The 114,429-nt window shown below is 72.2% G+C and carries 112 protein-coding genes and 5 tRNA genes (2 of these 117 only partly in view); 48 read left to right on the forward strand and 69 right to left on the reverse strand.

From position 1 onward, the window contains the following. A protein-coding gene (locus FS532_RS02190) for a carboxypeptidase-like regulatory domain-containing protein (RefSeq protein WP_144749907.1) crosses the window boundary here: on the reverse strand, positions 1-1,751 show its 5' portion. The gene continues 280 nt to the left of window position 1, outside the view; the window shows 1,751 of its 2,031 coding nt (coding positions 1-1,751); it begins with the start codon at positions 1,749-1,751; its stop codon lies off the left edge, out of view. Positions 1,752-1,880: 129 nt separating this feature from the next. Further along, entirely contained in the window at positions 1,881-2,342 is a 462-nt protein-coding gene (locus FS532_RS02195; RefSeq protein ID WP_144749909.1) for an NUDIX domain-containing protein, read from the reverse strand. 271 nt (positions 2,343-2,613) lie between these two features. On the opposite strand from FS532_RS02195, the gene FS532_RS02200 reads away from it, so the two are divergent. Beyond that, positions 2,614-3,456, forward strand: coding sequence for a universal stress protein (locus tag FS532_RS02200; RefSeq protein ID WP_144749911.1), 843 nt, complete (start codon positions 2,614-2,616; stop codon positions 3,454-3,456). A 50-nt stretch (positions 3,457-3,506) separates the two neighbouring features. On the opposite strand, the gene FS532_RS02205 is transcribed toward FS532_RS02200, so the two are convergent. From FS532_RS02205 to FS532_RS02215, 3 genes are all read right to left on the reverse strand, one after another. Next, the gene (locus FS532_RS02205) at positions 3,507-4,508 is read right to left on the reverse strand and encodes an SGNH/GDSL hydrolase family protein (protein WP_144749913.1); all 1,002 of its coding nucleotides are present in this window, start codon (positions 4,506-4,508) and stop codon (positions 3,507-3,509) included. A 143-nt stretch (positions 4,509-4,651) separates the two neighbouring features. After that, entirely contained in the window at positions 4,652-5,008 is a 357-nt protein-coding gene (locus FS532_RS02210; RefSeq protein ID WP_144749915.1) for a PRC-barrel domain-containing protein, read from the reverse strand. Between the two features lie 50 nt (positions 5,009-5,058). Then, positions 5,059-6,048 (reverse strand): glycosyltransferase family 9 protein, encoded by a 990-nt coding sequence (locus FS532_RS02215; protein ID WP_144749917.1) that lies wholly within the window; start codon positions 6,046-6,048, stop codon positions 5,059-5,061. Positions 6,049-6,148: 100 nt separating this feature from the next. Here FS532_RS02215 and FS532_RS02220 point away from each other — a divergent pair, with 100 nt between their 5' ends. The 7 genes from FS532_RS02220 to FS532_RS02250 are packed head-to-tail and all read left to right on the forward strand — an operon-like array spanning position 6,149 to position 12,956. Further along, positions 6,149-6,700 carry a D-glycero-alpha-D-manno-heptose-1,7-bisphosphate 7-phosphatase gene (locus tag FS532_RS02220; protein ID WP_144749919.1) on the forward strand — a complete coding sequence of 184 codons (552 nt, stop codon included), beginning with the start codon at positions 6,149-6,151 and terminating at the stop codon, positions 6,698-6,700. Continuing rightward, positions 6,697-7,791, forward strand: a complete 1,095-nt coding sequence (locus FS532_RS02225; protein WP_144749921.1) for a glycosyltransferase family 9 protein — start codon at positions 6,697-6,699, stop codon at positions 7,789-7,791. Before FS532_RS02220 ends, FS532_RS02225 begins: the two co-directional genes overlap by 4 nt. Before the next feature lie 50 nt (positions 7,792-7,841). Then, on the forward strand, positions 7,842-8,843 hold the full coding sequence (locus FS532_RS02230; protein WP_144749923.1) for a glycosyltransferase: 1,002 nt from the start codon (positions 7,842-7,844) through the stop codon (positions 8,841-8,843). Continuing rightward, on the forward strand, positions 8,840-10,171 hold the full coding sequence (locus FS532_RS02235; RefSeq protein WP_144749926.1) for a glycosyltransferase: 1,332 nt from the start codon (positions 8,840-8,842) through the stop codon (positions 10,169-10,171). Before FS532_RS02230 ends, FS532_RS02235 begins: the two co-directional genes overlap by 4 nt. Further along, positions 10,168-10,791 carry a D-sedoheptulose-7-phosphate isomerase gene (locus FS532_RS02240; protein ID WP_144749928.1) on the forward strand — a complete coding sequence of 208 codons (624 nt, stop codon included), beginning with the start codon at positions 10,168-10,170 and terminating at the stop codon, positions 10,789-10,791. Before FS532_RS02235 ends, FS532_RS02240 begins: the two co-directional genes overlap by 4 nt. Continuing rightward, a complete protein-coding gene (locus tag FS532_RS02245; protein WP_144749930.1) occupies positions 10,788-12,206 on the forward strand; it encodes a PfkB family carbohydrate kinase in 1,419 nt (472 codons plus the stop codon). Before FS532_RS02240 ends, FS532_RS02245 begins: the two co-directional genes overlap by 4 nt. Before the next feature lie 45 nt (positions 12,207-12,251). After that, a complete protein-coding gene (locus tag FS532_RS02250; protein ID WP_144749932.1) occupies positions 12,252-12,956 on the forward strand; it encodes an SDR family oxidoreductase in 705 nt (234 codons plus the stop codon). 91 nt (positions 12,957-13,047) lie between these two features. On the opposite strand, the gene FS532_RS02255 is transcribed toward FS532_RS02250, so the two are convergent. Further along, positions 13,048-14,136 carry a glycosyltransferase family 9 protein gene (locus FS532_RS02255; protein ID WP_144749934.1) on the reverse strand — a complete coding sequence of 363 codons (1,089 nt, stop codon included), beginning with the start codon at positions 14,134-14,136 and terminating at the stop codon, positions 13,048-13,050. Between the two features lie 133 nt (positions 14,137-14,269). Here FS532_RS02255 and FS532_RS02260 point away from each other — a divergent pair, with 133 nt between their 5' ends. From FS532_RS02260 to FS532_RS02280, 5 genes are all read left to right on the forward strand, one after another. Further along, positions 14,270-15,679, forward strand: a complete 1,410-nt coding sequence (locus tag FS532_RS02260) for an aldehyde dehydrogenase family protein (protein ID WP_144749936.1) — start codon at positions 14,270-14,272, stop codon at positions 15,677-15,679. Then, positions 15,676-17,169, forward strand: a complete 1,494-nt coding sequence (gene rfaE2 / locus FS532_RS02265) for a D-glycero-beta-D-manno-heptose 1-phosphate adenylyltransferase (protein WP_186321873.1) — start codon at positions 15,676-15,678, stop codon at positions 17,167-17,169. The genes FS532_RS02260 and rfaE2 overlap by 4 nt, the downstream gene beginning before the upstream one ends. 121 nt (positions 17,170-17,290) lie before the next feature. Then, the gene (locus FS532_RS02270; protein WP_186321874.1) at positions 17,291-18,019 is read left to right on the forward strand and encodes a DedA family protein; all 729 of its coding nucleotides are present in this window, start codon (positions 17,291-17,293) and stop codon (positions 18,017-18,019) included. After that, a complete protein-coding gene (locus FS532_RS02275) occupies positions 18,016-19,278 on the forward strand; it encodes a sensor histidine kinase (RefSeq protein ID WP_144749940.1) in 1,263 nt (420 codons plus the stop codon). Before FS532_RS02270 ends, FS532_RS02275 begins: the two co-directional genes overlap by 4 nt. Continuing rightward, a complete protein-coding gene (locus FS532_RS02280; protein WP_144749942.1) occupies positions 19,275-19,937 on the forward strand; it encodes a response regulator in 663 nt (220 codons plus the stop codon). The genes FS532_RS02275 and FS532_RS02280 overlap by 4 nt, the downstream gene beginning before the upstream one ends. A gap of 119 nt (positions 19,938-20,056) precedes the next feature. Here FS532_RS02280 and phoA read toward each other — a convergent pair whose 3' ends face one another. From phoA to FS532_RS02325, 9 genes are all read right to left on the reverse strand, one after another. Further along, positions 20,057-21,748, reverse strand: a complete 1,692-nt coding sequence (gene phoA, locus FS532_RS02285; protein WP_144749944.1) for an alkaline phosphatase — start codon at positions 21,746-21,748, stop codon at positions 20,057-20,059. Between the two features lie 170 nt (positions 21,749-21,918). Then, positions 21,919-22,416, reverse strand: coding sequence for a Dps family protein (locus FS532_RS02290; protein WP_070418937.1), 498 nt, complete (start codon positions 22,414-22,416; stop codon positions 21,919-21,921). A gap of 129 nt (positions 22,417-22,545) precedes the next feature. Next, a complete protein-coding gene (locus FS532_RS02295; RefSeq protein ID WP_079236002.1) occupies positions 22,546-22,959 on the reverse strand; it encodes an SIP domain-containing protein in 414 nt (137 codons plus the stop codon). 29 nt (positions 22,960-22,988) lie between these two features. Continuing rightward, a complete protein-coding gene (locus tag FS532_RS02300; protein ID WP_260852521.1) occupies positions 22,989-23,642 on the reverse strand; it encodes a TetR/AcrR family transcriptional regulator in 654 nt (217 codons plus the stop codon). Further along, complete coding sequence (locus tag FS532_RS02305; RefSeq protein ID WP_144749946.1) at positions 23,639-25,678, reverse strand: CocE/NonD family hydrolase; 2,040 nt, start codon at positions 25,676-25,678, stop codon at positions 23,639-23,641. The genes FS532_RS02300 and FS532_RS02305 overlap by 4 nt, the downstream gene beginning before the upstream one ends. Beyond that, positions 25,675-27,411: a dipeptide ABC transporter ATP-binding protein gene (locus FS532_RS02310; RefSeq protein ID WP_144749948.1), complete on the reverse strand. Its 1,737-nt coding sequence runs from the start codon at positions 27,409-27,411 to the stop codon at positions 25,675-25,677. Before FS532_RS02310 ends, FS532_RS02305 begins: the two co-directional genes overlap by 4 nt. Further along, entirely contained in the window at positions 27,408-28,286 is an 879-nt protein-coding gene (locus tag FS532_RS02315; RefSeq protein ID WP_144749950.1) for an ABC transporter permease, read from the reverse strand. The genes FS532_RS02310 and FS532_RS02315 overlap by 4 nt, the downstream gene beginning before the upstream one ends. Then, entirely contained in the window at positions 28,283-29,326 is a 1,044-nt protein-coding gene (locus FS532_RS02320) for an ABC transporter permease (RefSeq protein WP_260852522.1), read from the reverse strand. Before FS532_RS02320 ends, FS532_RS02315 begins: the two co-directional genes overlap by 4 nt. Then, positions 29,323-30,924 (reverse strand): ABC transporter substrate-binding protein, encoded by a 1,602-nt coding sequence (locus FS532_RS02325; protein ID WP_144749952.1) that lies wholly within the window; start codon positions 30,922-30,924, stop codon positions 29,323-29,325. The genes FS532_RS02320 and FS532_RS02325 overlap by 4 nt, the downstream gene beginning before the upstream one ends. A 224-nt stretch (positions 30,925-31,148) precedes the next feature. On the opposite strand from FS532_RS02325, the gene FS532_RS02330 reads away from it, so the two are divergent. From FS532_RS02330 to FS532_RS02340, 3 genes are read left to right on the forward strand one after another with little or no spacing between them, the layout of a single operon-like run. Then, entirely contained in the window at positions 31,149-31,742 is a 594-nt protein-coding gene (locus tag FS532_RS02330) for a molybdopterin-dependent oxidoreductase (protein ID WP_144749955.1), read from the forward strand. After that, positions 31,739-32,524: an FAD-binding oxidoreductase gene (locus tag FS532_RS02335; RefSeq protein ID WP_144749956.1), complete on the forward strand. Its 786-nt coding sequence runs from the start codon at positions 31,739-31,741 to the stop codon at positions 32,522-32,524. The genes FS532_RS02330 and FS532_RS02335 overlap by 4 nt, the downstream gene beginning before the upstream one ends. Continuing rightward, positions 32,524-32,784 carry a DUF6510 family protein gene (locus FS532_RS02340; RefSeq protein ID WP_144749958.1) on the forward strand — a complete coding sequence of 87 codons (261 nt, stop codon included), beginning with the start codon at positions 32,524-32,526 and terminating at the stop codon, positions 32,782-32,784. Before FS532_RS02335 ends, FS532_RS02340 begins: the two co-directional genes overlap by 1 nt. A gap of 271 nt (positions 32,785-33,055) precedes the next feature. Here FS532_RS02340 and FS532_RS02345 read toward each other — a convergent pair. Next, a tRNA-Gly gene (locus tag FS532_RS02345) sits at positions 33,056-33,127 on the reverse strand. A gap of 42 nt (positions 33,128-33,169) precedes the next feature. On the opposite strand from FS532_RS02345, the gene FS532_RS02350 reads away from it, so the two are divergent. From FS532_RS02350 to FS532_RS02385, 8 genes are all read left to right on the forward strand, one after another. Further along, positions 33,170-33,385 (forward strand): hypothetical protein, encoded by a 216-nt coding sequence (locus tag FS532_RS02350; protein ID WP_144749960.1) that lies wholly within the window; start codon positions 33,170-33,172, stop codon positions 33,383-33,385. Then, positions 33,382-33,840 (forward strand): DinB family protein, encoded by a 459-nt coding sequence (locus tag FS532_RS02355; RefSeq protein ID WP_144749962.1) that lies wholly within the window; start codon positions 33,382-33,384, stop codon positions 33,838-33,840. Before FS532_RS02350 ends, FS532_RS02355 begins: the two co-directional genes overlap by 4 nt. A 112-nt stretch (positions 33,841-33,952) precedes the next feature. Next, positions 33,953-34,405: a hypothetical protein gene (locus tag FS532_RS02360; protein ID WP_144749964.1), complete on the forward strand. Its 453-nt coding sequence runs from the start codon at positions 33,953-33,955 to the stop codon at positions 34,403-34,405. 34 nt (positions 34,406-34,439) lie between these two features. Next, entirely contained in the window at positions 34,440-35,138 is a 699-nt protein-coding gene (locus FS532_RS19120; protein ID WP_144749966.1) for a GAF and ANTAR domain-containing protein, read from the forward strand. Positions 35,139-35,150: 12 nt separating this feature from the next. Next, complete coding sequence (locus FS532_RS02370; RefSeq protein WP_144749968.1) at positions 35,151-35,864, forward strand: GAF and ANTAR domain-containing protein; 714 nt, start codon at positions 35,151-35,153, stop codon at positions 35,862-35,864. 100 nt (positions 35,865-35,964) lie between these two features. Beyond that, positions 35,965-37,056, forward strand: coding sequence for a fatty acid desaturase family protein (locus FS532_RS02375; protein ID WP_144749970.1), 1,092 nt, complete (start codon positions 35,965-35,967; stop codon positions 37,054-37,056). 29 nt (positions 37,057-37,085) lie between these two features. Continuing rightward, on the forward strand, positions 37,086-37,994 hold the full coding sequence (locus tag FS532_RS02380) for a phosphotransferase family protein (protein ID WP_144749972.1): 909 nt from the start codon (positions 37,086-37,088) through the stop codon (positions 37,992-37,994). A 109-nt stretch (positions 37,995-38,103) separates the two neighbouring features. After that, the gene (locus tag FS532_RS02385; RefSeq protein ID WP_144749974.1) at positions 38,104-38,346 is read left to right on the forward strand and encodes a hypothetical protein; all 243 of its coding nucleotides are present in this window, start codon (positions 38,104-38,106) and stop codon (positions 38,344-38,346) included. Between the two features lie 171 nt (positions 38,347-38,517). Here FS532_RS02385 and FS532_RS02390 read toward each other — a convergent pair. From FS532_RS02390 to FS532_RS02400, 3 genes are all read right to left on the reverse strand, one after another. Further along, a tRNA-Val gene (locus FS532_RS02390) sits at positions 38,518-38,592 on the reverse strand. Positions 38,593-38,616: 24 nt separating this feature from the next. Next, a tRNA-Cys gene (locus tag FS532_RS02395) sits at positions 38,617-38,690 on the reverse strand. An 82-nt stretch (positions 38,691-38,772) separates the two neighbouring features. Beyond that, positions 38,773-38,844 (reverse strand) — tRNA-Gly (locus FS532_RS02400). A gap of 346 nt (positions 38,845-39,190) precedes the next feature. Between FS532_RS02400 and FS532_RS02405 the strand changes: the two genes are divergently transcribed. From FS532_RS02405 to FS532_RS02425, 5 genes are all read left to right on the forward strand, one after another. Beyond that, a tRNA-Val gene (locus FS532_RS02405) sits at positions 39,191-39,263 on the forward strand. A 104-nt stretch (positions 39,264-39,367) separates the two neighbouring features. Next, entirely contained in the window at positions 39,368-40,906 is a 1,539-nt protein-coding gene (locus tag FS532_RS02410; protein WP_144749976.1) for a DUF3375 family protein, read from the forward strand. Continuing rightward, positions 40,903-41,697 (forward strand): DUF4194 domain-containing protein, encoded by a 795-nt coding sequence (locus FS532_RS02415; RefSeq protein WP_144749978.1) that lies wholly within the window; start codon positions 40,903-40,905, stop codon positions 41,695-41,697. The genes FS532_RS02410 and FS532_RS02415 overlap by 4 nt, the downstream gene beginning before the upstream one ends. Then, positions 41,694-45,074, forward strand: a complete 3,381-nt coding sequence (locus FS532_RS02420) for an ATP-binding protein (protein WP_144749980.1) — start codon at positions 41,694-41,696, stop codon at positions 45,072-45,074. Before FS532_RS02415 ends, FS532_RS02420 begins: the two co-directional genes overlap by 4 nt. 367 nt (positions 45,075-45,441) lie before the next feature. Next, on the forward strand, positions 45,442-45,726 hold the full coding sequence (locus tag FS532_RS02425; RefSeq protein WP_144749982.1) for a hypothetical protein: 285 nt from the start codon (positions 45,442-45,444) through the stop codon (positions 45,724-45,726). A gap of 163 nt (positions 45,727-45,889) precedes the next feature. Here the strand turns inward: FS532_RS02425 and FS532_RS02430 are convergent, their stop codons facing one another. Then, a complete protein-coding gene (locus FS532_RS02430; RefSeq protein WP_144749984.1) occupies positions 45,890-47,344 on the reverse strand; it encodes a peptide MFS transporter in 1,455 nt (484 codons plus the stop codon). A 214-nt stretch (positions 47,345-47,558) separates the two neighbouring features. Here FS532_RS02430 and FS532_RS02435 point away from each other — a divergent pair, with 214 nt between their 5' ends. Then, positions 47,559-49,649: an acyl-CoA dehydrogenase family protein gene (locus FS532_RS02435; protein WP_260852523.1), complete on the forward strand. Its 2,091-nt coding sequence runs from the start codon at positions 47,559-47,561 to the stop codon at positions 49,647-49,649. A 135-nt stretch (positions 49,650-49,784) separates the two neighbouring features. On the opposite strand, the gene csrA is transcribed toward FS532_RS02435, so the two are convergent. The 13 genes from csrA to FS532_RS02500 all read right to left on the reverse strand — a co-directional run bounded on the left by csrA (position 49,785) and on the right by FS532_RS02500 (position 60,296). Further along, positions 49,785-50,036 (reverse strand): carbon storage regulator CsrA, encoded by a 252-nt coding sequence (gene csrA / locus FS532_RS02440; protein WP_144749986.1) that lies wholly within the window; start codon positions 50,034-50,036, stop codon positions 49,785-49,787. A 4-nt stretch (positions 50,037-50,040) separates the two neighbouring features. Continuing rightward, the gene (locus FS532_RS02445) at positions 50,041-50,937 is read right to left on the reverse strand and encodes a hypothetical protein (RefSeq protein WP_144749988.1); all 897 of its coding nucleotides are present in this window, start codon (positions 50,935-50,937) and stop codon (positions 50,041-50,043) included. Next, the gene (locus FS532_RS02450) at positions 50,912-52,966 is read right to left on the reverse strand and encodes a flagellar biosynthesis protein FlhA (RefSeq protein ID WP_144749989.1); all 2,055 of its coding nucleotides are present in this window, start codon (positions 52,964-52,966) and stop codon (positions 50,912-50,914) included. The genes FS532_RS02445 and FS532_RS02450 overlap by 26 nt, the downstream gene beginning before the upstream one ends. Further along, entirely contained in the window at positions 52,963-54,144 is a 1,182-nt protein-coding gene (locus FS532_RS02455; protein WP_144749991.1) for an EscU/YscU/HrcU family type III secretion system export apparatus switch protein, read from the reverse strand. Before FS532_RS02455 ends, FS532_RS02450 begins: the two co-directional genes overlap by 4 nt. Before the next feature lie 4 nt (positions 54,145-54,148). Continuing rightward, complete coding sequence (locus FS532_RS02460; RefSeq protein WP_144749993.1) at positions 54,149-54,907, reverse strand: flagellar biosynthetic protein FliR; 759 nt, start codon at positions 54,905-54,907, stop codon at positions 54,149-54,151. Then, positions 54,907-55,182, reverse strand: coding sequence for a flagellar biosynthesis protein FliQ (fliQ, locus tag FS532_RS02465; RefSeq protein ID WP_144749995.1), 276 nt, complete (start codon positions 55,180-55,182; stop codon positions 54,907-54,909). The genes FS532_RS02460 and fliQ overlap by 1 nt, the downstream gene beginning before the upstream one ends. A 21-nt stretch (positions 55,183-55,203) precedes the next feature. Beyond that, positions 55,204-56,022, reverse strand: a complete 819-nt coding sequence (fliP, locus tag FS532_RS02470; protein WP_144749997.1) for a flagellar type III secretion system pore protein FliP — start codon at positions 56,020-56,022, stop codon at positions 55,204-55,206. Then, on the reverse strand, positions 56,019-56,546 hold the full coding sequence (locus FS532_RS02475; RefSeq protein WP_144749999.1) for a FliO/MopB family protein: 528 nt from the start codon (positions 56,544-56,546) through the stop codon (positions 56,019-56,021). Before FS532_RS02475 ends, fliP begins: the two co-directional genes overlap by 4 nt. Positions 56,547-56,556: 10 nt before the next feature. Then, positions 56,557-57,270 carry a flagellar motor switch protein FliN gene (gene fliN / locus FS532_RS02480; RefSeq protein WP_144750001.1) on the reverse strand — a complete coding sequence of 238 codons (714 nt, stop codon included), beginning with the start codon at positions 57,268-57,270 and terminating at the stop codon, positions 56,557-56,559. Then, entirely contained in the window at positions 57,267-58,145 is an 879-nt protein-coding gene (locus tag FS532_RS02485) for a flagellar motor switch protein FliM (RefSeq protein WP_144750003.1), read from the reverse strand. The genes fliN and FS532_RS02485 overlap by 4 nt, the downstream gene beginning before the upstream one ends. 102 nt (positions 58,146-58,247) lie before the next feature. After that, positions 58,248-59,177 carry an OmpA/MotB family protein gene (locus FS532_RS02490; protein ID WP_144750005.1) on the reverse strand — a complete coding sequence of 310 codons (930 nt, stop codon included), beginning with the start codon at positions 59,175-59,177 and terminating at the stop codon, positions 58,248-58,250. 2 nt (positions 59,178-59,179) lie between these two features. Continuing rightward, entirely contained in the window at positions 59,180-60,013 is an 834-nt protein-coding gene (locus FS532_RS02495; protein ID WP_079235958.1) for a motility protein A, read from the reverse strand. 1 nt (position 60,014) lies between these two features. Then, entirely contained in the window at positions 60,015-60,296 is a 282-nt protein-coding gene (locus FS532_RS02500) for a flagellar FlbD family protein (protein WP_144750007.1), read from the reverse strand. Positions 60,297-61,052: 756 nt separating this feature from the next. Between FS532_RS02500 and FS532_RS02505 the strand changes: the two genes are divergently transcribed. Continuing rightward, positions 61,053-62,627: a helix-turn-helix domain-containing protein gene (locus FS532_RS02505; RefSeq protein WP_186321875.1), complete on the forward strand. Its 1,575-nt coding sequence runs from the start codon at positions 61,053-61,055 to the stop codon at positions 62,625-62,627. 146 nt (positions 62,628-62,773) lie between these two features. Further along, a complete protein-coding gene (locus FS532_RS02510) occupies positions 62,774-63,913 on the forward strand; it encodes a DUF475 domain-containing protein (RefSeq protein ID WP_144750008.1) in 1,140 nt (379 codons plus the stop codon). Here the strand turns inward: FS532_RS02510 and hutI are convergent. From hutI to hutU, 4 genes are read right to left on the reverse strand one after another with little or no spacing between them, the layout of a single operon-like run. Next, a complete protein-coding gene (hutI, locus tag FS532_RS02515) occupies positions 63,882-65,120 on the reverse strand; it encodes an imidazolonepropionase (RefSeq protein ID WP_144750010.1) in 1,239 nt (412 codons plus the stop codon). The genes FS532_RS02510 and hutI overlap by 32 nt on opposite strands. Next, positions 65,117-66,445 carry a formimidoylglutamate deiminase gene (locus FS532_RS02520; RefSeq protein WP_260852524.1) on the reverse strand — a complete coding sequence of 443 codons (1,329 nt, stop codon included), beginning with the start codon at positions 66,443-66,445 and terminating at the stop codon, positions 65,117-65,119. Before FS532_RS02520 ends, hutI begins: the two co-directional genes overlap by 4 nt. Then, positions 66,442-67,668 carry an allantoate amidohydrolase gene (locus tag FS532_RS02525; RefSeq protein WP_222121921.1) on the reverse strand — a complete coding sequence of 409 codons (1,227 nt, stop codon included), beginning with the start codon at positions 67,666-67,668 and terminating at the stop codon, positions 66,442-66,444. The genes FS532_RS02520 and FS532_RS02525 overlap by 4 nt, the downstream gene beginning before the upstream one ends. Before the next feature lie 2 nt (positions 67,669-67,670). Beyond that, positions 67,671-69,368 carry a urocanate hydratase gene (gene hutU / locus FS532_RS02530; RefSeq protein WP_313957228.1) on the reverse strand — a complete coding sequence of 566 codons (1,698 nt, stop codon included), beginning with the start codon at positions 69,366-69,368 and terminating at the stop codon, positions 67,671-67,673. Between the two features lie 176 nt (positions 69,369-69,544). On the opposite strand from hutU, the gene FS532_RS02535 reads away from it, so the two are divergent. The 5 genes from FS532_RS02535 (at position 69,545) to FS532_RS02555 (ending at position 74,602) form a co-directional block, all read left to right on the forward strand. Next, positions 69,545-70,330 carry an IclR family transcriptional regulator gene (locus tag FS532_RS02535; RefSeq protein WP_144750014.1) on the forward strand — a complete coding sequence of 262 codons (786 nt, stop codon included), beginning with the start codon at positions 69,545-69,547 and terminating at the stop codon, positions 70,328-70,330. A 186-nt stretch (positions 70,331-70,516) separates the two neighbouring features. Further along, positions 70,517-71,182 carry an IclR family transcriptional regulator gene (locus tag FS532_RS02540; RefSeq protein WP_144750015.1) on the forward strand — a complete coding sequence of 222 codons (666 nt, stop codon included), beginning with the start codon at positions 70,517-70,519 and terminating at the stop codon, positions 71,180-71,182. Beyond that, positions 71,179-72,723, forward strand: a complete 1,545-nt coding sequence (locus FS532_RS02545) for an HAL/PAL/TAL family ammonia-lyase (RefSeq protein ID WP_144750017.1) — start codon at positions 71,179-71,181, stop codon at positions 72,721-72,723. The genes FS532_RS02540 and FS532_RS02545 overlap by 4 nt, the downstream gene beginning before the upstream one ends. Positions 72,724-72,746: 23 nt before the next feature. Then, positions 72,747-74,075, forward strand: coding sequence for an MFS transporter (locus tag FS532_RS02550; protein ID WP_144750019.1), 1,329 nt, complete (start codon positions 72,747-72,749; stop codon positions 74,073-74,075). Further along, the gene (locus FS532_RS02555) at positions 74,072-74,602 is read left to right on the forward strand and encodes a HutD/Ves family protein (protein WP_186321876.1); all 531 of its coding nucleotides are present in this window, start codon (positions 74,072-74,074) and stop codon (positions 74,600-74,602) included. The genes FS532_RS02550 and FS532_RS02555 overlap by 4 nt, the downstream gene beginning before the upstream one ends. 131 nt (positions 74,603-74,733) lie before the next feature. Here the strand turns inward: FS532_RS02555 and ppsA are convergent, their stop codons facing one another. After that, positions 74,734-77,136: a phosphoenolpyruvate synthase gene (gene ppsA / locus FS532_RS02560; RefSeq protein ID WP_144750021.1), complete on the reverse strand. Its 2,403-nt coding sequence runs from the start codon at positions 77,134-77,136 to the stop codon at positions 74,734-74,736. 134 nt (positions 77,137-77,270) lie between these two features. Between ppsA and FS532_RS02565 the strand changes: the two genes are divergently transcribed. From FS532_RS02565 to FS532_RS02580, 4 genes are all read left to right on the forward strand, one after another. Next, complete coding sequence (locus tag FS532_RS02565) at positions 77,271-78,719, forward strand: helix-turn-helix transcriptional regulator (RefSeq protein WP_144750023.1); 1,449 nt, start codon at positions 77,271-77,273, stop codon at positions 78,717-78,719. A 115-nt stretch (positions 78,720-78,834) separates the two neighbouring features. After that, a complete protein-coding gene (locus FS532_RS02570) occupies positions 78,835-80,184 on the forward strand; it encodes a phosphoenolpyruvate carboxykinase domain-containing protein (RefSeq protein WP_186321877.1) in 1,350 nt (449 codons plus the stop codon). After that, positions 80,181-81,671, forward strand: coding sequence for a glyceraldehyde-3-phosphate dehydrogenase (locus FS532_RS02575; RefSeq protein WP_260852525.1), 1,491 nt, complete (start codon positions 80,181-80,183; stop codon positions 81,669-81,671). Before FS532_RS02570 ends, FS532_RS02575 begins: the two co-directional genes overlap by 4 nt. Positions 81,672-81,833: 162 nt before the next feature. After that, entirely contained in the window at positions 81,834-83,414 is a 1,581-nt protein-coding gene (locus FS532_RS02580) for a Na+/H+ antiporter (RefSeq protein WP_144750027.1), read from the forward strand. A gap of 123 nt (positions 83,415-83,537) precedes the next feature. On the opposite strand, the gene FS532_RS02585 is transcribed toward FS532_RS02580, so the two are convergent. The 20 genes from FS532_RS02585 to FS532_RS02680 form a co-directional block, all read right to left on the reverse strand. Then, entirely contained in the window at positions 83,538-84,581 is a 1,044-nt protein-coding gene (locus FS532_RS02585) for a DMT family transporter (protein ID WP_260852526.1), read from the reverse strand. Further along, positions 84,578-84,925: an ArsR/SmtB family transcription factor gene (locus FS532_RS02590; protein WP_260852527.1), complete on the reverse strand. Its 348-nt coding sequence runs from the start codon at positions 84,923-84,925 to the stop codon at positions 84,578-84,580. Before FS532_RS02590 ends, FS532_RS02585 begins: the two co-directional genes overlap by 4 nt. A 77-nt stretch (positions 84,926-85,002) precedes the next feature. Beyond that, entirely contained in the window at positions 85,003-85,539 is a 537-nt protein-coding gene (locus FS532_RS02595; protein ID WP_144750029.1) for a DoxX family protein, read from the reverse strand. A 148-nt stretch (positions 85,540-85,687) separates the two neighbouring features. Next, positions 85,688-86,863, reverse strand: coding sequence for a flagellar hook protein FlgE (locus FS532_RS02600; protein ID WP_144750030.1), 1,176 nt, complete (start codon positions 86,861-86,863; stop codon positions 85,688-85,690). A 38-nt stretch (positions 86,864-86,901) separates the two neighbouring features. Next, positions 86,902-87,345 (reverse strand): flagellar hook assembly protein FlgD, encoded by a 444-nt coding sequence (locus tag FS532_RS02605; protein ID WP_144750032.1) that lies wholly within the window; start codon positions 87,343-87,345, stop codon positions 86,902-86,904. A 40-nt stretch (positions 87,346-87,385) separates the two neighbouring features. Further along, positions 87,386-88,801, reverse strand: a complete 1,416-nt coding sequence (locus FS532_RS02610; protein WP_144750033.1) for a flagellar hook-length control protein FliK — start codon at positions 88,799-88,801, stop codon at positions 87,386-87,388. After that, positions 88,798-89,496, reverse strand: a complete 699-nt coding sequence (locus tag FS532_RS02615; protein ID WP_144750035.1) for a C40 family peptidase — start codon at positions 89,494-89,496, stop codon at positions 88,798-88,800. The genes FS532_RS02610 and FS532_RS02615 overlap by 4 nt, the downstream gene beginning before the upstream one ends. Further along, a complete protein-coding gene (locus FS532_RS02620; RefSeq protein ID WP_097179251.1) occupies positions 89,493-89,924 on the reverse strand; it encodes a flagellar export protein FliJ in 432 nt (143 codons plus the stop codon). Before FS532_RS02620 ends, FS532_RS02615 begins: the two co-directional genes overlap by 4 nt. After that, positions 89,924-91,279 carry a FliI/YscN family ATPase gene (locus FS532_RS02625; RefSeq protein WP_144750037.1) on the reverse strand — a complete coding sequence of 452 codons (1,356 nt, stop codon included), beginning with the start codon at positions 91,277-91,279 and terminating at the stop codon, positions 89,924-89,926. The genes FS532_RS02620 and FS532_RS02625 overlap by 1 nt, the downstream gene beginning before the upstream one ends. Then, positions 91,276-91,935 (reverse strand): hypothetical protein, encoded by a 660-nt coding sequence (locus FS532_RS02630; protein WP_144750039.1) that lies wholly within the window; start codon positions 91,933-91,935, stop codon positions 91,276-91,278. The genes FS532_RS02625 and FS532_RS02630 overlap by 4 nt, the downstream gene beginning before the upstream one ends. Continuing rightward, positions 91,928-92,983: a flagellar motor switch protein FliG gene (gene fliG, locus FS532_RS02635; protein ID WP_144750041.1), complete on the reverse strand. Its 1,056-nt coding sequence runs from the start codon at positions 92,981-92,983 to the stop codon at positions 91,928-91,930. The genes FS532_RS02630 and fliG overlap by 8 nt, the downstream gene beginning before the upstream one ends. Then, the gene (gene fliF, locus FS532_RS02640) at positions 92,980-94,650 is read right to left on the reverse strand and encodes a flagellar basal-body MS-ring/collar protein FliF (RefSeq protein ID WP_144750043.1); all 1,671 of its coding nucleotides are present in this window, start codon (positions 94,648-94,650) and stop codon (positions 92,980-92,982) included. Before fliF ends, fliG begins: the two co-directional genes overlap by 4 nt. Further along, complete coding sequence (gene fliE, locus FS532_RS02645; protein WP_144750045.1) at positions 94,650-94,985, reverse strand: flagellar hook-basal body complex protein FliE; 336 nt, start codon at positions 94,983-94,985, stop codon at positions 94,650-94,652. The genes fliF and fliE overlap by 1 nt, the downstream gene beginning before the upstream one ends. Beyond that, complete coding sequence (locus tag FS532_RS02650) at positions 94,985-95,380, reverse strand: flagellar basal body rod protein FlgC (RefSeq protein WP_092096696.1); 396 nt, start codon at positions 95,378-95,380, stop codon at positions 94,985-94,987. The genes fliE and FS532_RS02650 overlap by 1 nt, the downstream gene beginning before the upstream one ends. Next, a complete protein-coding gene (locus FS532_RS02655) occupies positions 95,377-95,721 on the reverse strand; it encodes a flagellar basal body rod protein FlgB (RefSeq protein WP_144750047.1) in 345 nt (114 codons plus the stop codon). Before FS532_RS02655 ends, FS532_RS02650 begins: the two co-directional genes overlap by 4 nt. Positions 95,722-96,073: 352 nt before the next feature. Then, positions 96,074-96,343 carry a hypothetical protein gene (locus tag FS532_RS02660; protein ID WP_144750049.1) on the reverse strand — a complete coding sequence of 90 codons (270 nt, stop codon included), beginning with the start codon at positions 96,341-96,343 and terminating at the stop codon, positions 96,074-96,076. Continuing rightward, positions 96,333-96,809, reverse strand: coding sequence for a flagellar export chaperone FliS (gene fliS, locus FS532_RS02665; RefSeq protein ID WP_260852528.1), 477 nt, complete (start codon positions 96,807-96,809; stop codon positions 96,333-96,335). Before fliS ends, FS532_RS02660 begins: the two co-directional genes overlap by 11 nt. A gap of 11 nt (positions 96,810-96,820) precedes the next feature. Beyond that, complete coding sequence (gene fliD / locus FS532_RS02670; protein WP_144750051.1) at positions 96,821-98,218, reverse strand: flagellar filament capping protein FliD; 1,398 nt, start codon at positions 98,216-98,218, stop codon at positions 96,821-96,823. A 99-nt stretch (positions 98,219-98,317) separates the two neighbouring features. Beyond that, positions 98,318-99,175 (reverse strand): flagellin N-terminal helical domain-containing protein, encoded by an 858-nt coding sequence (locus FS532_RS02675; RefSeq protein WP_222121922.1) that lies wholly within the window; start codon positions 99,173-99,175, stop codon positions 98,318-98,320. Positions 99,176-99,306: 131 nt separating this feature from the next. Further along, positions 99,307-100,122 (reverse strand): sigma-70 family RNA polymerase sigma factor, encoded by an 816-nt coding sequence (locus FS532_RS02680; RefSeq protein WP_144750053.1) that lies wholly within the window; start codon positions 100,120-100,122, stop codon positions 99,307-99,309. A gap of 420 nt (positions 100,123-100,542) precedes the next feature. Here FS532_RS02680 and FS532_RS02685 point away from each other — a divergent pair, with 420 nt between their 5' ends. Genes FS532_RS02685 through FS532_RS02700 form a run of 4 tightly spaced genes read left to right on the forward strand, consistent with a single transcriptional unit; the run spans position 100,543 to position 103,703 of the window. Continuing rightward, the gene (locus tag FS532_RS02685; RefSeq protein WP_144750055.1) at positions 100,543-101,028 is read left to right on the forward strand and encodes a flagellar protein FlgN; all 486 of its coding nucleotides are present in this window, start codon (positions 100,543-100,545) and stop codon (positions 101,026-101,028) included. Positions 101,029-101,032: 4 nt separating this feature from the next. Beyond that, complete coding sequence (gene flgK / locus FS532_RS02690) at positions 101,033-102,454, forward strand: flagellar hook-associated protein FlgK (RefSeq protein WP_186321879.1); 1,422 nt, start codon at positions 101,033-101,035, stop codon at positions 102,452-102,454. A gap of 2 nt (positions 102,455-102,456) precedes the next feature. Beyond that, a complete protein-coding gene (gene flgL / locus FS532_RS02695; RefSeq protein WP_144750057.1) occupies positions 102,457-103,338 on the forward strand; it encodes a flagellar hook-associated protein FlgL in 882 nt (293 codons plus the stop codon). Next, positions 103,335-103,703 (forward strand): flagellar assembly protein FliW, encoded by a 369-nt coding sequence (locus FS532_RS02700; protein WP_144750059.1) that lies wholly within the window; start codon positions 103,335-103,337, stop codon positions 103,701-103,703. The genes flgL and FS532_RS02700 overlap by 4 nt, the downstream gene beginning before the upstream one ends. 181 nt (positions 103,704-103,884) lie before the next feature. On the opposite strand, the gene FS532_RS02705 is transcribed toward FS532_RS02700, so the two are convergent. Further along, positions 103,885-104,193 carry a hypothetical protein gene (locus FS532_RS02705; RefSeq protein WP_144750061.1) on the reverse strand — a complete coding sequence of 103 codons (309 nt, stop codon included), beginning with the start codon at positions 104,191-104,193 and terminating at the stop codon, positions 103,885-103,887. A gap of 180 nt (positions 104,194-104,373) precedes the next feature. Between FS532_RS02705 and FS532_RS02710 the strand changes: the two genes are divergently transcribed. Then, positions 104,374-104,898 carry a hypothetical protein gene (locus FS532_RS02710; RefSeq protein ID WP_144750063.1) on the forward strand — a complete coding sequence of 175 codons (525 nt, stop codon included), beginning with the start codon at positions 104,374-104,376 and terminating at the stop codon, positions 104,896-104,898. 60 nt (positions 104,899-104,958) lie between these two features. Then, the gene (locus FS532_RS02715; protein ID WP_186321880.1) at positions 104,959-105,873 is read left to right on the forward strand and encodes a hypothetical protein; all 915 of its coding nucleotides are present in this window, start codon (positions 104,959-104,961) and stop codon (positions 105,871-105,873) included. A gap of 97 nt (positions 105,874-105,970) precedes the next feature. On the opposite strand, the gene FS532_RS02720 is transcribed toward FS532_RS02715, so the two are convergent. Continuing rightward, on the reverse strand, positions 105,971-106,939 hold the full coding sequence (locus FS532_RS02720) for a beta-ketoacyl-ACP synthase 3 (RefSeq protein ID WP_144750065.1): 969 nt from the start codon (positions 106,937-106,939) through the stop codon (positions 105,971-105,973). A 142-nt stretch (positions 106,940-107,081) separates the two neighbouring features. Here FS532_RS02720 and FS532_RS02725 point away from each other — a divergent pair, with 142 nt between their 5' ends. Then, the gene (locus FS532_RS02725; protein WP_144750067.1) at positions 107,082-108,053 is read left to right on the forward strand and encodes an aldo/keto reductase; all 972 of its coding nucleotides are present in this window, start codon (positions 107,082-107,084) and stop codon (positions 108,051-108,053) included. A gap of 119 nt (positions 108,054-108,172) precedes the next feature. Here the strand turns inward: FS532_RS02725 and FS532_RS02730 are convergent, their stop codons facing one another. From FS532_RS02730 to FS532_RS02765, 9 genes are all read right to left on the reverse strand, one after another. After that, the gene (locus FS532_RS02730; protein WP_186321882.1) at positions 108,173-108,829 is read right to left on the reverse strand and encodes a tyrosine-protein phosphatase; all 657 of its coding nucleotides are present in this window, start codon (positions 108,827-108,829) and stop codon (positions 108,173-108,175) included. A 33-nt stretch (positions 108,830-108,862) separates the two neighbouring features. Then, positions 108,863-109,012, reverse strand: coding sequence for a hypothetical protein (locus FS532_RS18570; RefSeq protein ID WP_186321883.1), 150 nt, complete (start codon positions 109,010-109,012; stop codon positions 108,863-108,865). Between the two features lie 95 nt (positions 109,013-109,107). Continuing rightward, positions 109,108-109,596: a hypothetical protein gene (locus FS532_RS02735; protein ID WP_144750071.1), complete on the reverse strand. Its 489-nt coding sequence runs from the start codon at positions 109,594-109,596 to the stop codon at positions 109,108-109,110. Between the two features lie 78 nt (positions 109,597-109,674). Continuing rightward, on the reverse strand, positions 109,675-110,199 hold the full coding sequence (locus FS532_RS02740; protein ID WP_144750073.1) for a hypothetical protein: 525 nt from the start codon (positions 110,197-110,199) through the stop codon (positions 109,675-109,677). Positions 110,200-110,321: 122 nt separating this feature from the next. Next, complete coding sequence (locus tag FS532_RS02745) at positions 110,322-110,669, reverse strand: hypothetical protein (protein WP_144750075.1); 348 nt, start codon at positions 110,667-110,669, stop codon at positions 110,322-110,324. 3 nt (positions 110,670-110,672) lie between these two features. Further along, positions 110,673-112,778 carry an RNase A-like domain-containing protein gene (locus tag FS532_RS02750; protein WP_144750077.1) on the reverse strand — a complete coding sequence of 702 codons (2,106 nt, stop codon included), beginning with the start codon at positions 112,776-112,778 and terminating at the stop codon, positions 110,673-110,675. Next, a complete protein-coding gene (locus FS532_RS02755; RefSeq protein ID WP_144750079.1) occupies positions 112,775-113,134 on the reverse strand; it encodes a DUF6507 family protein in 360 nt (119 codons plus the stop codon). The genes FS532_RS02750 and FS532_RS02755 overlap by 4 nt, the downstream gene beginning before the upstream one ends. A gap of 30 nt (positions 113,135-113,164) precedes the next feature. Beyond that, positions 113,165-113,539 carry a hypothetical protein gene (locus tag FS532_RS02760; RefSeq protein ID WP_144750080.1) on the reverse strand — a complete coding sequence of 125 codons (375 nt, stop codon included), beginning with the start codon at positions 113,537-113,539 and terminating at the stop codon, positions 113,165-113,167. Beyond that, positions 113,536-114,429, reverse strand: partial view of a DUF6177 family protein gene (locus tag FS532_RS02765; RefSeq protein ID WP_144750082.1) — the 3' portion only. It continues 150 nt past the right edge of the window; only the last 894 of its 1,044 coding nucleotides appear in the window; its start codon lies beyond the right edge, outside the window; its stop codon occupies positions 113,536-113,538. The genes FS532_RS02760 and FS532_RS02765 overlap by 4 nt, the downstream gene beginning before the upstream one ends.

Below are 114,429 nucleotides of genomic sequence, written 5' to 3' on the forward strand. Positions count from 1 at the left end.
GTGATGGTCTGCGGTTCGGCGCCGTCGACCTCGACCGTGTACTCCGTCGTGGGAGCGAGCCCTGTGAGGTCGAACGTGCCGTCGGCGCCCGTCGTGGTGCTGACCGGTGCGCCGGCCTCCGGGTCGGTCGGGGTGGCCACGACGTCGACGCCCGCGACCGGGTCGCCGTTCGTGTCCGTCACGGTGCCGGGCTGGTCCGTGGTGACCACCGCTGGCGCTGCCGGCGTCGCGAACGCCAGGTCGGACTCGATGCTCGAGCCCGCCGTGGCCCTCACGCCGGTGTTCTCCGTGGCACCGGTGGCACCCGGCGTCGGGACGGTGGTGCGGACCGTGTACGTCCCGGCAGACGTGGCGAACGTGTAGCGACCGTTCGCGTCCGTCGTGGTCGACCCGACGACGGTGGTGCCTTCGAGGAGCTCGACCACCCGCCCGGCGGCGACCGGGGTCCCGTCGAGCGACACCACTCCGGTGACGGTCGCGATGACCGCGGGTGGCGCCTCGATCGCGGGGACCTGGGCCGGCGGTGCGTCGGCGTCACCGGTGCGGATCGGCTCGGGGTCGGCGCCGCCGACCGAGACCCCGAGGTCGGTGTCGGCAGGCAGGTCCGAACCCGTGTACACGCCGTCGGTGTTCGTCGTGGTGTCGACGAGCGTCGTGCCGTCGTCCGGGTCGATGATGACGACGGGGACGTTGGACGCCGGGTTGCCGTTCTCGTCGGTCACCGTGCCGATCACCGAGACGGTGTCAGCGGGTGCCTCGAACGCGAAGTCGACGACCTGGTCGGCACCACCCGGCGTGGTGTTGAGCGACGTCGTCTTCGAGGCGGTGCCTTCCGCGTTCGGCGGCGGCGTGATGTCGACCGTGTAGCCGCCGATCACCGGGAGCTCCGGGAACGAGTACGTCCCGTCGGCCCCGGTGGTCGTCGTGTACTGCGTCCCGCGCGGGGCGGTGACCGTCACGGTGGCCCCGGGGATCGGGGTGCCGTCGAGCGTTGCGGTGCCGGTGATCGCGGCCGTCCGGTTCGCGAACCAGGTCTGGTACACGGGGAAGCCGCTGCGCTGCTGGTAGGTGATCGTCAGCGTGGTGAGCGGCACCGTCGGCGTGAACCAGGCGGTGGCACCGGAGGTGTCGTTCGCGGCGGCGTTCCCGGTCAGGGTGCGCGTCGCGGCGTCCCAGGTCGGGACGTCCTTGCCGGCCGGGACACCGCCCGGGTCGGCCGGGCAGGACCATCCGCCGGCGGAGACCGCGGAGCACGAGTTGTACCCGCTCTGGAAGCCGAGCTGCGCCGCCGTCGCCGGAGCGCCGCCCTGCACCGTCGCGGAGATCGTCGCCTGGTCGGCGTCGATGTCACCGAGGACGAACGACCAGCTGCTGTTGCCCGGCGTCGCACCGTCGAACGTGTAGGTCGTGGTCGACGCAGCCGCCGCGTTCGGCGAGTCCGCGTTGGGACGCTGGTTGATGTAGGTGTTGCCCCGGCTGGAACCGTACGCGGCACCGGGGCCGGTCGAGGGCCCCTGCCACGTCGATGCCCCGCTGATCACGGTGGACTGCCGGGAGGTCGAGGTGAAGGTCGTGTCCGGGAACCCGGGCAACGTCATCGTGCCCGTGTAGTTCTTGCTCGACCCGCTCAGTGTGAACGTGCCCCAGTGCCCGGCCGGCGCTGCGGAAGCGCTCGTCGCGCCGCCGATCGCCAGACCTGCTCCGAGCACGATCCCGGTCAGCCCTGCTGTGACCGCACGCCAACGCCGCATGTGGAACTCCCCTGCTTCGTGCGCCGAACTGCCACGGCGCTCGTTCAGGCTAGCCAGGGACCGCGAACTCCGTCCAGACCGAGACGCGTTCGTGACTCCTGCCACTCCGGCAACAGGAGCAGACACTCGTCACGGCACCACCAGCGCTGCCAATCGATCGAGCGCTGCGACCTGCCCCGCGACGACCATGGTCCGCGCAGCGTCGATCGACACCCACCGGGCCTCGTCGACCTCGGGCACCTCGACGAACCGGCCGGAGCCACGCGGGAGTTCCAGCCGCACGGTGTTCGAGTGGACCTCGGTGACGTCGAATGCCGGAGCCTCGACCGCGAACACCCGCACCCGCTTCCCCGACGCCTGCCGGTGTTCCCCGAGGTCGATCGGCGTGCCGGAGGGGGCGGGGACACCGATCTCCTCCGCGAACTCCCGACGTGCGGTCTCGAGCACGTCCTCGCTCCCCTCGACGAGCCCCTTCGGGATCGACCACGCCCGAGGTCGACGGAGCCAGAAGGGCCCGCCCATGTGCGCGATCCACACCTGCAGCCCCGGGTCGCCGATCCGGTAGAGCAGGAGTCCCGCACTGAGCACCATGTCGGCGAGCGTAGTGCGGAACACGTGCGACGGAACGCGGGGACGCGTCGACGAGGCTGGGCGGGGTGTCGACCCGGCGGGCCGCCGGACTGGAGGCGCGTGGCGGCGCCGACCCGCGCCTCCAGTCCGTCGCCTGGTCGGGACGGGCGCGGGGCGCACGCGGTCCGGCTCTGTCGAGAACGCGTCCGGAAGGACGCAGCAGGAGTAGTTTCCACCGCAAGGAGCGCCATGCGACGCCCCCGGAGGACCCCGGACGAGGAGGTCGATCGGGATGGACGAACGGTGGACGACGGTCACGCTGGCCGCGGACGCGGCGAAGCCGCACGAGGAAGCCCTGCACTGGATCACCGCGCGGGCGGGCACCGGCATCGAGCGCATCCGGGTGATCGGGGTGGACCCAGCGCTCGAAGCCCGCGTCGGACCGGCGGGCAAGCGCGTGGCCGAGGCCGTCGCGGATGCCGCGCGCGCGGGCCTCCCGGACGTGCAGGTCGAGATCCGGCGCCACGCGGGCCCGTTCGCCGCAGTGCTCGTGGAGGAGTCCGACGACGGGGATCTGCTCGTGATCGGGACGTTCCGGAGCCGGCGGGGTTCGACCGCCGGCGGAGACCCCGCACGCGTCGCCGAGCGTGCAGCAGTGCCGACCGTCGTCGTACCCGACGGATCGCACCCGATCGACGGCGACGTCGTCCTGGCCGTCGAGGAACCGTTGGACGAGCGCGCCGTGGTGATCGCCGTCGACGAGGCCCACCGCCGGCACCGCCGCGTGACACTGCTGCGGGCGTGGGAGATGCCGGTGCTCACCCGCACCGGGCTGACCGACTTCGCCGAGGACCCGATGCGGTGGCGCACCCGGAACGCCGAACTCCTGCAGCGCGTGACGACCGAGCTCACCCGGCGGTACCCGGACGTCCGCTTCCACCCGCTGCTCGTCGAGGGGCACCCGGGGCACGCCATCGCCGCGCACACCCGCCGGGCGTGTCTCGTCGTGCTCGGGCTGGGGCACGTGAGGGCGCTGTCGGGGTCGGTGCTCCACGACGTCCTGCGGGAGACGGTGTCGCCGGTCTGCGTGGTGCCGCCGGCAGCGCACACGGAGGCGGTCGGCGTCAGCGCCTGACGCGCGTCAGCCGATGTCGGCCGCGTCGGTCGGGTCGTCGGCCGGGTCGGTCAGCCGGCGAGGTCGCGTGTCGCCGCTGCGACCCGCTTCGTCAGGTACGCGACCCCGCGCATGTTCGGGTGTAGGGCGCCCGGCTGCAGGTCGATCCGTCGCAGGTTCGCCGTGCCGTCGAGGGACACCCCGGACACGTACGGCTGCTTCATCGCACAGGCGGAGTGGGCCTGCGTGCTCGAGAAGACGTCGACGAACCGGACGCCGGCCGCGCGGGCGGCGGTCTTCGACACCTCGTTGAGTTCCTCCTGGACCCCGTGGAGGTACCGGACGTCGGTGTTCGTGAACGGGTACGAGTTCGTCGGGAACGACCCGGTCAGGGTGCCGAGGTCCAGGGCCGACCGGAAGCAGCCGCCCTTCGGGGTGTGGTCGGCGTCCGGGAAGATCGCCGGGTAGCCGAGGAACACGATCACGGCGTTCGGTGCCGCCGCCTTCACCGCGGCGAGCGTCCCGGCGATGCCCAGGGCGACGCGGGACTGGATCTTCGCGCCGAGCTGGTCGACCCCGTCGGACACGAGGGTGCTCCGGCACGACGGGGCGTCCCGTCCCGAGAAGACCGGTCCCTTGGACGAGATCGCGAGGCACGACGCCGCGGTGCCGAACAGGTCGGCGTCGTTGCCACCGATCGTCAGCGTGACGAGGCGGGTCTGCGCCGACAACGACCGGACCTGCGGCGGGACGCCCTTGAACTGGAACCCGCTGGTGATGTCCGCACTCGTCGCCCCACCGCAGGTGACGTCCTGCAGCGCCAGCCCGAAGCGAGCCGCGATGCGGTGGGGGTAGTCCTGCGCCGACTGGCCGCACGCACTCGTCGGCAGACGCGTCAGGTCGGACAGCCCGTAGCCGGCCGAGTACGAGTCGCCGAGCGCGACGTACTCGCTGCCGGCGGGGATGCCGGCGAGGGTCTCCTCCGGCACGGCCGCCGACGGCCAGGGCTCGGGGACGGGCCACATCGGTGCCGCGACCGCTGCGCCGCTGCCGACGAGCGACCCGGCGAGCACGACGAAGGTCGCCGCTGCGGCGAGCAGCGTCGAGCGGGCGGAGCGGAGCAGGTTCGGCCTCCAGGGTCGGGTCGGACGAACCAGGCTAACGCGTGCGCCCGGACGCGCGGTCCGCGACGCCCGGGAGCACGCGTCGGGTCCGTTCAGCGACGGCCGAGCCGGCGCTCTCCCCCGCTGCCGGTGCGGTACTCGAGCCCGTAGTGCTGGTAGAGCTCCGGTTCGAGCGAGGCGTCGAGCTCACCGTCGGTCGGGATCGTCGGAGCGTCCTTCACGAGCTTCTTCGGGAAGGCCACGCGGAGGTGCTTCGGTGCCACGAGCGCTCCGGTGAGCGGGACGAACAGGAGCTTCTGGAACCCGACGAGTCCGGTCGTGACCGAACCGAACGCCGGCTCCGACGTCGCGGTGTCGTAGTAGATGCTCTCGAGCGTGCCCACCTTGTCGTCGGTCTCGTCGACGACCGGCAGGCCGATCCAGTCCCGGATGTTCGCGGCTTCGAACACGTGCGCCTCCTCGTGAGCGCCCGGTGCGTCCGGGCCGCTCGCCTCCGACGCTACCGGGCGGTCCGTGCGTCGGTCACGGCCACGCCCAGGGCGTCGACCGCCTCGAGCACGTCGCCCGGTCCGACCGCGAGCAGTGCCGGGTCGGGGTCCTCGGCGAACACGTCACCGCGACGGACGGATGCGTCGGTCAGCACCAGGTGGCGGCCGGCGGCCGGCGGACCCCACGCTTCGGGCGGCACCGGACCGAAGACCACGACCGAGGGGATCCCGTACGCCGAGGCGAGGTGGGCGGCACCGGTGTCGACGGTGACGACGACCCGCGCAGCGGCGATGACGCCCGCGAACTCCTGCAGACCCAGGACGCCGGCCAGGATCGCCTCCGGCGCCAGCCCGGACGCCCCTGCGACGGCGGCCGCGCGCCCGACGTCGTCCGCGCCTCCCGTCAGGACCACGTCGAACCCGCGATCCAGCAACCCGCGCACCACGGCGGCGAAGCGGTCCGTCGGCCAGTGCCGGGCGCCGTGGAAGGCGCCGACGTGCACGACCGCGGCGTCCGCGACGACAGGGGGCGCGACCGGGCGGGCGATGGCGACGTCGTCCGGGTCGGCGGTGACGCCGTGCCAGGTGAGCAGGCGCGTCCAGCGCTCCCGTTCGTGGACGCCGTCCGGCCACGCCGGACCCTCGAAGCCGTTGGTGGGGTCCGCGTGCCCGATCACCCGCCGTGCGCCGAGCGCCGCGACGAGGTCGGACGACTCCGGGCCGGCGCCGTGCAGGTTCACCGCGACGTCGACTGCGCCAGCCGGGGCGCTGATCGGGTGGTCGAGCCCGTGCTGGGCCAGGTGGACGTCGACCGCGGGTACGAGCTCGACGACCGGGGCGAGCCAGGCAGTCGTCGCGAGCGTGATCCGGTGCTCCGGGAAGGCACGCCGGAGCGCGCGCAGTGCCGGGACGGCGACGAGCAGGTCGCCGAGCTTGATGGCGCGGAGCACGAGCAGCTCGGGGCGCCCGTCGGACGGGGGCAGGGTGTCGGCGGCGGTCACGGCGCCGACCTTAGTGACGGAGCGCTGCGCGAGGACCCGGGATCGCGTTCCGTGGCTGTTCCTGAGGCCGCCCCCGGCTCCCCACAGGTACTCGGAGAACATGGCTCTCACTCCGGACCGTGTGGTTCGCGGTCTCCTCTTCGATCGGGACGACACGCTCGTCGTCGACGTCCCCTACAACGCCGATCCGCACCTGGTCGTGCCCGTGCCCGGTGCGCACCGGGCGGTGGAGCGTGCCCGGGCGGCCGGACTGCTGCTGGGGGTGGTGACGAACCAGTCCGTGATCGCGAAGGGCATGGCGACCCGCGAGCAGGTCGACGCGACCAACGCCCGGGTCGACGAACTCGTCGGACCGTTCGACACGTGGTGCGTGTGCCCGCACGACGCCGAAGACGGGTGCGCGTGCCGGAAGCCCCGGCCCGGAATGGTGCTCGACGCCGCGGAGCGACTCGGGCTGGCACCGGAGGAGCTGGTCGTGATCGGGGACATCGGTGCCGACGTCGGGGCCGCCCTGGCAGCGGGCGCGCAGGCCGTGCTCGTGCCGACGCCGCGGACCCGGCAGGCGGAGGTCGACGCTGCGCCGACCGTCGCGGCGACCCTCGACGAGGCCGTGGAGTCGGCCCTTGCGCACGCCGAAGCGGTGCGGTCGTGAGCGGCCCGGAGCCCGGCGCCCGGCCGCGGGTCCTGGCCGTGCGGCTGGACTCGTTCGGCGACGCCCTGGTGACCGGCCCGGCGGTGCGGGCGATCGCGGCCGGGGCCTCGCACGTCACGATGCTCTGCGGCCCGCAGGGTGCGCCGGCTGCCGACCTCCTGCCCGGCGTCGACCGGGTCCGGGTGTGGGCCGCGCCGTGGGTCACCGAGACCGCACGACCGATCGACGACGACCTGCTCGCCGAGTTCCGCGCGATCGTCGCCGAGGAGGCCCCGGACGAGGCCGTCGTCTTCACCTCGTTCCACCAGTCGCCCCTGCCCGTCGCGCTGCTGCTCCGGTTGGCCGGTGTCCAGCGCGTGTCCGGCGCGAGCGTCGACCACCCCGGGTCGCTGCTCGACGTGCGCCTGCGACCGGGCGAGGACCTCCCCGAGGACGTGCCGGAACGGGAGCGCGCACTGCGCATCGCCGCGGCGGCCGGGTTCCGCCCGCCGCCGGGTGATGCCGGGAGGCTCGGGGTGCGCCTCGACGTCGGCGCGCCGCCGCCCGTGGCCGGGCTGGACCGGTACGTGGTCGTCCACCCGGGCGCGAGCGTCCCGGCCCGGGAGTGGCCCGAGTCGCACCACCGTGCGCTGGTCGCGGCCTACGCAGCCCGCGGCGTCCCCGTCGTGGTCACGGGTTCCCCCGGTGAACGTGCACGCACGGCGGCCGTCGCCGGGGACACCGCGATCGACCTCGGCGGGCGGACCTCCCCCGCGGAACTCGCCGCGGTGCTCGCCGGGGCCGAGGTCGTCGTGGTGGGCAACACCGGGCCGGCGCACCTCGCCGCGGCGGTGGGGGCGCCGATCGTCAGTCTGTTCTCCCCCGTCGTGCCCGCGGTGAAGTGGGCACCGGAGGGACCGCTCGTCGAACTGCTCGGCGACCAGGACGCCCCGTGCCGCCTGAGCCGTGCCCGTGAGTGCCCCGTCGCGGGTCACCCGTGCCTGTCCACGGTGCGCATCGATGACGTCCTGGAAGCGCACGAACGGCTGCTGGACCGCGCTTCGCGGATGGTCCGGAGAAGCCTGCGGGGCACCCCAGAAGGCGCTGCGTAGCGTCCGCCACTGCTCCTGCTTCTCCTCCCGTCGAACTCGAAAGGGCCTGCATGCGGATCCTCGTCTGGCACGTGCACGGTGGCTGGATGGACGCGTTCGTCCGCGGCCCGCACGAGTACCTCATCCCGACCACGCCGCAGCGCGACGCGTGGGGCCTCGGCCGGGGCGGACGCTCCTGGCCGTCCTCCGCGGTCGAGGTCGACCCGGCCGACGTCGTCGCCGCCGAGGTCGACGTCGTGGTCCTGCAGCGCCCGGAGGAGGTCGAGGCCGCACGGCGTCTGCTCGGCGGCCGGCCGGTGCCGATGGTGTTCGTCGAGCACAACGCACCGCGCGTGGACGTGCCGAACAGCCTGCACCCGCTCCGGGACCGGGACGACCTGACGATCGCGCACGTGACGCACTGGAACGCGCTGATGTGGGACTGCGGCACGACGAGGACCACCGTCGTCGAGCACGGCGTCGTCGACCCAGGTCCGCGCTACCGCGGCACGCTGGAGCGCCTGGGCGTCGTCATCAACGAGCCGGTCCGCCGCCACCGCGTCGTCGGCACCGATCTGCTCCCGCGGTTCGCGGCGGTCGCGCCCGTCGACGTCTGGGGCATGGGGACCGAGCGCCTGCCGGTACTCGGCTTCGGCGACCGCGTCGTCGCCCGCGGGGACGTCGCGGCGGACCCGATGCACAGCGCCCTCGCGGAGCGGCGGGCGTACGTGCACCCGAACCGGTGGACGTCGCTCGGCCTCTCGCTCCTCGAGGCGATGCACATGGCGATGCCCGTCCTCGTGCTCGCCACGACGGACGCGGCGCGGACGGTACCGGCCGGGGCCGGCGCGATCGCGACCGACGTCGAGGAGCTGGTCCGCGCCTCCAGGACGCTGCTCGCCGACCCGGAGGAGGCCCGACGACGCGGCGCCGTCGCCCGCGAGGCCGTGCTGGCGCGGCACGCGCTCGGACGCTTCACCGCCGACTGGGACGTCCTCCTCGACGACGCCGTGTCCCGTGGTGTCCGACGGAACCGTGCGGCTGCGGTCGCCGTGGAAGGGAGTGCGCGATGAAGATCGCGATGGTCTCCGAACACGCGAGCCCGCTCGCGGTGCTCGGTGGTGTGGACGCCGGCGGGCAGAACGTGCACGTCGCGGAGCTCTCCGGCGCGTTGGCCGACCGGGGCCACCAGGTCACCGTCTACACCCGCCGGGACGACGCCACCACGCCCGTGCGGGTGGCGCTCCGGCCCGGCGTCGAGGTCGTGCACGTCGCCGCGGGACCGGCTCGGACGGTGCCGAAGGACGAGCTGTTCCCCTCCATGGGCACGTTCGCGTCGGTGCTCGCCGCAGCGTGGTTCGTCGAGCGTCCCGACATCGTGCACGCCCACTTCTGGATGTCCGGTCACGCCGCGCTCGAGGCGGTCGACCAGGTGCAGGCCCGGACCGGCGGCGTGCGCATCCCCGTCGTGCAGACCTTCCACGCGCTGGGCGTCGTGAAGCGCCGGCACCAGGGAGCCGCCGACACCAGCCCCGCCGAGCGCGAGTGGGTCGAGCCCGCCGTGGGGCGGAGCGTCGACCAGGTGGTGGCGACGTGCTCGGACGAGGCGTTCGAGCTCAAGGCGCTCGGCGTACCGCTGCACCGCATCTCGGTCGTCCCCTGCGGTGTGGACGTCTCCCTGTTCCGGCCCGCCGGTGACGGGCGACCCGTCGAGGTCCGCGGCCGTGCCGCTCGCATCCTCACCGCCTCCCGCCTCGTCCGCCGGAAGGGCGTGGGTACGACGATCGCTGCCCTCGCCGCGCTGGTGGCGGAGGGCCGCGACGTCGAGCTCGTCGTCGTCGGCGGTGCCGGGGTCGCCGGGGCCGACCTCGCCGACGACCCCGAGTACCAACGGTTGGACGCCCTCGCCCGGTCGCTCGGGGTCCGCGACCACGTGACCTTCCGGGGGCAGCTCGGACAGCACGACATGCCCGCGGTGTACCGCAGCGCCGACGTCGTGGTGTGCGCGCCCTGGTACGAACCGTTCGGCATCGTGCCGCTCGAGGCCATGGCGTGCGGACGCCCCGTCGTCGCGTCGAGGGTCGGCGGCCTCATCGACACGGTCGTCGGGGACGCCACCGGTCTGCACGTGCCGCCGCGTGACGAAGCGGCGGTCGCGGTCGCCGTCGCCGGCCTGCTCGACGATCCCGGACGACGCGAGGAGTTCGGACGCGCCGGTCGGGAGCGTGCCGAGACCCGGTACACCTGGCAGAAGGTCGCCGCCGACAGTGAGCGCGTCTACGTCCGCCTCGTCGCCGGGAGAGCCGCGACCGGTGCGCCGTCCGCGACACCCCGCCCCACCAGCACCCGCGCCGGACGGGCCGTCCGTCCCGCGCACTCGACGGAGAGGACCGCCCGATGACCATCGACCAGCGAACCGGGACGGTGGACGGACCGACCACCGCGAGTGCGCGGATCGTGCTCGACCACGTCGCGGCCTCCGTTCCGGTGGTCGCGTCCCTCGTCGACCACAAGGACCACATCGGCGACTGGGCCGACGACATCTCCGGACGACTCGTCGCCGGCCGGCGGCTGCTGGCCGCCGGCAACGGCGGATCGGCGGCCGAAGCCCAGCACCTCACCTCCGAGCTGACCGGTCGGTTCGACGGGGACCGCCCGGCGTACTCGGCGATCTCGCTGCACGCCGAGTCCTCCGCGGTCACGGCGATCGGGAACGACTACGGCTACGACGAGGTGTTCGCGCGTCAGGTGTCGGCCCACGCCCGCGCCGGTGACGTCGTCGTGCTGCTCAGCACGAGCGGCAAGAGCCCGAACCTGCTCCGCGCCGCCGAGGCCGCCCGCGCCGTCGGGGCTCGGGCGATCGCGATGACCGGTCCCCGGCCGAACCCGCTCGCCGACCTGGTCGACGACGCGATCTGCATCGACGGCCCGCCGGCGAACGTGCAGGAGGCGCAGCTCGTGCTCGTGCACGCGCTCTGCCGGGCGATGGAGCCCGCACTGCGCCGGGGCGATCGCCGATGAGCGCGCCGTCGGGGCGGCCGACGACGACTGATCCGTCGTTCCGCATCGCCGTCGTCGGCGACACGCTCCTCGACGTCGACGTGTCCGGGACGAGCGAACGCCTCAGCCCGGACGCGCCGGTCCCGGTCGTCGACGTCCGCACCGACGACCGCCGAGCGGGCGGCGCCGGACTCGTCGCCACCATGCTCGCCCGGGATGGCCACGACGTCGTCCTCGTCACCGTGCTCGGCGACGATGCCCGAGCCACCGAGATCCGCGACCTCCTCCCTGACGTCACGATCGTCGCCGGGCCGTCCGGCGCGCCGACCCCGGCGAAGACCCGCGTCCGCGTCGCCGACCACGCCCTCGTCCGCATCGACGAGAACTGCGGCACCCCGCCGGTCCCCGCCGTCGGCGACGACATGACCGCCGTCCTCGACGGCGTCGACGCGATCGTGGTCGCGGACTACGGCCGCGGAGTCGCGGCCGCCCCCGCGATGCGGTCCGCCCTCGCACGCGCCGCCGAGCGCATCCCCCTCGTCTGGGACCCGCACCCGAAGGGCGCAGCCCCCGTCCCCGGCACCACGGTCGCGACGCCGAACGCCGCCGAGGCGCGACGGTTCGTCGGTGACGTCGTCGACGTCGTCGACGGGGTCCCCTTCGCCACGGCAGCGGCCGAACGCCTCGTCGAGACCTGGGGCGTCGGAGCGGTCGCCGTGACGCTCGGGGACCGAGGTGCCCTCGTGGCGAGCGCCACGGACGGCAACCGGTTCGTCCGCGCTCCGTCCGTCACGGCGGGCGATCCCTGCGGCGCCGGCGACCGACTCGCCGCCGGTGTCGCGGTCGCGCTCGCCGCCGGCTCGGACGTCGCCGGAGCCGTCGCGGACGGGGTCGCCGCAGCGTCCGAGTACCTCGCCGCCGGCGGCGTCACCGGCCTGTTCGCCGACGACGGTCCCGCACCGGTCGCGGTCCCCGGAATCGACCGGGACGCGATGCGCGTCGTGCACGAGGTCCGGAGCGCCGGCGGCACCGTCGTCGCGACCGGCGGGTGCTTCGACCTGCTGCACGCCGGGCACGCCCGGACGCTCTCCGCCGCGCGGGCGCTCGGCGACTGCCTGGTCGTCTGCCTCAACTCGGACGACTCGGTCCGCGCGTTGAAGGGCCCGGACCGTCCCGTCATCGGCCAGGAGGACCGCGTCGAGCTCCTGCTCGCACTCGACTGCGTCGACGCCGTCGTCGTGTTCGACGAGCAGACCCCGGACGAGGCACTCCGGCGCTTCCGCCCGGACGTCTGGGCGAAGGGCGGCGACTACAAAGCGAGCGAACTGCCCGAGGCGCGGACGCTCGCCGAGTGGGGCGGCCGGGTCGTCACGGTGCCGTTCCACCCGGGTCGGTCCACCACACGTCTCGCGGCGGCGCTCGCGGCAGTCGGCTGACACCACCGAGCTCGCACACCACCCACCCCCTACGGAAGGAAGTCCATGCCCGTCCCCACAACCCCGATCGGCCGTGTCCTCGTCACCGGTGGCGCCTCCGGACTCGGAGCCGCGGTCGCAGCGGCCGTCACCGAGGCCGGTGGTACCCCCATCGTCCTCGACCTGCGCGTCGACGCGGTGCCGGAGGGCGTCGACGCCGTCGAGGTCGACGTCACCGACACCGAGGCGACCGAGCGAGCCGTCCGCGAGGCGTCCGAACGGCACGGTGGGCTCGACGCCGTCGTGACCGCGGCCGGCATCGACAAGCCCGCCCCGATCGGCGGGATCTCGTCCGGGGACTGGGAACGCATCGTGGCGGTCAACCTGCTCGGTACGGCGGCCGTCGTCCGTGCGGCACTCCCCGCGCTCGAGGCGACGCACGGACGCGTCGTGACGATCTCGTCATCGCTCGCTCTGCGTGGCGTCGGGGACGGGACGGCCTACTCGGCGTCGAAGTTCGGCGTTCGCGGGTTCTCCCAGGCCCTCGCTGCCGAGACCGGGGGACGCATCGGCGTCACGAACGTCATCCCGGCGGGCATGCGGACGAACTTCTTCGCCGACCGCACCGAGCAGTACAAGCCGGGCCCGGACGCCCAGCTCATCGAGCCGGAGTACGTCGCGAACGCGATCGTGTTCGCGCTGTCGCAGCCGGTGGGCTGCGAGATCCGAGAGCTGTCGATCATGCCGGCGACCGAGCCGAGCTGGCCGTAGGGCCGGGCCGCGGAACGTTCGCGGGGATCTGTCGCGTTGGCAGGCGGCGGACGGGAGGCGCGGGGCGGGGCGGCACCGCGCCTCCCGTCCGTCAGGTGGTGGCGAACAGGTCCGCGACGTCGGCCAGGACCGCTTCCGGCCGGACCTCGTCGACGTACGACGGATCGTGCGCGCAGCGCTCGGCCGTCCAGCCGACCTGCGTGACGTCGACCCCGCAGACCGGGCAGCGCGTCACGAACGACAGGTGCACGCGGTGCCGGCCGCGGTCGAACGGACCGGCGTTGACCACGTTGCCGAACCAGAAGACGCCGACGGTCGGCGTCCCCACCGCCACGGCCAGGTGCCGGGGGCCGGAGTCGTCGCCGACCATCACGTCCGCGGCCGCGAGCACCGCAGGCAGGTCGGCGAGTGGGAGCGAGCCGGACAGGTCGTGGACCCGGTCCGCAGTGTCCGCGGGCAGCGCGCCCCGGATGGCCGAGGCAGCCGGGACGTCCGTGGCGTCCCCGACGAGGACCACGTGGTCGCCGGCGTCGAGCCGGGCGCGGGCGACTGCGGCGAACCGGTCCGGGCTCCAGCGACGACGTGGGTCCGTCGCACCCGGGTGGATCACGACCAGGCGGCCCCGCACGCCGAGCCGCTCACGCACGGCGGTGCGTTCGTCCTCGGTGACGTGCACGCGGGGGTCCAGGGTGACGGGCGTCGCGCCGGCGAGCGAGACCACCTCGAGCGCCCGGACGACCTCGTGCTGGTAGTAGACGTAGCGGACCCATCGTTCGAGGACCTCGGCGTCCTCGGTCGCGGTACCGACGGTGTGGCGGGCACCGAGGCGGAGCAGGAACGGGTTCGAGTTCCGGCCACCCCCGTGGAGCTGCACCGCGAGGTCGAAGCGACCCGTCAAGCGCGCCTCGAAGTCCTCCCGGCTCGGTGCGTCCGGTCCGGAGTCGCGGACACCCGGCGCTACCGGGAGCTCCTCGAACGCGTGCACGGCGTCCGACCGTCCGGCCAGGACGGCGGGCGCCGTCGGTGTGCCGAGGAGTGTGATCCGCGCCTCGGGATAGGCCGCGGCGAGGGCCTCGAGGGCGGGCACAGCGAAGAGCAGGTCGCCGAGCCCTCCGCCTCGCAGCACCGCGATCTCGCGGACGTCGTCGAAGCGTTCTCCACCGTTGCCGATCAGTTGCACCCTCCCCGTCTACCGGCCCCGGACCGCCGACGTGCCCAGCCCCGGACCCGGATGGACGAGAAGCGCGATGTCGAGTCCGCACCCAGGGTCCGACGAGAAGCGTCAGACTCCCGCTCGAACCCGGAAGGAACCCATGACGATCGCACTCACCGCCACCGAGGACCTCGTCGTGACCGACCCGGTCGACGGGTCGACCGCGTCCCGTGTCCGTCGCGCCAGCGAGGCCGACGTCCGCGACGCCGTCGCCCGTGCACGCGGGGCCGCGCCCGCCTGGGCTCGGACCGCGCCGGCCGAGCGCGGAGCCCTGCTGCACGCGGCGGCCCAGCGCGTCCGCGAGCACGCGCAGGAGCTGGCCGACCTGAACACGCGGGAGACCGGAAAGGTGCCCGGTGACGCGCTGGGCGGCGTCGAGGCGGGCATCGGCACGCTCGTGCAGTACGCCGAGCTCGGACCCGTGCACCGCGGTGAGGCCCTCCGCGGCTCGTTCGGTGCCGCGGACTGGGCGGTGCCGCACCCGCGGGGTGTCGTCCTCGCACTGACCCCCTGGAACGACCCGGTCGCGGTGGCGTGCGGGATCCTCGGCGCAGCGATCGTCGCCGGCAACACGGTCGTGCACAAGGGCAGCGAGCGCTCCCCCGCCACGATCGCCCGTCTCAACGCCCTGCTCGCCGAGGTCCTGCCGGACGGCGTCCTGGTCGGGGTCGACGGTGACGCCGCCACCGGCGAGCTGCTGCTCGAGCAGGAGGGCATCGACGTCTACGCGCACGTCGGCTCGACCTCGACCGGCGACCGACTGTCCGAGGTCGCCGTCCGCACCCGCGCCCACGTCGTCCGGGAGAACGGCGGGAACGACGCCGTCATCGTGGACGCCGACGTGGACCCGACGTGGGCCGCGGCGCAGGTCGCACTCGGCGCCTTCGCCAACACCGGACAGATCTGCACCAGCGTCGAGCGGGTGTACGTCCACCGGGCGATCGCGGATCCGTTCGTGGCCGCGCTCGTCGCCGAGGCCGAGCGTCGCACGACGGCCCCGGCCGCGGAGTACGGTCCCCTCGTCGACAACCGGCTCCGCCGCACGGTGCAGTCGCACGTCGACGACGCCCTCGGCCGCGGCGCCACCGCGCGCACCGGCGGGGCCACGCCGGACGGCGTCGGGACGTTCTACCCGGCGACCGTGCTCACCGACGTGACCGAGGACATGACCGTCATGACCGAGGAGACGTTCGGACCGATCGCGCCGGTCCGCGTGGTCGACGACTTCGACGAGGGCCTCCGGCTCGCCGCCGCGGACCGGTACGGCCTGGCCGCGACCGTCCTCACGAACGACACCGGACACGCGCTCCGGGCCGCCGCAGAACTCCCCGTCGGCACGGTGAAGGTGAACGCCGTCTTCGGGGGCGCCCCGGGCGGCAGCGCCCAACCCCGCGGTGCGTCCGGCGCCGGGTACGGCTACGGCCCGCACCTGCTCGACGAGCTGACGACCACCACCGTCGTGCACCTCGAACCGGCTCCGCCGACGACGGCTCCCGGTGGTGCCCGGTGACCGCCGACGTCCGGATCGTCCGGGACCTCGTCGCCGCGGTCGACGACCGCGAACCGCTCGTCGTCGTGATCGGGGACTGCATCCTCGACCGTTGGACGGTGGGCGAGGCCGAGCGCGTCTCCCGCGAGGCGCCGGCACCGGTCGTGCGCGTCACCGGCACGGTCGCCGTGCCCGGCGGCGCGGCGAACACCGCGGTGAACGCCCGTGCCCTCGGTGCCCGGGTCCGCGTGGTCGGGCTCCTCGGCGACGACGAGGCCGGCCGCACGCTCCGGGAGCGCCTCGACGCCGCCGGCGTGGACACGTCGTACATGGTCGTCGTGCCGGACACCCGCACCACCACGAAGTCCCGCGTCGTCGGCGGTGACCGGGTGGTCGTCCGCGTCGACGAGATCGCCGCGACACCGACCGCCGACCACGGAACGCTCCTGGCAGCTGCCGTCCGCCGAGCGATCCGCTGCGCCGACGCGGCGGTGGTCTGCGACTACGGGCTCGGCGTGCAGGCGTCCGACGTCGTGCCGGTGCTCGACGTCGACCGCCCGGGTGCCGTCGTGGTCGACGCGCACGACCTCACCCGCTGGGCAGCGCTCCGACCCGACCTCGTCACGCCGAACGCCGGCGAGACGGCCGCACTCCTCGGCCGCGCCCTCGGCACCGGTCCGGACCGTGTCCCCGCGATCGTCGACGCCCGCGACGAGGTGTTCCGGACGACCGGTGCCCGCGCGGCCGTCGTCACGCTCGACCGCGACGGGACGGTGCTGCTGGAGCAGGGCGCGGACGCCGGCTTCCGGACCCGGGCGGTCCCCGCGTCCGAGCAGCAGGCGTCCGGCGCCGGCGACACGTTCTGCGCCGCGGCGACCGTGGCGCTCGCCGTGCACGCCCCGCTGCGGGACGCGGTCTCCGTCGCGCAGGCGGCCGCCGACGTGGTCGTCCGCGAGGCCGGGACGTCGGTGTGCACCGCGGCGGCCCTCCTCGACTCCGTGACGGCGCCGGCCGCGACCGTGGTCGACCACGACGAGCTCGCCGCGGCCGTCGAGCGGGCCCGCGAGGACGGACGCCGCGTGGTGTTCACGAACGGGTGCTTCGACGTGGTCCACCGCGGGCACACGACGTACCTGCGGCAGGCACGGGACCTCGGCGACCTGCTCGTCGTCGCGCTGAACGACGACGACTCGGTGCGGCGTCTGAAGGGACCGGAGCGGCCGATCAACACCGCCGAGGACCGCGCCGGTGTCCTCGCGGCCCTCGCCTGCGTGGACCTGGTCACCGTGTTCGCCACGGACACGCCGATCCCGCTGATCGAGCGACTCCGGCCCGAGGTCTACGTCAAGGGCGGCGACTACTCCCCGGAGATGCTCCGCGAGACCGAGGTGGTCCGGGGGTACGGCGGCGAGGTGGTCATGGTCGACTACGTCCCCGAGCACTCCACGACGGCGGTCGTGCGCCGCATCCGCGAGGCCGCCGCGGCGACGGACCCCGAGGCGCCAGCCTGACCGGCCACCGCGAAGTCATACCGCGGTAGGGGGTGGTCGAGACCCGGGCGGGATGGCAGCGCTGCGTCGGCTCCGTAGCGTCGAACCCGTCGGCGAGGTCCGTCGGCGGAGGGAGCCACCCGTGTTCGACCAGATCACCCCGCTCGTGACCGAGCTGGCCGCGAGTCCGCTCGTCTACGTCGTCCTCTTCGCCCTGTGCCTCGTCGACGGGTTCTTCCCGCCGGTGCCGAGCGAGTCCGCCCTCGTCGCCGTCGCCGCCATCGCCGCGACCTCCGGCCAGCCGGTCCTCGCCGGGGTCCTCGTCGTCGCCGCACTCGGGGCGATCGCCGGCGACTCGATCGCGTACTGGATCGGACGTCGGATCGGGCTCGCCCGGCTGGCCCGGTCGAAGCGCCCGCGCATCGCCGCCGCGTTCGCGTTCGCCGAGCGGCAGATGCAGCGGCGTTCCGCGAGCCTGATCCTCATCGGCCGGTACATCCCCGTCGGCCGGGTCGCCGTGAACACGACCGCCGGTGCGACGCGGCTCCCCTACCGCCGGTTCCTCGCGATCAGTTCGCTCGCCGGACTGGCCTGGTCGGCGACGTCGATCGGGATCGCCCTCGCCGCGTCGAGCGTCCTGCACGAGCCGATCGTCGCGGCGCTGGTCTCGATGGTCGTCGCCGCGGGCCTCGGCATCGCGGTCGACCGGGTCATCGGTAGAGTCACCCGGAAGCGCGACGCCCGTGCCGCAGCCGCTGCCGCGGCAGCGGCAGTCGCGGACGCCGCGCCCGAGCGGTCCGAGGTCCCCGACACCCGGGCCGGCCGGCCCACCACCCGCATCGTCCCCACCGGAGAGATCGCCCGCCCGTGACCGCACCGCCCGTGACCGCACCGCCGAACCGGATCCGGCCGTCCTGGGTGCTCATCGGTATCCGGGTCGGCCTGGTCGTCATCGCGGTCACCCTCTTCACGGTCGCCGCCCCGGTGACGTCGATCTTCTACGACGTGCCGGTCCCGCTGTCGATGCTCGTGTCGGCCGTGCTCTCCGTGAGCATCGGCCTCGCGCCGCTGTTCCCCCGGGCGTCGTCGACCGCCCACCTCGCGGGCCTGGCGGCCCTCGGACTGCTGACGGCCCCGAGCACCGCCGGCCCGTGGCCGGTCCCGGTGACGGGCATCATCGGGCTGAGCGTGCTGCTCGTCGTGCTCGGCGTGCGATCGACCTGGCGACTCACCGCGACGGTCTGGGCGGCGTCGGCCGTGCTCGTCCTGGTGCTCGTCGCGGTGGCCCCGGGCCGCTGGGGGCAGGCGGACGTGTGGGCCACGAGCTTCGTGGTGACCGCCGGCGACACGCTCATCCTGGCCGCGGCGGCGATCGTGATCGGGCAGCGCCGGTCCATCCGCGAGGAACTCGCCGAAGCCCGCCGGGACGCCGAACTCGAGCAGGCTCGGCGCCGCTCGGTCGAGGAGCGTTCCCGGATCGCCCGCGAGCTGCACGACGTCGTCGCGCACAGCATGTCGGTCGTGCACATGCAGGCCGAGTCCGCCCCGTACCGCGTCGCCGGCCTCGCCCCGGACGCGCGCGCGGAGTTCGCCGCCATCGCGGAGACCTCCCGCACGGCGCTCCGCGAGATGCGGCAGCTCCTCGGCACGCTCCGCGGGGATGCCGACGCGGAGCGCGCTCCGCAGCCCCGTTTCGCGGACCTGCCGGCGTTGGTGCAGGCGACCAGGGCTGCCGGCATCCCGGTCGAGCTCCGCCTCGACGCGGACGAGGCGGCCGACGACGACGTGGACCGGCTCGCGCAGCTCACCGTCTACCGGGTCGTGCAGGAAGCGCTCGGCAACGTGGCCCGGCACGCGCCCGGCGCGTCCACCGTGGTGACGGTCGGGAGGCACGGCTCGGCCCTCGCGGTCCAGGTCGCCAACACCGCACCCCCCGCTGGCACCGTCCCTGCCGCTCCCCCGGACGACGGGGGCTTCGGACTCGCGGGCATGCGGGAGCGGGTCGCTGCGCTCGGCGGCACGATCGACCACGGGCCGACCCCGGACGGCGGCTTCCGCGTCGCGGTCGGCCTGCCCACCCGACCGACACGGCCCGTCCGTGGACCGGCGGCCGACGGAGGAAGCCGATGACGCGTGTGATGGTGGTGGACGACCAGCAGATGTTCCGCATGGGACTGCGGGCGATCCTCCAGGCCCAGGACGACGTCGAGGTCGTGGGCGAGGCCGTGAACGGTGCCGACGCGGTCGTCGAGGCGCTCCGCCTGCAGCCGGACGTGATCCTGATGGACGTCCGCATGCCCGAGCTCGACGGGATCGAGGCGACCCGGCGGATCACCGCGGCGCCCGCCGACCGACCCGTCCGCGTGGTGATGCTCACGACGTTCGACATCGACGACTACGTGTTCGACGCCCTGCGGGCCGGGGCGAGCGGCTTCCTGCTCAAGGACGCCAGCGCCGACGAACTCGTGCAGGCCGTGCGCACCGTGGCCGAGGGCGACTCGCTGCTCGCCCCGCGGGTGACCCGGCACCTCGTCGAGGCGTTCGTCGCTGGGCCGCTGCCGGCTGAACCGCGCACCGAGGTGCTCGACGTGCTGACGGACCGGGAGCGGGACGTGTTCCTGCTCGTCGCACGCGGCCGGTCGAACGGTGAGATCGCAGCCGACCTGTTCATCGCCGAGCAGACCGTGAAGACCCACGTGGGCCGGATCCTCGCGAAGCTGCAGCTGCGGGACCGCGTGCACGCCGTGGTCCTGGCCTACGAGACCGGCCTGGTGACCCCGGCACCCTGAGTCTGATCCGCGCGTAGGAGGCAGAATCGCGCGTAGCAAGCCGAATCGCGCGTAGGAGGCAGGAACTTCCGACCCCCTACGCGCGGAACGACCTCCTACGCGCGGAACGACCACACGCCTCAGCGGACGCGGACCTGCTTCGACGCCTGCTTGCCGGACTGCACGCCCGTGAAGGTGATCGTCGACTTGCCCGTCGTCGCCTTCCACGCCACCGTCGCCGTGCCGTCGATGACGTCGACCGTGCCGAGGTCCGTCGAGCCGACCGCGACCCGCACCTGGCGGTCACCGGCGAACCGGGACCCCGTGAGCGTCACCCGCTGGTTCGGACGCGGGGCCCCGACCGACAGGTCGATGCGCGCTCCGCGGGAGAGCGACGCGAGGTCGTCGCTCAGCCGCAGGCCATCGCGGATCGTGAAGAAGGTGTCCGTCTGGTCGGAGAGCCCGACGACGTTCGCGGCACCGGGCCCGTACGCCGCGATGCGCACCTGCGTGCCGGTGTGCTGCTGCGAGCTGCCCGCGCCGGCCGTGCCGTACGAGACCTTCATCGTGGTGCCGTCGGCCGTGCGGAGCGCCGTGGAGAGCGAGGTCGGCGGCGTGCTGTCGACGATCTGGCTCGAGTGCGCGTGGTCGGCGGTCGCGATGACGAGCGTGTTGCCGTCCTTCTTGGCGAAGGCCAGCGCGGACTGCACGGCCTCGTCGAAGTCGATCGTCTCGCCGATCTGGCCGCAGGCGTCGGCGGCGTGGTCCTGCTTGTCGATGCTCGCGCCCTCGACCTGCAGGAAGAAGCCCTTGCCGGTCTTCGCGCGATCACGGCCCAGCAGGTCGATCGACTTGTTCGTGAGCGACTGCAGCGACAGCCCAGTCGACAGCCGTGCCGGGTTCGGCGTGCACTGCACCGGTGCCTGGTCCGCTCCACCGACGGTCGCCGTGGTGGGGGCGTACCGGGTCGGGAAGTTGCCCGGGGTGAACAGCCCGAGCAGGGGCTTCGTCTGGTCGGCCCGACGGACGGCCGCGAGGCCGTCGGCGTCCGAGACGACCTGGTAGCCGCGCTCCGCGGCCTGGGCGAACAGCGTCGAGCCCTGCCACTGTCCGGCCTTCGCGGTCTGCTGGAAGCTCGCCGAGCCGCCACCGAGGGTGAGGTCCGGGCGGGCGTTCAGCAGCTGCTCGCTGATCGAGCCGAGTCCGCCGTTCTGCAGGGCGTCGGTGCCGCACGAGGCGGTGTCCGGCCCGTAGCAGGAGCGCACGCCGACGTGGGCGACCTGGACCGCCGGGGTGGCGTCCTGGATCTCGGCGGTGGAGACGTCGCCGGTGCGGAAGCCGTTCGCCTTCGCGAGCTCGAGGAGCGTCTTCTGCTGCTTCCCGTCGACGTCGACCGAGATCGCGCCGTCGTAGGTCTTCGTCCCGGTGGCCCAGGCGCTGCCGGACGCCGCGGAGTCGGTGACGTAGTCGGGCTTGCCCTTGTCGGCACCGTCCTTGTAGAGGGAGTACGTCGTGTACGAGCCGGTGAGCGGCAGGGCGTCCAGGCCCGGGAGCCGACCGGCCGCGCCGTACTGGTAGTTCCGCGCGATGGTGATCTCGGAGTCGCCCATCCCGTCGCCGATGAGCAGGATGACGTTCTTCGCGCCGGCCCGCTTGATCTCCTGCTGGATCGAGTGCGTCTGGTCGCCCTGGTGACGCTGGGCGCCCCCGTGCTGGCTCAGTGCGAGCTGCCCGACGGCCTCGGCGGTGCCGGGCAGTGCGACCGCGCCGGCGATGAGCGCGGCGCCGAGTGCGAGCGCCGCGCGACGGCGGCGCTGCGGAGTGTGCTGCATTGCGTGTTCCCCTCGTCTGTGCCCCGAACGGGTGCCATCCGAGGATGGCTGTGCGTGGGTACAGCCGGGTGAACGGGCATGGTCCGTCGCGTGAACGGGACGGGACCACAGACGGACGGGAGGCGCGGTGCCAGCTGGCACCGCGCCTCCCGTCCGGTTCTCGGTCGCGTCTACGCGGCCAGGTGCGCCTGCAGGAACCAGCGGTCCTTGGTGAGGCCGCGCTCGATCTCGATGACGACGTCCTGGCTGTTGAGGTCGACCTCGTCGAGCCCCTCGACGGCGCGGCGGACCTGCAGCAGCGCGGCGTCGATCTCGGCGATGACCTCGGTGATGGTCACGTCGGAGTTCTGGAAGCCCTCGGACAGCGGCGGGATCGTGGTGTTCGCGGCGACGGTCGCGATGCGGGAGTCGACCGGCAGTCCGAGGGCGACGATGCGCTCCGCGGCGAGGTCGGCCCACTCCTGGGCGTGCTCGACGATGGTGTCGAGGAGCTCGTGCACGCCGACGAAGTTGCGGCCGCGGACGTGCCAGTGGGCCTGCTTGCCGTTGACGACGAGCGCCTCGAGGTCGATCACGACGGGGGCGAGGAACTGCGCCACCCCAGCGGCGAGCTCCGGCGTCGTCGAGAACGGGGACGTGGTGGGCGTGGTGCTGGTGGTGTTGGTCATGTCGTTTCCTCCTGCCTCGTGGCTACACCGGGCCGCTGGGCCTGTCCTGTCCAGTGGCGTGCAACCGATGGTGACAACAGTGCCCGCTTCTTTTGTATGCCGCAAGGAAGCGGAGGCTGACCTAACCTGTCAGCCGACGAGCGTGTCGAACCCCGCGTCGGCGAGTTCGATCTGCACGACCGACCGCGCGCGCTCGACCCAGGGGCTGTCCGCGCACCCGATCCAGACGCTCGTGCGCGGCTCGCAGTCGGCGACGCACCACTCGGCGGCCCACCCGGTCACGGCGTGCGCGAGGGCCTCGCCGTGGTCGGCGAAGACGAGGGGTGCCACCGCCGAGGTACGGGCGCTCCGGAGCAGCCACGTCACCGTCACGCGCGGGGGCGCCGGCAGGGTGCGGACCTGCTCGGCGAGGGCTGCCTCGACGAAGACCTGGCCGTAGGCGTTCTCGGGCAGGTCCTCGAGCATGCGGGTCATCTCGGGGAGGTCGTCGACGCCGCCGGCGATGAGGATGCGTTCGCTGGGCTGTCGCCGGGTCCGTGCCATGCCCCAACGGTAAGGCAAGCCTTACCTCATCACAAGGGCTCGGAGCCGCTTCCACCGATACCCGCAGCGGTCACCCCGAGTTCGTGCGACAGGAACGTCCACATCCACCGGAGCGCCACCGCGTTCGTCAGGTCCGGGACACCCTGGGCGATCTGCGTTGCGACCCCGTCGCTGTACGCCGCGAGCTTGAGCGCGACGACCTCGGGTGCCTCCGCCGGCACGAACGCGCCGGACTCGGTGCCGCGGCGGACCACCCGGACCAGGCAGGCCTCCCACACGCGGATGCGCTCGGCGTACTCGGCCGCGACCTCGGGCCGCCGCACGACCGCGGTCCAGTAGTCCGACCAGATCCGCCAGTGCTGCCGGACCTGCTCGGTGTCGCCGAACAGCGGCTCGACGAGCATCCGGAGGCCCGCCACCGGGTCGGGCTCGGCGTCGACCGCGGCGACGATCGCCCCGTAGAAGCGCTCGGTCTCGAGCACGACGACCTCGTTGAGGATCTCCGCGACGCTGCCGAAGTGGTACGTCACGGTGCCGACGGAGACCCCGGCCTCCGCCGCGATGTCCCGCAGCCCGGTCGCGCCGACGCCGTTCCGGACGATGACGGCCCGCGCTGCCTCGACGATCATCGCGCGGCGGACCTCGGGACGCTGCCGGACCCTGGCCGGCCCCGTGCTGCTCACGCCGAGGTCCTCGGGACGTCGTCGGCGAAGGTGTGCTCGGTGACGAGCACCTCGGGGACGTCGGCCCCACCGTCCCGGGCCCAGGCGCGGACGGTGTTCCGGACGTGGAAGGCGTCGGCGTCGGCGGTGACCTCGGACGACGTCTCGAGCCGTGCTGCCCACTCGGGCTTCGCCAGCCCGATCGCCCAGCGCGACGTGGCCACGGCGGACCCCGGGTCGTCCGAGCGGATGCGGTAGGTCTCGCGGGCGTCCTCGCTGAACACGAGGCCGTCCGGGTACACCCGTCCGCCGCCGTACCCGGGGTCGACGTCGAGCGTCCACTCCCCCGTCTCGACGTCGTGCGTGACGGTGCGCTGCGGCAGCACCTCGGTCGGCGCGACCCGTTCGATCGCGAGCGGTTCGGAGCGTTCCGGCTGCTCGAACCGCACGCCGTCGTCGGTGCTCCGCGTCCACACCGGGAGCTCGACGTCCGAGCCGGCCGGGTCGATCGTCACGGTCGGCGCGTCGCCGTGCGGCCAGACCCACGGCCAGTACGTCGTCGACACGGCGATCCGGAGTCGGTGTCCGGCGGCGAACCGGTGCCCGGTCGGCACGAGCCGCACCGCCAGCGACGCCGGGACGCCGGGTTCGAGCGGGTCGTTCCGGTCCATCCCGTCCCGCTTCGCGGCGTTCAGCACGCCCCTGGTCACGAGGGTCGACGAGCCGTCCGGAGCCACGTCGCACAGGCGCACGGTCACGGTGGCCCGGGGCCGGTCGCTCGTCACGGCGAGGTGCACGAGGACGTTGCCGAGCACGTCGACCGGTTCGTCGAGCGGCAGGTCGAAGCAGACCGAGCGGCCGTCCTCGGCGCGCTGGTCCGGCGGCAGGTCGGTGGCGTTGCCGAACGGGAAGAACCGGCCGGCATCGGCACCCGTGTGCTGCGGCGACCGCACGACGACCGCACCGTCCGCGCCACCGCGGAGCTGGGCGAGCGGAACCGTGCGGGTCGTGGTGGCGGACGACGGCCAGGCCTCGGCGCCGACCCACCGACCCCGACGGGACTCGTAGTACGTCGCCGGCGGCTCGCCCTCGTTGATCCACGCCCGGAGCGCGGGTTCCTGCTCGACGCCGGTGTCGACCCCGCGCAGCCAGCGGTCCCACCAGCGGAGGGTCTCCTGCAGGAACCCGATCGAGGGCCCGGGTGCGAGCCCGCGGTCGGGGTACTGGTGCGACCACGGGCCGACGATGCCCTTGACCGGCGCGTCGACGTTCGCCACGAGCCGGAGCACGGCGTCGCGGTACGGGTCGGCCCAGCCACCGACGGCGAGGACGGCGGCGCCGATGTTCCCGTAGTCCTCGGCGGCGCTGCCGTGCCGCCAGTACGCGTCGCGCTCCTGGTGCGACAACCACACCGGGGTCATCGGGCGGTTCGACTCCAGCCGCTCGCGCCACCGTGCGACCCAGTCCGTGCCGACGACCTCGGGGCGCGGTGGCCGCGAGTTGAACGCGAACATCGTCGCGCCCCACGCCGCCATGTCGATGCCGAGCACCGCACCGCCGACGTAGTGCACGTCGTTGTCGTACCGGTCGTCCGTCGAGCACACCGTCACGATCGCCTTGAGCGCGGCGGGCGCCCGGGCGGCGAGCTGCAGCGCGTTGAAGCCGCCCCACGAGATGCCGAACATGCCGACGGCGCCCGTCGACCACTCCTGGTCCGCGAGCCAGGCGATCACGGCCTCGCCGTCGCGGAGTTCCTGCTCGCTGTACTCGTCGTCGAAGAAGCCGTCGGACGATCCGGTGCCGCGGATGTCCACCCGGACGGACGCGTACCCGTGCGCGGCGTACCAGGGGTGGCGCTCGGAGTCGCGGGGCGCGGTCCAGTCGTCGAGCCGGTAGGGCAGGTACTCGAGCAGGACCGGCACGGGCCCGTCGGGTGCCGTCGGCGACCAGATCCGGGTGTGCAGCCGGACGCCGTCCGGCATCGGGATCCACTCGTCGCGGACGGTCACACCGTCGGGGAGCACCGGGTCCTCCCCGAGCGCGGTGAAGCCGGTCATGCGTCCTCCCAGTTCCGGGTCAGGTGTCCGTCGCCGCGGTCGGTCCAACCGTCGGCGTGCCGCCAGCGCGGGACCCCGTCGCCGACGTCGGGCAGCTCGGTGCTGCCCGGTTCGAGCGTCGCCGCGAGCAACGTGGTCGTGTACGGGTGGTTCGGGCCGCCGAACACCCGCTCGGTCGGGCCGATCTCGACGATCCGGCCGCCGGTCATCACGGCGACGCGATCCGCCACGCCGCGCACGACGGCGAGGTCGTGGCTGATGAACAGGCAGCTGAGCCCGCGCGACCGCTGCAGGTCGGCGAGCAGCGCGAGGATGCCCGCCTGCACCTGCACGTCGAGCGCGGTGGTGATCTCGTCGGCGATGACCAGGCGCGGCTCGGCGGCCAACGCGCGGGCGATCCCGACCCGCTGCCGCTGCCCGCCGGACAGCTGCGCCGGCAGCCGGTCGGCGAACTCCGGCCCGAGGCCGACCTGGCTGAGCAGTTCGCCGACCCGCTCCCGCGACGAGGAACCGGTGAACAGCTTGAGCGGCCGGGCGATCGCCGCGCCGACGGTCCGACGCGGGTTCAGTGAGGTGTCGGCGTTCTGGAACACGAGCTGCACCGCACGACGGAGCTCCGGGGACCGCCCGGCGATCGGCTCGCGCAGGTCGCCGCTCACCGTGCCGTCGTCGAACGAGAACGTGCCCGACTCGGCCGGCACCAGGCCGGCCAGGGCCGTCGCGAGCGTCGACTTCCCGCTGCCGGACTCCCCCACCACGGCGAGCGTCTCGCGCGGTGCGATCGTGAAGGAGACGCCGTCGACGGCGGCCGGCAGGCCGCGTCCGTAACGGATCACCAGGTCGTCGGCGGTCACCACGGGACGGACGAGCGGGACGGGAGGCACGGTGCCGGTCGATCTGGAGGTGACCGTCTGCGAGACGGTCACCTTCTCGGGCAGGCGATCCGTTCCTCCCGGCCGGCGCCCGTCCGGCACCGCGGCCAGCAGGGCGCGCGTGTACTCGTGCTGCGGGGCGGCGAAGAGCGCCGCCGTGGCGGCGTGCTCGACGATCTCGCCGTCCCGCATGACCGCGATCTCGTCCGCCATCGCGGAGACGACGCCGAGGTCGTGGCTGACGAGGAGGACGGCCATCCCGAGCTCGCGGCCGAGGTCGGCGATGAGGTCGAGGACCGCCGCCTGCGTGACGACGTCGAGGGCGGTGGTGGGTTCGTCGAGGACGAGCACGCGCGGCCGGGCTGCCACGGCCATCGCGATCGCGACGCGCTGCTGCTGGCCGCCGGAGAGCTGGTGCGGGTAGCGGCGGACGATCGTCTCCGGTGCCGGCAGCCGCACGAGCCGGACGAGCTCGAGCACGCGCTCGGGGCCGTCGGGCTCGCCGTGGGCACGGAGGGCCTCGCGGATCTGCTCGCCGACGCGCATCGACGGGGTGAGGGCCTGCCCGGCGTTCTGCGCGACGACGCTCGCCGTGCCGCCACGGAGCGCACGGCGGCCGGACGGCGACAGCGCGAACACGTCCTCGCCGTCGACGTGCACCGTGCCGCGCTCGATCGTCGACCCGGTGCGGAGGTGCGCGAGGAGCGTGCGGGCGACGGTGGACTTGCCGCTGCCGGACTCCCCGACGAGGCCGAGGGTGCGGCCCGCCTCGATGGCGAACGAGACGCCGCGGACCACCGGCACCGACCGCTTGCCGGCGGCGTACGAGATCGCGAGGCGGTCGACCTGGACGACGCTCATGCGCTGACTCCCTTCGTCGCGCGGTCGACACCGAGCGACTTGCTCAGCCCGTCGGCCGCGAGGTTGAGGCCGACCACCAGGGTCGCCAGCGCCACGATCGGCGCGAGCGTGCCGAGCGGGACGACCGTGAGGGCGGTCCGGTTCTCCTGGACCATCAGGCCCCAGTCCGGTGTCGGCGGGTTCGCGCCGAAGCCGAGGAAGGACAGCGACGCCACGAGCAGCACGATCCACGACGCCCGCATCGCGTACTCGACGAGCACGACGTCGAGGACGTTCGGCAGGATCTCCCGGAACACGATCGACATCGACCGCTCGCCGCGGGCCCGGGCGGCCGTGACGTAGTCCTGCGTGATGACGGTCCTGGCGGCGCCACGGACCACCCGGGTGACCGCCGGCGCGTAGACCACCGTGACCGCGAGCACGATCACCCAGAGCCCGGCGTCGAACACCGTGACGACGACGAGCAGCGCCAGGATCGAGGGCACGCTGAGGAGCGCGTCCACGATCCGCATGACGACCTCGTCGAACCAGTTGTCCGCGTACGCCGTGACGCAGCCGAGGACGGTCCCGACCGCGACCGCGATGGTCGTCGCGAGGAAGGTCACGAGCAGTGCGTACCGGCCGCCGTTGAGCGTGCGGGACAGGATGTCGCGGCCGTACTGGTCCGTGCCGAGCCAGTGCGTCCACTCCGGACCGGCGAGCACGTTCGACGAGTCGGTCGCGACGGGGTCGTGGCCGGCGATGACCGGGGCGAGGACGGCGAGCACGAGGTGGAGCGCGATCAGGCCGAGGCCGATGCTCAGCGCGGTCGAGCTGCGCAGCGGGGCGACGGCTGCGCCGATGACGTTCCGGGAACGCGGTGCGATGGCGGTCATGCTGCTGCCTTCCGGGCGGAGCGCGTGCTGCGCGTGCGGGTCCGGGTGCGCGTCCGGCGCTGCCGCGTGCGCAGCTTCGGGTCGAGGACCAGGGCGACGAGGTCCGCCGCGAGGTTGCACACGACGTAGATGAGGGCACTGAGGAGCGCGATCGCCTCGATCGTCGGCAGGTCCCGGTTGAAGACGGACTCGAGCATGAGCTTGCCCATCCCCGGGTAGTTGAAGACGTTCTCGACGACGACCACACCACCGAGCAGCCAGGCCACGTTGAGCGCGACCACGTTGAGCGTCGGCAGCAGGGCGCTCGGCACCGCGTGCTTCCACACCACCCGGCGCATCGTCAGGCCCTTGAGCTCCGCGGTGGTCACGAACTCGGAGGCCATCACGTCGATCGTCGACGACCGGGCGGTCCGGACGATGTACGCGGCCATCGCCAGGGTCAGCACGATGATCGGCAGCCAGATCGTCGGCAGGAGCTCCCCGACCGTGGCGTCGCTGCCGCGCAGGACGACGGCGGGGAACAGCGGCAGCCCGATCGCGAAGAGCAGCACGAGCACGGTCGCGACCATGAACTCGGGCACGCTCATCACGATGAGGCTGACGATCGAGATGGCCCGGTCGGACGCACGGCCGCGGCGGACACCGGCGACCACCCCGAGGGTGAGCGAGAGCGTGACGCCGACCACCATCGCGGGGACCGCGATGAGCATGCTGTTCCGGAACGCTGTGAACAGCGTCGGGGCGACGGGTTCGCCGCTCACGAGCGAGGTGCCGAAGTCGCCGTGCACCGCACCGGCGAGCCACTCCAGGTAGCGCAGCCAGACGTTCTGGTCGAGGCCGAGCGACTCCCGGAGCTGCTTGACCGCGCCGGGTGTGGCGTTCTGCCCGAGGAGTTGCTGTGCGACGTCGCCGGGCAGCGCCTGCACGGCGAGGAACACGAACAGCGAGGCGAGCACCACCGTGAGCACGGCGATGCCGAGTCGGCGGAGCACGGGGACGAGGACGTCCAGCGGCGCGGCGCGCCCAGGTGATCGCTTCATCGGCGCAGTCCGATCCGGAGGTAGTCGAACTCGAAGCCGTACTCCGAGTAGTTCACGACGTCGCGGGACAGCCCGACCAGGCGGTCACCGAACATCGGGGTCATGTCCGCGCCGTCCTCGACGACGAGTCGCTGGGCGTCCTGGTAGAGCGTCAGGCGCTTCGCGTCGTCCATCTCGGCACGGGCGTCGTCGAGGAGCCGGTCGAACCGATCGTTCGACCACGCGCTCTCGTTGTAGGACGAGCCGGAGCGGAAGATCTGGTTGAGCAGCTGGTCGATCGGGCGGCCCGTGAACCAGTAGCTCACCATGAGCGGCTTCTGCATCCAGATCTGCGTGTAGTACGAGTCGGAGCTGGCGTTCTTCACGGTCAGGCGGACGCCCGCGTCGGCGACGGCGTCCCGGTAGGCGACCGCCATCGGGGTGAACACCGACTCGTAGCTCGACGTGTAGATCGAGGTACGGAACCCTTCGGCGCCGGCAGCCTTGAGCAGCGCCTTCGCCTTGTCCGGGTCGTACTCGCGGTGGTCGTCCACGAAGGCGGCGAGCTGCGGCGGGACGGGGTTGTCCCAGCCGGCCGACCCGGTGCCCTGCAGTGCGGTGTCGACGATCGTGCGGGGGTCGTACGCGAGCTTCATGGCCTGCCGCACCCGCGGGTCGCGGAACTCGTCCGAGGTCGCGAGCATCGGGATCGTGTACCACTGCGCGTTCTTCGAGCGGGCGATCGTCGCACGGTCCGAGGCCGCGACGACCCGGGCGGTCGCGAAGTCGAGGTTCGTCTGCGAGATGAGGTCGATCTGCCCGGCGAGCAGCGCGTTCACCCGGGCCGTCGTGTCCTGGATCGAGTAGAAGTCGATGCCGTCGAGCGCGGGGCGTCCGGCGAAGTGGTCGTCGAACGCCTCGACGCTGCCGGCGCCCGCCGGGGTGAACGACGACAGCCGGAAGGGACCCGTCCCGATGCCCGTCCGGCCGATGTCGGCGATCGCACCGGCGGGCACGATGTAGCACTGGTAGGCGGTGAGCAGCGACGGGAACTCGGCGTTCGGCTTCGTGAGCGCGAATCTGAGCGTGTACGGGTCGACCGCGGACATCGACTCCGCGTCCATCACCTCCCCGAGCACACCGGCCTGCGGGCTGCCGGTCTTCTCGTCGAGGATGTGCCGGATGCTGGCGATGGCGTCGTCGGCGCTGAAGCGGGAGCCGTCGTGGAACCGGACACCGCGGCGGAGGCGGAAGGTCCACTCGGTGCCGTCGGTGTTCGCGGACCACTCCTCGGCGAGGTCTGGGACCGTCTGCCCCTGCTGGTCGAGCTTCACGAGCCGGTTGTAGAGCGCGCCGAGGTACTCGTACGCCGACAGCGAGCTGGCGGAGTCGAGGGTCTCGGCTGCCGAGGCCGCCGGACGCGCGATCCGGAGCCGACCGCCGTTGCGGGCAGTGCCGGTGGCAGCGGCCTCGGGCAGCGACGTCGTACCGGCCGAGGCGCCGGAGCTGCACCCGGTCAGGGTGAGCAGGCCGAGGCCGGCGAGTCCGGCGGCGCCGCTCAGGAGCGCTCGACGGCTCGGGCCGCGGGCATTCCGGGGTTCGAGGACGATGGGTTGCATTCGGGGTGACCCCTCCTGGTAATCGTTCCGGTGAACGATAGAGGGGATCGGGCCGGGTCCCAAGTCCTGTGACGTGCCCGCCCGACCGTCGATCCGCCGCCGATCCGCGCCCGTCCGCGGAAGCGCCGTCCTCCGTCGGCGATCCGAACGTTTACCAAGCCGTTACACGAGCGCGCCTCGGGCGGAGCAGGATCGGACCACCGGCACGCGAGCGAGGAGCACCGATGGCGACGTTCACGAGGGGTTTCGGCGGTCGACGCCACGAACGGGACGACTCCCGGATCCCACCCGGGCAGACGCTCGTGCAGGACTGGCCGGTGCTCTCCGCCGGGGCGACCCCCGAGATCGAACCGGCGGAGTGGAGCTTCTCGATCCGAACCGAGTCCGGGCTGCACACGTGGTCCTGGGACGAGGTGCAGGCCCTCGGGGTGGAGGACGTCACCGTCGACATCCACTGCGTCACGCACTGGACGAAGCTCGACATGCCGTGGCGCGGTGTCCCGCTCGACCGTCTGTTCGCCGACGTCGAGACCTCGCTCGACTACTGCATGGTGCACAGCTTCGGCGGCTACACCACGAACGTCCCGCTCGACGAGCTGCTCGACGGGCAGTCCTGGATCGCGTTCGAGGCCGACGGCGCCCCACTCGAACCAGAGCACGGCGGACCGGCCCGCCTGCTCGTGCCGCACCTGTACTTCTGGAAGAGCGCCAAGTGGGTCCGCGGGATCGTCATGCAGTCCGACGACGAGCCCGGCTTCTGGGAGAACGCGGGCTACAACCTGCACGGCGATCCGTGGAAGGAGGAGCGGTACTGGTGACGCTCCCCGACACCGGCCTGGAGGCACGGATCACCCCGCCCGCGTCGGCTGCGGCCCGCAGGCGGCCGACCTGGCACGCCGCGACGGTCGCCGCCGTCTCCCCCGAGACCCCGAACGCGCGCCGCATCGTCCTCGACGTCCCGACGTGGCCCGGCAACGACCCCGGGCAGCACCTCGACCTGCGGCTCACCGCGGAGGACGGCTACCAGGCGTCCCGCTCCTACTCGATCGCGTCGTCCGGCGACCCGACGTCGGTGGTGCTCGCCGTCGACCGGGTCGACGACGGGGAGGTCTCGCCGTTCCTGGTCGACGCCGTCGAGGTCGGCGACGCGCTCGAGGTGCACGGCCCGCTCGGCGGCTGGTTCGTCTGGCGCCCGGGCGTGTCGGACCGTCCGGTGCAGCTCGTGGCGGGCGGCTCGGGGATCGTCCCGCTCGCCGCGATCGCCGGAGCCCACGCCGAGGCCGGAGACCCCGCTCCGTTCCGGCTCCTCTACGCGGTGCGGACGCCGGAGGACGTGTTCTTCCGCGAGGAGCTCAGCCGCGCCGAGGCAGCCGGCGTCGACACCACGATCGTGTACAGCCGCCGGGCGCCCGACGGTGCGGCGGTCCCGGCGGGACGACTCACGCGAGACGCCCTCGCCGCAGCGGTGTTCCCGCCCGACACCGGCGCCCTCGTGTACGTGTGCGGGTCGACGCCGTTCGTCGAGCAGGTCCTGCGGTGGCTCGGCGAACTCGGACACGACACCACCGACGTCCGCGCCGAACGGTTCGGGGGCAGCTGATGTCCACCGTCGTCGACGGGAACGCGCTGGCCGGGGTCCTCGCGGAGTTCCTCGGCCCCGACGCCACCGGCGCCCTCCTCCGGTGCGCCGGGTGCGGTTCCACGGGCCTCCTCGCCCGGACCCGCGTCCACACGAGCCCGATGGGGTCCGTCGCACGGTGCCGGGACTGCGACACGGTCCTCGTCACGGTGGTCGACGGCCCGGACCGCCGTTGGGTGGGGTTCCCCGGTACGCGGGCCGCGGGCACGTCGATCGACTGAGCACAAGAGCTCCACCCGATCCGTGCGGGAAGTGTGCGGGAAACCGCACGGCTCCCCCGCCGCCCCATCCGACGGGGCCGCCGCTCCGGATGCTCTGTCGGGACGCGCGGACCACCCATCCGCAGCACCCGAGGGCACGGTGGCCCTGCGTTCGACGAGCGCGGGAACCCGAATCCTGCGCTCGTCGGCCGCCCCACCGGCCGCGATGCCCGTCGCGGTACGACGAAGGCCCCGGTCGTCTCCGACCGGGGCCTTCGCCTTGCTTCTTCCGAGCGGATGACGAGATTCGAACTCGCGACCCTCACCTTGGCAAGGTGATGCGCTACCACTGCGCCACATCCGCGTACGGAAGAACTCTACCAGGCCACGGGAGTTCGATCGGACCATGAGCTACGTACACGACAACCCGGGCGGGTCCGAGGCGCACGGCGCAGACCTCGTCGACGGTGACGAGCCGGCGGTGCGGATCCTCGTGCACGGAGACCTGCCGACGACGATCGAGCACGAGGGTCGCACGTGGCTCGCCTCCGGCGAGAGCCACGACGACGGTGACGACCAGGCGCCGCCGATCGCGGTCTACCGGCCGGTCGACGCGGGATGACCAGCGCGGTCGAGGACGTCGTGGGCCTCCTCGAGTACGCGACCACGCGACTCCAGGACCGCATGGCGGGACTCACGGACGACGAGTGGAACTGGCAACCCGTCCTCGGGGACGGACTGGTGACCATCCGCTGGCGGCTCGACCACGTCGCGGCGGCGCTCGGCGAGGAGCGGAACTGGAGCTGGCTCGGCGCCGATGCATCCGGCGCCCCGACCGTCGGTTCGGCCACCGGAGCGGACGCTGCGACCACGGCCGTCGCGGACGCGAGTGCGGCGTTCGCCGGCCTGGCACGCGGCCTCGGGACGACGGCGGGCGACCCGCTGGGGTCGGTGGCCGGGCCGTACGCGGACGACTCGAGACTGTCCCTCGTGCTGCACGTGGTCGACGAACTCGTGCACCACGCCGCCGAGGCCGCCCTCCTCCGCGACCTGTACGCCGCGACGCGATCGGCGTGATCGCGAGACTGTGAGCGCTCACATCGCGGGGCCCCACACTGGCGCCACGGTGTCACCAGGGTGTGCCCGCGGAATCCCTCGGCCGCCCTGGGGAACCGCCGAGGGAGACCCCATGACCAACACATCCGAGGCGGCCACCGTGCCCCTGGCCCTGACGAGCGTGGTGGCCTCCGGGCTCCCCAGCGACCTCGGCACCCCGCAGGCCGCGAGGTTCTACGACGTCCCCGCCGTGTTCAACCGACGCCCGGACGCCGCCGAGACGACCGGGATCCGCGGCGCCGACGGACACGCCCAGCTCGCAGCGGCCGGCTACCCCGACGTCTCGCTCGACGTGCAGGACCGTCGGCTCGTCATCGGCCACACGAACCTCGACCAGCTCGAACGCGGACTGTCGGGCGCCATCGCGACGATCGTCGACACGATCAGCCGTGCGTCGCTGCTCGAGAAGGAGGTCGCTCGCGACGCCGCCCGCGCGGACTTCGACGACCGCACCGCCCGCGCGCAGGACGTGACACGTGCCGCCTCGCGGATCCACTTCGTCCCGCAGGCCACGACGGTGCGCTAGCGTCGGGAGCCACCCCTCAGGAACGGTGCTCCCGATGACGGAATTCACTGCGGCCGCATCGTCGATGCAGGCTGCGCCGGACGGCACGGACATGTGTCCGCCGTTCCTCGCGACCCTGCCGGTGACGGGTGTCGGGATCTCGACGCTCGGCGACCCGCTCGGCTCGGCGACGGTCTGCGCGAGCGACGCCCTCGCCGAACGCGTCGACGAGATCCAGATCGACCTCGGCGAGGGGCCCTGCTGGGAGGCCCTCACCACCCGCTCCCCCGTGCTCGAGGCCGATCTCGCCACCACGACCGGGGCACGCTGGCCCGCTGCGCTCGACGAACTCCTGCGTGCCGGGGTCGGTGCCGTGTTCTCGTTCCCGATGCGGATCGGGACGATCCCGGTCGGTGCCGTGGACCTCACCGTGGACGAGGAGCGCTTCCTGACCGCTGGTCAGGTGCGCGGCGCCGTGCAGCTGACGGAGGTCGCCGCACGCCGGGTCCTCCGTGACGCCCTCCTCGCCGCCGCCGCCGATGGGCGCGCGGACATGGAAACGGGACGATACTCCAGACGAGAGGTGCACCAGGCGACGGGCATGGCCGCGGCGCAGCTCGGACTGAGCGTGCAGGACGCCCTGCTCGTCCTGCAGGCACACGCCTACGCCACCGAACGCACCGTCCGCGACGTCGCCGCGGACCTCATCGCACGCCGACTCGACCTCGCCCGGCCGTACGGTTCCGAGACCTAGGGAGCACGCACCATGGCACCGACACGCGAGCAGCGGCTCGTCGACACCTTCGTCGCCCTGACCGACACCCTCGTCGACGACTACGACGTCGTGGACCTCCTGCAGAACCTCGTGGACGGCGTCGTCGAGATCTTCGATGCCTCCGCAGCGGGCATCCTCCTCGTCAACCAGGCGCAGGAGCTCGAGGTCCTCGCCTCGACGAGCGAGCGCTCGAGCTTCCTCGGGCTGCTGCAGCTCGACGCCGGCGAGGGCCCGTGCGTGGAGTGCTTCGCCACCGGGCGACCGGTGTCCGTGCGCGACCACGCCGAGATGGAGCGGCGCTGGCCGACGTTCGCCGCCGCGTCAGCCGAGTCCGGGTACGCGTCGGTGCACTCGATCCCGATGCGGCTCCGCGAGACCACGCTCGGGTCCCTCAACCTGTTCCGGGAGACCGAGGGGGCGCTCAACCGCGAGGACGCCCTGGCCGCCCAGGCGCTCACCGACGTCGCGACGATCAGCATCCTGCAGCAGCGGACGCTCGAGCACGCGAACCTCGCGCAGCAGCAGCTCCAGCGGGCGCTCGACAGCCGCGTCGTCATCGAACAGGCGAAGGGCTTCGTCGCGCACACGCACCACGTCGGCATGGAAGATGCCTTCGCCATGCTCCGCGGGTACGCCCGATCGCACCAGGAGCTCCTCGCCGACGTCGCTCGCGCCGTCGTCGAGCGCCGCCTCGTCCTTCCCTGAGCGGCGACCCCACCGGGCCCCGAGCGCGCGCGTACGCTCGGCGGCACCAAGTAGCCCCGGTCCCCGGTTGCAGCGCCACAGCTCGACCCAGGAGGACACCATGCGCGAGGTCACCACGACACCGGACGGCTACCGGAAGACCACACCGCGCGGCGACCGGGTCGACACCACCTCGACCTACTCAGCACTGCTCGTGCGGGTTCGGACCGCCGGGCTGCTCGGCCGCCGGACCGGCTGGTACTGGGGACTCGTCGGGGTCCTCACCGCGATGCTCGCCGTCACCGGCGGAGCGTTCGCCCTGCTCGGCGGCTCCTGGTGGCAGCTCGTCGTGGCCGGCGTGCTCGGGCTCCTGTTCACCCAGTTCGCGTTCCTGTCGCACGAGGCAGCGCACCGGCAGGTGTTCGCGTCCCACGACTGGAACGACCGTGCCGCCCGCTACGTCGGGACCTTCCTGACCGGCATCAGCTACGCGTGGTGGATGAACAAGCACACCCGGCACCACGCCAACCCGAACACGGTGGGCAAGGACCCCGACATCTCCTTCGATGCGATCTCGTTCCGGCCGGAGGACGCCGCGCGTCGCACCGGGTTCCTCCGGGTCCTCGTGCGGGTGCAGGGCTACGCGTTCTTCCCGATGCTCCTGGTCGAGGGGGTCAACCTGCACTGGCAGTCGATCCGGACCTACACGAGCCGTGGCACCGTCAAGCACCGCTGGGCGGAGGGCTCGGTGTTCGTCGGCCGGTTCGTGCTCTACGTCGGCGCGGTGTTCTGGCTGCTGCCGCTGGGGATCGCGTTCGCGTTCCTCGGGGTGCAGCTGGCGGTGTTCGGGTTCTGCATGGGGATCGCGTTCGCGCCGAACCACAAGGGGATGCCGATCATCGAACCCGGGCAGCGGGTGGACTTCTTCTCCCGCCAGGTGCTCACGTCCCGCGACATCAGCGGTGGCCGGTGGGTCGAGTTCTTCATGGGCGGACTCAACCACCAGGTCGAGCACCACCTGTTCCCGAGCATGGCCCGGCCGAACCTCCGGGCGGCGCGCGTCCTCGTCCGGCAGTACTGCACGGAGCAGGGAGTCCCGTACACCGAGACGAGCCTCGTGCACTCGTACGCGATCGTCGTCCGCTACCTCAACGAGGTCGGACTCGCCGCCGCCGACCCGTTCGCCTGCCCGATGGTCGAACGCTTCCGCTGACACCGGGGTGGACACGCCATGATGGTCGCGTGGACGACGACGTGCGGGTTCGGATCGCGCTCGACGCCGTGCTGCAGGAGCTCGGCGCGTCCCGGTCCGACGTCGAGCCGCTGACCGGTGGCTCGGTCAACCACACGGTCCGGGTCCGTCGCGCGACCGGTGGCGACGTCGTCGTCCGGATCCCGGTCGATCCCCTCCGCGAGGACGAGTTCCCGGTCGAGGCCTGGGCGACCGCAGCGGCCGAGCGGGTCGGCATCGCGGTCGCGCGGGTGCTCCGACACGGACGCCACGACGGCACACCGTTCGTGGTGTCCGAGTACGTCGAACCGGACTCACGACCGATCACGGATCCCTGGCGGCGGCTCGGTGCAGCGGCGCGCACGATCGGCACGATCGCGCTCGACGGGGCGCCCGCGTCCATGTACTCGCGTTTCGGGACCGACCCGGCCACGGCGTGGCGGGCGCACGTCGCGTACAACGTGCGATCGCTCGACGGGGACGACCCGCTCCTCCAGGCCGGTGCGTACACGTCGGCGTCTGCGCTGCGTGCGGCGTTCCGACCGCTCGGCGTCCGCGCGTTCGAGCACGGTCTCGCACACGGCGACCTCGCGCCGCGGAACCTGCTCTCCCGCGGGCCCCACGCGGCGCCCGTCGTGATCGACTGGGGTGCTGCCGAGGTCGGCCCGACGCCGTGGACGGATGCACGACGGGTGTTCGCGTGGTGGCACCTGGACGGCGAGGTGTCCGAGCAGGAGTTCGGCGCGTTCGCCGCGGCCGCAGGACTCGGCGAGCCGGAGGACCTGCGCACGCTGGGGGCCATGACGGCGCTGCACCTCGTCGACGTCACACGGTGGGCACGCCAGCGGCGGCCGGACCAGTACCGGGCGTACGTCGCGGCGTGCCGGCGCGGGCTCCGGCGGCTCGGGCTCTCCGACTGACGCCTGCGCGAGCCGCGGCGGCTACCAGCCGCGACGGGCTACCGTTCAAGTAGGTGACCCCAGCCCATGGCCGCCGGCACGATCTCATCGTCCAGCGACCGGAAGCACCATGACCTCCCTCTCCAGCACCACCCACCCCGAGACCGAAGCGGTCCGGTGGGTCGCGCTCGACGACCGAACCTGGCAGGGACGCTGCGGATCGGACGTGATCGGCACCGTGACCTTCGGGTCGCGCTACGTCGTCCACCTGGTCGACGACGACATGACCGGGTTCCACACGAGCCTGGAGAGTGCGAAGGCGCAGCTCGAGGCCTGGGTCCGCTGGCAGTCCGGGCCACCGAGCGAGGCCTGAGGCGGGCGCGGCCGGTCATCCGGTGCGCGATCGAGTGAGCAGAAAACGTCGAGTCGCCGCGGCTCACTCGACGATTTCCGCTCACTGAACGTGTACGCGGCGCCCCGGTGACGACCCCGCGTACGACGAAAGCCCCCGGCGGGACCTGTGGTCCTGCCGGGGGCTTTCTGGTGGTGGGCGATACTGGGATCGAACCAGTGACCTCTTCCGTGTCAGGGAAGCGCGCTACCGCTGCGCCAATCGCCCAGAAGTCTCCGCCGAAACGAAGTCTGGAGGTGGGGACGGGATTCGAACCCGCGTGGACGGCTTTGCAGGCCGCTGCCTAGCCTCTCGGCCACCCCACCATCGAGGTTCACGTCTCCGTGAGTACCCGAACGGTGGGATACCCTCTGGTGAGTCGTGGAACTCCGGAGAGAACCACACTCGAGCGGATGACGAGATTCGAACTCGCGACCCTCACCTTGGCAAGGTGATGCGCTACCACTGCGCCACATCCGCATTTGTCCGGCCCGCTGTCGCGGCGACGACGTAAACTCTATACGAACCAGGTGGCTTCCACCAAAATCCTTCTCGTTCACCGGGCGTGTCCCCCGTATTCATGCGGATCGGAGCGGTTCCGCACGGCCCGCCGCCCCTCGCACCGTGCGACGCGAGCGCTCGTCGGTGCGAGGTCTCGCGCAGTGTGCGAGGTGAACGCGCTCGCACGCTGGTCGGAACCTCGCACCGAGCAGTACCGAGCATCGGCGGCGCCGCACACTCGGACCCTGCGCCACACCCGGGACGCACGCCGTGTTCGGCAGAGCCCGCGGCATCCGCTAGTATCGATCCGCACGAACAGTGCAGGGGGCGATTGGCGCAGTTGGTAGCGCGCTTCGTTCACACCGAAGAGGTCATCAGTTCGAGTCTGGTATCGCCCACAAGCAAGAACACCAACGACAAGAGCCCGGCGCAACCGCGTCGGGCTCTTGTCATCTCGACAGCCAGACCGGCACACCGCCGACCCGACCGGACGAAGGGGCACATGACCGACGTCGACCTCGAGTTCGCCCGAGTCCGGGCGGTCCTCGACCGTCCGACCCTGCGGCTGATGTCCCGCCCGACCAGTGCCACCGTCCTCGCGGTGTTCCGCACGGTGTTCGACCGCGACGTCCAGTACGTCCCCGCTGACCGCATGCACCTGCAGGTCGAGGAGCACGTCGCGCGGCTGCAGGCCACCGGCGCGCGCGTGCCCGCGAGCGAACAGGCCGCGAGTGAACAGACCGACCAGGACGCCCGACCGAACGGCCGTGCACTCTGCCGTGAGTGGGTCGCGGCGCAGTGGCTCGTCCGGTCGAACTCCCCCGACGGCGACGAGCAGTACTCCCTGACGAGCCACGCGCTCGAGGCCCTGTCCCTCGTCGACGCCCTGTCCTCCGACCGGGCCCTGATCAGCGAGAGCCGCCTCGCGATGATCGTCGACGCCGTGCACCGGTGGGCCGCCCGGGCCGAACCGGACCCGGACGTGCAGATCCGCCGCATCGACGCGCAGATCGCCGAGCTCCAGGCCGAGCGCGAACGGCTTGAGCAGGGCGCCGTCGACACCGTGGACGACGCCCGCATGCGCGACGGGTACACGAACATCTCCGACCTCATCCGGCAGCTGCCGAGCGACTTCAAGCGCGTCGAGGAAGCCGTGGCGACGATGCACCGCTCGATCGTCGAGGACTTCCGGCAAGAGGTCCGCTCGATCGGCGAGATCCTCGACGACTACCTCGTCCGCACGGACAACCTCATGGAGGCCACGCCCGAGGGTCGCGCCTTCGAGGGGGCGTTCGAGCTCCTCCGCGACGACGCCCTGCTCCTACGGCTCCGGGACGACATCGCGACGATCCTGGCCCACCCCTTCGCCGATTCCCTCGGGGCCGGTGAGCGTCGGGCGTTCCGGAACACGGTGAGCATCCTCCGCCAGGGCATCGAGGACGTGCTCGCCCAGCGCCGCCAGCTCACGGCGACGCTCCGCGACCAGATCGTCGCGCACGACGTCGTCCGGGACCGCGAGCTCGACGCCGTCATCCGGTCGATCAACCGCGGGCTCGCCACCTGGATGGACCAGGGGTCGGCACGTGACCGCCTGCCGCTCGGGCTGCTGCCCGCGGCGGCCGAGGTCGGCACCCTCCGCGAACGCTTCTACGACCCGGATGCCGAGTCGGTGCCGCCACCCATCGAGGAACCCGACGACGACGTCTTCGAGGACCTCGACGTCGAGATGCTCCGCCGGCACGGTGGTCCGCTGCTCACCGAGCTCCGCGCGGCCCTCCGGTTCGCCGAGGCCGACTCGAGCGTCGACGCCTTCCACGGCCTGCCCGACGAGCAGCGCCGCCCGGTCGAGCTCTTCGGCCTGGCCCACCTGCTCACCGGGCACGAGGACTTCGAGTCCGCCGCGCACGTCGCCGAGCACCGCACGGTGCGGCCGGACGGCAGCCCGGTCGCCTTCCGGATGCCGACCGCAGCGCTCGACGCCGACCCCCGAGCGGGCACCCCCGACACGACCAACGACGAACACGCACAGGAGGCGCGGTGAGCGACACGACGCCGGCACCGGTCGACGAGACGGTCACCGTCGACGACCCCACCACCGTCACGCACGACGACGAGCGGGACGAGAGCAGCTTCGCCCTCTTCGAGGGCGACGAGGGCCGGCTCGACGACCGCCAGCGCCGCGCGCTCGTCGCGCTGCTCCGCAACTCGTACGTGAGCGCGCGGACGCACGCCGACGAGTGGCGGGCCGTGCTCGACGCCGAGTACCAGCTGCGCTCGCGCCTCAACGACCTGTTCCTCGAGCTGCACGTCGACCGCGACCGCGAGGTCGCCTGGAAGCGTCAGGCCCGCTCGGAGAGCCAGCGTCGCGGGTTCCCGACGCTGCTGCGCGACGTGCCGTACACGCGCGAGGAGACCATCGTCCTCGTCTACCTGCGGATGCGCCTGCGGGCGGACACCCGACCGGGTCCGGACCAGGTCGTCGTCGACCGGAGCGAGATCCTCGGGCACGTCGCCGGGTTCCGCCCAGCGACCGCCACCGACCGCACGCGTGACGAGGGCCGGGTCGCGAAGGCGATCGAGCGTCTGGTGACGGCGCGCGTGCTCATCAAGACCTCCGACCCGGACCGGTTCCGGGTCGCGAGCGTGGTCGAGGTGCTGCTCCCCCTCGAGCGGCTGCTGGAACTGGACACGTGGCTCCGGACGACCACCGCGCAGGACCACGCGACCACGCCCGACGCGACCACGACCGAAGGCGACCCGATCGACGGTGACGACCCGCGCCTCCAGGCCGACGAGACCGACACCGACGACGAAGGCGAGACGGACGCATGACCGACACCGCGACCGACTCCTTCGGGCTGACCGCCCTGTTCGACACGGTGGCGCAGTGGCGCGCCGAGTCGATGCAGGTCGTGAACTGGGGCGGGTTCCACGGCCACCGACAGGTGGAGCTGTCCGGCACCGCGACGCTCATCTCCGGCGCGTCCGGCACCGGCAAGTCGACGCTCATGGACGCCTACCTGGCCGTCATGATGCCGTCCGACGTGCCGTTCAACGGCGCCTCGAACGACGCGACGACCGGGCGTGCGCGCAGCGCCGACCAGCGGAACCTGCTCACGTACCTGCGCGGCAAGGTGGACACCCGCCGCGACCCCGAGTCCGGCGCGCTGCGCGACGTGAACCTGCGCGGCGACGACCAGACCACGTGGGGCGCCGCCGCGGTGACCTTCCGGAACGACGACGAGCGCCGGTTCACGGTGCTCCGCGCGTACATCGTGCCGAAGCGCGCCCGCGGTGTCGGTGACATCCAGATGACGATGGCGACGGTCGACGACACGTTCGACCTCCGGCGGCTCGAGGAGTTCGTGCCGACACGGTTCCACCACCTCGAGCTGACCGGGCGCGTGCCCGGGCTCGTGATCCGCGACACCTACCAGGAGCTCGCGTACACGCTGCAGACCAGGCTCGGGATCGGCGACTCCGGCGGCGGCAACCGGGCGATGCGCCTGCTCGCGCGCATCCAGGCCGGGCAGCACCTGCCGACCGTCGACGCCCTGTACAAGTCGCTCGTGCTCGAGACGCCGGGCACGTACGAGGCAGCGGACCGGGCGCTCGCGCACTTCTCCGCACTCGACGAGGCGTACGAGGCGATGGACACCGAGGAGCGCAAGGTCCGCATCCTCTCCCCCATCACCGAGCTGCACGCCGAGATCGAACGCGCCACGGCAGCGGCCGCGGCGCTCGACGGCATCGCCACCGGCGCCGAGGTCTCGCCGTTCGCGCACTGGACCGCCTCGCGCAAGCGTGCGCTGCTCGACGCCGAGGTCGATCGCAACGGGCGTGAACGCACGGCGGCCCGCGCCGAGGTCGCCGCGGCGGAGGCCCGGCACGCCGCGGTCGAGATCGAACTGCGCGACGCCGAGGCGCGCCTGCGCGACCAGGGCGGCAACGCACTGGCGCAGCTCGAGGACCGCATCGAACGCCGCACCCGCGAGCGCGACGCCGTCGTCCGGACCCGTGCGACGTTCGACGAGCGCACGGCCGTGCTCGGGGTCTCGGTGGCGTCGGAGTCGGACTTCACCGGCGTGCAGCGTGCCGCGCACGACTTCCTCGGTCGGTACGCTGCGTCGCGTTCTGACCTGGACGAGCGTCGGGACGCCCTGACGCGCGAGGAGTACCCGCTCCTCGACCGCGAGCGGTCCCTGCGCCAGGAACGGCAGTCGCTCGAGCACCGCCAGGGCGCCATGCCGCTGCCGATGCACGAGGCCCGACTCGCGATGGCCCGAGCCGCCGGCATCGACCCGGACTCGCTGCCGTTCGTCGCGGAGTTGCTCGACGTCCTGCCCGGCGAGGAGCGCTGGCGCACGGCCATCGAGTCCGTCCTGGCCCCCGTCGCCCGCACGCTGCTCGTCGACCAGGACCGACTGGACGACTTCAGCGCCGCGATCGACTCGCTGCGCCTGCCCGTCCGCGTGCAGTTCGAGGGCGTGCCCACCGGTCCGCACCTGGACCTCGAGGGCGACCCGGCGATGGTGTCCGGCAAGCTCGCGATCAAGTCGTCGCCGTTCAGCACCTGGGTGCGGGAGCGTATCGAGTCCGACCGCACCGACGCCCGCTGCGTCTCGTCCGCGGACGAGCTCGGTGGCGGCGGTCGACGCGTCACCGAGTCCGGACAGCTCCGCGACGGTCGTCGTGGCGCGCACGGCGACCGCCGCCAGGCGAACGTCATCGGCTTCACGAACGAGGCACGCGTGGCCTCGGTCGAGGACGAGCTCGCGTCGATCGCGCAGGACCTCGCAACGCTCGAGGCCCGCCGTACCGACGTCGCGCAGGACATCGCGGCGCTCGACACCCTCCGCGCCGCGCACCAGCACGTGGTCGACGTCACGTGGGACGCCCTCGACGTCGACGGCGTCGAGACATCCCTCGCACGCCTCGACGAGGAGCGCCAGGCGTTGCTCGCCGCCGACGACGGGCTCCGCACCCTGCGCACCTCGGTCGCCCGCCTGCGGAAGGGGCTCGACGAGGCGTCCGACCGTCGGAGCGCCGCGCGACTGTCGGTGAGCCGCCTCGACGAGCGCTACGCCGTGCTCGTCGACGGGCAGGACGCCGCCGCCGAGATCCTGTCGCGCTTCGAGTCCCTGCCGGACAGCGTTCCGGACGACGCCCAGGAGCGCCTGCTCGCCGAGACCTTCGAGGAGGTCGGGGCCCCGGACGGTGTCGACGGGTTCGACGATGCAACCCGCCGACTGCGGCGTCGCCTCGAGGAACGGCTGTCGCAGGCCCTCGACGGCGCCGCGTCGGCATCGAACGCCCTGACGCTCACCTTCCAGCGGTACCAGGACGCCTGGCCGGACCCGAACCTCGGCACGGGGGTCGCCTCGTACCCGGACTACCACGCCATCCTCGACCAGATCGTGGCGACCGGCCTGCACGCCCGCCGCACCGAGTGGCGTCGTCGGCTGTCGCAGTGGAGCGGCGAGGACCTCGTCCCGCTCGCGGGTGCCTTCGACCGCGCCGTCGTCGAGATCGAGGAGCGGCTCGAGCCCGTCAACGAGATCCTGCGCGAGCTGCCCTTCGGCGCGAACCGCGACCGTCTGAAGATCCAGATCCGCCGGGTCACCCGCGAGGACGTCGTCTCCTTCCGGAAGGAACTCCGCGCGCTCTCCGCCTCGGTCGACACCGAGCTGACCGACGACGTGCTCGAGACCCGGTTCCGCCGGCTCCGACGCTTCATGGCCGTCATCCGCCCCGACCCGGATGCCGCCCGCGGTCGCACGACCCAGCGCGACGCCGTGCTCGACGTCCGCCGGCACATGGAGATCACGGCCGTGCGGTACGACACGTCCGGGGCCGACCTGGGCGTGTACTCGTCGCTCGGCGACAAGTCCGGCGGCGAGACGCAGGAGCTCGTGGCGTTCATCGTCGGGGCGGCGCTCCGCTACCAGCTCGGCGACGAGACCCGGCCCCGGCCGCGGTTCGCCCCGGTGTTCCTCGACGAGGCCTTCATCAAGGCGGACTCGGAGTTCGCCGGGCGAGCCGTCACCGCGTGGCTCCGGCTCGGGTTCCAGCTCGTCGTGAGTGCTCCGCTCGACAAGGTGACGGCGCTCGAGCCGTCGATGGAGCGGCTGCTGTCGATGCGGAAGCACCCGGAGACCGGCCACTCGTCGATCACCGAGATCGCGCGCGTCGCGCCCGAGGCGGGCTGACGCGGGCGGGGCGCGGGGCGCGCGGGGCGCGCGGGTGAGGTCGCACGAACTGCCGCCTGGCGGCGCCGGCGGCGGCAGTTCGTGGGACCGCCTCGCGGTGCGCACGGCGTGTTGCGCGACCTGGACGCAACCGTCTTCCGGACTGGAGGCACGGTGCGGGCCCGCCCCGCGCCTCCAGTCCGTGTCTTCGTACGTCCCGAGCGACGTGCGGACGACCGCAGGTCGGCGAGTGAGGTCGCACGAACTGTCGCCCGAGGCGGCTCGACGCGGCACTTCGTGCGACCCCGGTGACACGCCTGCGGCGTGTCCTGCGACCTCGGGCGGGGCTTCGCGGCGGAGCCAAGGGCGGGCACGCTACGGTGGGCGCGTGTTCGGACGACGCTCTCCCCAGTCCCGCCCCGACGACTCGCCCGGCCTCGGCATCGGCGCCCTCGTGCGGGTGGTCGACAGCGATCGAGGCGGCGAGGAGTGGGCCGACGAACCGATCGGCGTCATCGTCGCTCCGGGAGGCAGCCAGATCGGCGGGGCCCAGCGCACCTGGACGGTGGCGTTCGAGGAGCCCGTGTACACGAAGGACGGCCGCGGCCCCTTCGAGCGCGCGACCGTCCTGAGTCGTCAGTTGGTGCCGGTCGAGCCGACGCCGGAGTCCTAGGACCCCGGGCGGATCAGTACTCTTCCGAGCCGCTCTTCATCATGGCGGCGACGGCCATGCAGACCCCCACGCCGCCGAGCACGCCGATGCCGATGATGACGCCTGCGATGAGTTCGAGCATTGGTGACTCCTTGGTTCCGGGGCCGGTGTGGCTTCCCTCAGGCTACCGGATGCCGCGCATGAGCTTCAGCACCGGCTTGGCGATGACGAGCAGGACGACACCGACTGCCACGGCGACGAGGCCGAGGATCGCGAAGTACGGCGCCTCGTTCTCCGGGTCGTAGTACTGCGACAGGACACCGGTGACGGCCGTGCCGAGCGAGACCGACAGGAAGAACAGCGCGACCATCTGGGTCTGGAACTTCGGCGGTGCGAGCTTCGTGGCGACGGACTGGCCGATCGGCGAGAGCAGGAGCTCCGCGAAGGTGAAGACGAGCAGGATGCCGACGAGCACGAGCAGCGGCGTGCCGTTCTGCCCGGAGCCGACGAACGGCAGGAACAGCAGGAACGCGACGCCCATGATGCCGGTGCCGAGCGCGAACTTCGTCGGGGTGGACGGCTGACGGGGCCCGAGCTTGGTCCACATCGCCGCGAACACGCCGGACAGCACGATGATGAACACCGGGTTGATCGACTGCACCCACGAGACCGGCATCTCCCAGCCGAACAGGGAGCGGTCGAGGCGCTGGTCGGAGTAGATCGTCAGGACGGTGAACTGCTGCTGGTACAGCGACCAGAACACCGCACTGCCGATGAACAGCGGGATGAAGGCGAGGACGCGCGAACGCTCCTCCTTCGTGATGCCGCTGGACAGGATCACTACGAAGTACGCGATGGTGGCGAGCACCACGATGGCGACGACGACCTGCGGCAGGTTGTCGACGTTGAGCAGGCCGGTGAGGACCGCCGTCAGGATGATCGCCAGCCCGACGACGACGAGGACGCCGACGAGCGGGTAGCGACGCTTCTCGAGCGGGTTCGGGACGTGCCGGACGACGGCGGGGAGCTTGCGACGGCGGATCGCGTACTGCACGAGGCCGGCCGCCATGCCGACCGCGGCGATGCCGAAGCCGACGTGGAAGCCGAACTTCAGCTGGAAGTAGCCGGTCAGGAGCGGACCGAAGAACGCGCCGAGGTTCACGCCGAGGTAGTACAGCGAGAAGCCGGCGTCGCGGCGGTCGTCGTCCTTGCTGTACAGACCGCCGACGATCGTGGTCGCCGTGGCCTTCAGCCCGCCGGACCCGAGGGCGATGAGGATGAGGCCGACGCCGACGCCCGCGACGCCCGGGATGAGCGCCAGGGCGATGTGGCCGCACATCACGACGACCGCGCTGCCGAACAGGGTGCGGTCCGCGCCGATGAGCCGGTCGGAGATCCACGCGCCGAGGATCGTGAAGAGGTACACCGCGCCGCCGTACGCGCCGACGATGCCGGTCGCGACGTGCGAGTCGATCCCGAGGCCGCCCTTGGCCACCGAGTAGTACATGTAGATGAGGACGATGCCCTGCATCCCGTAGAACGAGAACCGCTCCCAGAGTTCGACCGCGAACGGCGTGGACAGCTCGAACGGCTGCCCGAAGAATGTGCGCTTGCGTTCCGGCGCGGTGGTACCTGACATGCCGGACAGTCTGCCCCTCGGGCGAGTGTCGCACCGAATCGACGAATCCTGCTCATGTATTACACGTGCCACGATTTGGAGGGTTCCCACCAACGGCGACGATCCCACGGTGCCGTTCGTTGTGCCGCCCGGACGCCCTTCGTGCGGCTCACGGGTGCCGTGAATAGCGTGGCTTCTGCAACACCGGACAGAGCAGTTCAGGAGGGCTCCGACCATGGTCGACACCGCACCCGTCCACAGCACGAACACGCCCAAGGCCGACGCCGCGGGCGACCCCGCCGCGGGCACACCCGCCGGCGGGACGGACACCGACGTCCGCATCGACGTCGACCTGCTCGCCGAGCACCTGCTCGGTCGCTGGGCGGAGGACCGACGCATCTCCCGCCGGCTCGCGCTGGACCCGGCGATGCACAAGATCGAGGGCATGCCCTACGCCGACGCCCGCGGTCGGACGCTCGACCAGCTCCGGACCCTCGTTGACGCCGGCGCCATCCAGCGGCCCTACCCCGCGGAGTTCGGCGGCCAGAGCAACCACGGCGGGAACCTCGCAGCGTTCGAGGAGCTCGTCACCGCCGACCCCTCGATGCAGATCAAGGCCGGGGTGCAGTGGGGCCTGTTCGGCTCGGCAGTGCACCACCTCGGCACCGAGCGGAACCACCGCGAGTTCCTGCCCGGCATCGTCTCGTTCGACGTGCCCGGCTGCTTCGCCATGACCGAGACGGGCCACGGCTCCGACGTGCAGAGCATCGCCACCACGGCGACCTACGACCCGGACACCCAGGAGTTCGAGATCCACACGCCCTTCCGTGGCGCGTGGAAGGACTACATCGGCAACGCCGCCCTGCACGGCAAGGCGGCGGTCGTCTTCGCGAAGCTCGTGACGCAGGGCGTCGACCACGGCGTACACGCCTTCTACGTGCCGCTCCGTGACGCCGACGGCGCCTTCCTGCCCGGCGTCGGCGGCGAGGACGACGGCTACAAGGGCGGCCTGAACGGCATCGACAACGGGCGCCTGCACTTCGACCACGTCCGCGTCCCGCGCACGAACCTGCTCAACCGCTACGGCGACGTGGCCGAGGACGGCACGTACTCCTCCCCGATCGCGTCGCCCGGTCGCCGCTTCTTCACCATGCTCGGCACGCTCGTGCAGGGGCGGGTGTCGCTCGACGGTGCCGCGGTCGTCGCCCAGAAGATCGGGCTGCAGATCGCCCTGACGTACGCCGCCCAGCGCCGCCAGTTCCCCACCGGCGACGGCACCGAGGGGGTCCTGCTCGACTACGGTCGCCACCAGCGCCGTCTGATCCCCCGCCTCGCAACGGTCTTCGCGCAGTCGTTCGCGCACGAGAAGCTCCTCCGCACCTTCGACGACGTCTTCAGCGGGCGCGAGGACACCCCGCAACGCCGCGAGGACCTCGAGACCCAGGCCGCGGCATTCAAGTCGATGTCGACCTGGTCCGCGCTCGACACCCTGCAGGAGTGCCGCGAGGCCTGCGGCGGCGCGGGCTTCCTCGCCGAGAACCGCCTCACCGGGCTCCGCGCCGACCTCGACGTCTACGTGACGTTCGAGGGCGACAACACCGTCCTGCTCCAGCTCGTCGGCAAGCGTCTCCTGACGGACTTCCGTGCGAGGGCCCCGAAGGACCCGGCGTCGACGGCGAAGTTCGTCGCGGCCCAGGCGGCGACGAAGCTCGCCGACGCCACCGGCATCCGGCGCCTCGGTCAGGCCGTCGCCGACCGCGGCTCGCTCGCCGCGTCCGTGACCGACCTGCAGGACGCGAAGACGCAGCGCGACCTGCTCGCCGGTCGTGTCGACACGATGGTGACCGAGATCGGGCTCCGACTGGCGTCCACCGGCAAGGACCGTGCTCGCGGCGCCCTCCTGCTCAACCGGTCGCAGCACGAGCTCATCGAGGCCGCCAAGGCGCACGCCGAGCTCATGCAGTGGGAGGCGTTCACCGAAGCGATCGACGAGGTCCCGCCGGGCGACACCCGCCGTGTGCTCGTCTGGCTCCGCGACCTGTTCGCCCTCGGCCTGCTCGAGCAGCACCTCGACTGGTACCTGATGCACGGTCGGATCACGGCGCAGCGCGCCCGTGCGGTGTCGGCGTACATCGACCGGCTCGTCGCCCGCGTCCGTCCGGTCATCCCGCAGCTGCTCGACTCGTTCGGCTACGAGCCCGGCCACGTGCGCGCTCCGATCGCCCTCGGCGAGGAGCAGGCGCGCCAGGACGAGGCACGGGCGTGGTTCGCCGCCGAGGCTGCGGCCGGTCGGCTCCCAGAGCAGGAGAAGAAGCCCCGCCCGTAGGCCAAGCACGGGATCGCGCCCCCGGACGAACATCGCGCCCCGAAGGAACGGGGCGCAGTGTTCGTATCGGGGCGCGATCCGACCTCCCGCGGGACGCGGGACGCGGGCCGCGGGACGCGGGCTCCGCGCGACCCGTCAGGCCTCGGTACCGCCGAGGTCCCCCAGCGCCCGACGCAACCGCGCCTCGGCGTCGTCGTCAGCAGCCGTCGCCGAGGCCGACTCGTTCGCCTCGGTCACCGCACGCACGACCTCTTCGCGCTGGATCTTCACCCCGCGCGGTGCGTCGATGCCGATGCGGACGCCGTCCCCGCGGCTGTCGAGCACCGTGATGACGATGTCGTCACCGACGAGGATCCGCTCGCCGACCTTCCGCGTGAGTACCAGCACCCGCTCAGCCTAGCGACAGGACGGGCACCCCCAGCAGGTGGACCGACTCCGGCGTGGCGGTCTCCCCCGCGCCGATCGCCACGACCCCGGCGACGTGCACCCGTCCGGCGACCGCGGTGAGCATCGCGCTCGAGTCCTCCGGCTTCCGGCCGACGTCCACGACGACCCACACCTGGTCGGGCCCGAGGCCGTCCACCGTCTGGGCGTCGTCCCACGCGGCGACCCCGAGCAGCGCGTGGCCGTCGCGGACCCCCTCGGCCCGCGCGAGGATCCCGCTCCGCCGGTCCGACGCGTCGGTCGGGCGGAGCGCGTAGCGGGTCGCGAAGATGCCGGCGGCCGCGTCGACGTCGTTGGGTCGGCCGACCAGGAGCACCAGGTCTCCGTCTGCGGAACGCACGGCGGCGGGCACGGGCCGAGCCGTGCCTCCAGGCCGGACGACGACGGGATCCGCGACCAACGCGTCGACGGCCTGGAGGCGCGACCCACCCTGCACGGGTTCCGTCACCTCCGGCGGTGCCGGCGCCGGGCGCGGCGCGCTCCCCGTGATCCCGTCCGCGACGAAGCCGTCCAGCACCGACGCGAACGCGTCGGCCCGCGTCGACGCTGTGCCGTCACCGCTGGCGATGCGGGCCTCGGCTTCCTCGGCGTCGGCGAGCAGCGCCGCGATGCCCACCCGCGTGGCGGGGCCGTCGGCGATGGCGACGCGGGCGGTGGGGACCTCGTCGGGCGCGGGGACCTCGACGGTGGCCTCGACGTGCGCCTTGCGGAAGAGCCCGCCGATGCCCGGCGTGGTGACGCGCTCGGCGGCGACGATCCGCGCACCGGCGCCGAACTCGGCCCGGACGGCGTCGCGGACCTCGTCGAGCGTGGCGCCGTTACGCTGCAATCGGGTCGGCGGCACGGACCACTCCCACGGTCTCGATGGTGGAGCCCGCGGCGGTGGCCTCCTGGTAGGAGAGCACCGGCAGGCCGTTCGACTGCGCGGACACCATGCGGTGCACGGCCGGGCGGAGCTGCGGAGCGCAGACGAGGACGGCGGAGATCCCCTGGTCCTCGACGGAACGGACGGCGTCGCGGAGGGAGCCGAGGACCTGCTCGATGCGGTGCGCGTCGAGCACGATCTGGGTGCCCTGCTCCGACGGACGGAGCCCCTCGAGCATCGACTGCTCGAGCAGCGGGTCGATCATGATCACCCGGAGCGTGCCGGCGTCGAGGTAGCGGGCGGGCAGCGCGGGGCCGAGTGCGGCACGGGCGGCCTCGACGAGCCCCTCGGGGTCGGTGGAGACCTTCGCGCGGAGCGTGAGCGCCTCGCAGATGCGGCCGAGGTCGTTGATCGGCACGCGCTCGGCGAGCAGCCCCTGCAGCACCCGCTGGAGTTCGGCGAGGGAGAGCATGCCCGGGACGAGCTCCTCGACGGCCGCGGGGTTGACCTGCTTGACGCCCTCGGTGAGGACCTTGACGTCCTCGCGGGTGAGGAGCCGGGCGGCGTTGTCGCCGATGATCGCCTGCAGGTGGGTGACGAGCACCGAGACGCGGTCGATCACGGTGGCACCGGTCATCTCCGCGGCGTGCCGGAGCTCGGCGGGCACCCACTTGCCGGCGAGGCCGAACACCGGCTCGACGGTCGTCTCCCCCGGCAGCCCGTCGAGGTGGTCGCCGAGCGCCAGGACGCTGCGCGACGGTGCGGTGCCGCGACCGGCCTCGACGCCCGCGATCCGGATGGCGTACGTCGACGGTGGGAGCTCGATGCTGTCCCGGGTGCGGACCGGCGGCACGACGACGCCCATGTCCACGGCGATCTTCCGACGGAGCGCACGCACACGGCCGAGCAGGTCGTCGGAGGCCCCGGACACCATGTCGACGAGGTCGGGGGCGAGCAGGATCTCGAGGGCGTGCACGCGCATCTGCTCGATGAGGTCCTCGGGGGTGTCCGCGCTCGGTGCTGCGGCTTCGAGGGCCTGCTGCGCCGCGGCGTCCTGCTCGGCGCGCTTCGTCTGCTGCCCGAGCCGCCAGGCGATGAACAGCAGCGTGGCGCCGATCAGCAGGAACGGGACGATCGGCATGCCCGGGATGAACCCCATGGCGATGGCGGCGACGCCGGCGATCGCGAGGGCGTTCCGGGACTGCGTGAGCTGGGTCGTCGCGGACGATCCGATCTCGGTCTCGGCGCCGGAGCGGGTCACGATCATGCCCGTCGAGACGGCCATGAGCAGCGCCGGGATCTGCGTGACGAGCCCGTCGCCGATGGTCAGGATGCCGTACTTCGACAGCGCGTCCGTGACCGAGAGGCCGTTCTGCAGCATGCCGATCGCGATGCCGCCGACGAGGTTGATGACGATGATGAGGATGCCGGCGATCGCGTCGCCCTTCACGAACTTCGAGGCGCCGTCCATCGCACCGTAGAAGTCCGCCTCGGCGGACACGGCGGCCCGACGTTCCTTCGCCTGCGCGTCGGTGATGAGCCCGGCGTTCAGGTCGGCGTCGATGGCCATCTGCTTGCCGGGCATGGCGTCGAGGGTGAAGCGGGCCCCGACCTCGGCGACACGTTCGGCACCCTTCGTCACGACGACGAACTGGATGACGACGAGGATCAGGAAGATCACCGCGCCGATGATGATCGACCCGGAGACGGCAACGTGGCCGAACGCCTGGATGACGTCACCGGCGAAGCCCTCGCCGAGCACGAGCCGGGTCGACGCGACGTTGAGCCCGAGCCGGAACAGCGTGGCGACGAGCAGCAGCGACGGGAACACCGAGAAGTCGAGCGGCTTCTTGACGAACAAAGTCGTGAGCAGGATCACCAGCGCCAGCAGGATGTTGCAGATGATCAGGAAGTCGAGCAGGAACGACGGCACCGGCAGGATCAGCAGCAGGATGATGCCGACGATGAAGACCGGGACGACGAGCTTCGGCAAGTCCTTGCGGTTCATGCGGGTACCTCTTCGAGTGGGCTGTTCTTGCGGAGTCTGCGTGGCCGGAGGTCCCCGGTGAGCGTGGTCGGGTCGAGGACCGTGGCGACCTCGTCCGGAGTGGTGGGTCGTGGCGGCGTGTGCGACCCGGCCGCCGCCCCGCGGGCCTTGAGCGCCATCACGAACGACAGCACGCGGGCGACGGGCGTGTAGAGGTCGACGGGGACCTCCTGCCCGAGCTCGCACGCGGCGTGCAGGGCACGGGTCAGCGGGACGTCGCGGACGATCGGGACGCGGGCCTCCTCGGCCTTCGCGCGGATGACGTCCGCGACGGGACCGGCCCCCTTCGCGACGACCTTCGGCGCGGACTTGCCCGGCTCGTACTTGAGCGCGACGGCGTAGTGGGTCGGGTTCGTCATGACGACGTCCGCGGTGCCGATCGCCTGCACCATCCGGTTGCGGCTCATCGCGAGCTGCCGGGACCGCCGCTGCGACTTCACGAGCGGGTCACCCTCGCTGTGCTTGTTCTCGTCCTTGACCTCACGCTTGGTCATCATGGTGCGCTTCCGGTTCCGGCGGATCACCACGAAGACGTCGAGGGCGGCGAGGATCAGGCCGGCGGCGATCGCGGCACGCAGCAGCGTCCCGGCCCCTCCGGCCGCGGCGTCGAGCACGGCGGAGAGCGGCAACGAGCCGCTCGTCATCAGCACGGGGACGAGCGCCTGCACGGCGAACCAGAGGACGAGTCCCACGACGGCGGTCTTCAGCAGCGCCTTCGCCCCGTTCCAGAGCGCCTGCGTGCCGAACACCCGCTTCAGGCCGGCGATGGGGTCGAAGTGCTCGGGCTGCGGTGTCAGCTTCCGGAAGTGCACGCCGCCCTGCGCGACCGCGGCGGCCGTCACGGCGACGAGCACCACCCCGAGCATCGGGCCGAGCGTGCCGGCGATCGACCCGAGCGCGTCGTGGAAGACGCCGTTCATGGTGCCGATCGAGGGGTTCGCGATGACCCGCTGGACGGCTCGGAGCTGGTCGGAGCCCGCTGCGGCGGCGTTGCCGATCGCCGCGGGCATCATGAGCGCCGCGGCCGCGATGCCGATCCAGGCGCCGAGGTCCTGCGAACGGCCGATCTGCCCCTTCTGGTGGACCTCGCGCATCCGCTTCTGCGTCGCCTGTTCGGAGCGTTCTCCGCTGTCGGACACCGGGTCACCCCCGTCCCGTGATCGCCGCCACCGCGTCGCCGGTGAGGGACGACACGACGGACGGCAGCGCCATGAACAGGGCGCCGGCGAAGACGACGGTCAGCCCGATCTTGATCGGGAAGCCCATCTGGAAGGCGTTGAGCGCCGGGGCGACGCGGGTGAGCAGGCCGAGGCCGACGTCGGCGAGGAAGAGCACGACGACGAGCGGTCCGGCGATCTGCAGCGACGACAGGAACATCTGCGACAGCGCGGTGACGAGCACGGAGGCGAGCCCGCCCAGCTCGAACGTCCCCGTGAGCGGCACCGCGTCGAACGACCGCACGAGCCCCGCGACGATGAGCTGGTACCCGCCGGACGCGAACAGGAGCGCGAGCGACGCCATCTGGAACAGCCGGGTGAACTGCGCGCCGTTGACCTGCGACTGCGGGTCGTACGCCTGCGCCAGGGTGAACCCGCCGAACAGGTCGATGAGGGCGCCGGCGGACTGCACGGCCGCGAAGACCAGGAACACGAGGAACCCCAGGGAGAGCCCGACGACGAGCTGCGTGAGGAGCGCGAGCAGGAACGGCCCGGTGTCGAGCGACGCGTACCCCTCGGCGACGCGGGGCGCGACGCCGATCGCCAGGCCGAGCCCGAGGATCACCTTCACGGTCGCGGGGAACGCCCGGTACGAGAACGGCGGCGCGATGACGAAGAACGCGACGAGGCGGACGCCGGCGAGCATCGTCGCCTCGAGGCGGTCGCCGTTGATCACGAGTTCCATCAGGCCGTCCCGAGGAGCTTCGGGATCATGTCGAAGGCGACGTGGGTGAACGCCACCATCTCCGAGATCATCCAGTTGCCGCACACCACCAGGGCGATGGCGACGGCGACGGCCTTCGGGACGAACGAGAGCGTGACCTCCTGGATCTGCGTGACCGACTGGAACAGCGAGATCGCGAAGCCCACGACGAGCGACGTCACGAGGACGGGCGCGGCGAGCTTCGCCGACACCAGGAGCGCCTGCAGCGTGAGGTCGATGACGGCCTGCTGGTTCATGTCGTTCCCTGTCCCGTCGTCCTAGACGACGTGGTAGCTCTCGATGAGCGACTTGATGATGAGGCCCCAGCCGTCGACCAGGACGAACAGCAGGATCTTGAAGGGCAGCGAGATCATGACCGGCGGGAGCATCATCATGCCCATCGACATCAGCGCCGCCGAGACGACGAGGTCGATCACGAGGAACGGGATGAAGATGACGAACCCGATGATGAACGCGCTCCGCAGCTCGGAGATCACGAACGCGGGGATCACGGTCGTCATCGGCACGTCGGCCATCGACTTCGGGTTGTCCTGACCGGCCGCGCGGGTGATGAGCGCGACGTCCTCCTCGCGGGTCTGGTGCAGCATGAAGGTGCGGAGCGGCTTCGTGCCGATCTCGACGGCCTGGTTGAAGTCGAGGTGTCCGGCCAGGTACGGCTGCAGCGCGTCGTCGTTGATGTGCCCGAGGACCGGTGCCATGACGAACAGCGACAGGAACAGCGCGAGGCCGGCGAGCACCTGGTTCGGCGGGATCGACTGCAGTGCGAGGGCGTTCCGCGTCATCGCGAGCACCACGAAGATCTTCGTGAACGACGTCATCATGAGCATCAGGGCGGGGGCGACGCTGAGCAGCGTGATCCCGATGAGCGTCACGACGGCCGACGAGGGCGTGCCGTCCGGGCCGTTCACGCTGACGCTGAAGTCACCGGTGGACGGCGCGGTCGGGGTGGCGGGAGCGGTCGGCTGGACGACGCCCGCTGCATGGGCACCGGTCGCGGTGAGCATGAGGAAGCCGGCCACGACCGTCACCCCCAGCAGCAGGAGGGCGATCAGACGTCCGGTCCGCGCCGCGGTCACCCGGCCCGCCGGTTCCGGAGCGCCGCGGCGGCCTGCCGCCAGGTGTCGGCCGACAGGATGGAGCCCTGCAGCTGCGCGGACGTCGGGACGGTACGCCGGTCGCGGTTCCGGGGACGCATCGGGAGCTGCTCCGCCGCGTCGGCCTGGAGGCGCGGCTCGACTGCCGTCTGCGCGGCCAGTTCCTGACGGAACGCGTCGGCCGACGGGGTCGGACGCACGGGCAGCTGGACGGGACCCGTCACGATGGTCAGCTCGGGTGCCGGCGCCTGCCCGCTGGTGAGGAGGTTGACGCCCTGCTCGGAGACCCCGAGCACGAGGCGCTCCCCCTCGACGTCGACCACGACGACGCTCGCCTTGCCGCCGATGCCCTGGCGGGCGACGACCTCGACCGAGGCCGAGCGACGGCCCCTGGTCTTGCCCGCGCCGAAGCCGCTCTTCGCCATGCGTCGGTGCAGCACCCACATGAGGGCGAGCACGACGCCGAGCGAGAGCGCGACGCGGAGGGTGATGACGAGCGTGTCCACGGTCGGCGGCTCAGACGCTCTCGGCGACGTCGAGGATCTTCGTGATGCGGACGGCGTAGTCCTGGTCGACCACGACGACCTCGCCGTGCGCGATGAGTCGGCCGTTGAGCAGGACGTCGGCGGGGGCACCGGCGCTGCGGTCGAGCTCGACGACGGCGCCCGGCTCCATGCCGAGCACGTCGCGGACGGACATCCGGGTGCGGCCGATCTCGACCGTGAGGGTCATCTCGACGTTGTTGATGCGGCCGAGGTTCCCGGCGGGCAGCATCGTCGCCGGGGCGGACGCAGCCTGGGACACCGTGCCGTTCTCGCGGACGCGCAGGGCGAACCACCCGCCGGGCGTCCCACCGGCCGTGAGCTCGAACACCACCGTGTCGGGGTCGGCCAGGAGCGCCGAGGCCGACTCGCGCCGGGCGTCGCCGAGGACGCCGACGCCGAGGACGCCCGCTGCCGCCTCGAGCGAGGGGCGCAGCACGTCGGTGACGTCGACGATCCCGTAATCGGTGCCACCAGCGGCGGTGACGGTCTCGAGGTCCGTGAGCACGAGGACCAGGTCGGCCGACAGGCCGCCGACGAACGAGGCGACCACGGCGTCACCGGCCGCTTCGAGGGCGACGGGGGTCGCGCCTCCAGGCTGGGCCACGACCGTCAACGGGACGGCCGTCGGGAGCTGCGCGGCGAGGGCCTCGGCCGCCTGCGTGTGGAGGGTGGTCGTGACGGTCATGCGGGGAGCTCCGATGTGGTGGTGACGACGATGCCGGCGAGGCGCGAGCCGTTCGCGCCGACCGCGGCGGTGCCGACGGGTTCGCCGTCGACCGCGATGGTGAGGGGGCGGTGCTGCGGGTGCGGCAGCGGCAGGACGTCGCCGACCGCGAGGCGCAGCACCTGCGAGGGCAGCACCGTGGCCGGGGCGAAGCGCAGGCTGACGCCGACGGGGACGCTCGCGAGCTGCGCGTCGACCAGGGCGCGCGCGTCGGCGGGCGTGACGTGCGCGGCGGCCTCGCCGAGCTGCGGCAGGACGGCCTCGGCCGGCAACGCGAGCGTGCCGGGAGCGACCCGCTCCCCCACGCGGATCGTGAACGACGCGACGATCATCAGGTCGCCCTTCTGGGCGGCCTGGGCGAACTGCGAGTTGAACTGGAACCCGCCCGCCGTGACGTCATGCGCGAGCAGCCCGCCGAACGAGTAGCGGAGGTCGTCGAGGGCGTCCTCGACGATCTTGCGGACGAGCGCCTGCTCGATGGGCGTGAAGGTGCGGTCCGGCGTCGGGAGCGGCTTGGAGGCGCCGAGCGCGTGCGACACCCAGGTGAGGGCGGCGTCGAGCGGGACCTGCAGCACGCCCTTCGGGGTGACGTCGGCGATCGGGAGCAGGACCATGCCCGTCAGCGCTGGCAGCGACGCGGCGTACTCGTCGTACGTCGTCATCTGGACCTGCTCGCAGGTCACCTGGCTGACGGCACGGACCTTGGCGGTCAGCTGCGTGCCCCACTGACGCGCGAACGTCTCGAAGGCGAGCTCGAGGACCCGGGCGTGCTCGCGGGCGAGCGTCGACGGGCGCGCGAAGTCGTACACCTCGGGCGCTGGCAGGGTCTCGGTCACGGGTGCGTCTATCGGTCCGCTGTGGAGCACCCGTCAGTGCTGCCCCCTCTTCTGGGGCGGTGGTCGTGTCGGTGTCGTCGTGTGCTCGTTCGGTCCTGGGCCTCAGCCCTGTCGTGCTCCGTCCTGCGCCTTCGCCAGCGCGGGCATCAGGGCGCTGACGTCCTGGTCCTGGTTCGACAGCACCACGATGTCGACCCGGCGGTTGAGCGTGAGGTCCGCGTCCGTGCCGCCCTTCGCGAGCGGCCGGCTCGACCCGAACCCGACGCTCTGGATGTGGTCCGCCGGCATCCCACCGCGTTCGACGAGGTCCCGCAGCACCCCGGTCGCCCGTGCCGCGCTGAGCTCCCAGTTCGTCGCGTACGGGGCGGTCGAGTTCCGCTGGTCGGCGTGCCCCTCGACGCTGACGTCGTGGCTGCTCGTCTTCAGCACCGGCGCGATGGCGTCCATGACCCGCTTCGCCTGGTCGGACAGGTCGGCGCTGTTCGTCGTGAAGTACGTCTCGCTGCCGACGAGCCGCACGGTCAGGCCGCGGGCGTCGACGGTGAACTGCACGTTCGAGGTCTGCCCGGCCTTGTCGAGGTTCGCCTTGATCGCCGCCTCGATGGCCTTGAGGTCGTCGAGCTCCTGCTGCGCCGCGGCCACGTCGGCCTTCGTCGCGGTCGTCGGGACCACGGTGGAGGCCGGGTCGACGTTGGTGTCCTTCGTGCCGGACGACGCCGTGGAGTGGTCGGCCTGGGACTTGTCCACGGAGTAGCCGGAGCCGTCCTTGACCTCGTCCTTCGTCACGACCGTGCCGGACGCCGTGTCGACCTTCTGCGACTTGACCTCGCCGAAGCCGGTCGCGAGCGAGTTCTTCAGGGCGATGTACTTCTGCTGGTCGACCGTCGACATCGCGAAGAGCACGAGGAACATGCACATCAGCACCGTGATCATGTCCATGTAGGACGCCATCCAGCGCTCGTCGGGGTGTTCTGCCTCGTCGTGGGACTTCTTCGAGCGACCGCGGCCGCGTCCTCTGGGGTTCGCGCTCATCGTCAGGCCGCCAGCTGCTGGTCGTCGAGGTCGGCGTCGCTGCCCTTGCCCTTGTTCTTGGCACCCTTCGCCTTGGCGTCCCCACCACGGGCGGCCGGCGGGACCATCGCGGTGAGCCGCTCCCCGAGCAGTCGGGGCTGGCTGCCCGCCTGCACCGCCAGGAGCCCCTCCATCAGGAGCGTCTGCCGGTCGGCTTCGAGCTGCGCGAGCTTCCGGAGCTTGCCGCCGATCGGCAGCCAGAGGAAGTTCGCGGTGAGCAGGCCCCAGAGCGTCGCGACGAACGCACTGGCGATGAGCGGGCCGAGCTCGTCCGGCTTGCCGAGGTTCGCGAGGACGTGGGTGAGCGAGACGACCGTCCCGATGATGCCGACCGTCGGTGCGAACCCGCCGAGGCCCATGAAGAACGCGCTCGCGCTCCGCACCGGGGCGGCGTTCGACTCGATCTCGTCCTCGAGCAGGATCCGCAGCTCGTCGCCGTCGGTGCCGTCCGCGATGTTCTGCAGGGCCTTCTTCATGAACGGGTCGTCGTGCTTGTCGGCCTCCTGCTCGAGCGCGAGCAGACCGTTCGCACGGGCCGTCTCGGCGAGCCCCACCACGTCGTCGATGACGGCCTGCGGCGGGGTGACCTTGCCGGTGAACGCCTTCGGCACCGCCTTGAAGCTGGCGATCGCGTCCTTGAGTGTCGTGCTCGCGATGCCGCAGCCGATCGTGGCACCGAACACGAGGAGCATCGGCGCCGGCAGGAACAGCCCCGCGAGCTCGACGTGCTCCATCTCGACCATGCCGAACAGCGCGCCGAACGCGACGAGGATGCCGATGATCGTTGCGATGTCCACGTCAGCGACCCCCGTCCTGCGTGCGGAGGGGCGCGACCGCGGCGAGCGTCGGCTGGGGCCCCGTCGCGTTCCGGGTGGTCGGCAGGTCGGTGCCGTAGGCCATGCCGACGATGCGGGCGCGGTACGCGGCGATGAGGTCGATGACGTCGGCCATGGACTCGCGGACGATGTACTTGGCACCGTCGACCATGATGAGCGTCGTGTCCGGCGTCTCCTGGATGCGCTCCACGAGATCGGGGTTCACAGCGAATCCGCTGCCGTTCAGTCGTGTGACGACGATCATGGCCCGTCCTGGTTCTCGATCGTCCCGCCGCCGTCCGTGGGGCGGGATGCGGCCCGTCCGTGGGCCTGCACGAGGGACTATCGGCGGGCGCTGCGGTGCCGTTAGTGCCGGTCGCGGCGGTTGCACCGAAGTGTTGCGCGCGCAAGGAGCGACACCGCGGCTGTCGTACGACGACCGCCTTGTCGCACGATGCACACGCAAGAAGCGACACCGCGGCTGTCGCACGACGACAGTCTTGTCGCAGGATGCACGCGCGACGACCGCTGGCCCGTCGCTCGCCGCCACGCGCCCCTCAGTCCGGCGCATGCGCGCGCAAGGAGCGACACCGCGCCTGTCGTACGACGACCGTCTTGTCGCACGATGCACGCGCAACCGTTGCGCACGCAAGAAGCGACACCGCGGCTGTCGCACGACGACCGTCTTGTCGCACGATGCACACGCAACCGTTGCACGCGCAAGAAGCGACACCGCGGCTGTCGTTCGACGACCGTCTTGTCGCACGATGCACGCGCAACGACCGCTGGCCCGCCGCTCGCCGCCACACGCCCCTCAGTCCGGCGCATGCGCGCGCAAGGAGCGACACCGCGGCTGTCGCACGACGACCGTCTTGTCGCACGATGCACACGCAACGACCACCGACCCGGCCCCCGCCGCAACCCGCCGGAACTCTCACCGATGGTGTATTCCCACCCCGATCCTGAGAAACCTGGGCGTTGTACCCCCGTCTTTATCTCATGACCGTGTTACGTTGGCGCCATGTCCGACACCACCACCGTCGTCACGCCGACCGCCACGGCCGTCACCACCGCCGCACCCCTCCGCGAGGTCGGCGCCCTCATCCGCGGCGCACGCAAGGGCCGCAGCATGACCCAGGCGCAGCTCGCCGAACGCGTCGGCACCAGCCAGAGCGCGATCAACCGCATCGAGCAGGGCGGGCAGAACCTCTCCCTCGAGATGCTCACCCGCATCAGCGATGCCCTCGACCAGCAGATCGTCTCGATCGGCGGCGCCCCGCAGCGTGCCCACCTGCGCGTGCAGGGCGGCCGGAAGCTCAGCGGCTCGATCGCCGTGAACTCGAGCAAGAACGCCGCCGTCGCACTCCTCTGCGCCTCGCTGCTCAACCGCGGCGTCACCCGCCTGCACAAGGTCGCCCGGATCGTCGAGGTCGACCGCATCATCGACGTGCTCCGTAGCCTCGGCGCGAGCGTCACGTGGTCGGAGGACGGCGAGACCCTCGAGATCGTCGCCCCGTCGGACCTGCGGCTCGACGCGATCGACGCCGACGCCGCCCGTCGCACCCGCAGCGTCCTGATGTTCCTCGGACCGTTGAGCGGCCGGTACGAGTCCTTCCGGCTCCCCTACGCCGGTGGCTGCGACCTCGGCACCCGCACGGTCGAGCCGCACCTCATCGCGCTGCGGCCCTTCGGCGTCGACGTCGAGGCGACCTCCGGCTGGTACGAGGTCGGCGTGGCGAACCAGGACGTCCCGGCGAAGTCCGTCGTCCTCACCGAACGCGGTGACACGGTCACCGAGAACGCGATCCTCGCTGCGGCCGCCCGCGACGGCGAGACCGTGATCCGCAACGCCAGCCCCAACTACATGGTGCAGGACCTCTGCTTCTTCCTCGAGCTCCTCGGGGTGCAGGTCGAGGGCATCGGCACGACGACGCTCCGCATCACGGGCAAGAGCCGCATCGACGAGGTCGTGGACTACTGGCCGAGCGAGGACCCGGTCGAGGCGATGAGCCTGCTGACCGCCGGGATCGTCACGGCGTCGACGCTCACCGTGACCCGCGCGCCGATCGAGTTCCTCGAGATCGAGCTCGCGACCTTGGCCGAGATGGGCCTGCGCTTCGACGTCTCCGACGAGTACGCCGCCGCGAACGGCCGCACCCGCCTGGTCGACATCACGGTGCACCCGTCCGAGCTGCACGCCCCGATCGACAAGATCCACGCCATGCCGTTCCCGGGCCTGAACATCGACAACCTGCCGTTCTTCGTCGTCATCGCTGCGATGGCCGAGGGCACCACGCTCGTGCACGACTGGGTCTACGAGGGCCGGGCGATCCACCTGCTCGACCTGACCCGACTCGGCGCGAGCGTCACCCTGCGCGACCCGCACCGCCTCGACGTCACCGGTCCGACGCACTTCTCCGGTGCCGAGGTCAGCTGCCCGCCGGCGCTCCGTCCCGCGGTGGTCATCCTGCTCGCGATGCTCGCCGCGAAGGGCGAGAGCGTCCTGCGCAACGTCGGCATCATCGCCCGCGGGTACGAGCAGCTCCAGGAGCGACTGAACTCGCTCGGCGCGTCCATCGAGACGTTCCACGACTGAAACCGGTCCGCCCAGCGTGACCCGACGGCCCGTCCCCGCAAGTGGGGACGGGCCGTCACCCGTTCTGCGGGAACCGACCCGTGCCTCCAGGCCGATGCCCAGGAGCGCTCCACTGCCCACCCAGGCCGACGGTGCTGGATGGGGTGATGGCCACGAGATCGCTCCTGACCGTCCCGCTCCTGCTCACCGTCGCGGCGGCCGCCGTCGCCTGGTTCGTGCTCGGGCCGGCCGCGGCACTCGCCTTCGCGGCGCTCGCGCTCCTCGAGATCGCGATGGCCGCGGACTCCTCCGTGCCGATGGCCGGCATCGCCGGCCGCCTGCACTCCCCCGCACGACGGCTGTTCCTGTCGCTCGGCATCGTCGCGGGGGTCCTGGCGATGCGCCTGCTGCTCCCACCGGCCGCCGTGGCGGTCGGGGACGCCACCGACCCGGCGAGCTCGGTGGGCGAGGCGGTCTTCGCGCCGGGTTCCTTCTCGGCCCACCTCGCCGAGGTCCGGCCCGCCCTCGCCGCCTTCGGCGCCGCCTTCATCTGGTTGGTCTTCGCGGAGTACCTGTTCAACACGGACCGCGCGTCGCGCAGGTCCTGGCTGGGCCGTCTGGAGGCACGGCTCGCCCGGGTCGCGCGCCCTCGCGTCTGGTCGTTGGTCACCGCCGGCACCGGGGTGGTGCTCACCGCGGTGCTGGTGGGGGTCGACGCCGGGTGGGCCCCCGGGCGGCTCCTGCCGGTGGTGCTCGGCGGGGTCGCGGGCATCGGCGCGTACCTGCTGTCGAAGCGGGTGGCGGCGTGGGCACTCGGCGGCCTGACGTCGTCGGACACGGCGTCGGTGGGGACGGGCGGCGCCTGGCGGATCCACGCCTACGCCTCGACGGTGGTCTTCGAACGGGGGCTCGTCGTGTTCATGCTGTTCGAGATCCTCGACGGGGTGTACAGCCTGTCCGGTTCCGGGGTCCTCGGCGGCGACGGGCTAAGCGCGCTCGAGCAGGCGGCGGTCGCGGTCGCCGCCATCGGGGTCGGGGCGGTCTTCCTGGCCCGGTTGACCTCACGGCTGGACGAGGCAGCAGGGCTGAAGCGGCTCCGCTACCTCAAGGCCGGCGCCGCGTACGTGCTCGGGATCCTCGCGGTGCTGCTGTGGACGAGCCTGCTCGTGCCGATCCCGGGCGTCGTCGTCGGGTGGTTCGGCAGCGTCGTGATCGGCCTGGCGCTCGCGACCTCGTTGCCGTGGCGTGCGTGGTGGAAGCGGGCGCGTCGAGGCCTCACCGGCCGGACCCGGATCGCACGGGGCTGACCGGCGCCGGCACCCGGACGCCACGGCGCCAGGTCGCGACCGTCAGCGGCATGCCCGGGCGGTAGGCGATGTGCGCGGCGGTCAGGGCGTCGAGGACCTGCAGGTCGGCCGGTCCCCCGATGCGCAGGCTGCCGACGGCGTCGTCCCCGTGGTCGAGCCCGAGGGCTGCGGCGCCGCCGAGGGTGGCGGCCGCGAGGGCCTCCTCGAGCGTCAAGTGCTGCTGCAGGACGGCCGTGGCCACCTGGAACTGCATCGACGACGTGAACGAGGTCCCCGGGTTGCAGTTCGACGCCAGGGCGATCCGGACGCCGGCGTCGACGAGCCGCCGGGCGGGGGCGAACGGCGCGCGGGTCGACAGGTCGCACGCCGGCAGCAGCGTCGCGATCGTCGACGACCCCGCGAGGGCGTGGACGTCGGCGTCGGACAGGTGGTTGCAGTGGTCGACGCTCGCGGCGCCGAGTTCCACGGCGAGGGCGACGCCGCCGCTCTCGCCGAGCTGGTTGCCGTGCACCCGGAGCCCCAGGCCGGCCCGGCGTCCGGCGAGCAGCACCCGGCGGGACTCGTCCGGGGTGAACGCTCCCGCTTCGCAGAACACGTCGACGAACTGCGCGTGCGGGGCGACCGCGTCGAGCATCGGTCCGGTGACGAGGTCGAGGTAGGCGTCGCGGTCGGTGCCCTCCGGGACGACGTGCGCGCCGAGGTAGGTCACGACGTCCGCCACCCGGGCCGCGATCCGGGCGAGCCGCTCCTCGGTCGCGACGTCGAGGCCGTACCCCGTCTTCGCCTCGATGGTCGTCGTGCCCTGGGCCGCGGCACCGTCGACGATCGCACGCGCACCGGCGAGCAGGTCGGACTCCGAGGCCGCGCGGGTGGCACGGACGGTGGTCATGATGCCGCCCGCGGCGTACGGCCGGCCGGCCATCCGGTCGACGAACTCGGTGGAACGGTCGCCGGCGAACACGAGGTGCGTGTGCGGGTCGACCCAGCCGGGCAGGACCGTGCGCCCACCCACGCTCGTGCGGACGTCGGCGTCCGGGGCGTCCGATCGCGCACCGATCCACGCCACCCGGCCGTCCTCGACGACGAGCGCCTGGTCGTGCCGGGTGACGGCGGCCGCCGCGGCGTCGCCGCCGACCGCGCCGGAAGCCTCGCCGGAGGGGTCGAGCGTCCGCAGTTCGCCGATGTCGGTGATGAGCTCGCTGGTCACCGGTGGTCCTCCGTCCATGCCGTCAGCAGGTCCGCGGGTGCGCGGTCATCCGCCAGTCTGCCGTCGACGGCGCGCACGGTCCCGCCGACGACCACGCGCTGGACGTCCGACGCGGTCGCGGTGAGCACGAGCTGCGGCACCGCCGAACCCGTCGTCCGGACGCTCGCCGGGTCGACCTCGACGAGGTCGCACCAGGCACCCACCGCGATGCCGCCGCGCAGGCCGAGCGCCCGGTAGCCGGCCGTGCCCCGAGCGGCGTCGAGCTCGGCGGGGCTGAAGACACCGCGCCGCCGTGCGGCCAGGCGTTCCCCGGCCTCGAGCCCGCGGACCTCCAGGAACGGGTCGACCACGGCGTTCTGGTCGGACCCGAGCGCGATCACGGCGCCGGCGTCGGCGAGGCGCCGGGCCGGACCGATCCCGTCGCCGAGGTCGGCCTCGGTGGTCGGGCAGATGACCGCGGTGACCCCGGCGGACCCGAGGAGCGTGATCTCGTCGTCGTCGAGATGCGTGGCGTGCACGACGCTCAGCCGCGGCGAGAGTGCGCCGGCGTCCGCGAGCACCCGCGTCGGCCGGGCACCCCACGCAGCGAGGCTCCGGGCGTTCTCGGCCGGCTGCTCGGACAGGTGCACGTGCAGCGGGACGTCGTCCGGCAGTGCGCCGGCGATCACGGCGACGTCGTGGGGACGCACCGCCCGTACCGAGTGCACCGCCGCGCCGACCGTCACGAGGGAGTCGTCGCCGACGGCGTCCCGGAGGGCGTGCCAGCGGTCGAGCCACGCGGCCGCGGTGCCGTCGCCGAAGCGCCGCTGCTCGGGGGCGAGCGGTTCACCGGGCGCACCGGTCAGGTAGCAGGTGTCCAGGAGCGTGAGGCGGATCCCGACGTCGCGGGCGGCGTCGGCCAGCGCGAGCCCGATCGCGTTCGGGTCGTCGTGGGGGGTGCCGTCCGGCCGGTGGTGCACGTAGTGGAACTCCCCCACGGCGGTCCACCCGGCGGCCAGCATCTCCCCGAAGACCCCGACCGCGAGCGCACGGTACGAGTCCGGGTCGAGGGCTCCGGCAGCGCGGTACATCGCCGTGCGCCACTGCCAGAAGTCGCCGCCGTCGCCGTGGGTCCGGCCGCGCAGCACCCGGTGGAAGGCGTGCGAGTGGGCGTTCCCCGACCCGACGAGCACGGTGCCGAGCCGGAGGTCGCCCGGAGCCGCGGGGACGCCGGGTTCGACGGCGGTGATCCGCCCGTCCGGCCCGACCCCGAGACGAACGTCGTCCACCGCCACGCCGTCGACCAACGCCGTCGCGCAGTGCACCGGACGCACCGCGGCGGTCACGTCAGCTCCCGCATCACCCGGGTGAGCGCGTCCACGCCGGCGGCGCAGTCGTCGGCGTCGGACCACTCCTCGGGCGCGTGCGACACCCCGGTCGGGTTCCGGACGAACAGCATCGCCGAGGGGACGTGCGCGGACAGCACGCCGGCGTCGTGCCCGGCGCCGGTCGGCAGCACGGGGACCGCGGGACCGTCGGCACCGACGAGCACCCGGTCGATCGCCGTGCGCGGTCCGTCCGGGAAGTCGACCCGGGCCGACCAGGACTCCTCGGTGACCTCCACGTCGCAGCCGTTCGCGGTGGCCGCCGCACGAGCCGTGGCGGTGATCTCGGCGACCACGGTCTGCGTGACGGCGTCGTCCCCGGCGCGGGCGTCGAGCCAGAACTCGACCGCCGACGCGATCACGTTCGTCCCACCCGGCACCGAGCGGAGCCGACCGACGGTCGCACGCGCGTCGCCGTGCTGCCGTGCGAGCGACGGGATCCCGGCGATGACGGCGGCCGCGGCCACCATCGGGTCGCGCCGGTCGGCCATCAGCGTCGCCCCGGCGTGGTTGCCCTGCCCGGTGAACCGGAACCGCCAGCGGCCGTGCCCGAGGATGCTCGACGCCACCGCGACCGGCGCACCGAGGTCGACCAGCCCGCGCCCCTGCTCCACGTGCAGCTCGACGAACGTGCCGATGCCGGACAGCCGATCAGGGTCCGGACCGACGCCGGACGGGTCGATGCCCGCTGAGGCGAGCACTGCCTCCAGGCTGGTGCCGTCGGCGTCCGTCAACGCGAGCGCGCGTTCCGGGCTGATGGCGCCGCTCAGCAGGCGCGAGCCGAGGCAGGCGACGCCGAAGCGCGAGCCCTCTTCCTCGGCGAAGACGGCGATCGCGGTCGGGCGCGAGGGCCGGTGTCCCTCGGCCTGCAGCCGGGCGACCGCGTCGAGGGCCGACACGACGCCGAGCGGGCCGTCGAACGCGCCGCCGCCGGGCACGGAGTCGAGGTGGGACCCGGTGATGAACGCGTCCGGGCCGGGCGCGCCCCACCAGGCCCAGGTGTTGCCGTTGCGGTCGACCTCGACGTCGAGGCCGAGTCGGGTCGCGCGCTCGACGAACCAGTCGCGCAGGGTGCGTTCGGCGTCGTCGAGCAGGTGCCGCGTGTACCCGCCGCGGACGTGGTCGCGACCGACGTCGGCGATCTCGGCGAGTCCGGGCAGGACGGTCGCGCCGGAGTCCGTCACGCTCAGACCTCCCACATCGGCACGCGCAGGCCGCGCTCGCGGGCGACCTCCTCGGCGCGCTCGTAGCCCGCGTCGACGTGGCGCATGACGCCGGTGCCCGGGTCGTTCACGAGCACGCGGGCGATCTTCTCGGCGGCGAGGTCCGTGCCGTCGGCGACGATGACCTGCCCGGCGTGGATGGACCGGCCGATGCCGACACCGCCGCCGTGGTGGATCGACACCCAGGTCGCACCCGACGCCGTGTTGAGCAGGGCGTTCAGGAGCGGCCAGTCCGCGATCGCGTCGGAGCCGTCGGCCATCGCCTCGGTCTCGCGGTACGGGGACGCGACGGAGCCGGAGTCGAGGTGGTCGCGGCCGATGGCGATCGGGGCGCTGAGCTCGCCCGAGGCGACCATCTCGTTGAACTTCAGGCCCGCCAGGTGTCGCTCCTGGTACCCGAGCCAGCAGATGCGGGCGGGCAGGCCCTCGTACTGGATCTTCTCGCCCGCGGCGGTGATCCACCGACGGAGCTTCTCGTCCTCGGGGAACAGCTCGAGGATCGCCCGGTCGGTGGCGGCGATGTCGGCCGGGTCACCGGACAGTGCTGCCCAGCGGAACGGCCCCTTGCCCTCGGCGAAGAGCGGACGGATGTACGCCGGCACGAAACCCGGGAACGCGAACGCGCGGTCGTAGCCGCCGAGCTCGGCCTCGCGGCGGATCGAGTTGCCGTAGTCGAAGACCTCGGCGCCGGCGTCCTGGAAGCCGACCATCGCCTCGACCTGCTTCGCCATCGCCCGGCGGGAGTCGGCGGTGAACGTCTCCGGGTCGGACTCGGCTCGGGCCGCCCACTCGTCGACGCCGTAGCCCTCCGGCAGGTAGCTCAGCGGGTCGTGCGCGCTCGTCTGGTCCGTGACGACGTCGATCGGGACGCCGCGGCGCAGCAGCTCGGGGAAGACCGTGGCGGCGTTGCCGACGAGCCCGACGCTGAGCGCACGCCGCTCGGCCTTCGCGGCGGTGACCCGGGCGACCGCGTCGTCGAGGTCGTCCGCCAGCTCGTCGAGGTACCGGTGGTCCACGCGACGCTGGAGCCGGGCGCGGTCGACGTCGACGACGATCGCGGCGCCACCGTTGAGCGTGACGGCGAGGGGCTGCGCGCCGCCCATGCCGCCGCAGCCGCCGGTGAGCGTGATCGTCCCGGCGAGCGTGCCCCCGAACCGCTTCTCGGCGACGGCGGCGAAGGTCTCGTACGTGCCCTGCAGGATGCCCTGCGTGCCGATGTAGATCCACGAGCCGGCGGTCATCTGGCCGTACATCGTCAGGCCCTCGGCCTCGAGCTTGCGGAACTCCGGCCAGGTCGCCCAGTCCCCGACGAGGTTCGAGTTCGCGATGAGCACGCGGGGCGCCCACTCGTGCGTGCGGAACACCCCGACGGGCTTGCCGGACTGCACGAGGAGGGTCTCGTCGGACTCGAGGTCGCGGAGCGCGTGCACGATCGCGTCGAACGCCTGCCAGTTCCGCGCCGCCTTGCCGGTGCCGCCGTAGACGACGAGGTCCTCGGGGCGCTCGGCGACCTCGGGGTCGAGGTTGTTCATGAGCATCCGCAGCGGTGCCTCGGTCTGCCAGCTCTTGGCGGAGAGGGTCGTCCCGCGAGCGGCGCGGACCGTCCGCGGGCCCGATCCGGCCGGGGTGGTCACGGCGTGGTCTGCTGCAGTCTCGGTCACGGTGGCTCCTTCGTCGCTGGTCTCGCCGCCCGGCCGGGCGCCGGTCCGTCGGTATCCGCCGGGCCCTGCCCGTCGGCGTTCCTCCATCTGACATGAGACGCCCGGGTGCGCGGACCCCACGACGCCAGATAGTGTCCGGGATACCGGACAGGAAACGACGCCGACATCGGAGCACCATGCCCAGCCCTTCGCCGAAGGTCCCCGCACTCGACGCCGGCCTGCGGGTGCTCGGACTCCTCGCCACACAGCGCGGACCGCTCGCCGCCAGCACGATCGCCACCCGACTCGACCTGCCGCGGTCCACGGTCTACCAACTGCTGACGTCGCTCACCGAGCACGGGTTCGTCCTGCACCTCGTCGAGGCGCGCAAGTACGGACTCGGGATCGCGGCGTTCGAGCTGGGCTCCGGCTTCACCCGGCAGCAGCCGCTCACCCTGCTCGGCGCCCCGCTGCTCGCCACCCTCGTCGACCGCACCGGCGAGAGCGCCCACCTCGGCGTGCTGCACGGCGCCGAGGTGGTCTACGTCGTCGAGGAACGCGCCCGGCACCGCGGAGCCCTCGTCACCGACGTCGGGGTCCGACTGCCCGCGCACCTCACCGCCACCGGGAAGTCGATGCTCGCCGCGACCCCGACCGCGCAGCTCCGAGCCCTGTACCCGCCCGGCACCGCGTTCGTCCGACGGACCGAGACCGGCCCCGGCGACCTGCGGACGCTCCGGCACGAGCTCGAGGGGATCCGGGCCGCCGGGTACGCGACGGAGGACGGAGCCGTGACCCCGGGGCTGTCGTCGGTCGCGGTCGCGGTGCTCGACACCACGGGGTGGCCGGTCGCGAGCATCGGGTCGACGTACGCGTCGACCGCGGACGGCGGCGTGCCGCCGTCGCTCCTCGCGGAGGTCCGTCGCACCGCGGACGTGCTCGCCCGCCGGCTCGGCACGTCGGCGCCGGCACCCGTCGACTGAGCAGGAAACGTCGGGTTGCCGGTCGTGACCCGACGACTTCTACTCACTCGACGCGGTCTCCCGTGACCACACGGCGGACTGGAGGCGCGGTGCGGGCCCGCCCCGCGCCTCCAGGCCAGCAGATTTCACGAGAACGAAACACGGCATTGCTACTCAATGAAAACCAGATTCCGTAGGGTGGCAGCCATGACCGAGCAATCCACGGGCGGACAGGGCATGCGGACGATCGACCGCGCCCTCGTCCTGCTCGGCCTGGTGTGCGACGCGGACGGCATCTCGCTGACCGAGGCCGCACGGCGGGCCGACCTGTCGGCGAGCACCGCGCTCCGCCTCCTCCGAGCACTCGAACACCGCGAATTCGTCCGCCGTGACGACGACGGTGCGTTCACCGCCGGCCCGCACCTGGTGCAGCTGGGCGCCGCAGCCCTGTCGAACACGGCGCTCGTCGCCCAGACCCGCGACGCCATGCGCCGGGTCGCGCAGGGCACGACCGAGTCCTGCTACCTCAGCGTGTTCGGCGTCGGCGACACCGCGATGCACCTCGCCATCGCCGAGGGGACCCAGTCCATCCGGCACGTGGGCTGGGTCGGCCGCACGATCCCGCTCACCGACACCGCCGTCGGTCGGGTCCTGCTCGACGACGTCGGCGAGGACGGGTACGTCGTCGTGGCCGAGGGCGCCGAGCGCGACGTGACCGCGGTGTCCGCGCCGGTGCGCGCCGGCCACCGGGTCGTCGCCGCGATGTCCTGCCTGGTCCCGAGCTACCGGCTCACCGACCCGGCCGACGTCGCCCGGATCGGCGAGCACCTGGTCCGGGAGTCCCGCGCGGTGTACCCGGCGGTGCCTGCATGAGCGGCGGTGCCGTGGTCGACGACGTCCTGCTCGACGAGGAACCGCTCACCGTCGACCAGGTCGTCGCCGTCGCCCGGCACGGCGCCGTCGTCCGGTTCTCCGACGCCTACGCCCGACGCGTCGACGCCGCCGCCGACCTCGTCACGCGCTTCCTGGACGACCGCACCGTCGTGTACGGCGTGACCACCGGCTTCGGCGACAACTACACCGAGACCATCGCGCCCGAGGACGCCCTGCGGCTGCAGGAGAACATCATCGTCTCCCACGCGGTGTCGGTCGGCGCGCCGATCCCGGAGGAGCAGGTCCGGGCGATCCTCGTCGTGATGCTCGCGCACCTCGGTGCCGGTCGGTCCGGCACCCGTCTGGAGACGCTCGAACTCATCCGCGCGCTGCTCGAGGCGCACGTGACGCCGGTCGTCCCCGGCGGCGGCTCACTCGGCTACCTGGCGCTCGAGGCGCACATCGCCCTCGTGCTCACCGGCCGCGGACGAGCGACCGTCGACGGTGTCGTGGTGAGCGGCGCCGAGGCACTGCGCAGCCGCGGGCTGACTCCCGTTCGACTCCGGGCGAAGGAGGGCCTGACGCTCCTCAACGGCATCATGAGCATCACCGCGGTCGCCGCCCTCGTCACGCACGACGTCCGGCGAGCGGCCCGCCAGGCCGACGTCATCGGGGCGCTGGCGTTCGAGTCGCTCCGCGGGACGACGCGTGCCCTCGACCCGCGGGTGCACGCGCTCCGCCGGTACCCGGAGCAGGCCGCGTCCGCGCGGAACCTCGTCCGACTGCTCGACGGGAGCGCGATCGCCGAGCTGCACCGCGACCACCGCGTGCAGGACCCCTACCTGCTCCGCGCGCTCCCCCAGCTGCACGGGTCCGTCCGGCGGTCGTTCGACGACGCCGCCCGGATCGTCGACGAGTCCCTCGGGTCCGTCGGGGACAACCCCCTGCTGTTCCCGGAGGACGGCGACGCGGTCATGGCCGGCAACTTCGACGGCACCTCGGTCGGACTCGCCATGGACGCCGTGAAGGCCGCCGCCGCCGTGCTCGCCCACCACAGCGAACGCCGGACGGACCGGATGGTGAACAGCACCGTCAGCGAGTTGCCACCGTTCCTCGCGCCCACGCCCGGGCTGCACAACGGCCTGATGATCCCGCAGTACACGGCCGCCGCGCTCGTGCTCGAGATGCGCGGCGAGGTCTCTCCCGCCTCGGTCGAGTCGATCCCCACGTCGGCCGGCCAGGAGGACCCGGTGAGCAACGCGCACCTCGCCGCCCAGCAGGCGTACCGTTGCGCGGACCGCCTGCAGTACGTGCTGGCGATCGAACTGCTCGCTGCGGCGCAGGCGGCGGACCTGCTCGCGGACGAGGTCGGCGTGTCCGGCTCGCCCGCGCTCTGCGCCGTGCGGGAGGCCGTCCGCCGACTCGTCCCCACCGCCCCCGTCGACCGCGAGTTCGGCCGGGACATCGAGGCCCTCCGCACCTTCCTGGCGTCCGACGACCTCGTCGCCGCCGCGGAGTCCGTCACCGGCCCGCTCGAATGACCACCCCACACCATCGGAGCACCATGACAGCGTCGTCCCCCCGGACCGCGGCCCCGCCGGAGCGCCTGAGCCGGTTCCACCTGCGGATCACCGCGCTGACGTTCGGCGCGAACTTCTCGGACGGCTACGCCCTCGGGAGCATCGGCATCGCGCTGACGCTCATCCCGCAGGCCTTCCCGGTGAGCGACGTCTGGTCGGGACTCATCGCGAGCTCGGTCCTCATCGGCATCTTCGTCGGCAGCATCACCTGCGGCTGGCTCGGCGACAAGTTCGGTCGTCGACTCGTCTACATGCTCGACTTCGTGCTCATCGTGGTCGCCTCGGCCGCGCAGTTCTTCGTGCACGACCCCGGGACGCTGTTCGTCCTGCGCCTGCTGATCGGTTTCGGCGTCGGAGCGGACTACGCGCTCGGGCCGACCCTGGTGGCGGAGTTCGTGCCGGCGCGGTTCCGCGGCGGACTGCTCGCCACGCTGACGGTGGCGTGGACCGTGGGCTACACCGCTGCGTACTTCATCGGCACCTGGGTGAGCACGCTCGGCACGGGCGACGGCTGGCGCTGGCTACTGGCGAGCGGTGCGATCCCCGCTGCAGCCGTGCTGGTGCTGCGACTCGGCACCCCGGAGTCCCCGCGATGGCTCATCACCAAGGGGCGCCTCGCCGAGGCCCGGGCGATCGTCGCGAAGTTCCTGCCGGAGGGACTCGACGTCGACGCGGTCGCCGCCGCCCACGAACGGCGGACACCCGGTCGCTACCGGGACCTGTTCCGCGGCAAGAACCTCCGGAACACGGTCTTCGGGTCCGTCTTCTACAACGCGCAGGTCATCCCGTACTTCGCCGTCTACAGCTTCCTGCCGGTCATCCTGCTGAGCCTCGGCATGGACGCCGACGGCTTCGCGGCCGGGGCGCTCCTCAACGTCTTCCTGCTGCTCGGCGGGCTCGTCGGTCTGTGGCTCGTCGCGAAGTCCGGACGTCGACCGCTCATCATCTGGACGTTCGGGATCATGGCCGTGGCCCTGGCGATCGTCTCGTTCGGCGAGCACGCCCCGCTCTGGCTCGTGCTGCCGGCGTTCCTCGTGTTCACGTTCGTGATGTCCGCCAGCTCGAACCTCGACCAGGTGTACCCGCCGGAGCTCTTCCCGACGAACGTCCGGGCCGCGGGCGTCGGGCTCGTCAACGGCGTGAGTCGCATCGGCTCGGCGATCGGCACGTTCCTGCTGCCGCTCACCCTCGGCGCCTGGGGCATCACGCCGACGCTCCTCGTGCTCGCCGGGATCCTGGCGATCGGGATGGTCGTGTCGATCCTGATGGCGCCGGAGACCGCGCACCTGAGCATGGACGACGACGAGCTGTGACGGGCACCGTCCGGTTCGCCGACGCGCCCCGCAGCCGGTGGGCGAACGGGCTCGGTGAGACCGTCGAGCTCTGGCGCACGCCGGCCGCAGGACCGTTCGACGCCCGGCTCAGCATCGCGACGATCGGCTCGGACGCTCCGTTCTCGTCGCTCCCGGGCGTGGACCGCGTGCTGCTGTCGTTGTCGCCGCACCCGCTGACGCTCGACGTGGACGGCGGCCGGACGGTGCTCGTGCAGTTTGACACGGTGGCGTTCGCCGGCGAGGCCGCCGTCCGCGCGGTCGGCGTGACGACTCCGGGGTACGACCTGAACCTCATGGTGCGTCGGGGCTCCGGTACGCCGTCGCTGACGGTGGTGTCCCTCGACGGCGACCTCGAGGTGCACGGGGTCGCGGTCGCCCTCGACGGCACGGTCACCGGTCCCGACGGCCCACTGGCCCCGTTCGACGCGGTCGTCGGGCCGGTGTCCCTCACCGGCCGCGGCCGCATCGCGATCGCTGCCATCCCCGCCGGGACAGCGATCGAGTGAGCAGCAATCGTCGGGTCGCGGACCGTGACCCGACGATTGCTGCTCACTGGATGCGGTCTTCCGTCACCACGCGACGGACTGGAGGCGCGGTGCGGGCCCGCCACGCGCCTCCAGTCCGGGGTGTGGTCGCGTCAGACCGCCGACGCGAGCCGCTGCCAGGTGCTCACGACCGTGTCGGGGTTGAGCGACATCGACGTGACCCCGCGGGCACGGAGGTGCTCCGCGAGGTCCGGGTGGTCGCTCGGGCCCTGCCCGCAGATGCCGACGGACGCGCCGCGGGCGCGGCAGGCGTCGATCGCCATGTCGATGAGCCGGAGCACGGCCGGGTTCCGTTCGTCGAACGACTCGGCGACGAGGGCGGAGTCGCGGTCCACGCCGAGGGTGAGCTGCGTGAGGTCGTTCGACCCGATGGAGAAGCCGTCGACGTGGTCGAGGAACCGGTCGGCGTCGAGGGCGTTCGCGGGGATCTCGCACATCATGACGACCCGCAGACCGTGGCGGCCGCGCTCGAGACCGTGCTCCGCCATCAGGGCCACGACGGCCTGGGCTTCGTCGACGGTGCGGACGAAGGGGATCATGACGCGCACGTTCGTGAAGCCCATGACCTCCCGGACGGTGCGGATCGCCTCGCACTCGAGGGCGAACGCCTGCGCGAACTCCTCGGACAGGTAGCGCGAGGCGCCGCGGAACCCGATCATCGGGTTCTCCTCGACGGGCTCGTACCGGGCACCGCCGAGCAGGCCCGCGTACTCGTTCGACTTGAAGTCGGACAGCCGGACCACGACGGGCTTCGGGTCGAACGCCGCTGCGAGGGTCGCGACGCCCTCGGCCAGGCGCTTGACGAAGAAGTCCCGGGGCGAGCCGTACGCGGCGATCCGGTCCTCGATCTGCTCGCGGACGTCGGTCGGCTGGTCGGCAAGTCGGAGCAGGGCGTTCGGGTGCACGCCGATCTGCCGGCCGACCACGAACTCCATGCGGGCGAGGCCGACGCCGGCGTTCGGGAGCGCGGCGAACGAGAACGCCTGCGCCGGGTTCCCGACGTTCAGCATCAGGTCGACGTCGAGCTCCGGCAGGTCGTGGACCTCGATGCGCTCGGTCTCGACGTCGAGGACCCCGTCGTGGACGACGCCGGTCTCCCCCTCGGCGCAGCTCACCGTCACGAGGTCGCCGTCGTGCAGGGTGCTCGTGGCGGTCCCGGTGCCGACGACCGCGGGGATGCCGAGTTCTCGGGCGATGATCGCCGCGTGGCAGGTCCGGCCGCCGCGGTTCGTCACGATCGCCGATGCCCGCTGCATGATCGGCTCCCAGTCCGGGTCGGTCATGTCCGCCACGAGGACGTCGCCACGGCGGAAGTCGTGCATCTCGTCGACGCTCGCCAGGACCCGGACCGTCCCGGATCCGATGCGCTGGCCGATCGCGCGTCCCTCGAGCCGCGGCGGCGTGCTGGGCTGCACGACCAGGCGGTGCCGTTCGATCACGGACGCGGAGGCACGCGACGCGACCGTCTCCGGGCGGGCCTGCAGGACGTACAGGCGACCGTCGAGGCCGTCCTTGCCCCACTCGACGTCCATCGGGCGTCCGTAGTGCTCCTCGATGACGACGGCGATGCGGGCGAGCTCGGTGACCTCGTCGTCGCGCAACGAGAAGTGCCGGCGCTCGGCGGCGCTCGTCTCCACGAAGGCGGTCGTGCGGCCGACGGTGGGGTCGTCGGTGAACACCATCCGCTGGGCCTTCGAGCCGAGCACCCGGCCGAGGATCGCGGGACGACCCGCGGCCAGCGCGGGCTTCGACACGGTGAACTCGTCCGGGTTCACGGCGCCCGACACGACGCCCTCGCCGAGGCCGTGGGCACTCGTGACGAAGACCGCGCGGTCGAAGCCGGACTCCGTGTCGAGCGTGAACAGCACCCCCGCGGACGCCAGGTCCGACCGGACCATCCGCTGCACGCCGACCGAGATCGCGACCTCGTCGTGCACGAACCCGTGGTGCACCCGGTAGGCGATCGCTCGGTCGGTGTACATCGAGGCGAACACCCGGCGGACGGCGTCGAGCACGTGCTCGATCCCCCGGATGTTCAGGTACGTGTCCTGCTGCCCGGCGAAGGACGCGTCGGGCAGGTCCTCCGCGGTCGCCGAGGACCGGACGGCGAACGAGGCTTCGTCGGGTGCCTCGGCGGTGAGTCGTGCGAAGCCCTCCCGGACGGCCTGCTCGAGTCCGCGCTCGAGGGGTGTCGACAGCACACGGCGACGGATCTCCGCCCCCGCGGCGGCGAGGGCGGCCGTGTCCTCGACGTCGAGCGCGACGAGCGTGGCGCTGATCCAGGACGTCAGACCGGTGTGCTCCATGTGGCGGCGGAACGCGGTCGCGGTCGTGGCGAAGCCGTCCGGCACGCGGACGCCGAGGCCGGACAGGGAGCGGAGCATCTCGCCGAGCGAGGCGTTCTTGCCGCCGACGGACGCGAGGTCCTCCAGGCCGACGGCGTCGAGGGGCAGGACGTCCGGCACCAGGGCCGTCCGTTCGTCGATGATCGTCATCAGTTCGCCTTTCGTCATTGAACCGCCGGGATCGTGTCCCGGCTGGGCGTGTCACCCACCGTGCGGGATCGGCGAACGCTTCGACCCGACGAACATCCTCGAAATCCGCCGGATTTTCGGATACGGTCCGTTCCATGCAGGTCGACGACGACAACGCACGCATCCTCGGGGCGCGCATCCGGCACTTCCGGACCCGCGCCGGCTGGACCCTCACCGCGCTCGCGGCCGAGCTCCGGACCACCGCGAGCACCCTGTCCCTGATCGAGAACGGCAAGCGGCCGGTCCGCGCAGCGGAGCTGCCGGGCCTGGCGTCGGCGCTCCGCGTTGAGGTCCTCGACCTGCTGCAGGCGGAGGCTCCCGACCCGCGGTCCGCGCTCGAACTGGAGCTGCAACGGTTGCAGGGTGGGCCGCAGTACGCGGCGCTGGGCGTGCCTCCCGTCCGGGTCTCGAAGTCCCTGCCGCAGGACGCGCTGGCAGCCCTGGTCCGCACCCTGCAGGAACTCGACCGGAAGGCCCGCGAGGCGTCCGCGACGCCGGAGGAGGCGCGACGGGCGAACACCGAGCTCCGCGACCGGATGCGCGCGCGGAACAACGCGATCCCGGAGATCGACGCCCTGGCCGAGGAGGTCGTCGGCGCCGTCGGCCACGAGGTCGGGGCGCTCACACACCGCGAGGTCAGCCGGATGGCGGAGCACCTCGGGTTCACCCTGCTCTACGTCGACGACCTGCCGCACTCCACACGGAGCATCACCGACCTGGCGAACGGGCGGATCTACCTGCCGCCCGCCTCGATCCCGGGCGGACACGGCCTGCGGTCGATGGCGCTGCAGGCGATGGCGCACCGGCTGCTCGGGCACCAGCCGCCCTCGTCGTACGCCGAGTTCCTGCAACAGCGGCTCGAGATCAACTACTTCGCCGCGGCGTGCCTCATGCCCCGGAAGCAGGCGGTCGGATTCCTCACCGAGGCGAAGGCGTCGCGGGACCTCGCCGTCGAGGACTTCCGCGACGCGTTCGGCGTCACCCACGAGTCAGCGGCGTTGCGGATGACGAACCTGCTCACCGAGCACCTCGGCGTCCGGGTGCACTTCCTGCGGGTCGGCGAGGACGGTGCGATCTACAAGGCGTACGAGAACGACGACCTGCCGCTGCCTGCCGACGTCACCGGTGCGGTCGAGGGACAGGTGGTCTGCCGGAAGTGGGTCGCGCGGTGGGCCGGGGACCGCAGCGCCCGGACGTCCGAGGCGCACCAGTACACCGACACCACCGCCGGGACGTACTGGTCCTCCACCCAGACCGGCTCCGGGCCCGATGGAGCCTTCAGCATCACGTTCGGTGTGCGGTTCGACGACGCGAAGTGGTTCCGCGGCCGCGAGACCACCGAGCGCCAGGTGTCGACGTGCCCGGACGAGTCGTGCTGCCGCCGACCGCCGGCGCCGCTGGCGTCCCGGTGGTCGGACGCGGCGTGGCCGAGCGCGCGGATGCACACCCGCGTGCTGGCGTCGCTGCCGTCGGGGCGGTTCCCCGGGGTGGACGACACCGAGGTGTTCGAGTTCCTCGAGCGGCACACGGGGGATGCTGCGTGACGCATTCGGGTTTTCCCGAATCTCGGTCTTTTTCGAGGTTCGTTTCTTCGTCGGTGCCGGTCCGCTGGACGGAGGGTGGTGGCACACCAGCACGGATCTCGACGAGGAGGCCACCATGCCCCGCACCGCTCACCACCGCCACACGTTCCCACCAGCGCGGGTCCTGCCCCTGCCCGAAGTGCCGGACGGCGCACGGAACCACGACCTCGCCCACGCCGGGACGGCGCAGTGGGTGGCGCGGACGGCACTGCTGACCCGGGCCGACGAGGTCGTCTGGGTTGACGGGTCGGACGAGCAGTGGCGGGAGCTCGTGACGCGGTTCACGATGGACGCCGACGTGGTGCGGCTCGACCCGGGGGCGCGGCCGGGGAGCCTGCTCGTGCGGTCGCCGGAACGCGTCGGGCGCACTGCTGTCACGGACCGGACTGCAGCCGGCGTCGTCGAGCGCGTCGCTGAGTCGATGCGCGGTCGGACGATGTACGTCGTGCCCTTCCTGCTCGGTGATCCGGACGCACCCGACGTCCTCGGCGTGCACGTCACCGACTCCCCCGCGAGCGTGGCCGTGCTCCGAGCCCTCACCACCGTCGGGGTCGACGCACTCGATGCGATTGGCCCGGAGGCCGACGTCGTGCGCACGGTGCACACGAGCCTCCGCAGTCCGCGTGACACCCGTCCGACCGGTCGCACGGTGCTGCTGGACGAGCGCGCGGGAGTACGCACCGTGTGGCTCGTCGGCGGTGACGACGGTTCCGGTGTCTTCGAGGCGCTCCGGGCGCACACGGACGACCGCGCCGTCGAGGTCACGCTCCTGCGCGTGCACGGGGACCACGGCACGACCACTGTCGCCGTCACCGGTCGCACGGCGGTCCGTCTCGACCACACGACCCCCGGCGGCCAGCACGTCGAGCTCCTCGCCGCCGGCCCGGTGCTCGTCCGCCCCGGACCCGACGCCGTCGTCGCCCGAGCGCTGACCGACGGCGCGGTCGTCCCCGTGACCGGCCTCTCACCGAGGTCGGTCCTGGCGGCCGACGTCGAGCGGGACGCGGTGTTCGTCGACACCGCACTCGACGAGGACGGCGACGTGTGGTGGCCCGGCAGCGACGACGACCGGGCGCTGCACCTGATCGACCGGCACGGCCACTACCTACCCCGCGGGGGCGACCCCGCCGCTGCCGGGGCCCCGGACGCGACCGTCGCCGTCCGACTGCACGGCACGACTGCTCGTGCTGCCGTCCGCTCGCGCGGCATCACCGTCGACGCGTTCGTCGTCACCGACCCGGCCGGTGCCGCAGACGTCGACGCGCTCGCGGCGCTCGTCGGGACCGCGATGCCCATCAGCACGACCGCGTGGGGTGGCCCGGCGGAGATCGCCACGGCGCTCGACGGCCTGCCCGGCACGACCGGGACCGCGGTCGCGGCCCCGGCCGCGGCAGTGGCGCCCGCGCGACGGGAGGTCGCCGCGTGAGCGTCTTCGCCGACTGGATCGAGGAGGAGTCCCTCGCCGAGGCCTCGATCCCGATCGTGGGCAGCCTGTACCGCCGGCAGAACGTCGTCACCACGATCCACGGCCGACGACTCGTGGGGTTGTCGGCGAACCAGGTGCTCAAGGCGCACCGGTTCGCCCGACACCTCGACGGCACCGAACTGCACCCGTCCGAGACGTTCCCGGTCCTGCGTGCCCTGGCCACGCTCGACCTGGGGCCGGCGGTCGTCGACGTCGCGGCGCTGCTCCGCCGCCACCGCGAGCTGTTGGCAGGGGACTCCGCTCCCAGCGACCTCGGCACGTTCCTCCGCACCGAGCTCGCCGACGTCGTCGGCCACGGGTCGGAGGCGCTCGCACCGACCGATGTCGTCCTCTACGGCTTCGGTCACATCGGACGGCTCGTCACCCGGATCCTGCTCGCCCGCGCCGGCGGGGCGAGCGGTCTGCGACTCCGCGCCGTCGTCCTCCGCCCCGGCGGCCCGGGCGACCTGGCGAAGCGCGCGAGCCTGCTCCGACGCGACTCCATCCACGGCCCGTTCGACGGCACGATCACCGTCGACGAGACCGCGCAGACCATCACGGCGAACGGCACCGTCATCCAGGTGATCCGCGCGGAGGCGCCGGACCGCGTCGACTACCGGGCGCACGGGATCGAGGATGCCGTCGTCGTCGACTCGACCGGTAGCTGGCGGGACCGGGCGGGCCTCGAACGGCACCTCGCGGCACCGGGTGCCGGGCGGGTCCTGCTGACGACCGCGGCGAAGGGCGACGTCCCGAACATCGTGCACGGGGTGAACGACGCCGAGATCGCCGACGAGCGGATCCTCGCCGCGGCCAGTTGCACGACGAACGCGGTGACACCGATCCTCGCTGCCCTGCACGAGCGGTACGGGGTCCGGCACGGCCACGTCGAGACCGTGCACGCGTTCACGAACGACCAGAACCTCACCGACAACCACCACCGCGCCGACCGCCGGGGCCGTGCCGCGACGCTCAACATGGTGCTCACCGAGACCGGTGCGGCGAAGGCCGTCGGCGCGGCGTACCCGGAGCTCGCCGGACGCCTGACCGGCAACGCCATCCGCGTCCCGGTGTCGAACGGGTCGCTCGCCGTCCTGTCCCTGCAGCTCGACGGTGCGCCCGACCGCGACGAGCTGAACGCGTTCCTGCGCGACGTGTCCCTCGTGTCATCGCTCCGGCGACAGGTCGACTACGTCGAGTCACCGGAGTTCGCGTCCACCGACGTGCTCGGCTCCCGCAAGGCCGGGGTGGTCGACGGCCTGGCGACCATCGCGGACGGCGACGGTTCGGCGGTGGTCTACGTCTGGTACGACAACGAGCACGGGTACTCGCGGCAGGTGGTCCGCGTGCTCGAGTCCATGACCGGCGTCCGCCTGCCCGCGTTCCCCCGGGACCGGGTGGACGCCGATGGCCGGTCGATCGCGCCGCTCGCAGTGGCCGAGCGGTAGCTCCCGACCGGGCCGGGGTGCCGGCCGTCCGGCCGAGCAGAGCGGCCCGACCGGGCCGATCCGGGGCCGTGTCCGCGCAGGGGTGTGGGGACACGGCCCCGTTGCCGTGCGCTGTCAGCACCCACCGCGTTGACTGGGGTGTCGGTCGAACGAGGAGTGCGTGTGCTGGGACCTGAACTGGTGGTGGTGCTCGGCCTCGCCATCGCCCTGACGGCCGGCATCGCCGACCGCATCCGGGTGGCCCCGCCGGTGCTCCTGCTCGTGATCGGTGCCGGGCTCGCGTTCATCCCGGAGTTCGCGGACGTCGAGCTCCCCGCGGACGCCGTCCTGCTGCTGTTCCTTCCCGCGCTGCTCTACTGGGAGAGCCTCACCACCTCGCTCCGGGAGATCCGCAAGAACCTCCGCGGCATCGTCCTGATGGGCACCCTCCTCGTCGTGGTCACCGCTGGCGCGGTCGCGGTCCTGCTGCACCTGCTCGGCATGCCGTGGGGACCCGCCTGGGTCCTCGGCGCCGCCGTCGCCCCGACCGACGCCACCGCGGTCGGCGTCCTCACCAAGATGCTGCCGCGTCGGAACGTCACGGTGCTCCGCGCCGAGAGCCTGGTGAACGACGGCACCACCCTGGTGGTCTACGGGATCGCGGTCGCCGTCACCGTCGGCACGCAGGAGCTCACGTTCTGGGGCGTGTCCGGGATGCTCGCGCTGTCGTACCTCGGCGGTGTCGCCGCCGGACTCGCCGCCGCGTGGGTCGGCACCCTCGTCCTGCGCCGCGTCGACACCGTCGTCCTCGAGAACCTCGTGACGCTGCTCGTGCCGTTCGGTGCGTTCCTGGCCGCCGAGGCGATCGGCGCCTCTGGCGTGCTCGCCGTGGTGGCCGCCGGCATCGTCGTCAGCCAGGTCGGACCGAAGCTCGACCGTGCCGAGACCCGGCAGCAGGTCCGGGCGTTCTGGTCGTTCCTGACCTTCCTGCTCAACGGCGCCCTGTTCGTCCTGGTCGGCATCGAGGCGATGGTCGCCGCACGTGCCCTGGATCCCGCCGAACTCCTCCGTGCCGCCGGGGTGATCGCCGCGGTGGCGGTGCTCCTCGTCCTCGTGCGCTTCGCCTTCCTGAACGCCGCCGGCGGCACCGTCTGGCTCGTCACCCGTCGCACCGGCGGCGCACCCCGCGAGGGCCACCGCGACCGCCTCGTCAGCGGCTTCGCCGGGTTCCGCGGTGCGGTGTCGCTCGCCATGGCCGTCGCCGTCCCGCGCATGCTGGAGTCCGGCGATGCGTTCCCGGACCGCGACCTCATCGTCTTCGTCACCGCCGGGGTCGTCGTCGTCACCATCGTCGGCCAGGCGCTCGTGCTCCCCGCCGTCCTGCGCCGCGCTGCCCTTCCCGAGGACGAATCCGTCGGCGAGGAACGCCGCTACGCCGAGCGCACCGCGATCGAGGAGGCCCTCGACGCCCTCCCCCGGCTCGCCCGCTCGACGGGAGCCGACCGCGCCACCGTCGACCGCGTGCGCAAGGACTACGAGGCCCACCTCGATGTCATCCAGGCGCGCGAGGAGGACGACGACGACCACCCCGCCCTGCAGCGGCACGACACCGCGGTCGCCCTCGAGCTGGCGCTCGTGCAGCACAAGGCCGCGACGCTCCTGCGGCTCCGCGACGCGGACGAGATCGACGACCTGGTGCTCCGGCAGGTGCGTGCGGGCTACGACGCGGAGGAGGCGCGCCTGAGCGGCGCGGCTTCCGCCTGACGAGCGGCCTGGAGGCGCGACTCCAGCCCGCCCCGCGCGTTCAGTGTGCAGGAATGGTCGGGTTCGACGACCCCACTCGACCATTTCTGCTCAGTGGACGCACGGCACACGGGCGCTCACGCGTCAGTGCATGTGCCGGTGGTGGGCGTCCGGGTAGTGCTCGTGCGTGTGGGTGATCCGCTCGTGGTGGTGTTCGTGCCGGTGCCAGGTGCCGGCGGGGACGGGTTCGTCGTGGTCGTGCTGGTGGTGTTCGTCGTGGGTGTGCCAGTGGTCGTGCGTCATCGGCTCGTGGGTGTGCTCGTGCTCGTGCCGTTCGGTCAGGTGCAGCCACACGCCGATCGCCATCAGGACGCCGGCGACCAGGAACGGCCAGGTGACCCGGTCGCCGAACGCGAAGGCGAGGACCGCACCGAAGAACGGGGCGATCGAGTAGTACGCGCCGGCGCGGGCGGTGCCGACGTGCCGCATCGCCACGATGAACAGCGCGAGGCTGACCCCGTACGCGAAGAACCCGACGACGAGCGCTCCGAACACTGCGGGCCATGCCGGCAACGTCGCACCGAGTGCGAACGCGAGGACGAGGTTCACGGGCCCGGCGACGACGCCCTTGACCGCGGCGAGCCAGGTCGCGTCGGTCAACGCGACCTTCCGGGTCAGGTTGTTGTCCAGCCCCCAGCACAGGCACGCGCCGAGGATCGCCAACGCCGGCCAGGGCGAGCCGAGGTTCGCCCCGGACGGCACGCTCAACACCACCGCGCCGGCCACGATCGCGACCATCCCGAGGGCGATCCGACGGTCGGAGTTCTCCCGGAACACGAACCACGCGAGTGCCGCGGTGAGCACCCCTTCCGCGTTCAGGAGCAGCGATGCCCCGGACGCCGGCATGTTCGCCAGTCCGAGCATCAGCAACACTGGACCGGCGACACCGCCGGCGGCGATCGCCCCCGCGAGGGGCACGACATCGGCCCGGGCCAGCCGCACGCGGGGTGCCCGACGGCCGACACGCAGCAGCGTCAGGCCGAGACCAGACCCGCAGTACAGCAGCCCGGCGAGCATCCAGGGGCTCGCGTCCCCGAGCAGGAGCTTCGCGAAGGGGGTCCCGGCGCCGAAGAGCACGGCGGAGAGCAGTGCCGCCTGCACGCCGCGGTTCCGGAGCGCCGCCGTCACGAGCGGTGGTGCGACGCAGCGCCGACGACGTGCTCGGCCTGTTTCACCGCGTCGATCACGAGCTCCGAGGCGTGCTCGTCGGTGAGCCGGTAGAACACCGTCGTGCCGTCGCGCCGCGTGGACACCATCCGGGCGAGCCGCAGCTTCGCGAGGTGCTGCGAGACCGCCGCCGGGCTCTTGTCGACGACGTCCGCCAGGTGGTTCACGGACATCTCCTCGGCGCTCCGCAGCGCGAGGATGATCCGCACGCGCGTCGCGTCCGCGAGCATCGCGAAGACCTCGACGGCGAGTTCGACGTACTCCGACTCCGGATCAAGTCCGCATGGTTGCTTGTCTACGTGCACACGCAGATACTAACGCAAGGAACGGGCGGACGGGAGGCACGGTGCCCGCTGGCACCGTGCCTCCCGTCCGCCTCGTCCTACGATTCGTTCGCCGCGCCGTCGGACGCGAGCGCCTTGCGTCGCTGCGCGACCTGGACCGCGATCGCGACCGGCACGGCCGCGAGGGCGAGACCGCGCAGCCACGGGCGGTCGAACGCGTGCCGCGTCGCGTGGTCGAGCGAGACCGGACCCGGGCCGCCGAGTGCGAACATCGCCGCGGAGAACCCGAGGAACGCCGGGAACTCGAAGCCGCCGTCGGCGTTGAAGAACCCGTTCGGGGTGTGCACGCTGGTCGCCACGCCCATGGTCGTCGCGGCTCCGGCGCCCGCGATCGGGGTGGCCAGGCCGAGCGCCAGGGCCGCGCCGGAGCCGGCTTCCCCGACGCCCGCGAGCACGGCGTTCCGACGCGCGGGGCGGAACCCCATCGCGTCCATGCCCTTCGCGGTGCCCTCGATGCCGCCGCCGCCGAACGCGCCGAAGAGCTTCTGGGAGCCGTGCGACACGAGGACGGCTCCGAGTGCGATGCGGAGCAGGGTCTTGGCGGTGACGGATGCGGTGGTGGTGCGCGAGCTCATGCGGTCCTCCGAGGGTCGGTGTGCCGACGACGGTACGCCGCACCGTGCCGCATGCCCGCGACCGTCCGTCCACTGAGCAGAAATGGTCGAGTCGGATCACCCGACTCGACCATTTCTGCTCACTGAACGCGCAGCGAACGCGCTCCACCTACCGCTTCAGGTTCGTCAGCTCCTGCAGCACCTCGTCCGAGGTCGTGATGATGCGCGCGTTCGCCTGGAAGCCGCGCTGCGCCACGATCAGGTTCGTGAACTCCTGCGACAGGTCGACGTTCGACATCTCGAGCGTGCCCGACGCGAGCTGGCCGACACCGGGCGACCCCGGAGCACCGACCGACGCGTTGCCGGAGTTCGCGGTGGCACGGTAGCCCGAAGCGCCGGTCTTCTCCAGGCCGGCCGGGTTCGCGAACGTCGCGAGGGCGATGCGGCCGATGGCGAGCGACGCGCCGTTCGAGAAGCTGCCGACGACCGTGCCGTCCTTCGAGATCGAGTAGCCCTGCAGTGAGCCGGCCTCGTGGCCGTTCTGCGACGCGATCGACGCGGTGTTGAGCGACGCGAAGCCGGTGAGCTGGCGCATGTCGACGGTGATGCCCCCGACCGCGAGCGTCCCGCCGCTGGTGAGTGCGCCGTTCGCACCGAAGGCGATCGACGAGGTCGCCTGGGTGCCCTGACCGTCGGTCGCCGTGACGTCCCAACCGGTCGTGGTGCGCTTGTAGGCGATCGACATGGTGTGCTTCGCGCCGGACGCGTCGTACACGGTCGCGTCGCGGGTGATCACCGTGTCGACGGCGGTCTCGGACGGCAGGTTGCCGGTGACGCCGGCGGTCGTGGTGCGGACCGCGGGGGCGGCGGCGTCGAGCGGCAGGACGATGTCCGACAGTGCACCGTTCTCGTTGACGACGCCGTTCGTGGCCGGGTAGCCCTGGACGATCTTGCCGTCGGCGGTGACGAGGCGGCCGTCGGCGTCGAAGTCGAACGCACCGGCACGGGTGTAGACGGTGTCGTTGCCGAGGCGGGTGACGAAGAAGCCGTCGCCCGAGATCATCAGGTCGGTGGCCTTGCCGGTGGCCTGCGCGGAGCCCTGGGCGAAGTTCGTGGAGACGCCGGCGACCTGCACGCCGAGGCCGATCTGCGCCGGGTTCGTGCCACCGATGCCGGTCTGCGGTCCACCGGCACCCTGGGTCATCTGCGACAGGGTGTCCTGGAAGACCGTCGACGACGACTTGAAGCCGACCGTGTTGACGTTGGCGATGTTGTTGCCCGTGACGTCCAGCATCTGCTGGTGCGAACGGAGGCCGGAGATCCCGGAGTAGAGCGAGCGGAGCATGGTGCGTCCTTTCGGAGAACGAGGAAGGAGAAGAGGGGTCAGGAAGCCGGAGCGGTGGTCGTGATGCCGGAGATCACGTCGAGTGCGACCTCCTTGCCGTTCACGGTGACCGTGGGCACGCTGTTCGCGTACGACACGGCCGAGGCGGTCCCGGTGACGGACGTGCCCGTCGCGGCGTCGGTGTAGCTGACCTGCTTCCCGACGAGGTTGGCGGCGGCGATCCGCATCTGGAGCGAGAAGTTCTCGTTCGCCGTCGTGGTCTGGTTCGTGATCTGCTCCATCATCGCGAGCTGCGTCTGCTGGCTGATCATCTGGTTCGTGTCCATCGGCGAGGACGGGTCCTGGTTCTGCAGCTGCGTGACGAGCAGCTTCATGAACACCTCGGAGTCCATCGTCTGCGACTTCTTCGAGGAGGCGTTCGCGGCGAGGGCCGCAGCCTGCGCGGCCTGGTCCACGCTGCCGGTGATGCCGTCGATCGGCATGGTCGTTCCCTTCGGTTCTGCCTGTGCTGGCGAACGTCGCTCAGGCGAGGACGTCGAGTCCGGCGGTGCGGACGGTGGGCGTGTGGGTGGTGCCGGGTCCGCGCGGGCTGAGCCGTGCCTCCAGGCCGGGGTCGCCGACGTCGGGGCGGAGCGTCCCGGCGGGCTGACGCTGCTCGCGTCCCGGGGCGTCGCCCGGGTGGTTCTGCGAGGAGAGGTCCATGGTCGTCGTCAGGCCGGTGCCCGACGCGTCGCGGCGGAGGTCCGGCAGGACCTGCCGCACCGCCTCGCGCCCCGCGTCGGAGGCCGCGAACAGCTCGACGTGCATGCCGTGCGTCGTGACGTGCGCGCGCACCGTGACCGGGCCGAGCGTGTCCGGCGTCACCTGGACGGTGACCACGTGTTCGCCGGGGCCGGCCTGCGCGAGGGTGAACACCGGGCGGCTCAGCTGCTGCGCGAGCGGCGCGGGCGCGTTCGCGGTGGTCGAGCCGGACGTCGGTGCCGGCGCGCCGGTCGGGCTCGTGGTCGGGACGGCGAACGGCGTCTCGCCTCCGCGTGGGGCGGTGACTGCCTGGAGGCCCGGATCGCCCTGGCCGGCCGTGCCGCGGTCCGACCCGTGGCCGGTCTGGGCGCTGCTGCCCCCCGCCTCGGCGGCGGGTGCGATGGGCGCGGTGGGCGCGGTGACGGTGGTGGTCGTCGTGACGACCGGGGCCGGGCTCGTGGTGTCGGCACGCGGGCCGGTCGGTGCCGCCACGGCGAGGCCCGCGGTGCTGGCCGCCGCGGGCGGTGCCGTCGTGACGGTCGACCCGGGGGTGGGAGCTGCCGTCGGGGTCGGGGTCGGGGCCGCCGTCGCGTGGGGCGCCGGGGTCGGTGCGGTCGGCGCGGGCGTGCCGACCGCCTCGGGCGCCGCGGTGGTCGTCGCTGACGGCGCAGTGGCCGCCGGGGACGCGGACGGAGTGTCGATCGCCGCGGGCAGGGCCTCGGACGGGCCAGCAGGTGCGGCGGGCACCGCGACGGCAGCCGGGGCGGTCACGACGTCCGGGGTCGGGAGGGCCGCCGTCGTCGGGACGGTCGTGGTCGCCGGCAGGGCCGTCGTCGGCGCAGCAGCGGTCGGTGCGGTCGGCGCGACGGCGGCAGGCGCGACGTCGGCGGGCACGGCGTCGGCGGGCGCGGCGGCGGTGGTCAGGACGGGGGCGACGAGCGGGGTCGTCGGGACGAGGACGTCGACGAGCGGGGTGGGCGCCGCGGCACCGCCGTCCGGGGCGGTCTGGGCATCGTCGTGCGACCGACCGCCGGCAGGCCGATCACGACCAGCTCCGACGGCCGGCGTGGTCCCGGAGTCGTGCCCGGCGGCGACCAGGGCGGCACCGAACGAGTCGGCACTCCCCTGGGCGGCGCCGGCGGCGGGCTTCGTCGCGGCGGCGGGTGCCGGTCCCGGCGTGGCGATCGTCATGCTCATGCTGCGCTCCCCGAGTTCATCAGCGACAGCAGTGCCGCGGTCTGCAGGTCGGTACCCGACGCACCCGAGACAGCTGGCGTCGCCGAGGCCTGCGCCGGGACGATGCGCCGGATCGTGGCGATGTCGGAGTCCTTGTACCAGTTGTCGACGATCCGGACGTCCTTGCCCGGTCGCGGCGCGTGCAGGACCTTGCCGTCGCCGACGTAGATGACGACGTGCCCCTCGCCCTTCGGGATGATGAGGTCCCCGGGCTGGGCGTCCTCGAGCGAGCCGACCTCGACGCCCATCTTCGCCTGGTCCGGCACGACCCGGGGCATGGTGACCCCGAGGTCCTTGAACACCGTCTGCACGAGGCCCGAGCAGTCCATGCCGCTCGTCGTGGTGCCGCCGAACACGTACGGCACGCCGAGGTACTTCTTCGCGTCGGCGACGACGTCGGCCCCGCTGGCGCCGCTGCCCGTCGCGAGGGTGCCGGCACCGGCGTCGACCGAGGTCGCGGTCGAAGCGCCCGACGCAGCCGCCGAGGTCGTCCCCGTGCCGGTCGCGGTCGCGAGCGCGTCGGCGAACGCGGTCGAGTTCGCGGCACTCGACGACGACGCCGGGGCGGTCGTCCCGGTGCCGGTCGTCCCCGTGCGCAGGGCGTCGATCTGGGTCCGGATCTCGGAGATCCGGGAGAGCACGGCGTCCACGCTCATCGGGCACCACCTTCCGCACGGCTCCGGGCCGCGATCTCGTCGAGGGCGTTCTGTTCGGTGCGGAGCTCCTCGGCGGTCTGCTGCTCCGTGTGCTGGACCTCGAGCTTCTCGAGCCCGAGGGCGGACCGGCGGGCGCCGTTGTAGTCGTCCTGCGCCTGGTCGGCATCGGCGCGACGGCTGCGGACGACGGCGTCGAGCTCCTCGAGCATGCCCCGGGTCGCGGCACGTGCGGCGGCGACGGCGCTGAGGGTCGCGGCGTCCTGGATCGGCTGCGAGCCCTCGGCGTCGGCGAGGCTCCGGCGCGCGGCGATCCGGGCGTCGGCGGCGTCGCGCACCCGCTCGTTGGCGGCGGCGAGGGCAGCGGCGGCACGGTCCTGTTCGGCGTGCCGCAGGCGGAGGAGCCCGGCGAGCGGGAAGCGGCGCGCCATCAGGCCACCGCCAACTGCTGCACGAGCGTGCCGAGGTGCTGCCAGGACGCGGCTGCGGTCGCGCGCTCGTCCATCCCCTGGCGGAGGAACGCGTCGATCGCGTCCTGGTGGTCGACGGCGGCGTCCACGAGCGGGTTCGTCCCCGGCTGGTACGCGCCGACGTCGAGCAGGTCCTGCGCTGCCTTCCGCGCGGCCATGACCTTCCGGAGGGTCGTCGCGGCACCGCGCTGCGACGGCGTCGTGACCTTCGAGGCCACGCGCGACACCGACCCGAGCGCGTCCACCGACGGGAAGTGCCCGGTGATCGCGAGCTTCCGGTCGAGCACGACGTGGCCGTCCAGGATGCTCCGGGCGGCGTCGGCGATCGGCTCGTTGTGGTCGTCGCCGTCGACGAGCACCGTGTACAGGCCCGTGATGCTCCCGACCCGGTCGGTCCCGGCACGCTCGAGCAGTCCGGCGAGCACCGAGAACGTCGACGGCGGGTAGCCCCGGGTGGCCGGCGGCTCCCCCACGGACAGCCCGATCTCCCGCTGGGCCATCGCGACGCGGGTGAGCGAGTCCATCATGAGGACCACGTCCTGGCCGGCGTCGCGGAACGACTCGGCGATGCGGGTGGCGACGAACGCGGCACGGAGGCGCATGAGCGCGGGCTCGTCCGAGGTCGACACGACGACGATCGAGCGGGCGAGGCCCTCGGGTCCGAGGTCGTCCTCGAGGAACTCGCGCACCTCGCGGCCGCGCTCCCCGACGAGCGCGATGACGTTGACGGCGGCGTCGCTCCCCCGGGCGATCATCGACAGCAGCGACGACTTGCCGACGCCGGAGCCGGCGAACAGGCCCATGCGCTGCCCGCGGCCGACGGTGGTGAGGGTGTCGAGCACGCGGACGCCGAGCTGCATCGGGGCGTCGATGCGGGTGCGCGCCATGGCGCCCGGCGTGTCGTGGTCGAGCGGCACCCAGGCGACCGGGTCGCCGGAGGCACCGACGAGCGGACCGCCGTCGTCGATCGGCCGGCCGAGCCCGTCGAGCACCCGTCCGAACAGTCCGGCGCCGGTCGGCACGAGCACGGGGCGGCCGGTCGGGCGTGCCGGTGTTCCGGCGGTGACCCCGGTGAGCCGTCCGAGCGGCATGCAGCGGACGCCCGCGACGTCGGTCGCGACGACCTCGACGAGTGTCTGCGGTGCACCCTCGGCGCCGACCGAGACGACCTCGCCGACGCGCGCGTCGAGGCCGGCGACGGTGAGCCCCAGCCCGACGGCGCTCGTGACGACGCCGACGCGCTGCGGGGCAGCCTGTCGGAGCGCCTCGTCGAGCCCACGGGGGCGGAGGATCGGCCGCTGCAGCGTGGCGGTCACGAGGCGACCCCCAGCGCGGTGCGGGCGCGGTCGAGCGCGGTGGCGATGCGGGCGTCGAGCAGCCCGTCCGGCAGGTCGACGACGGCGTCGCCGTCGGACAGGGCCGGGTCCGCCACCACCGGGACCGGCAGGTCCAGGTCGGCCACGCGGGCCGCGTCGCCGACGCTCAGCCGGACCGCGACGGCGACCGTGCGGTCGATGGAGGCGAGCGCCCGCAGGACGGTCGCCTCGGCGCCGGACGCACCCCGCGCCTCCAGGCTGTGCGCATCCGCCGGTCCGGCGGACGCCGCGTCGGACGGCCTGGAGGCACGGATCGCGTACCCGACGACGGCTTCGGCCAGGTCGACGGCGGCGGCCGCGACCGACTGCTCCGCGGCGTCCAGGACCGGCGTCACCTGCGACAGCATCGCGTTCGTCGCGGCGTCGAGGACAGCGATGCGACGGGCGGTGTCGGCGTGCATCGACGCGAGGCGCGCGGCGTGCTCGGCCTCGAGCCGGACCCGCAGCGCGTCCGTCTCGGCCTGCGCGGCGCGGAGGCCGGCGGCGTACCCGGCGGCGTGCCCGCGGACGTCGGCGCTGGCGGCGCGGTCGCGTCCGGCCGCGTCCCCGATGACGGGGAACGCGACGCGCTGGACGGTGGCGGCGGTGTCAGTCAACGAGCTCGTCCTCCTCGGCGCGGTGAACGGTGATGACGCCCTGCGCCTCGAGTTCGCGCACGGAGCGGACGACCTCGGCGCGGGCCTCCTCGACCTGCGACACCCGGACCGGGCCCATGGCCTGCAGTTCGTCGTCGAGGAGCTCGCGGTTGCGCTCGGACACGTTGGCGCGGATGGTCTCGACGACGGGGGCGGCCGCACCCTTCATGGCGGTCGCGAGGAGCTTCGAGTCGATGCCGCGCAGGACCTGCTGGATGTCGCGGGACTCGAGCTTGACGATGTCCTCGAAGGTGAGCATCCGGGAGCGGATGTCCTCGGCCAGCTCGGGGTCGCGCGCCTCGAGCCCGTCGAGCACGGCCTTCTCGGTGGCGACGTCGGAGCGGTTGATGATGTCGACCAGAGGCGCGATGCCCCCGACGACCTCGACGCTCTCGCGCGGCGACACGACGGCGCCGGCGCGCTGCCGCAGGACGCCGGCGACGATGCCGACGGCCTCCGGGGTCGCGCTGCCCATCGTCGCGAACGCCTGCGCCACGTCGGTGCGGACACGCTCGTCAACGCCCGCCAGGACGGCGCTCGCCTGGCCCGGCTTGAGGTGCGCCAGGACGAGCGCGATGGTCTGCGGCAGCTCACCCTCGAGCAGGGTGACGACCTGGCCGGGTTCGGCGTCGTCGAGGAAGTCGAACGACTGCCCCGCGAGGTTCGACGCCAGCCGGTCCATCACACCGGCGGCCCGCTCGGCGCCGAACGACGCCTCGAGCAGTCCGAGCGCGGTCTCCTTGCCGCCGCGCTTCTGCATGCGGCCGCTCATGGTCATCCGGTGGAACTCGGTGAGGGTCCGGTCGACGACGGTGTCCTCGACGCGGCGCATCCGGACGATCTCGGCGGAGATCTCCTCGGCCTCCATCTCGGTGAACTGCTTCATCACCTCGGCGGCGCGGTCGGTCTCCATCTGCATGAGGATGAGCGCCACCTTCTGGGCGCCGCTCAACGGGCGCTCGTTCGCGCCGTTGCCCGGGCCACCGGCGCTCGGCACCAGCGCGCTCACACCGGTGCCCGGTCGTCGAGGAGCCCGCGGAGGAGCTCGGCCGTGCGCTTCGGGTCGCGCTCGGCCAGGGCGGAGATGTCCTGGCGGCGGCGCTCGGCGGTGATCTCCTCGGTGGTGAGGACCTCGGTCGGCGCGTCGTCGTGCGGCATCGTCGGCAGCGCCACGGTCGGGGCGTCCCCGGCCTGCAGCGTGCTCCGGTCCGCGCCGTCGACGGCGAGGGGCAGCTGGAACGTGTCACCGGCGAAGGCGTCGAGCTCGCCGAGGTCGACCGCCTCGCGCTCCTGCTTCCGGCTGCGACGAGCGAGGAAGACGACGATCGCGATCACGGCGAGCAGCGCGCCGATGACGATCCCGGCGGTGCGGATCGACGACCACAGCGCTTCCTGCTGGTCGGCCTGCTGCTGCTCCTTCAGGGCCTTCGCGGCACGGTCGGCCGTGCTCGTGTCGAAGTCCATCATCGCCACGCGCACCTGGTCACCGCGGGTCTGGTCGACCCCGGCCGCCGCGGACACCAGGTCGTTGATGCTCTGCAGGTTCGCGTTCTGCACCGCCGTGGCCTTCGAGTTCAGCGCGACGGAGATCGTCTGGCGGGACAGACCGCCGGCGGGCAACTGGGTCGTCTCCGTGGTGTGGTCGACGGCGTTGTTCTTCGTCGCGGACTCGTTGGTGTACCCGTCGTCACCCGTCCCGCTGCTGGCGGTGCCGTTCGGCACGGCGATGTTGTCCGGGCCGAGCACGCCGGTCGCACCGCTGCCGGCAGCGCCGGATCCGGAGCCGTACTGCTCGGTCGTCGACGACTCGTTGAGCGCCACCGGGCCGGTCGTCGGCGTCGTGTACGACTCCGACGTGCGGGTGCCGGAGTTCTGGTTCATCGTGGCGGAGACCACGACGCTTGCGTTGCCGACGCCGAGCGTGGTGTCGAGCAGGTCCTGCACCTTCTTGCTCGTCGACGCGTCGTAGTCCGCCGCCTGGTCCGCACCGCTGCCGGTCGCCCCGGTGCCCACGGCGGAGAGCGTCTGGCCCTTGGAGTCGACGACGGAGACGTCGGTCGGCTGCATGCCCTCGACAGCCGCGCTCGTCAGGTGCACGATCGCCTGGACCTGGTCGGTGCTCAGCTCGGCGCCGTTCTTCGTCGCGATGAACACCGACGCCGTGGGGTCCTTCTCCTCGGAGACGAACACGGTCTTCTCCGGGATCGCGAGCTGCACGGTCGCGGTCTGCACGCCGTCCATCGCGCCGATGGTCTTCGCGAGCTCGCCCTCCATCGCCCGCTTGTACGTGACGTCCTGCTGGAACTCGGAGCTCGTCACGCCCATCTTGTCGAGCAGCGAGTAGCCGCCCTCGTTCGACGACGGCAGCCCGTTCGACGCGGCCTTGAGCCGCTCCGAGTACACCTGCGCCTGCGGCACGAGGATCGTCGCGCCGCCGTCGGTCAGCTGGTACGGCACGCCGTCGGTCTGCAGCTGGTCCGTGATCGAACTGGCGTCGGCTGCCGCGAGGCCCGTGAACAGCGGCGCGTAGGACGCCTTGCCGAGCCAGCTCGCGAGCGCGATGCCGCCGAGCAGGAGCGCCGCGATGACGAGGATCGCGATCGTCCGCTGGGCGGCGCTGAAGCCCTTGACGTAGGCGGCGAGACGTCCGAAGACGTTCTTGACGGCGACCGGCATCAGGCCTGCATCCTCATGATCTCGTTGAACGCGTCGACGCCCTTGTTGCGGACGGCGGAGACGAGCTCGAGGGTGACCTGCGCGCGGGTGGCCGCGATCGTGGCGTCGTGGATGTCGTCGAGGTTGCCCGTGACGGCCTTGAGCGCCAGGGTCTTCGAGTCGCTCTGCAGCTGCTGCAGCCCGTCGACGGCGTTGCCGAGGCTGGCGGCGAACCCGCTGCCGTCGGTGCTCTTCGCCCCGGCGGTGCCGGCGACGTCGCTGGAGGTGCCGGACACGCTGGTCAGTGCGTTCGTCATCGCGTTGGTGGTCACACCGTTGACGGCGTCGATGGGCATCAGTTCTTCCCGATCTGCAGGGCCGCCTCGTAGGCGGTCTTCGCACGGTCGACCACGGCGGCGTTCGCCTGGTAGCCGCGCTGGGCCATGATGAGGTCCGCCATCTGCGTGCCGAGGTCGATGTCCGGCATGCGGACGTAGCCCTCCGCGTTCGCGAGCGGGTTGTCCGGGTCGTAGGTCACGCGGCCGGCGGCGCTGCCGAACGCGGCGCCCTTGACGTAGGCGCCGGAGACGCCGTTGCCCTCCTGGACCTCGACGTACCGGGCCTGGAACGCGGTGTCGTCCATCGACTTCACCGTGTTGGCGTTGGCGATGTTGTCCGACACCGCGTCGAGCCACTTGCGGTGCACGGTCATGCCGGTGCTCGCGATGCCGATCGCGTCGAACGTCGTCACGAGTTCGTCCGCATCGCCGCACGGACGCTGGTGAGCTCGGAGTTCATCGCCTGGGTGGCGAACTGGTACCGGAGCACGGTGTCGACGTTCGAGAGGGTCTCCTCGTCGAGGTTGACGTTGTTCCCGTTCGTGTTCGTCGGCTCGAGGCTCCGTGCGACGGTCGGGGTGGTGCCGCCGTTGCCGTCGACGATCGACTTCGCCAGGGCGTCCTCGAACTGGACCTTCTCGGCGTGGTAGTTCGGCGTGTTGATGTTCGCGATGTTGTTCGCGATGACCTTCTGCCGCATCGACAGGCCGTCGAGCGCACTCTGCAGTGCGACGCTCGTCACGGAATCGAACACTGGTGGACCGTCCCCTCGCTGACGACGTCCCCTGGTGACGTCGCCTGATGGCGGTGGCCGATCCGTGGCCGAACTGGTGAGCGATCCGTGCTCAGGTGGCGCTGTCGGCCGGGCCCTGGGGCGCGTTAGGGCTCGCCCCGAACGGGGGGCGGGGTGGGGTCGGCGGGGCCGGGCGGAGCGGGGCGGGCGGGGCGGTCGGGGCCGACTCAGTGCGACAACGTCGATGTCGTACGACACCGGCGGAGTCGCTCGTTGCGGACGCGGACGGTTGCACGCGCCGCACTGCGACAGGTCCGACGTCGTACGACGTCCGCGTTGTCGTTCCGAGTCCGCAGCCGCACCGGCCGGCGCGTCAGGCGGACGCGTCGAGGTACACCGAGCCGCGCGGTTCCCGCGTCTCCGCGACCGACCGCAACGCCCCGAGGTGTCCGGCGGTCGAACGGCGCTCGGCGTCCAGGACCGCGATGCGGTCCCGCTGCGCGGCGAGCAGCCTGGAGGCACGACCCACCAGGTCGCGCGGGACCGGTCCCAGCCCGGTCGGCTCCGACCACACGGTGTCGGTGTCGCCGGTCAGGTCCTGTTCCAGGGTGGCGAGTGCCGCCTCCCACGCGTCACGCGACACCGAGCGCTCCGCCCGAGGGGTGCTGGGCCGCCGAGGCAGCGGGCAGCGACGCAGCGGCCTCGTGCCAGGACTGCCGGAGCGGCTCGAGGATCCGGATGCAGTCGCGGGTGGCCTGCACGTCCCGGTGCACGTTCGCCGTGATGAGCGAGGTGGACGCGTAGTTGTAGATCGCGAGCAGTCCCTCGCCGCCGTCCCACACGTCGATCCTCAGGGTGGACGACAGCTCGCCGACGATGGCCTGGGCGTGCAGGAGCTGCTCGCGGGCAGCCTCCCAGTCCGCGGTCGTCTGGGCGGCCTCGGCACGGTGCAGGTCGAGGAGCAGCCGGTCGTAGAGCATCGTGACGAGCTGCGCGGGCGTCGCGGAGAGCACGGCCTCGTTCGTGTACTGCGCGCGCCGCTGGTCGGTCACGCTGCGTGGCTGGGCGGCCTGTCGGAAGGCGGCGGCCTGGAGGTCGAAGGCGTTCATGGTCGTTCCCGTCAGCTCGACGTCGAGGCGAGCTGGCTGGCGAGCCAGCTCGACTGGGACTGGAGTTTGCTCAGGCTGGTCTCGAGCGACGAGTACAGCGTCTGCAACGAGGCGCGGCGTGCGGTGAGCCGGTCGGTCCAGCTGTCGATCTGGGTGGTGAGGTCCTTCGCAACCGCCTGCCGGCCGGTGATGCTCGTGGTGATCGAGCCGTCGTACTTGTCCGAGGCCGCGGTGGCCGCCGCGCCGACGTTCGCCGCCACGCCGGAGAGCATCGCCTGGGTGCCCTGGGGGTCTGTTGCGAGTGCCTTCTGGAAGACGTCGGCGTCGAACGTGAAGTCGCCGTCCTTCGTGATCACGATGCCGATCGACGACGGCGACTTGCCGCCCACCGGTGCGGACATCGTGCTGGTCAGGCGCTGCACGACGTCCCGGGTGGTCCCGTCGCCGGAGAGCACCCCGGCGGTCGTCGTCGTGGTCCCGTTCGTCGGGCTGGTGGTGCTCGTGACCGCGGTGTTCGAGCCGTAGTACGCCGTGACCGCGTTCATCGCGTCGACGAGGCCGGACGCGACGGCCTGGGCCTTGGTGGTGTCCTGTGCGACGCCGACGGTGACGGACTCGGTGGTCGGCTTCGTCACCGTGACGGTGAGGCCGGGCACGAGGTCGGTGAAGGTGTTCGTCGCGCTCGTGACGACCTGCTCGGCGGCGGTGCCGGCCCAGAGCGTGACGCTGGCGTCCTTCGCCTGCGTCACGACGGCCGCTCCGGTCTCGGTCAGGACGTTCGTGGCGGAGCCGGCGGTCACCTCGGCACCGGTCCCCCGGTACACCTGGAACGCACCGGCCGCGCCGGTCTTCGCGGACGTCAGCTGGAGGCGGTAGAGCTTCGTGCCGTCGGTGTCGGTCCCCGCGGCGACCTTCGTCGCGGTGATGCCCGCCCCCGCCTTGTTGATCGCGGACACCGTGTCGTCGAGCGACCCCGACGCGGGCGTGACGGTCGTCTGCTTGCCGTCGGACCCGACGAGGGTGAGCGGTTCCGCCGAGGCGGACCACGCGGACGTCGCCGCGGTGACGCCGACCTGGGCGGAGGCGGTCGAGCCGACCGAGAACGTGATCGAGCCGGCGGTCGCGTTCGCGCCGGTCACCGCGGTGACCGCGGCCGACGAGCTCGTGGCGGTGAAGACGTCGAGCGACGTCGCCTTCCCGGCGGCAGCGGCCTTCGTGGCGAGGGTCTGCACGAGGCTGTTGATCGTCTGCAGTGACGAGATGAACGAGTTCGTGCTGGTGAGCTTGTTCTTCAGCAGCGTCTGCGGGACGCCTTCGACACTCATCAGCGAGTTGATGAGGTCGGTCGTCTTGAGACCGCTGACGAGGCCGTCGATCGCGAGGCTGCTGGCCGATGACACGGAGGACATCGAGGGCTCCTTGCCGTCGGAGGTGGTGGTGGTGGTCGGGTGCGGGCGACGCCGCCGCCCGGGACGCCTGAACGGTCCCGGGCAGCGACGTCAGGGGTGCTAGCGCAGGAGCGAGAGCACGCCCTGCGTGCTCTGGTTCGCCTGCGCGAGCATCGACGTGCCGGCCTGGCTGAGGATGTTGTCGCGCGTGTACTTGACCATCTCCTGCGCCATGTCGACGTCGGTGATGCGCGAACCGGCTGCGGTGAGGTTCTCCTTCGCCACGTTCGTCACGTTGATGGCGTGGTCGAACCGGTTCTGGACGGCACCGAGGGTCGAACGAGCGGTCGAGACGGCCTTGATCTGGTCGTCGATCGCGGTGATCGCGAGCTGCGCGTTCGCCGCGGTGTCGAACGCGATCTTCCCACCGGTGCCGGTCGTGAGGGCGTCGGCGACGTCCTTCACGTTGGCGCCGCTGAGGTCGACCTCGATCTGGCTCGACGTACCCGCGTTGGCGCCGACCTGGAACGTCAGCTTGCCGGTGTTGGTGTTGGCGGAGCCGTCGAGCAGGTTGATGCCGTTGAAGTTGGTCGACTCCGAGATGCGGGTCAGCTCCTTCTGGAGCTGGCCGACCTCGGTGTCGATCGCGGTCCGCGAGTCGCCGTTGTTCGAGTCGTTGCCGGCCTGGACGGCCAGGTCGCGCATGCGCTGGAGGATCGAGTGGGTCTCGGTGAGGCCACCTTCAGCGGTCTGCACGACGGAGATGCCGTCCTGCGCGTTGCGGGCGGCGACCGTGAGGCCACCGACCTGGGACTTCAGCCCCTCGGAGATCGACAGACCGGCCGCGTCGTCGGCAGCACGGTTGATGCGGAGACCCGACGAGAGCTTCTCGAGGGACTTCGACAGGTCGTTCTGCGTCGCGTTGAGGTTCCGGTACGTGTTGAGTGCCGAGAGGTTGGTGTTGATGGACATACCCATGGTGGTTTCCTCCGTGAAATCTGGGTCTTGCGTCTGCCCGTCCGTGGGCTGACATGGGTGACTCTCGGCCGGTCGGCCGGAGCCGTTAGGGGATCGACGAGGTTTTCCGGTGAGATCGCCTCGTCGACGTCTCAGCTCGCCGCCACGACCGGAGTGGTGGCGTCGTGCACGGCGCGGGCGACACCGGCGGCGGCGTTCGTGGCGACCCGTGCCAGGTAGGCGCTCCGGCGCGCGGCCGTGGTGCGCGAGGCGGGCTCGGCAGCGGCCCCTCCGTCGCCGTAGTGCGCAGCGAGTCCGTCGCGGAGCAGGCGCATCGCCTCGGAGCGCTGCTGGGAGACGGCGGAGTGCGTGATGCCGAGCTCGGCGGCGACCTCGGTCACGGAGCGGTCGCCGAAGTAGACGTTCTCGACCACGTAGCGCATCCGATCCGGCAGCGCCTCGACGGCGGCGCGGAGGTAGCGACGCTTCTCCGCCTCGAGCAGGTCCTCGCCCGGCAGCGGCAGGTCGGCGGCCAGGGTGTCGTGCACCGTCTCGTCGATCGGGGTCACGGTGCGGGCGGCATCGCTCATCGCGTCGGAGGCGGTCTGCCGGTCCACACCCATGGCGTCGGCGATCTCCTGCACGCCGACGCTCCGGCCGAGGCGCGCGGAGAGGGCCTCCTGCGTGGCGAGGGTCTCCCGGATGCGCTTCCGCGTGCCGCGGGACGCCCAGTCGGCCGAGCGCATGTCGTCGGCGATCGCGCCCGTGATCCGGGTCCGGGCGTAGGCGCCGAACGGGACGCCGAGGTCGGGGTCGAAGGCCTCGGCCGCAGCGACGAGTGCGAGCGAACCGACGGCGGCGAGGTCGTCACGGTCGAGGTGGGTGGCACGCGCTCGGACGTCGGCGACGATGTAGCCCACGAGCGGGAGGTGCTCCACGATCATCGCGTTGCGGTCGTTCCGGTCCATGCTGATCCCCTGGTCGACTGACGTGACTGACCCGTCCCTGGGCGCGGCGGACACCGGCCTCGGATGGCCGGTGCGTACGCCGAAGACCCACCCGGTTCCTTCCGGGTGGTGCACGTCCGCGCCCCTGCGACGCGGTGCGGGTGTCCCCCGCCGTGCGGTTCGAATGTATCGGCTGGCAAAGCCCTGTACGGGTGCACAACCGTCCCCAATGCGGGGGTGAGAGGGTGTTTTCCCGGTCGGCATTTGGGGGGACACCGGGTGGGGAACGGGCGTTCTTGTCCCCCGCTCGGGGTGAATTCCTGGAGGCGCGGCTCGTGTCCGGCAGACGCAGTCGCCAGAGCGGCGCTTACGTCCGCGACCGGCGACCCGATAGGTCCCGGTGTCCGCAGGATGACCGACACACCCCACCGGGAGGAGACGATGAGCGTGAACGAACTGTCCGCCGTGCTCTGGCGCGAACGCGAACTGCTCGAGCTGCTCACCTTCAAGCTCGAGGAGGAACAGCTGCTCCTCGCGGCCGGACGCTCCCGCTGGGTCTCGCACGCCAGCCGCGAGGTCGAACAGGTCCTCGAGCGCCTCCGCAGCACCGGGCTCGAGCGCGCAGCGTCGAGCGCCGAGGTCGCCGAGGAGTGGGGTGTCCCCACCGACGCACCCCTGCGCGAGGTCGTCGCCGCAGCCCCGAACGGCCCCTGGGGCGAGATCCTCGCCGCGCACCTCACCGCCATGGTCGAGCTGACCACCCAGATCGGCTCCCTCCGCGACGAGAACGACCGCTTCCTCCGGGCCGCCGCACAGGCGACCGAGGAGACCCTCGCCGGATCCGTCACGGGCGCCGCCACGTACGACGCCTCTGGTGCCTCGGGTGCCGGCTCCGACGGCGCGCGGCTCTTCGAGGGGACCCTGTAGCGCCGTGGTGAGCACCTTCGGATCCCTCGCCACCGCCTACTCCGGCCTCGCGGCGGCCCGCGCCGGCATCGACGTCACCGGGCAGAACATCGCCAACGCCGGTACCGCCGGGTACACGCGCCAGCGCGTCTCCCAGTCGTCGATCCCCGCCGCGCAGACCGGCTTCGTGCGAGGAACCGCCGCCCTCGCCGGGCAGGGGGTCTCGGTCGACGGCATCGCCCGCCTCGCCTCCCTGACGCTCGACGCCGGCGTCCGGGTGGCCTCCGGGTCCTCGGCCTACGCCGACGCCCGCGCTGCGGCACTGTCGGCGCTCGAGAACGGGCTGAACGAGCCCGGTGACGACGGCCTCGCCAGCAAGCTCGACGCCTTCTGGTCGTCGTGGAGCGAGCTGTCCACCCACCCCGACGACCCGGGTGCCGCCAGCGCGGTCATCGGCGCCGCGAAGACCGTCGCGAGTGCGCTCGCGAGCGGCTCCAAGGCGATCGACGCGCAGTGGTCCACCGTCCGCGGGACCGTGGACGGCCAGGTGCAGCAGCTCAACAGCGCCGCCTCGCAGGTCGCCGACCTGAACGGACGGATCCGCACCGCCCTCGCCTCGGGAGGCAACGCCAACGAGCTGCTGGACCAGCGCGACCAGCTCACCGAGCAGATCGCGTCCCTCGCCGGGGGCACCGTGCGCCAGAACTCCGACGGCACGGTCGACGTGCTGATCGGCGGCAACGCCATCGTCCAGGGCACCGACGCCCGCTCGGTCGCCCTCGGCGGCGGACAGCGACTGGCCGACGGAGCCGCCGTGACCCTGACCTGGACCTCGGGGACGGCCGGCGCGGTGTCCCTGTCCGGCGGCTCGATCGGCGGGAACCTCTCGCTCCTCGCACCCGTCACCGCGAACGGGACCGGCGGTGCCCTGGCCGAGGCCTCGGCGTCGTACGACCAGGTCGCGACGAAGCTCGCCACCGCGGTCAACGCCGTGCACGCCACCGGGACGACCCCGACCGGGGCGACGGGCAGCCCGTTCTTCTCGCTCGCTGCCGGCGTGCCGGCCGCCCAGGGCCTCGGCGTCGTCCCGACCGACGGCAGCGGACTGGCGACGCGGAACGCGGCGGGGGAACTCGACGACTCGTTCGCCGACGCGCTCTCGCGACTCGGCACGGCGTCCGACGGCGCTGACCGCTCCTGGGCGACCTTCGTGGCGGGGGTGGGCACTGCCTCCCGGTCGGCCTCGTCGGAATCGACGCTCACCGGACTCGCCCTGACCAACGCGCGCACGCAGCAGCAGTCGAGCGCCGGTGTGGACCTCGACGAGGAGAACGTGAACCTGCTGAGCTACCAGCACGCGTACCAGGGCGCCGCGCGCGTCCTGACCGCCGTCGACGAGATGCTCGACACCATCATCAACCGCACCGGCATCGTCGGGAGGGGCTGACCGTGATCACCCGAGTGACCACCCAGATGTCCATGACGGCCGCCAGCGCGCGGCTGCAGGCCGGCGCTGCGAAGCTCGCGCAGCTGACCGACCAGGCGACCACGCTGAAGAACATCCAGCGACCGTCCGACGACCCGGTCGGCACCGCCTCGTCGATGCAGGTCCGCAAGGAGCAGGCCGCCGCGGCGCAGTACACGCGCAACGCCGACGACGCCGTCGGCTGGCTCGCCACGACCGACAGCACCCTGTCGAGCGTGTACTCGGTGCTCAACAGCGTGCGGGACCTCACCGTCCAGGCGGCGAACAGCGGCACCATGAGCGACACCGACCGCGACGCGTTCATCACCCAGTTCCAGTCCCTGAAGACCGAGCTCGAGTCGAAGGCGAACGCCACGTACGGCGCCCGCTCGGTGTTCGCCGGGTCCTCGACGGCTGCGAACGCGTACGACCCCGCGACCGGGTGGGCGACCGCCGGCACCGACGTCACCCGGCGCATCGGCGACGGCACGACCGTGCGGGTCGACACCGCGGGCACCGCCGTGTTCGGCTCCGGCAGCTCGTCCGTGTTCTCGATGATCGACTCGATCGTCGGCGACCTGCAGAACGGTGTGAACCTGAACCCGCGCATCGACGACATCGACGCCGCGATCGACACCGTCCGCGGCGTGCAAGCAGACGTCGGTGTCCGGCACGCGGCCGCCCTCGCCGCCCAGGACTCGCTGAAGAGCGCCACCGTGTCGCTCGAGAGCCGCCGCGCCGGCATCGAGGACAAGGACCTCGCGAAGGCCGTCCTCGACCTGCAGGTGCAGCAGACCAACTACCAGGCAGCCCTCGCCGTCACCGCGAAGGTCCTGCAGCCGACCCTGATGGACTACCTCCGATGAGCATCGACCTGACCTTCGCCGTCCCGCCGTTCGGCCTCGCGCCGGCAGACGTCTTCACCCTGACGCCGGTCGACGGTGCCGACGGTCTGTTCACCCTGGTCGGGGGTTCCTCGCGCCTGTTCGTGCTCGACGCCTCGGTGCACCTGCCTTCGTACTCCCCCGAGCTCACCGACGAGCAGGCCGCGGGGCTCGGGCTGACCTCGGCCGAGGACGCCATGCTGCTCGTCGTCGCGAACCCCGGCGAGTCCGGCACCACGGTGAACCTGCTCGCGCCGATCGTCGTGAACGCCCGGACCTCGGCCGGCGCCCAGCTCATCCTGGAGGACCAGGACCTGCCGCTGCGCGCGGAGCTCGCCCGGCGCTGACGCGCGCGCGCGCCCGTTCCGACTCGGAACGACAACTCCGCTGTCGTACGACATCGGAGTTGTCGCCGCTGCGCGTCTGCGACAGTTGCGCACGCTTGCCTGCGACAAGGCGGCTGTCGTGCGACATCGACGTTGTCGCACGTTGTACCCGTGCCACCCCTCCACAGCCTGGAGGCACGGCTCACCATCCACAGATCAGCCCGGTTCCGCCGTGTGGTGCGGTCCACCGCGCCATGGTTGCGGCATGCACGAACGAGTCCTCGCCGTCCCGCTCATCCGCACCGGCGGTCATCCGAGCGCAGAACGCCGTGCGCTGCAGCGCCAGGTCCACCGCGGCGAACTCGTCGCGACCCGGCCCGGAGTCCTCGCCCGTCCGGAACACCTCGAAGGGCTCCGGCCCGAGCACCACCACCTCCTGCTCCTCCGCGCGACGGCGCCGACGATCCATCCGCCGGTCGAGATCTCCCACCGGTCTGCGGCGGCGGTCCACGGGCTGCCCTTCATCGGACGACCTCCCGACCGCGTGGACGTCACCGATCCGCGTCGCGGTCGCGGTGAGACCACTGCGTTGCTTCGCGTGCACGCGCCGGCCAGTTCGTCATCGTCACGATGGGACGGGTTCCCGCCGACCTTGCCTGGGGAGTTCGCCGGCGCTCAGGTGACCTCACTGGTGAGGACCATCATCGACGTCGCGTCGACCGTCGACCTCATCGACGCTGTCCCCATGATCGATGCCGCGCTGTACGACCGACGGGTCCTGCCCGCGATGCTCCACGACGAACTGGCTGCGCGACCGACCCGGGGCAGCGACAAGGCGGCGGTCGCAGTGGGGACGGGGTCGGCGGCATCGGGATCGCCCGCGGAGTCCGTCTGCCGTGTGCGCTTCCGGCAGCTCGGTGTCCCGGACCCGGTGCAGCAGCACGTGTTCGCCCGCCCCGGGGAGCGCACGGCGATCGTCGACTTCTGGTTCCCCGAGCACGGCGTCGTCGTCGAGGTGGACGGCCGGGCGAAGTACGAGGACGACGCGATGCTCGACGGTCGCTCGACGGCGGACGTGCACTGGCAGGAGAAACAGCGTGAAGACTTCGTCCGGTCCTTCCCCGAGGTGCGCACCGTCGTCCGGGTGACCTGGGCCGACCTCATGGACCCGGATCGACTCCGCGTGAAGCTCCACCGCGCGGGGATCCCCTGCTGATGACGCGCCGCACAGCACAGTCCGACGGAGCTCCCACCCGTGCGGCGTACCGTCGACCGCATGGCCCGAGAGCAGAAGGACCAGGCGATCGTGCCCTTGCCGGCAGCGCCTGTGGCCTCCACCCCCACCGACCCGAACGCCCGCACCCCCGAGCAGCAACCCGCCGGATGGGTGAAGATGCTCGACCGCGTGCTGAGCGTGCAGCGTCCCGTCGTGGTCGCGCACGTCCGAGCGCTCCGCCGGCGCCATCCCGACTCGACGCCGGCCGAGATCATCCAGATCCTCGAGCGGCAGTACCTCACCGCTGTGACCACCGGTGGCGCGGCTGTGGGTGCGAGCGCCGTTATCCCGGGCGTCGGCATGGCCGCTGCCCTGGGGCTCAGCGGGGCGGAGACGGTCGGGTTCCTCGAGACGACGGCCCTCTTCGCGCAGTCGGTGACCGAGGTGCACGGCATCGCCCTGGACGACCCCGAGCGAGCGCGCATGCTCGTCATGGCGATGATCCTCGGGACTCCGGGCACGCAGCTCATCAACCAGCTCGCCGGGCAGATCGCCGGCGGTCAGGTCCGGACGGCGTTCTGGGGCGAGATGGTGACGTCGTCGCTGCCGAAGCAGGTCGTGAACGGGATCGGCGGGCAGGTCCGCGACCAGTTCATCAAGCGCTTCGCCGCTCGGCAGGGCACGACGATCGTCGGTCGAGCGCTCCCGTTCGGCATCGGCGCGGCGGTCGGTGGCCTGGGCAACCACGCCCTGGGTCGGAAGGTGATCCAGGCCTCACGGACCGGGTTCGGGCTCCCGCCCGCACAGTTCCCGATCGTGCTCGAGCCCAAGGAACCGAAGCAGTCGAAGGAACCGAAGCAGGTCAAGGCTCCCAAGCAGACGAAGGCGCCCAAGGACCGCCGGGCCATCACGCGCCGCAAGGGCCGCGAGGACCTCTGGGCCGACACCCCCGACCACACCGACGACACGGTCTGACGAACCGGACGGAACTGCACCGGACCGGACCGGACCGGATCGGAGGCGCGCTGCCAGCTGCCACCGCGCCTCCAGTCCGCTGTCCGTCAGTTCCCGATCACCGCGCCCGCACGGGCGTCGTCACCACCTGCCCAGCGTGCGCGAACCCGCCGCCGAACCCGAACAGCAGCGCCGGCACACCCTCGGGCAGGTCGCCCCGCGCCCATGCCTTCGACAGGCCGAGCGGCACGCTCGCGGCCGAGGTGTTGCCCGACTCCACGACGTCCCGGACGACGAACTTCGACTCGCCGCCGAGCGCCGTGACGAGGGGCTCGATGATCCGCAGGTTCGCCTGGTGGAACGCGAACACCTCGATGTCGTCGAGCGTGAGCCCGGCAGCGGCGACGGCAGCGCGGGCGTGGTCGGCGGCCTCGGTGATGGCCCAGCGGTAGATGGAGCGGCCCTCCTGGCTGAAGCGCTCGGGGTCCCCGGAGACGAGCACCGCCTCCTCGAGGTGCGGCACGCTCCCCCACGACACCGGTCCGATCTGTGCCTCGTCGGAGACGCCGAGCACGGCCGCACCGGCACCGTCCCCGACGAGCACGCAGGTGGACCGGTCGGACCAGTCGACGATGCCGGAGAGGATCTCGGAACCGATGACCACCGCGATGTCGGTCGAGCCGACGCGGATCGCCTGGTCGGCCAGTGCGACCCCGTACTCGAAACCGCTGCACGCGGTGTTGATGTCGATCGGGGCGGCGGACGGCGAGAGCCCGAGTGCCGCGGCGACCCGGCCCGCGGTGTACGGAGCACGGTCGCGGTGCGTGGTGGACGCGACGATGACGACACCGACGTCGGCCGGGGTCACGCCGGCGTCCGCGAGGGCGTTCCGGGCCGCTTCGATCGCCATGGAGGTGACCGTGTCCGACGGCCCGGCGATGTGCCGGGTCTCGATCCCGGTCCGAGTGCGGATCCACTCGTCGTTCGTGTCGACCATCGTCGAGAGTTCGTCGTTGGTCAGGATGCGCGAGGGCTGGTGGTGGCCGAACCCGAGGATCCGGCTGCCACGGAGAGCTGGGGTGTTCACGAGACGGCACGCTACTCCCCTCCCCGATCGGCGCATGCCCGGCGCGGCATGCGCGGGACGTCTGGGCCACCCGTGCACCGCGGGTCGAGGCCGGTACTCGCAGGGCCTGCCACGCACCCCCTCGATCGCGTAGACCGGACCCATGGACTACACACACCTCGGACGGACAGGGCTGTCGGTTTCACGAGCAGTGCTCGGCACGATGAACTTCGGCCCGGAGACCAGCGAAGACGACTCGCACGCGATCATGGACCGGGCGCACGAGCTCGGCGTGAACTTCTTCGACACCGCCAACGGCTACGGCGGCTCGGTGGGCAAGGGCGCCACCGAGGAGATCATCGGCCGCTGGTTCGCCAAGGGCGGCGGGCGTCGCGAGAAGACCGTCCTCGCGACGAAGGTCTACGGCGACATGATCGACTGGCCGAACGGCGGGAAGCTCAGCGCGTACAACATCCGCCAGGCCCTCGACGCCAGCCTCCGACGGCTGCAGACCGACCACATCGACCTGTACCAGTTCCACCACGTCGACCGCGCGACCCCGTGGGACGAGATCTGGCAGGCGATCGACGTCGCCGTGCAGCAGGGCAAAGTGCTCTACGTCGGCTCGTCGAACTTCGCCGGGTTCCACATCGCCCAGGCGCAGGAGGCAGCGGCACGCCGGAACACGCTCGGCCTCGTCAGCGAGCAGTCGATCTACAACCTCGTCGTCCGTGACATCGAGCGCGAGGTCCTCCCCGCCGCCCGCGAGTACGGCCTCGGCGTCATCCCCTGGTCCCCGCTGCAGGGCGGGCTCCTCGGCGGCATCATCGAGAAGACCGAGCAGGGCTCGCGCCGCCTGAGTGGCCGCAGCGCGGAGTACGTCGAGGGGCACCGCGACCAGCTCACCGCCTACGAGTCCTTCGCGAAGGAGCTCGGCCACACCCCGGGCGAGCTCGCCCTCGCGTGGCTGCTGCACCAGCCCGGCGTCACCGCACCGATCACCGGCCCCCGCACGATGGAGCAGTGGGAGTCCGCGGTCCGCGCCGTCGACATCCGCCTCGACCAGCGTGCGCTGGACCGGCTCGACGAGATCTTCCCGGGCCACAAGACCTCGCCGGAGGACTACGCCTGGTGACGTCGCCAACGGAACCATCGGGTCGCTGACGCGACCATCTGCCTGGAGGCGCGGTGCGGGTCGGACCTGCACCGCGCCTCCAGTCCGTGGTCACGTCGAGAACGCGACCAGCGTCGCGATCAGAGCGCCGCGATCTCCGCGTCCTGCAGGCCGATGGCCCGCAGGTAGTCGTCGACGCTCCCCCAGCGACGCTCGAGGTACTCGATGACCGTGGTCATGATCTCCGGGACGCACCGTTGCGCGGTCGCGGTGGCCTCGGGGTCGGTGCTCGCGGCGCGCTCCCGGGCGAAGCGGTCGACGAGGCCGGCGGCACTCGCGGCGTAGTCGTCCCCGATCGCCTCGACGCTGTCACCCCAGTGACGGGCGAGGAGCGCACTGACGATCCCCGTCCGGTCCTTGCCGGCGGAGCAGCACACCAGGACGTCGCCGTCCGTCGCAGCGACGGCACGCAGGGCGTCGGCGATCCCGCTGCGGTGCCGGTCGAGCCAGTCGATGTACTGGTCCTCGAGGGCGGTCGCCTCGGCAGCCGACTCCAGGCCCGACGACGGATCGAACATCGGGACACCTCGGTAGCCAGGCGACGCCGCGAGCGGATGCGGCACGGCGGCCGTCTCGTCGACTCGGCGGAGGTCGATCACCGCGGCGAGACCCGACGGATACGCGTCCGCATCCACCGGTTCGGTGTTCGCCCGGTAAACGGTCCGGTGGTGGTCGGACTGAAGGGCGGTACCTCCGACGGGGCGGAGATTGCTGAGGATGCTCGTCGTCGAGTGCACGCCTTCATCCTGCCGCTCGCACGCAGGCAACCGCTACGGGTGGTAGCTCACCCACGTCCAGCGCCCACCGAAGTCCGTCCGGAGCGCACCCAGGAGTTCCGGGACGAGGTCCCAACCGTCACCGGACATGACGATCCCGATCGGACTGACGACGATGCTCCCGGACGTGTCCTGATCGCCCATCGGAGCCGTCCCCCCGCAGTTCCCGCAGGAGAGAGTCGGCTCGGGTAATGGCGATCGATCATCGCTGCACAACGACTCGGGCGGCACCGTCTACTTCAGCCGAACTCGACGCGAACCTCCGAGGCACCCCAGATGTCTTTGATCCTCTTGCCAAGGTCTCGGAACCGTTCGTCCGCGGGGATCGGCAGATCGATTTCGACCGCCTCGCCGAAGCGCCGAGCCCGAAAGTCCACAACGAACTCGTTCGGTTTGTTGATGATGGTCTGGAACGCCGCACCAGCCGTGACCGATACGTGCACTATTGACTCACCAGGAATCACTGAGGCCAACGAAAGCGTGACTCCCCGCGCCGGTTCCGCAACGCCGTCGACTTTGTACGGCGACGAACCGACGAGTCCGGACCATGACCTCTCATCTGCACTATCGACGTTCCGATCGTTGACCGTCCAAATCCCATTGAACACAGGCAGCGCAACTTTGATCGCGGCGGAAGTGTCAACCAGGCGGGCAGCGATCACGTCCGCAGACTCAGGCCTTGCATCCCATTCGGCCACGAGGTACCAGTCGGTGACATTGGTCTTCACGCTGAGGCAGGGTCCGATCGAAGCTCAGGCCTCACGGATTGTCTCGGTTCAGACAACAAAGACCCCTTCGCTCCCAACTCATTCACCGAGGAGGTCCTCAGGAGCACGGTCGGCAACCTTCGTGCTCTCTGCCTCCCAGAGCACCTCGAGGGACTTTGCGAGGTCAACGAACGCTTCGAAACTCGGACCCGACGTGCTCAGAGTCACCGGCTCGCCGAAATCCACCGAGGAGAAGTCCACAGATACCGAGTTCGGTGCCACTCGTCGCGTTTGATGTGTGGCACCGGCACGCACGCGGATGGCCGCATAGCTACCGTCAATCACTGGCGAGAGCAGCAAGAAGCTGAACCCCCGAGCCGGATCCGGCTCACCGTCGACACGCAGCAGGCTCGATCGCACAAGTTCGGGCACTGCGTTGTCCCTGTACTCGACCGAGCCGACCTCGCTGCTCACCTTCCACCCTCCCTCAAACTCCGGGAACGCCCGGGCGAACCGATCGCAACTCTGCAATGCGAGATCTGCGACCTTCTCAGCGGACTGTTGCCGCGCTGACCACTGCACTTTCATCTGCCAACCTGAAACGTCAACGACGCTGCTCACCATCCTGCAAACCCATCCGGTAGCTGCTTCATTCTGGCGGCGAGTTCAGCTTCGATCGATCTCAAAAGAGGCACCAGTGTCAAAAGCTCAGAGAGATGCAGTGTCGGGTGCCTCGATGAATGTCGCTAGGTCGACGGCCGGAAAACGTGAGTCACGACTGCGTTCGCGAGTTCCTCGAGGAACGCCCGTCCCCCCATTCCGGTGTGGGTCATCGGGTCGACGCTGGCGTTCAGCTTGAGGAGGAGTGCCGACACGGCTGCATCATCCATGTCGGTACTGAGGACCGATTCTATCTCCGATCGCACATCGGTGGCGGACTGCACAGAAAATGCTTCCAGAGCATCATCGAATGCTTCGGACGCATCACGATAGTCCATCTCCCAGGTGGGGTAGAAAATTGCAGGGAGAAGAGACGAAAGCGCGGGAAGTGTTCGACGAAGTTCCACTGTACCCAGATCTTCGATGTCAGGCATCTATCACACCTCCGGGGGCGTTGGGAATGCGGTCTTGATGAAGAAGCCCTGCGGCGCAGAGATGTCGCGTCTAAGGATCACTGTCACCGTATGGCTATCGACGACTTCATGAAGGTAGTACCGACCAATCGGGTCCCTGAATGTCGCGGTGAACGCCTTGACTTTGTCCGTTCCCGCCAGCCACCCATCCACGGAGCGCTTGTTCGCATCGAGCGTTTCACCGAGAACTCTATTGAGATCGTCGACGGTCAGCCGGAACGCGCCGTGACCGTTTTTCGGCATTGGGTCTCTACCAATGATCTCCGCGTCGGACTGCAGAACGCCCTCTTTTTCTCCCCACAGGTGACGGTCGAGCGTGTGCGCCGTGTTCCACCGACTGTCAATCGCCTGAATCCCGCCGAAGTCATGGAGACCCGAAGACAGCGATCGGTCTTCCACGCGAACGATCTCGCCGTTGACTCGTACCTCGAGATCGCCAACGAGATTGGGCGCGGTCAGAGGATCTGCTCCCGTCGCACCGCCAAGATCCTCAGCGCCTCCGTGGCCCGCACTGGCGTCTGGACGAACTGCGTCTGCAGACGTGTTCGCCCCGTCATCACCGTGCTCAGCAGCCCCTTGAACGTCTGCGTGAGATGCCCCGTGCCCATGAACAGCGTCGGACGTGCCCCGACCATCCACATGATCCGCCACCGAGTGCAACCAGTGCGACCCCGGCTCCGGATGCCCGACCTCGATGTGCGGCCGCCCGACCCCGAACCCGAGCCCGTCCGGTGTCGCCACCGCGTGCTCGACGCTGACCTTCACGGTCGGGATCTTGTCCCCGAGCCACCGCAGCGCGTTCGCGAACCCGCCCCGGCTCCCCGCGAGCAGGTCCGACGCCCCGGACAGCGCCTTGCCCGGCAGGCTCCCGAGTGCGTCCCCGACCCGCACCATCGCGGTCCCGGCGGTGGCGAGCTTCGACCCGAACGCCGCGAGCTTGGACCCGTCCGCACCGAGCACCGCGAGCCGCGACCCGAGCGCTGCGACCTTCGCGCCGGCGCCGACCTCGCCCGCGCCGGGGATGAACAGCGTGCCGATGTTGAACGCGGCACCACCGGCGGCGTGGGCGGGGTCGTCCCGCCAGTCCTCCGGCGACCCGACGAAGCCCTCGACGAGGGTCTTCTGCTGGTCGAGGATGTTCCGCGCGGTGTCGCTGACGACGTCCGGCAGGATGCCCTTCGGCAGCGCACCGGCGATCAGCAGCGGCGGGCTGCCCATCAGTGCGATGAGCCCGAGCGACTCCGCGAAGCCCTTCCAGGACTGCGCTGCCCAGTCGCCGTCGCCCCACCCGCCGGTCTGCGAGTTGTAGCCGATCAGCCCACCGAGGCCGTCGAGCGTCCCCTGCAGCGCGTCGTCCATCCCGGAGCTGAAGGACTCCGAGCAGGACTGGTCGCCGCGTCCGGTGCTCCCCCACGGCATCGGCTCGTTCGCCTTGACCGCTGCGGTGTAGTCGACGGCCTGCACCTCGGCCAGGCACATGTCGGTACGGAGCCCGTTGATGGCGTTGACGCACTCGGCGGAGGCGGCGGAGAGCTTCGTCTCCTGCTCGGCGACCTTGGTGAGCAGGTCGTTGTTCTCGTCGACGTACGGCGTGTACTCGTTCCAGCGCAGGTGGGCGTCGTCGAACTGCTGCCCGAAGTTCTGGACCAGGCCGACGATGCCCTGGTTCGCCGGGTGCTCGGGATCCCACGGCCCGACGGTCTTGCCCTTGAGCGCCTTCTCGACGAACGTCGCGGCCTCGGCCTTGAGCTCGACGAGCCGCTTCGCGATCGGCGCGACCGCCGTGGCGTAGTCGCTGAGGTGCGTGGACACCTTCTGCAGGGTGGCCGCGAGCGACGCGGTGTCCGTCTCGACCCCGTCCATCACGGTCAGCAGTTCGGCCGAGTCGGGGGTGGTGTAGCTGCCGCCGAGCTTCGCCCATGCGGTCTTCACCTCGCCACCGCGCGTCTCGACGTCGGTGGCCGACGTCGAGAACGCCGTGCCGGCGGTCTCGACCTGCTCCGCCTTGATGTTCGTGCCGGGGATCGCGTCCGGGTCGATCAGGCCGTCGGCCCGACACTGGCCCGTCATCGGTCACCACCCAGGTCGACACCGTCGAAGTTGCCGGTCCTGGAGGCACGGATCGCGTTGGCCTGTGCCGTCGCGGCCATCTCCTCGTCACCGTGGTAGTAGGCGAGCGTCGCGTTGGCAGCGCCGGCGAGGCCGGCGGTGATGTGGTTGCTGACACGGGTCAGGAGCTCCGAGTGGCTCTCGATGAGCGCGGCGACCGCTCCGGCGACCGCCTGGTCGTCGCCGACTGCCGTGGTGAGCGTCGCGTGCGCGTCGGCGAGACCGTCGAACGCGGTGGACAGGCTCGTCGCGGCGCTCTCGGTGTCGGTGAGCGCGGTCTGCACACCCGCGGGCTCGATCTGCCAGCCGTTCCCCATCGTTCCCCCTGGTCGTCCCGTTCGACTCGGTCAGTGGCCTGCTGCGGCGCGGGACACTGCCGTTCCCCCGGCGGCGTCCGCAGTGTTCCGCACGATCTGCTCGGCCGTCCCCCGGAACGGGGGTTGCGCGGCCGCGTGGATCTCGGTCCACCATAGCCGATCGTCGTCCTCGGGCAGCGGGCGGGGCAGTGGTCGCCCGAGCAGCCGTTCGGCGTCGACGGTGCTCTCGAGCCGTCGGGACTGGAAGAGCGTGAGGAGCACGACGCCGCCCGCGTCGACGAGCTGCAGCGCATCGCCGTCCCAGAGCTGCCGGACGCCGATGTCCGGGTCCACCTCGGCGGCACCGCTCAGGACGGCCACGGCATCGACGTGCTGACCGGACAGGATCACCCACTCGGCGCTCATGCGCGCGCCCCGGACCCGAGCAACTCGACGACCCGCGGCCCGAGCGCGTTCCCGAGCTCGGCGAGCCGACGCCAGCGCGCCTCCACCTCGGCGCCGCCGGTCAGACCGGACCGCGAGGGGGTGAAGTCGAGCACGAGGGACGGCACACGTGGCGGTCCGACGACCGTCGCTCCCGACGGCAGAGCAGCCGGATCGACGCCGAGGTCGCGCAGCGCGGCGGCTCCGACGATCGCGCCCAGAGGCACGGGCATGCCGATCTGGCGCGCGGAGAGGGTCGCGTCCGAGTGGCCGGCCGACCGCCACGCGGTCCCCAGCAGCACCCGCTGGCGACGCGCGAGTTCCGCGAGCACGCGCTCGGGTGAGGCAGCGTCAGGGGCTTGCACCGTGCCTCCAGGCCGTGGCAGAGCCAACCGTGTCTCCTCGGTGACGCCGGTGGCGGACCGCTCGACCCGGATCTGGACGGCGGCCACGCCGCTCTCGACCGGAGCGGTCGCGACCAGACGTGACGGGCGCGGAGCACGCCGGCGGGCGAAGTCGGTGACGGCCGCGACGCTCCACGCGATCGTCGCGGGCTCGACCGTGCCCCAGCCGGACGGCGTCGTACCCGCGAGTCCCTCGAGCAGCAGCTCGGCGGTACGACCGATGCCGGTCTGCTCGGTGGCCGGGTGGTGGACGGACACGACGACTTCTGTCCAGGGCACCTCGTCGGCGCCGAGCCGTGTCGACCGGGGCGACGCCTGCGGTGAGAGCATGGCGGTCGCGACGTCGTCCGCGGTCGTGGGCGAGCCGGCGGCGCGGTAGCGGTCGCCCTCGCGGACGACCCAGGCGCTGCCGGTGCGCCGGAGCATGGCGAGCATCGCGGTGGTGATGCGGCTCGTCGGCGGGGTGAG

Origin of the sequence: Curtobacterium pusillum, assembly GCF_007673235.1 — a bacterium.
In the GTDB taxonomy this organism is placed as follows: Bacteria; Actinomycetota; Actinomycetes; order Actinomycetales; family Microbacteriaceae; genus Curtobacterium; species Curtobacterium pusillum_C.

Coding starts and splice junctions, on each gene's coding strand:
- FS532_RS02320 (WP_260852522.1), bottom strand. CDS start 29,326: ATGAAGCGATCACCTGGGCGCGCCGCGCCGCTGGACGTCCTCGTCCCC.
- FS532_RS02330 (WP_144749955.1), top strand. CDS start 31,149: ATGGCGACGTTCACGAGGGGTTTCGGCGGTCGACGCCACGAACGGGAC.
- fliS (WP_260852528.1), bottom strand. CDS start 96,809: ATGAACGCCTTCGACCTCCAGGCCGCCGCCTTCCGACAGGCCGCCCAG.
- FS532_RS02385 (WP_144749974.1), top strand. CDS start 38,104: ATGACCTCCCTCTCCAGCACCACCCACCCCGAGACCGAAGCGGTCCGG.
- FS532_RS02230 (WP_144749923.1), top strand. CDS start 7,842: ATGCGGATCCTCGTCTGGCACGTGCACGGTGGCTGGATGGACGCGTTC.
- FS532_RS02360 (WP_144749964.1), top strand. CDS start 33,953: ATGACCAACACATCCGAGGCGGCCACCGTGCCCCTGGCCCTGACGAGC.
- FS532_RS02350 (WP_144749960.1), top strand. CDS start 33,170: ATGAGCTACGTACACGACAACCCGGGCGGGTCCGAGGCGCACGGCGCA.
- FS532_RS02420 (WP_144749980.1), top strand. CDS start 41,694: ATGACCGACACCGCGACCGACTCCTTCGGGCTGACCGCCCTGTTCGAC.
- FS532_RS02535 (WP_144750014.1), top strand. CDS start 69,545: ATGCCCAGCCCTTCGCCGAAGGTCCCCGCACTCGACGCCGGCCTGCGG.
- FS532_RS02745 (WP_144750075.1), bottom strand. CDS start 110,669: ATGCCTGACATCGAAGATCTGGGTACAGTGGAACTTCGTCGAACACTT.
- FS532_RS02760 (WP_144750080.1), bottom strand. CDS start 113,539: ATGAGCGCCGAGTGGGTGATCCTGTCCGGTCAGCACGTCGATGCCGTG.
- FS532_RS02725 (WP_144750067.1), top strand. CDS start 107,082: ATGGACTACACACACCTCGGACGGACAGGGCTGTCGGTTTCACGAGCA.
- FS532_RS02290 (WP_070418937.1), bottom strand. CDS start 22,416: ATGACCAACACCACCAGCACCACGCCCACCACGTCCCCGTTCTCGACG.
- FS532_RS02505 (WP_186321875.1), top strand. CDS start 61,053: ATGTCCGACACCACCACCGTCGTCACGCCGACCGCCACGGCCGTCACC.
- FS532_RS02280 (WP_144749942.1), top strand. CDS start 19,275: ATGACGCGTGTGATGGTGGTGGACGACCAGCAGATGTTCCGCATGGGA.
- FS532_RS02540 (WP_144750015.1), top strand. CDS start 70,517: ATGACCGAGCAATCCACGGGCGGACAGGGCATGCGGACGATCGACCGC.
- FS532_RS02620 (WP_097179251.1), bottom strand. CDS start 89,924: ATGGCGCGCCGCTTCCCGCTCGCCGGGCTCCTCCGCCTGCGGCACGCC.
- FS532_RS02500 (WP_144750007.1), bottom strand. CDS start 60,296: ATGATCGTCGTCACACGACTGAACGGCAGCGGATTCGCTGTGAACCCC.
- FS532_RS02545 (WP_144750017.1), top strand. CDS start 71,179: ATGAGCGGCGGTGCCGTGGTCGACGACGTCCTGCTCGACGAGGAACCG.
- FS532_RS02195 (WP_144749909.1), bottom strand. CDS start 2,342: ATGGTGCTCAGTGCGGGACTCCTGCTCTACCGGATCGGCGACCCGGGG.
- FS532_RS02295 (WP_079236002.1), bottom strand. CDS start 22,959: ATGGCACGGACCCGGCGACAGCCCAGCGAACGCATCCTCATCGCCGGC.
- FS532_RS18570 (WP_186321883.1), bottom strand. CDS start 109,012: ATGGGCGATCAGGACACGTCCGGGAGCATCGTCGTCAGTCCGATCGGG.
- fliD (WP_144750051.1), bottom strand. CDS start 98,218: ATGTCCTCCGTGTCATCGGCCAGCAGCCTCGCGATCGACGGCCTCGTC.
- fliE (WP_144750045.1), bottom strand. CDS start 94,985: ATGCCCATCGACGCCGTCAACGGTGTGACCACCAACGCGATGACGAAC.
- FS532_RS02755 (WP_144750079.1), bottom strand. CDS start 113,134: ATGGGGAACGGCTGGCAGATCGAGCCCGCGGGTGTGCAGACCGCGCTC.
- FS532_RS02305 (WP_144749946.1), bottom strand. CDS start 25,678: ATGACCGGCTTCACCGCGCTCGGGGAGGACCCGGTGCTCCCCGACGGT.
- FS532_RS02250 (WP_144749932.1), top strand. CDS start 12,252: ATGCCCGTCCCCACAACCCCGATCGGCCGTGTCCTCGTCACCGGTGGC.
- FS532_RS02550 (WP_144750019.1), top strand. CDS start 72,747: ATGACAGCGTCGTCCCCCCGGACCGCGGCCCCGCCGGAGCGCCTGAGC.
- FS532_RS02450 (WP_144749989.1), bottom strand. CDS start 52,966: ATGAACCGCAAGGACTTGCCGAAGCTCGTCGTCCCGGTCTTCATCGTC.
- FS532_RS02310 (WP_144749948.1), bottom strand. CDS start 27,411: ATGAGCGTCGTCCAGGTCGACCGCCTCGCGATCTCGTACGCCGCCGGC.
- fliQ (WP_144749995.1), bottom strand. CDS start 55,182: ATGAACCAGCAGGCCGTCATCGACCTCACGCTGCAGGCGCTCCTGGTG.
- FS532_RS19120 (WP_144749966.1), top strand. CDS start 34,440: ATGACGGAATTCACTGCGGCCGCATCGTCGATGCAGGCTGCGCCGGAC.
- FS532_RS02315 (WP_144749950.1), bottom strand. CDS start 28,286: ATGACCGCCATCGCACCGCGTTCCCGGAACGTCATCGGCGCAGCCGTC.
- FS532_RS02675 (WP_222121922.1), bottom strand. CDS start 99,175: ATGGGTATGTCCATCAACACCAACCTCTCGGCACTCAACACGTACCGG.
- FS532_RS02605 (WP_144750032.1), bottom strand. CDS start 87,345: ATGCCGATCGACGGCATCACCGGCAGCGTGGACCAGGCCGCGCAGGCT.
- FS532_RS02235 (WP_144749926.1), top strand. CDS start 8,840: ATGAAGATCGCGATGGTCTCCGAACACGCGAGCCCGCTCGCGGTGCTC.
- FS532_RS02220 (WP_144749919.1), top strand. CDS start 6,149: ATGGCTCTCACTCCGGACCGTGTGGTTCGCGGTCTCCTCTTCGATCGG.
- ppsA (WP_144750021.1), bottom strand. CDS start 77,136: ATGACGATCATCGACGAACGGACGGCCCTGGTGCCGGACGTCCTGCCC.
- FS532_RS02715 (WP_186321880.1), top strand. CDS start 104,959: ATGGCCCGAGAGCAGAAGGACCAGGCGATCGTGCCCTTGCCGGCAGCG.
- FS532_RS02490 (WP_144750005.1), bottom strand. CDS start 59,177: ATGAGCGCGAACCCCAGAGGACGCGGCCGCGGTCGCTCGAAGAAGTCC.
- FS532_RS02340 (WP_144749958.1), top strand. CDS start 32,524: ATGTCCACCGTCGTCGACGGGAACGCGCTGGCCGGGGTCCTCGCGGAG.
- FS532_RS02325 (WP_144749952.1), bottom strand. CDS start 30,924: ATGCAACCCATCGTCCTCGAACCCCGGAATGCCCGCGGCCCGAGCCGT.
- FS532_RS02410 (WP_144749976.1), top strand. CDS start 39,368: ATGACCGACGTCGACCTCGAGTTCGCCCGAGTCCGGGCGGTCCTCGAC.
- FS532_RS02600 (WP_144750030.1), bottom strand. CDS start 86,863: ATGCTCCGCTCGCTCTACTCCGGGATCTCCGGCCTCCGTTCGCACCAG.
- FS532_RS02375 (WP_144749970.1), top strand. CDS start 35,965: ATGCGCGAGGTCACCACGACACCGGACGGCTACCGGAAGACCACACCG.
- FS532_RS02565 (WP_144750023.1), top strand. CDS start 77,271: ATGCAGGTCGACGACGACAACGCACGCATCCTCGGGGCGCGCATCCGG.
- FS532_RS02260 (WP_144749936.1), top strand. CDS start 14,270: ATGACGATCGCACTCACCGCCACCGAGGACCTCGTCGTGACCGACCCG.
- FS532_RS02460 (WP_144749993.1), bottom strand. CDS start 54,907: ATGGAACTCGTGATCAACGGCGACCGCCTCGAGGCGACGATGCTCGCC.
- FS532_RS02370 (WP_144749968.1), top strand. CDS start 35,151: ATGGCACCGACACGCGAGCAGCGGCTCGTCGACACCTTCGTCGCCCTG.
- FS532_RS02595 (WP_144750029.1), bottom strand. CDS start 85,539: ATGAGCTCGCGCACCACCACCGCATCCGTCACCGCCAAGACCCTGCTC.
- FS532_RS02430 (WP_144749984.1), bottom strand. CDS start 47,344: ATGTCAGGTACCACCGCGCCGGAACGCAAGCGCACATTCTTCGGGCAG.
- FS532_RS02685 (WP_144750055.1), top strand. CDS start 100,543: ATGAGCGTGAACGAACTGTCCGCCGTGCTCTGGCGCGAACGCGAACTG.
- phoA (WP_144749944.1), bottom strand. CDS start 21,748: ATGCAGCACACTCCGCAGCGCCGCCGTCGCGCGGCGCTCGCACTCGGC.
- FS532_RS02240 (WP_144749928.1), top strand. CDS start 10,168: ATGACCATCGACCAGCGAACCGGGACGGTGGACGGACCGACCACCGCG.
- FS532_RS02740 (WP_144750073.1), bottom strand. CDS start 110,199: ATGGTGAGCAGCGTCGTTGACGTTTCAGGTTGGCAGATGAAAGTGCAG.
- FS532_RS02610 (WP_144750033.1), bottom strand. CDS start 88,801: ATGAGCATGACGATCGCCACGCCGGGACCGGCACCCGCCGCCGCGACG.
- FS532_RS02680 (WP_144750053.1), bottom strand. CDS start 100,122: ATGGACCGGAACGACCGCAACGCGATGATCGTGGAGCACCTCCCGCTC.
- FS532_RS02435 (WP_260852523.1), top strand. CDS start 47,559: ATGGTCGACACCGCACCCGTCCACAGCACGAACACGCCCAAGGCCGAC.
- FS532_RS02700 (WP_144750059.1), top strand. CDS start 103,335: ATGAGCATCGACCTGACCTTCGCCGTCCCGCCGTTCGGCCTCGCGCCG.
- fliN (WP_144750001.1), bottom strand. CDS start 57,270: ATGACCGTCACGACCACCCTCCACACGCAGGCGGCCGAGGCCCTCGCC.
- FS532_RS02570 (WP_186321877.1), top strand. CDS start 78,835: ATGCCCCGCACCGCTCACCACCGCCACACGTTCCCACCAGCGCGGGTC.
- FS532_RS02750 (WP_144750077.1), bottom strand. CDS start 112,778: ATGACGGGCCAGTGTCGGGCCGACGGCCTGATCGACCCGGACGCGATC.
- FS532_RS02245 (WP_144749930.1), top strand. CDS start 10,788: ATGAGCGCGCCGTCGGGGCGGCCGACGACGACTGATCCGTCGTTCCGC.
- FS532_RS02200 (WP_144749911.1), top strand. CDS start 2,614: ATGGACGAACGGTGGACGACGGTCACGCTGGCCGCGGACGCGGCGAAG.
- FS532_RS02355 (WP_144749962.1), top strand. CDS start 33,382: ATGACCAGCGCGGTCGAGGACGTCGTGGGCCTCCTCGAGTACGCGACC.
- fliF (WP_144750043.1), bottom strand. CDS start 94,650: ATGCCGGTCGCCGTCAAGAACGTCTTCGGACGTCTCGCCGCCTACGTC.
- FS532_RS02510 (WP_144750008.1), top strand. CDS start 62,774: ATGGCCACGAGATCGCTCCTGACCGTCCCGCTCCTGCTCACCGTCGCG.
- FS532_RS02615 (WP_144750035.1), bottom strand. CDS start 89,496: ATGAGCGTGGACGCCGTGCTCTCCCGGATCTCCGAGATCCGGACCCAG.